This is a genomic window from Nocardioides plantarum (genome assembly GCF_006346395.1).
GTDB lineage: Bacteria > Actinomycetota > Actinomycetes > Propionibacteriales > Nocardioidaceae > Nocardioides > Nocardioides plantarum.
In genome coordinates this window covers 509,716-625,058 of sequence record NZ_VDMS01000002.1, presented here as the reverse complement: position 1 = coordinate 625,058, position 115,343 = coordinate 509,716, and the positions used below count along the sequence as shown (strand labels likewise).

The 115,343-nt window shown below is 72.5% G+C and carries 102 protein-coding genes and 2 tRNA genes (2 of these 104 only partly in view); 65 read left to right on the top strand and 39 right to left on the bottom strand.

The genetic code is table 11. The features are described from left to right. Nucleotides 1-691, top strand: partial view of a vWA domain-containing protein gene (locus tag FJQ56_RS14920; RefSeq protein WP_140010330.1) — the 3' portion only. The gene continues 590 nt to the left of window position 1, outside the view; only the last 691 of its 1,281 coding nucleotides appear in the window; its start codon lies off the left edge, out of view; it ends in the stop codon at nt 689-691. Between the two features lie 10 nt (nt 692-701). Continuing rightward, nucleotides 702-1,457 (top strand): FHA domain-containing protein, encoded by a 756-nt coding sequence (locus tag FJQ56_RS14915; RefSeq protein WP_140010329.1) that lies wholly within the window; start codon nt 702-704, stop codon nt 1,455-1,457. Between the two features lie 583 nt (nt 1,458-2,040). Here FJQ56_RS14915 and FJQ56_RS14910 read toward each other — a convergent pair. Continuing rightward, nucleotides 2,041-2,634, bottom strand: coding sequence for an O-methyltransferase (locus tag FJQ56_RS14910; protein ID WP_140010328.1), 594 nt, complete (start codon nt 2,632-2,634; stop codon nt 2,041-2,043). 538 nt (nt 2,635-3,172) lie between these two features. Here FJQ56_RS14910 and FJQ56_RS14905 point away from each other — a divergent pair. Beyond that, complete coding sequence (locus FJQ56_RS14905; protein ID WP_140010327.1) at nt 3,173-4,222, top strand: 3-isopropylmalate dehydrogenase; 1,050 nt, start codon at nt 3,173-3,175, stop codon at nt 4,220-4,222. Nucleotides 4,223-4,342: 120 nt separating this feature from the next. Then, on the top strand, nt 4,343-5,425 hold the full coding sequence (locus tag FJQ56_RS14900; protein ID WP_140010326.1) for a branched-chain amino acid aminotransferase: 1,083 nt from the start codon (nt 4,343-4,345) through the stop codon (nt 5,423-5,425). A 69-nt stretch (nt 5,426-5,494) separates the two neighbouring features. Here FJQ56_RS14900 and FJQ56_RS14895 read toward each other — a convergent pair whose 3' ends face one another. Both FJQ56_RS14895 and FJQ56_RS14890 read right to left on the bottom strand, forming a co-directional pair. Continuing rightward, nucleotides 5,495-6,931 (bottom strand): MFS transporter, encoded by a 1,437-nt coding sequence (locus FJQ56_RS14895; RefSeq protein ID WP_140010325.1) that lies wholly within the window; start codon nt 6,929-6,931, stop codon nt 5,495-5,497. After that, on the bottom strand, nt 6,931-8,280 hold the full coding sequence (locus tag FJQ56_RS14890) for a M20/M25/M40 family metallo-hydrolase (RefSeq protein WP_140010324.1): 1,350 nt from the start codon (nt 8,278-8,280) through the stop codon (nt 6,931-6,933). Before FJQ56_RS14890 ends, FJQ56_RS14895 begins: the two co-directional genes overlap by 1 nt. An 81-nt stretch (nt 8,281-8,361) precedes the next feature. Between FJQ56_RS14890 and FJQ56_RS14885 the strand changes: the two genes are divergently transcribed. The 4 genes from FJQ56_RS14885 (at nt 8,362) to FJQ56_RS14870 (ending at nt 12,404) form a co-directional block, all read left to right on the top strand. After that, on the top strand, nt 8,362-9,249 hold the full coding sequence (locus FJQ56_RS14885) for a matrixin family metalloprotease (RefSeq protein ID WP_140010323.1): 888 nt from the start codon (nt 8,362-8,364) through the stop codon (nt 9,247-9,249). 57 nt (nt 9,250-9,306) lie between these two features. Then, a complete protein-coding gene (locus FJQ56_RS14880; RefSeq protein WP_140010322.1) occupies nt 9,307-10,353 on the top strand; it encodes an ABC transporter substrate-binding protein in 1,047 nt (348 codons plus the stop codon). A 13-nt stretch (nt 10,354-10,366) separates the two neighbouring features. Next, a complete protein-coding gene (locus FJQ56_RS14875) occupies nt 10,367-11,413 on the top strand; it encodes an ABC transporter substrate-binding protein (protein ID WP_140010321.1) in 1,047 nt (348 codons plus the stop codon). Between the two features lie 97 nt (nt 11,414-11,510). After that, on the top strand, nt 11,511-12,404 hold the full coding sequence (locus FJQ56_RS14870; RefSeq protein WP_140010320.1) for an aldo/keto reductase: 894 nt from the start codon (nt 11,511-11,513) through the stop codon (nt 12,402-12,404). Between the two features lie 82 nt (nt 12,405-12,486). Here the strand turns inward: FJQ56_RS14870 and FJQ56_RS14865 are convergent, their stop codons facing one another. From FJQ56_RS14865 to FJQ56_RS14845, 5 genes are all read right to left on the bottom strand, one after another. Then, complete coding sequence (locus FJQ56_RS14865) at nt 12,487-13,332, bottom strand: helix-turn-helix transcriptional regulator (protein ID WP_140010319.1); 846 nt, start codon at nt 13,330-13,332, stop codon at nt 12,487-12,489. Further along, complete coding sequence (locus tag FJQ56_RS14860; protein ID WP_140010318.1) at nt 13,329-13,748, bottom strand: VanZ family protein; 420 nt, start codon at nt 13,746-13,748, stop codon at nt 13,329-13,331. Before FJQ56_RS14860 ends, FJQ56_RS14865 begins: the two co-directional genes overlap by 4 nt. Before the next feature lie 192 nt (nt 13,749-13,940). Further along, complete coding sequence (locus tag FJQ56_RS14855) at nt 13,941-14,786, bottom strand: ABC transporter ATP-binding protein (protein WP_140010317.1); 846 nt, start codon at nt 14,784-14,786, stop codon at nt 13,941-13,943. After that, a complete protein-coding gene (locus tag FJQ56_RS14850) occupies nt 14,783-15,889 on the bottom strand; it encodes a FecCD family ABC transporter permease (RefSeq protein WP_140010316.1) in 1,107 nt (368 codons plus the stop codon). Before FJQ56_RS14850 ends, FJQ56_RS14855 begins: the two co-directional genes overlap by 4 nt. Nucleotides 15,890-15,899: 10 nt before the next feature. Next, complete coding sequence (locus FJQ56_RS14845; protein WP_211351042.1) at nt 15,900-16,937, bottom strand: FecCD family ABC transporter permease; 1,038 nt, start codon at nt 16,935-16,937, stop codon at nt 15,900-15,902. Between the two features lie 145 nt (nt 16,938-17,082). On the opposite strand from FJQ56_RS14845, the gene FJQ56_RS14840 reads away from it, so the two are divergent. Next, the gene (locus tag FJQ56_RS14840) at nt 17,083-18,906 is read left to right on the top strand and encodes a serine/threonine-protein kinase (protein WP_140010315.1); all 1,824 of its coding nucleotides are present in this window, start codon (nt 17,083-17,085) and stop codon (nt 18,904-18,906) included. A gap of 31 nt (nt 18,907-18,937) precedes the next feature. Here FJQ56_RS14840 and FJQ56_RS14835 read toward each other — a convergent pair whose 3' ends face one another. Next, complete coding sequence (locus FJQ56_RS14835; protein WP_140010314.1) at nt 18,938-19,570, bottom strand: TetR/AcrR family transcriptional regulator; 633 nt, start codon at nt 19,568-19,570, stop codon at nt 18,938-18,940. Nucleotides 19,571-19,945: 375 nt separating this feature from the next. On the opposite strand from FJQ56_RS14835, the gene cimA reads away from it, so the two are divergent. Continuing rightward, on the top strand, nt 19,946-21,541 hold the full coding sequence (gene cimA, locus FJQ56_RS14830) for a citramalate synthase (RefSeq protein WP_140010313.1): 1,596 nt from the start codon (nt 19,946-19,948) through the stop codon (nt 21,539-21,541). 33 nt (nt 21,542-21,574) lie between these two features. Beyond that, nucleotides 21,575-22,081 carry a P-loop NTPase family protein gene (locus FJQ56_RS14825; protein ID WP_140010312.1) on the top strand — a complete coding sequence of 169 codons (507 nt, stop codon included), beginning with the start codon at nt 21,575-21,577 and terminating at the stop codon, nt 22,079-22,081. A 4-nt stretch (nt 22,082-22,085) separates the two neighbouring features. Here the strand turns inward: FJQ56_RS14825 and FJQ56_RS14820 are convergent, their stop codons facing one another. Next, entirely contained in the window at nt 22,086-22,682 is a 597-nt protein-coding gene (locus FJQ56_RS14820; protein WP_140010311.1) for a TetR/AcrR family transcriptional regulator, read from the bottom strand. Nucleotides 22,683-22,788: 106 nt separating this feature from the next. Here FJQ56_RS14820 and FJQ56_RS14815 point away from each other — a divergent pair, with 106 nt between their 5' ends. Beyond that, a complete protein-coding gene (locus tag FJQ56_RS14815; RefSeq protein ID WP_140010310.1) occupies nt 22,789-23,337 on the top strand; it encodes an NADPH-dependent FMN reductase in 549 nt (182 codons plus the stop codon). A gap of 74 nt (nt 23,338-23,411) precedes the next feature. Here the strand turns inward: FJQ56_RS14815 and FJQ56_RS14810 are convergent, their stop codons facing one another. Beyond that, the gene (locus tag FJQ56_RS14810) at nt 23,412-24,398 is read right to left on the bottom strand and encodes a hypothetical protein (RefSeq protein WP_140010309.1); all 987 of its coding nucleotides are present in this window, start codon (nt 24,396-24,398) and stop codon (nt 23,412-23,414) included. A 149-nt stretch (nt 24,399-24,547) separates the two neighbouring features. On the opposite strand from FJQ56_RS14810, the gene FJQ56_RS14805 reads away from it, so the two are divergent. Beyond that, complete coding sequence (locus FJQ56_RS14805; RefSeq protein ID WP_140010308.1) at nt 24,548-25,060, top strand: GNAT family N-acetyltransferase; 513 nt, start codon at nt 24,548-24,550, stop codon at nt 25,058-25,060. A gap of 7 nt (nt 25,061-25,067) precedes the next feature. Here the strand turns inward: FJQ56_RS14805 and FJQ56_RS14800 are convergent, their stop codons facing one another. Further along, the gene (locus tag FJQ56_RS14800) at nt 25,068-25,373 is read right to left on the bottom strand and encodes a hypothetical protein (RefSeq protein ID WP_140010307.1); all 306 of its coding nucleotides are present in this window, start codon (nt 25,371-25,373) and stop codon (nt 25,068-25,070) included. Between the two features lie 224 nt (nt 25,374-25,597). Between FJQ56_RS14800 and FJQ56_RS14795 the strand changes: the two genes are divergently transcribed. From FJQ56_RS14795 to FJQ56_RS14785, 3 genes are read left to right on the top strand one after another with little or no spacing between them, the layout of a single operon-like run. Beyond that, entirely contained in the window at nt 25,598-27,004 is a 1,407-nt protein-coding gene (locus FJQ56_RS14795) for an ethanolamine ammonia-lyase subunit EutB (protein WP_140010306.1), read from the top strand. After that, on the top strand, nt 27,001-27,789 hold the full coding sequence (gene eutC, locus FJQ56_RS14790; RefSeq protein WP_140010305.1) for an ethanolamine ammonia-lyase subunit EutC: 789 nt from the start codon (nt 27,001-27,003) through the stop codon (nt 27,787-27,789). The genes FJQ56_RS14795 and eutC overlap by 4 nt, the downstream gene beginning before the upstream one ends. A gap of 30 nt (nt 27,790-27,819) precedes the next feature. After that, entirely contained in the window at nt 27,820-29,364 is a 1,545-nt protein-coding gene (locus FJQ56_RS14785) for an amino acid permease (protein ID WP_140010304.1), read from the top strand. A 141-nt stretch (nt 29,365-29,505) separates the two neighbouring features. Here the strand turns inward: FJQ56_RS14785 and bioD are convergent, their stop codons facing one another. From bioD to FJQ56_RS14730, 11 genes are all read right to left on the bottom strand, one after another. Then, nucleotides 29,506-30,171, bottom strand: coding sequence for a dethiobiotin synthase (gene bioD, locus FJQ56_RS14780; RefSeq protein ID WP_140010303.1), 666 nt, complete (start codon nt 30,169-30,171; stop codon nt 29,506-29,508). Further along, entirely contained in the window at nt 30,168-31,289 is a 1,122-nt protein-coding gene (locus FJQ56_RS14775; protein ID WP_211351041.1) for an 8-amino-7-oxononanoate synthase, read from the bottom strand. The genes bioD and FJQ56_RS14775 overlap by 4 nt, the downstream gene beginning before the upstream one ends. Then, nucleotides 31,289-32,557, bottom strand: coding sequence for an adenosylmethionine--8-amino-7-oxononanoate transaminase (locus FJQ56_RS14770; protein WP_246084170.1), 1,269 nt, complete (start codon nt 32,555-32,557; stop codon nt 31,289-31,291). Before FJQ56_RS14770 ends, FJQ56_RS14775 begins: the two co-directional genes overlap by 1 nt. A 7-nt stretch (nt 32,558-32,564) precedes the next feature. Further along, the gene (bioB, locus tag FJQ56_RS14765; protein ID WP_140010302.1) at nt 32,565-33,635 is read right to left on the bottom strand and encodes a biotin synthase BioB; all 1,071 of its coding nucleotides are present in this window, start codon (nt 33,633-33,635) and stop codon (nt 32,565-32,567) included. Nucleotides 33,636-33,778: 143 nt separating this feature from the next. Continuing rightward, nucleotides 33,779-34,396 (bottom strand): pentapeptide repeat-containing protein, encoded by a 618-nt coding sequence (locus FJQ56_RS14760; RefSeq protein WP_246084169.1) that lies wholly within the window; start codon nt 34,394-34,396, stop codon nt 33,779-33,781. A 3-nt stretch (nt 34,397-34,399) separates the two neighbouring features. Continuing rightward, a complete protein-coding gene (locus FJQ56_RS14755) occupies nt 34,400-36,178 on the bottom strand; it encodes an IucA/IucC family protein (protein WP_140010301.1) in 1,779 nt (592 codons plus the stop codon). Further along, nucleotides 36,175-36,723, bottom strand: a complete 549-nt coding sequence (locus FJQ56_RS14750) for a GNAT family N-acetyltransferase (protein WP_140010300.1) — start codon at nt 36,721-36,723, stop codon at nt 36,175-36,177. Before FJQ56_RS14750 ends, FJQ56_RS14755 begins: the two co-directional genes overlap by 4 nt. Beyond that, nucleotides 36,720-38,039, bottom strand: coding sequence for a lysine N(6)-hydroxylase/L-ornithine N(5)-oxygenase family protein (locus FJQ56_RS14745; RefSeq protein ID WP_140010299.1), 1,320 nt, complete (start codon nt 38,037-38,039; stop codon nt 36,720-36,722). Before FJQ56_RS14745 ends, FJQ56_RS14750 begins: the two co-directional genes overlap by 4 nt. Then, nucleotides 38,039-39,496 (bottom strand): pyridoxal phosphate-dependent decarboxylase family protein, encoded by a 1,458-nt coding sequence (locus FJQ56_RS14740; protein ID WP_281284684.1) that lies wholly within the window; start codon nt 39,494-39,496, stop codon nt 38,039-38,041. Before FJQ56_RS14740 ends, FJQ56_RS14745 begins: the two co-directional genes overlap by 1 nt. Before the next feature lie 291 nt (nt 39,497-39,787). Beyond that, complete coding sequence (locus FJQ56_RS14735; protein WP_140010298.1) at nt 39,788-40,465, bottom strand: SDR family NAD(P)-dependent oxidoreductase; 678 nt, start codon at nt 40,463-40,465, stop codon at nt 39,788-39,790. Nucleotides 40,466-40,528: 63 nt separating this feature from the next. Next, nucleotides 40,529-41,746: an ABC-2 transporter permease gene (locus tag FJQ56_RS14730; RefSeq protein WP_140010297.1), complete on the bottom strand. Its 1,218-nt coding sequence runs from the start codon at nt 41,744-41,746 to the stop codon at nt 40,529-40,531. Nucleotides 41,747-41,749: 3 nt separating this feature from the next. Between FJQ56_RS14730 and FJQ56_RS14725 the strand changes: the two genes are divergently transcribed. Further along, nucleotides 41,750-42,325: a TetR/AcrR family transcriptional regulator gene (locus FJQ56_RS14725; RefSeq protein WP_140010296.1), complete on the top strand. Its 576-nt coding sequence runs from the start codon at nt 41,750-41,752 to the stop codon at nt 42,323-42,325. A 106-nt stretch (nt 42,326-42,431) separates the two neighbouring features. Here the strand turns inward: FJQ56_RS14725 and FJQ56_RS14720 are convergent, their stop codons facing one another. Then, the gene (locus tag FJQ56_RS14720) at nt 42,432-43,337 is read right to left on the bottom strand and encodes a 3-methyladenine DNA glycosylase (RefSeq protein ID WP_211351039.1); all 906 of its coding nucleotides are present in this window, start codon (nt 43,335-43,337) and stop codon (nt 42,432-42,434) included. A 70-nt stretch (nt 43,338-43,407) separates the two neighbouring features. Here FJQ56_RS14720 and FJQ56_RS14715 point away from each other — a divergent pair, with 70 nt between their 5' ends. From FJQ56_RS14715 to FJQ56_RS14695, 5 genes are all read left to right on the top strand, one after another. Then, on the top strand, nt 43,408-44,217 hold the full coding sequence (locus tag FJQ56_RS14715) for a fumarylacetoacetate hydrolase family protein (protein WP_140010295.1): 810 nt from the start codon (nt 43,408-43,410) through the stop codon (nt 44,215-44,217). Further along, nucleotides 44,214-45,695 (top strand): glutamate--tRNA ligase, encoded by a 1,482-nt coding sequence (gene gltX / locus FJQ56_RS14710; protein ID WP_140010294.1) that lies wholly within the window; start codon nt 44,214-44,216, stop codon nt 45,693-45,695. The genes FJQ56_RS14715 and gltX overlap by 4 nt, the downstream gene beginning before the upstream one ends. Continuing rightward, complete coding sequence (locus FJQ56_RS14705; RefSeq protein ID WP_140010293.1) at nt 45,692-46,711, top strand: CPBP family intramembrane glutamic endopeptidase; 1,020 nt, start codon at nt 45,692-45,694, stop codon at nt 46,709-46,711. Before gltX ends, FJQ56_RS14705 begins: the two co-directional genes overlap by 4 nt. Nucleotides 46,712-46,776: 65 nt before the next feature. Beyond that, a tRNA-Gln gene (locus tag FJQ56_RS14700) sits at nt 46,777-46,848 on the top strand. Nucleotides 46,849-46,925: 77 nt separating this feature from the next. After that, nucleotides 46,926-46,998: transfer RNA gene (locus FJQ56_RS14695), tRNA-Glu, on the top strand. A gap of 69 nt (nt 46,999-47,067) precedes the next feature. Here the strand turns inward: FJQ56_RS14695 and FJQ56_RS14690 are convergent. Then, complete coding sequence (locus FJQ56_RS14690) at nt 47,068-48,291, bottom strand: LCP family glycopolymer transferase (protein WP_170215417.1); 1,224 nt, start codon at nt 48,289-48,291, stop codon at nt 47,068-47,070. A gap of 114 nt (nt 48,292-48,405) precedes the next feature. Between FJQ56_RS14690 and FJQ56_RS14685 the strand changes: the two genes are divergently transcribed. Together FJQ56_RS14685 and FJQ56_RS14680 are read left to right on the top strand one after the other, a co-directional pair. After that, nucleotides 48,406-49,914: an AlkA N-terminal domain-containing protein gene (locus tag FJQ56_RS14685; protein WP_140010291.1), complete on the top strand. Its 1,509-nt coding sequence runs from the start codon at nt 48,406-48,408 to the stop codon at nt 49,912-49,914. Between the two features lies 1 nt (nt 49,915). Further along, the gene (locus FJQ56_RS14680) at nt 49,916-50,401 is read left to right on the top strand and encodes a methylated-DNA--[protein]-cysteine S-methyltransferase (RefSeq protein ID WP_140010290.1); all 486 of its coding nucleotides are present in this window, start codon (nt 49,916-49,918) and stop codon (nt 50,399-50,401) included. Nucleotides 50,402-50,631: 230 nt separating this feature from the next. Here FJQ56_RS14680 and FJQ56_RS14675 read toward each other — a convergent pair whose 3' ends face one another. Together FJQ56_RS14675 and FJQ56_RS14670 are read right to left on the bottom strand one after the other, a co-directional pair. After that, nucleotides 50,632-51,612, bottom strand: a complete 981-nt coding sequence (locus FJQ56_RS14675; protein ID WP_140010289.1) for a type IV toxin-antitoxin system AbiEi family antitoxin domain-containing protein — start codon at nt 51,610-51,612, stop codon at nt 50,632-50,634. A 221-nt stretch (nt 51,613-51,833) separates the two neighbouring features. Further along, on the bottom strand, nt 51,834-52,556 hold the full coding sequence (locus tag FJQ56_RS14670) for an IclR family transcriptional regulator (RefSeq protein ID WP_091021586.1): 723 nt from the start codon (nt 52,554-52,556) through the stop codon (nt 51,834-51,836). A 138-nt stretch (nt 52,557-52,694) separates the two neighbouring features. On the opposite strand from FJQ56_RS14670, the gene leuC reads away from it, so the two are divergent. The 4 genes from leuC (at nt 52,695) to FJQ56_RS14650 (ending at nt 56,946) form a co-directional block, all read left to right on the top strand. Continuing rightward, entirely contained in the window at nt 52,695-54,122 is a 1,428-nt protein-coding gene (gene leuC, locus FJQ56_RS14665; RefSeq protein ID WP_140010288.1) for a 3-isopropylmalate dehydratase large subunit, read from the top strand. Nucleotide 54,123: 1 nt separating this feature from the next. Next, nucleotides 54,124-54,729 (top strand): 3-isopropylmalate dehydratase small subunit, encoded by a 606-nt coding sequence (leuD, locus tag FJQ56_RS14660; RefSeq protein WP_140010287.1) that lies wholly within the window; start codon nt 54,124-54,126, stop codon nt 54,727-54,729. Between the two features lie 583 nt (nt 54,730-55,312). Beyond that, nucleotides 55,313-56,134, top strand: coding sequence for an alpha/beta fold hydrolase (locus FJQ56_RS14655; RefSeq protein WP_140010286.1), 822 nt, complete (start codon nt 55,313-55,315; stop codon nt 56,132-56,134). Nucleotides 56,135-56,286: 152 nt separating this feature from the next. Then, nucleotides 56,287-56,946, top strand: coding sequence for an HU family DNA-binding protein (locus FJQ56_RS14650; RefSeq protein WP_140010285.1), 660 nt, complete (start codon nt 56,287-56,289; stop codon nt 56,944-56,946). 59 nt (nt 56,947-57,005) lie between these two features. On the opposite strand, the gene cofC is transcribed toward FJQ56_RS14650, so the two are convergent. Further along, nucleotides 57,006-57,626 carry a 2-phospho-L-lactate guanylyltransferase gene (cofC, locus tag FJQ56_RS14645; RefSeq protein WP_246084168.1) on the bottom strand — a complete coding sequence of 207 codons (621 nt, stop codon included), beginning with the start codon at nt 57,624-57,626 and terminating at the stop codon, nt 57,006-57,008. Nucleotides 57,627-57,687: 61 nt separating this feature from the next. Between cofC and FJQ56_RS14640 the strand changes: the two genes are divergently transcribed. Further along, the gene (locus tag FJQ56_RS14640) at nt 57,688-58,497 is read left to right on the top strand and encodes a lysophospholipid acyltransferase family protein (RefSeq protein WP_140010284.1); all 810 of its coding nucleotides are present in this window, start codon (nt 57,688-57,690) and stop codon (nt 58,495-58,497) included. Beyond that, entirely contained in the window at nt 58,494-59,498 is a 1,005-nt protein-coding gene (locus tag FJQ56_RS14635) for an NAD(P)H-dependent glycerol-3-phosphate dehydrogenase (RefSeq protein WP_140010283.1), read from the top strand. Before FJQ56_RS14640 ends, FJQ56_RS14635 begins: the two co-directional genes overlap by 4 nt. Before the next feature lie 117 nt (nt 59,499-59,615). On the opposite strand, the gene FJQ56_RS14630 is transcribed toward FJQ56_RS14635, so the two are convergent. Beyond that, nucleotides 59,616-60,695, bottom strand: coding sequence for a trans-sulfuration enzyme family protein (locus tag FJQ56_RS14630; RefSeq protein WP_140010282.1), 1,080 nt, complete (start codon nt 60,693-60,695; stop codon nt 59,616-59,618). Nucleotides 60,696-60,719: 24 nt separating this feature from the next. On the opposite strand from FJQ56_RS14630, the gene FJQ56_RS14625 reads away from it, so the two are divergent. After that, nucleotides 60,720-61,838, top strand: coding sequence for a D-alanine--D-alanine ligase family protein (locus FJQ56_RS14625; RefSeq protein ID WP_140010281.1), 1,119 nt, complete (start codon nt 60,720-60,722; stop codon nt 61,836-61,838). A gap of 34 nt (nt 61,839-61,872) precedes the next feature. On the opposite strand, the gene FJQ56_RS14620 is transcribed toward FJQ56_RS14625, so the two are convergent. After that, the gene (locus tag FJQ56_RS14620) at nt 61,873-62,367 is read right to left on the bottom strand and encodes a DUF3515 domain-containing protein (RefSeq protein ID WP_170215415.1); all 495 of its coding nucleotides are present in this window, start codon (nt 62,365-62,367) and stop codon (nt 61,873-61,875) included. 50 nt (nt 62,368-62,417) lie between these two features. Beyond that, the gene (locus FJQ56_RS14615) at nt 62,418-62,654 is read right to left on the bottom strand and encodes an Lrp/AsnC family transcriptional regulator (protein ID WP_140010279.1); all 237 of its coding nucleotides are present in this window, start codon (nt 62,652-62,654) and stop codon (nt 62,418-62,420) included. 114 nt (nt 62,655-62,768) lie between these two features. On the opposite strand from FJQ56_RS14615, the gene FJQ56_RS14610 reads away from it, so the two are divergent. Continuing rightward, nucleotides 62,769-63,743, top strand: coding sequence for a thiamine-phosphate kinase (locus FJQ56_RS14610; protein WP_140010278.1), 975 nt, complete (start codon nt 62,769-62,771; stop codon nt 63,741-63,743). A 199-nt stretch (nt 63,744-63,942) separates the two neighbouring features. Here the strand turns inward: FJQ56_RS14610 and rpmB are convergent, their stop codons facing one another. Beyond that, nucleotides 63,943-64,128, bottom strand: coding sequence for a 50S ribosomal protein L28 (rpmB, locus tag FJQ56_RS14605; protein WP_056714197.1), 186 nt, complete (start codon nt 64,126-64,128; stop codon nt 63,943-63,945). 129 nt (nt 64,129-64,257) lie between these two features. On the opposite strand from rpmB, the gene FJQ56_RS14600 reads away from it, so the two are divergent. The 12 genes from FJQ56_RS14600 to FJQ56_RS14545 all read left to right on the top strand — a co-directional run bounded on the left by FJQ56_RS14600 (nt 64,258) and on the right by FJQ56_RS14545 (nt 77,252). Then, nucleotides 64,258-65,934, top strand: coding sequence for a DAK2 domain-containing protein (locus FJQ56_RS14600; protein ID WP_140010277.1), 1,677 nt, complete (start codon nt 64,258-64,260; stop codon nt 65,932-65,934). Between the two features lie 15 nt (nt 65,935-65,949). Then, nucleotides 65,950-68,184 carry an ATP-dependent DNA helicase RecG gene (locus FJQ56_RS14595; protein ID WP_140010276.1) on the top strand — a complete coding sequence of 745 codons (2,235 nt, stop codon included), beginning with the start codon at nt 65,950-65,952 and terminating at the stop codon, nt 68,182-68,184. 138 nt (nt 68,185-68,322) lie between these two features. Then, a complete protein-coding gene (locus tag FJQ56_RS14590; protein WP_140010275.1) occupies nt 68,323-70,491 on the top strand; it encodes an MMPL family transporter in 2,169 nt (722 codons plus the stop codon). 313 nt (nt 70,492-70,804) lie between these two features. Beyond that, nucleotides 70,805-71,362 carry a 16S rRNA (guanine(966)-N(2))-methyltransferase RsmD gene (gene rsmD, locus FJQ56_RS14585; RefSeq protein WP_140010274.1) on the top strand — a complete coding sequence of 186 codons (558 nt, stop codon included), beginning with the start codon at nt 70,805-70,807 and terminating at the stop codon, nt 71,360-71,362. A gap of 7 nt (nt 71,363-71,369) precedes the next feature. Beyond that, nucleotides 71,370-71,852 carry a pantetheine-phosphate adenylyltransferase gene (gene coaD, locus FJQ56_RS14580; RefSeq protein WP_140010273.1) on the top strand — a complete coding sequence of 161 codons (483 nt, stop codon included), beginning with the start codon at nt 71,370-71,372 and terminating at the stop codon, nt 71,850-71,852. Nucleotides 71,853-72,060: 208 nt separating this feature from the next. After that, nucleotides 72,061-72,624, top strand: coding sequence for a YceD family protein (locus tag FJQ56_RS14575; protein ID WP_246084167.1), 564 nt, complete (start codon nt 72,061-72,063; stop codon nt 72,622-72,624). A gap of 9 nt (nt 72,625-72,633) precedes the next feature. Beyond that, nucleotides 72,634-72,819 carry a 50S ribosomal protein L32 gene (gene rpmF, locus FJQ56_RS14570; RefSeq protein WP_140010272.1) on the top strand — a complete coding sequence of 62 codons (186 nt, stop codon included), beginning with the start codon at nt 72,634-72,636 and terminating at the stop codon, nt 72,817-72,819. Next, nucleotides 72,761-73,606 carry a ribonuclease III gene (gene rnc, locus FJQ56_RS14565; RefSeq protein ID WP_140010271.1) on the top strand — a complete coding sequence of 282 codons (846 nt, stop codon included), beginning with the start codon at nt 72,761-72,763 and terminating at the stop codon, nt 73,604-73,606. Before rpmF ends, rnc begins: the two co-directional genes overlap by 59 nt. Nucleotides 73,607-73,615: 9 nt before the next feature. Then, a complete protein-coding gene (gene mutM / locus FJQ56_RS14560; protein ID WP_140010270.1) occupies nt 73,616-74,497 on the top strand; it encodes a bifunctional DNA-formamidopyrimidine glycosylase/DNA-(apurinic or apyrimidinic site) lyase in 882 nt (293 codons plus the stop codon). Nucleotides 74,498-74,739: 242 nt separating this feature from the next. Next, on the top strand, nt 74,740-74,940 hold the full coding sequence (locus tag FJQ56_RS14555; protein WP_140010269.1) for a hypothetical protein: 201 nt from the start codon (nt 74,740-74,742) through the stop codon (nt 74,938-74,940). A 22-nt stretch (nt 74,941-74,962) separates the two neighbouring features. Next, nucleotides 74,963-76,210: an MFS transporter gene (locus FJQ56_RS14550; protein WP_140010268.1), complete on the top strand. Its 1,248-nt coding sequence runs from the start codon at nt 74,963-74,965 to the stop codon at nt 76,208-76,210. Between the two features lie 76 nt (nt 76,211-76,286). Then, nucleotides 76,287-77,252, top strand: coding sequence for a hypothetical protein (locus tag FJQ56_RS14545; RefSeq protein WP_140010267.1), 966 nt, complete (start codon nt 76,287-76,289; stop codon nt 77,250-77,252). Between the two features lie 84 nt (nt 77,253-77,336). On the opposite strand, the gene FJQ56_RS14540 is transcribed toward FJQ56_RS14545, so the two are convergent. Further along, nucleotides 77,337-79,568, bottom strand: a complete 2,232-nt coding sequence (locus FJQ56_RS14540; RefSeq protein WP_140010266.1) for an Ig-like domain-containing protein — start codon at nt 79,566-79,568, stop codon at nt 77,337-77,339. Between the two features lie 61 nt (nt 79,569-79,629). Further along, a complete protein-coding gene (locus FJQ56_RS14535) occupies nt 79,630-90,516 on the bottom strand; it encodes a beta strand repeat-containing protein (RefSeq protein WP_140010265.1) in 10,887 nt (3,628 codons plus the stop codon). A gap of 274 nt (nt 90,517-90,790) precedes the next feature. Here FJQ56_RS14535 and smc point away from each other — a divergent pair, with 274 nt between their 5' ends. The 8 genes from smc (at nt 90,791) to FJQ56_RS14495 (ending at nt 101,186) form a co-directional block, all read left to right on the top strand. Next, nucleotides 90,791-94,393 carry a chromosome segregation protein SMC gene (gene smc / locus FJQ56_RS14530; protein ID WP_140010264.1) on the top strand — a complete coding sequence of 1,201 codons (3,603 nt, stop codon included), beginning with the start codon at nt 90,791-90,793 and terminating at the stop codon, nt 94,391-94,393. Further along, nucleotides 94,390-94,884, top strand: coding sequence for an acyl-CoA thioesterase (locus FJQ56_RS14525; protein WP_140010263.1), 495 nt, complete (start codon nt 94,390-94,392; stop codon nt 94,882-94,884). The genes smc and FJQ56_RS14525 overlap by 4 nt, the downstream gene beginning before the upstream one ends. Before the next feature lie 146 nt (nt 94,885-95,030). Beyond that, a complete protein-coding gene (locus FJQ56_RS14520; protein WP_140010262.1) occupies nt 95,031-95,291 on the top strand; it encodes a hypothetical protein in 261 nt (86 codons plus the stop codon). 29 nt (nt 95,292-95,320) lie between these two features. After that, nucleotides 95,321-96,469, top strand: a complete 1,149-nt coding sequence (gene ftsY, locus FJQ56_RS14515; RefSeq protein WP_140010261.1) for a signal recognition particle-docking protein FtsY — start codon at nt 95,321-95,323, stop codon at nt 96,467-96,469. A gap of 233 nt (nt 96,470-96,702) precedes the next feature. Further along, nucleotides 96,703-98,004 (top strand): ammonium transporter, encoded by a 1,302-nt coding sequence (locus FJQ56_RS14510; protein WP_246084166.1) that lies wholly within the window; start codon nt 96,703-96,705, stop codon nt 98,002-98,004. Nucleotides 98,005-98,006: 2 nt separating this feature from the next. Then, nucleotides 98,007-98,345, top strand: a complete 339-nt coding sequence (locus tag FJQ56_RS14505; RefSeq protein ID WP_140010259.1) for a P-II family nitrogen regulator — start codon at nt 98,007-98,009, stop codon at nt 98,343-98,345. Between the two features lie 186 nt (nt 98,346-98,531). Then, nucleotides 98,532-98,870, top strand: a complete 339-nt coding sequence (locus FJQ56_RS14500) for a P-II family nitrogen regulator (RefSeq protein WP_140010258.1) — start codon at nt 98,532-98,534, stop codon at nt 98,868-98,870. 48 nt (nt 98,871-98,918) lie between these two features. Further along, nucleotides 98,919-101,186, top strand: coding sequence for a [protein-PII] uridylyltransferase (locus FJQ56_RS14495; RefSeq protein WP_140010257.1), 2,268 nt, complete (start codon nt 98,919-98,921; stop codon nt 101,184-101,186). A gap of 23 nt (nt 101,187-101,209) precedes the next feature. Here the strand turns inward: FJQ56_RS14495 and FJQ56_RS14490 are convergent, their stop codons facing one another. Then, complete coding sequence (locus FJQ56_RS14490; RefSeq protein WP_140010256.1) at nt 101,210-101,518, bottom strand: hypothetical protein; 309 nt, start codon at nt 101,516-101,518, stop codon at nt 101,210-101,212. Between the two features lie 59 nt (nt 101,519-101,577). On the opposite strand from FJQ56_RS14490, the gene ffh reads away from it, so the two are divergent. Beyond that, nucleotides 101,578-103,149 carry a signal recognition particle protein gene (gene ffh / locus FJQ56_RS14485; protein ID WP_140010255.1) on the top strand — a complete coding sequence of 524 codons (1,572 nt, stop codon included), beginning with the start codon at nt 101,578-101,580 and terminating at the stop codon, nt 103,147-103,149. Next, nucleotides 103,146-103,532 (top strand): NYN domain-containing protein, encoded by a 387-nt coding sequence (locus FJQ56_RS14480; protein WP_140010254.1) that lies wholly within the window; start codon nt 103,146-103,148, stop codon nt 103,530-103,532. Before ffh ends, FJQ56_RS14480 begins: the two co-directional genes overlap by 4 nt. 5 nt (nt 103,533-103,537) lie before the next feature. On the opposite strand, the gene FJQ56_RS14475 is transcribed toward FJQ56_RS14480, so the two are convergent. Continuing rightward, nucleotides 103,538-104,212 carry a hypothetical protein gene (locus FJQ56_RS14475; protein ID WP_140010253.1) on the bottom strand — a complete coding sequence of 225 codons (675 nt, stop codon included), beginning with the start codon at nt 104,210-104,212 and terminating at the stop codon, nt 103,538-103,540. Between the two features lie 41 nt (nt 104,213-104,253). On the opposite strand from FJQ56_RS14475, the gene FJQ56_RS14470 reads away from it, so the two are divergent. Together FJQ56_RS14470 and FJQ56_RS14465 are read left to right on the top strand one after the other, a co-directional pair. After that, nucleotides 104,254-105,336 carry an amidohydrolase family protein gene (locus FJQ56_RS14470; RefSeq protein WP_140010252.1) on the top strand — a complete coding sequence of 361 codons (1,083 nt, stop codon included), beginning with the start codon at nt 104,254-104,256 and terminating at the stop codon, nt 105,334-105,336. Nucleotides 105,337-105,415: 79 nt separating this feature from the next. Beyond that, on the top strand, nt 105,416-106,912 hold the full coding sequence (locus FJQ56_RS14465) for a hypothetical protein (RefSeq protein WP_140010251.1): 1,497 nt from the start codon (nt 105,416-105,418) through the stop codon (nt 106,910-106,912). A 58-nt stretch (nt 106,913-106,970) separates the two neighbouring features. Here the strand turns inward: FJQ56_RS14465 and FJQ56_RS14460 are convergent, their stop codons facing one another. Both FJQ56_RS14460 and FJQ56_RS14455 read right to left on the bottom strand, forming a co-directional pair. Further along, on the bottom strand, nt 106,971-107,531 hold the full coding sequence (locus FJQ56_RS14460; RefSeq protein ID WP_140010250.1) for a hypothetical protein: 561 nt from the start codon (nt 107,529-107,531) through the stop codon (nt 106,971-106,973). A gap of 7 nt (nt 107,532-107,538) precedes the next feature. Then, nucleotides 107,539-108,429 (bottom strand): VanW family protein, encoded by an 891-nt coding sequence (locus tag FJQ56_RS14455; RefSeq protein ID WP_140010249.1) that lies wholly within the window; start codon nt 108,427-108,429, stop codon nt 107,539-107,541. Nucleotides 108,430-108,633: 204 nt separating this feature from the next. On the opposite strand from FJQ56_RS14455, the gene rpsP reads away from it, so the two are divergent. The 8 genes from rpsP to FJQ56_RS14415 all read left to right on the top strand — a co-directional run bounded on the left by rpsP (nt 108,634) and on the right by FJQ56_RS14415 (nt 114,370). Further along, the gene (rpsP, locus tag FJQ56_RS14450) at nt 108,634-109,167 is read left to right on the top strand and encodes a 30S ribosomal protein S16 (protein ID WP_140010248.1); all 534 of its coding nucleotides are present in this window, start codon (nt 108,634-108,636) and stop codon (nt 109,165-109,167) included. Beyond that, nucleotides 109,167-109,418, top strand: a complete 252-nt coding sequence (locus FJQ56_RS14445; protein ID WP_140010247.1) for an RNA-binding protein — start codon at nt 109,167-109,169, stop codon at nt 109,416-109,418. The genes rpsP and FJQ56_RS14445 overlap by 1 nt, the downstream gene beginning before the upstream one ends. A gap of 71 nt (nt 109,419-109,489) precedes the next feature. Continuing rightward, a complete protein-coding gene (gene rimM / locus FJQ56_RS14440) occupies nt 109,490-110,035 on the top strand; it encodes a ribosome maturation factor RimM (protein WP_246084165.1) in 546 nt (181 codons plus the stop codon). A 7-nt stretch (nt 110,036-110,042) separates the two neighbouring features. Next, entirely contained in the window at nt 110,043-111,248 is a 1,206-nt protein-coding gene (trmD, locus tag FJQ56_RS14435; protein ID WP_140010246.1) for a tRNA (guanosine(37)-N1)-methyltransferase TrmD, read from the top strand. Between the two features lie 214 nt (nt 111,249-111,462). Then, nucleotides 111,463-111,813 carry a 50S ribosomal protein L19 gene (rplS, locus tag FJQ56_RS14430; RefSeq protein WP_140010245.1) on the top strand — a complete coding sequence of 117 codons (351 nt, stop codon included), beginning with the start codon at nt 111,463-111,465 and terminating at the stop codon, nt 111,811-111,813. Nucleotides 111,814-111,850: 37 nt separating this feature from the next. After that, the gene (lepB, locus tag FJQ56_RS14425) at nt 111,851-112,648 is read left to right on the top strand and encodes a signal peptidase I (protein ID WP_246084164.1); all 798 of its coding nucleotides are present in this window, start codon (nt 111,851-111,853) and stop codon (nt 112,646-112,648) included. After that, the gene (locus FJQ56_RS14420) at nt 112,645-113,394 is read left to right on the top strand and encodes a ribonuclease HII (RefSeq protein ID WP_140010244.1); all 750 of its coding nucleotides are present in this window, start codon (nt 112,645-112,647) and stop codon (nt 113,392-113,394) included. Before lepB ends, FJQ56_RS14420 begins: the two co-directional genes overlap by 4 nt. A gap of 199 nt (nt 113,395-113,593) precedes the next feature. After that, on the top strand, nt 113,594-114,370 hold the full coding sequence (locus tag FJQ56_RS14415; protein WP_140010243.1) for a hypothetical protein: 777 nt from the start codon (nt 113,594-113,596) through the stop codon (nt 114,368-114,370). Between the two features lie 12 nt (nt 114,371-114,382). On the opposite strand, the gene FJQ56_RS14410 is transcribed toward FJQ56_RS14415, so the two are convergent. Continuing rightward, nucleotides 114,383-115,138 carry a YqjF family protein gene (locus FJQ56_RS14410; RefSeq protein WP_140010242.1) on the bottom strand — a complete coding sequence of 252 codons (756 nt, stop codon included), beginning with the start codon at nt 115,136-115,138 and terminating at the stop codon, nt 114,383-114,385. 17 nt (nt 115,139-115,155) lie between these two features. Between FJQ56_RS14410 and FJQ56_RS14405 the strand changes: the two genes are divergently transcribed. Then, nucleotides 115,156-115,343: the 5' portion of a DUF2469 domain-containing protein gene (locus tag FJQ56_RS14405; RefSeq protein WP_140010241.1), read on the top strand. 121 nt of this gene lie beyond the right edge of the window; only the first 188 of its 309 coding nucleotides appear in the window; its start codon is at nt 115,156-115,158; the stop codon falls past the right edge of the window.

Sequence of the window (115,343 nt, the reverse complement as noted above, 5' to 3'; positions counted from 1 at the left end):
CCAGGCCCTGCTCGGCACCGTCGACATCATCCCCTCGCCCGACCAGATGGTCGCCCAGTTCCGCGAGATGATGCAGGCCTCCATGTCGCGCGGCGTGGCCGACGCCCAGCTGCGGGTCTGGGCGCCCCAGGGGGCGCAGGTGCTCTTCGTGCGCCAGGTCGCTCCCACCGTCGAGGACCTCACCGCCCGCCGTACGCCGGTCAACCCGCTCACCGGGTCCTACCCGACTGGCGCGTGGTCCGACGAGTCTCGCGACTACCACGTGGCTGTGCGGGTCGCCGCCAAGGCGATCGGCCAGGAGCAGCTCGCCGCCCGCGTGCAGCTCGCCATCGGCGACGACGTCCTCACCCAGGCGCTGGTCAAGGCGACCTGGTCCGGCGACTCCGAGCTCACCGCCAAGATCGACCAGCAGGTCGCCCACTACACCGGGCAGACCGAGCTCGCCGCGATGATCCAGGAGGGCCTGGCCGCCAAGGCCGCCGGGGACGAGGCCACCGCGACGACCAAGCTCGGCCGCGCCGTCCAGCTCGCCGCCGCCACCGGCAACGACGAGGCGACCTCCAAGCTGCGCAAGGTCGTCGACGTCGAGAGCGAGGCCGAGGGCACCGTCAAGCTCAAGCGCACCGTCGACAAGGCCGACGAGATGGCCCTCGACACCGCGTCCACCAAGACCACCCGGATCAAGAAGTGAGCCAGAAGAGATGAGCCAGACCTGCCCAGCCGGGCACGCCTCCCAGGCCACCGACTACTGCGACACCTGCGGCATCGCGATGGGTCCGGCGGCGGTGCCTGTGGCGTCGCCCGACGACACCGGGATGCTGCCCACGACCGAGGGGATCGCGGTCGCCGACCAGTGCCCGAGCTGCGGTACGGGCAACCCGGCCAACGCGCTGTTCTGCGAGAACTGCGGCTACGACTTCACCACCGGCGCCCGGCCCCGCCCGGTCGAGCCGGCGCCGAGCGCGCTCGACCTGCCGGTCCCGACAGGCTCGACCAACGAGGGATCGGTGGTCGAGCCTGTCGAGACCCCGGTCAACACCTCGGCAGCCCCCTCGGCCAGCTGGGTGGCCGAGATCTGGATCGACCCCGACTGGTACGCCGACCAGCAGAGCACCGACCCCCTGCCCTCGCCCGGCCTGCCGACCGTGACGCCGCTGCGGCACACCTCGATCCTCATCGGGCGCGCCTCCAGGAGCCGCGGCATCAGCCCCGACCTCGACCTCGGCAGCGACACCGGCATCAGCCGCCGCCACGCCCAGCTCACCACCGACGGCCAGCGCTGGTTCGTCGAGGACCTCGGATCCTCCAACGGCACCTACGTCGGCGGTGCCCTCGGCGCCCTCCCGACGACCCCGGTGCCACCGGGCCAGAAGACCGAGGTCCGTCCCGACGAGCGCGTCTACGTCGGCGCCTGGACCCGGATCGTCATCAGGAAGGCCGCGCCCGGCGAGATCTGAGCACTCTCACGTCGGTCGAGGTGCGACGAGCCCCAGCGAGGAGCCTCGAGACCACCGCAGCCGGTCTGCGGACTCGACCACGTGATCGGGCGGTCGGTGCCCGCGGTGGTCCCGGCCGTGGGCGGTGAGTCAGCCACCGAACGGCCGGTCGGGGGGCCTGGGTTCGGTGGCTCAGACACCGCCCGGATGGGCCGAGTCGCCGGGCCAGCGGCAACCGACCCAACCCGACCCGGACGGCGACGCCGACATCGAGCTCGACGACATCGGCCGCGGTGGTCTCGAGGCTCGGCGCTGGGGCGCCTCGCACCTCGACCGACGTGTCTGCGGTGGTCTCGAGGCTCGGCGCTGGGGCGCCTCGCACCTCGACCGACGTGTCTGCGGTGGTCTCGAGGCGCTTCCGGCTTTGTCCGCCGTCGCTGCGCCCAGGCACTGAACGGGTCGCAGGTCCGTTCCTCGCGGGCTGGCCGTGGGTCGGTCGGTGCCTGCGGTGGTCTCGACGCGCTTCGCGACCTCGTTCCTCGGTCGCTGCGCTTGCTCGACCTGCGCGATGGCCGTCGTCTCAGCTCGTTCCTCGCTGAGACGACTATCGCTTGGTGGCGATGATGGTGGCGGCGTCGGGGGCGACCATCACCTCGACGGCGGTGAACCGCTCGTCGGTGAGCCACTGCTCGCGCAGGGAGTCGACGCGGCCGTAGGTGATCGGCGGCCAGCCCTCGCACGGGGTGAAGTCGTCGAGCACCACGATGCCGCCGTCCTCGACCAGGTCGGCGACGGCGTCGACGCCGACCTCGCTGCCGTCGCTGCTCCAGCCGCCGTCGGCCTGGCCGGAGTCGAGGAAGAGCAGCGAGAACGGGCCCTTGTCGAGCAGCGTCGACCAGTCGGCGGCGAGCACCTCGACCTGGTCGTCGTCCACGAAGATCTCCGCGGCCGCGCGGGCCAGGCGGGGGTCGAGCTCGGCGGTGACGATCCGCGCCTTCTCGCCGCGTACGCCGGACCGCAGCCACGCCGTACCGACGCCGCAGCCGGTGCCGAACTCGGCCATCGTGCCGTCGCGGGTGGCGGCGAGCATCGCCAGCAGCCGGCCGGTCTCGTTGCGGCAGAAGGAGACGTAGCCGGCGCGCCGGGAGACCGCGAACGCGCGCTCGACCACGTCGGGGAGGTCGGGGGAGGCGCTCATGCGACGAGTGTTTCCCCGGGTCTCCCATGATGGGACCCGCGTCTCGCCATACGAACAGTTCGGCCGAGTGGGTGGCGGCGGTCGGCAGGCGCGTCCTAGGGTCGGCTCACCATGCGGAGCGTGTTCGTACTTATCGAGTGCCGCAACGGGGCCACGCAGGACTAGATCCTGCGGCGTGAGGCCACCCCGTTGCGGTGGTTCTCGTGCTCCCAGCACTCCTGGCCTCGCCACTCACCACTCCCGGTGATGTCCTCGCGGCGGCCAGGTCCCTCGGCCCCTCAGCGCGATCCGCTCGTCGCAGGCATCCACCCCGTGCGATCCACGGGTACCCCTCCGCGGGGACATCTCCGGGCGTGACCCGCACTGCCCGGCGACCAGCTCGTCGACCCGCGACCAGAGGAGCGAACGATGTACGACATGTACCCCGAGTGGGGCCCTGCCAAGAACCGCGACGACGACCGGCCCAACGGGGTCCAGGCGTCCTTCGACAGGTGGGACACCGCGAGCCCGCAGCCCGACGACAACTAGCGTTTCTCCCATGAGCACAGTGAAGCTGGCAGTCATCGGCGGCGACGGCATCGGCCCGGAGGTGACCGCCGAGGCCCTCAAGGTCCTCGAGGTCGCCGCACCGGCCGGCGTGACGTTCGAGCAGACGACGTACGACCTCGGCGCGGAGCGCTACCTCGCGACCGGCGAGGTGCTGCCCGACACGGTGCTCGAGGAGATCCGCGGTCACGACGCGATCCTGCTGGGTGCGGTGGGCGGCAAGCCCAACGACCCCAACCTGCCGCCCGGCATCCTCGAGCGCGGGCTCCTGCTGCGGCTGCGCTTCGAGCTCGACCACTACGTCAACCTGCGCCCCTCGAAGATCTACCCCGGTGCCGTCTCGCCGCTGGCCAACCCCGGCGACGTCGACTTCGTCGTGGTCCGCGAGGGCACCGAGGGCCCCTACACGGGCAACGGCGGCGCCCTGCGCGTCGGCACCCCGGCCGAGATCGCCACCGAGGTCTCGGTCAACACCGCCTACGGGGTCGAGCGCGTCGTCCGCGACGCCTTCGCCCGCGCCCAGCGCCGTCCGCGCAAGAAGCTCACCCTGGTCCACAAGACCAACGTGCTCGTGCACGCCGGTGCGGTGTGGTGGCGGCTGACCCAGCAGGTCGCCGCGGAGTTCCCCGAGGTCAGCGTCGACTACATGCACGTCGACGCCGCCATGATCTTCCTGACGACCGACCCCGCCCGCTTCGACGTGATCGTCACCGACAACCTCTTCGGCGACATCGTCACCGACCTGGCCGCCGCCATCACCGGCGGCATCGGCCTGGCCGCCTCCGGCAACGTCAACCCCGACCGCACCGCCCCGTCGATGTTCGAGCCCGTCCACGGCTCCGCGCCCGACATCGCCGGGCAGCAGAAGGCCGACCCCACCGCGGCGATCCTGTCGGTGGCGCTCCTGCTCGACCACCTGGGTCACCCCGACGCCGCCGGCGCCGTCGAGGCCGCGGCCATCGCCGACCTCGCCGACCGCACCCCGGCCGCCCCCCGTCGTACGGCGGAGGTCGGCGACGCGATCGCGTCGCGGTTGGGCTGAGCCCGGGGGCCGGCGGTCACCCCACCACCACTCCGCCATGGCGGTTCGGACAACCAGCACGGCCACACGCTGGTGCACCGCACCTGCCCACTCGTAGGAAGCCCGACTACCTTGTCTGCCATGGACTTCAGCACCACCCTGTCGACTGCGCCCGTGTCCGACGAGCGGCTGGCCGAGATCCTGGCCAACCCCGGGTTCGGCACCCACTTCACCGACCACATGGTCACCATCGAGTGGACGCCGAGCGAGGGCTGGCACGCGGCCCGCGTGACGCCGTACGGCCCGCTGACGCTCGACCCGGCGACGGCGGTCCTGCACTACGCGCAGGAGACCTTCGAGGGCATGAAGGCCTACCGGCACGACGACGGGTCGATCCACACCTTCCGGCCCGAGGAGAACGCCGCGCGGATGGTGCGCTCGAGCCACCGGCTCGCGCTGCCCGTGCTCGAGGTCGACGACTTCGTGGCCGCGGTCGACCGGCTGGTCGAGGTCGACCAGCGGTGGGTGCCCGACAACAGCGTCGGTGGTGGGGAGAAGAGCCTCTACCTGCGGCCGTTCATGTTCGCCAGCGAGGCGTTCCTCGGCGTCCGCCCGGCGCAGCACGTGACGTTCATGGTCATCGCGAGCCCCGCCGGCGCCTACTTCAAGGGCGGCGTCAAGCCGGTCACGCTGTGGCTCTCGACCGACTACACGCGCGCCGGTCGCGGCGGCATGGGTGCGGCCAAGACCGGTGGCAACTACGCCAGCTCGCTGGTCGCGCAGCAGGAGGCCACCGCGCAGGGCTGCGACCAGGTCGTCTTCCTCGACGCCCAGGAGGGTCAGTACGTCGAGGAGCTCGGCGGCATGAACCTCTACTTCGTCCACGACGACGGCCACATCGTCACCCCCGAGACCGGCACCATCCTCGAGGGCATCACCCGGGCCAGCATCATCGAGCTCGCCGGCAAGCTCGGCCACCCGGTCGAGGAGCGCCGCTTCTCGATCGACGAGTGGCGTGACGGCGTCACCAGCGGCCGGATCACCGAGATCTTCGCCTGCGGCACCGCCGCGGTCGTCACGCCCGTCGGGTCGCTCAAGTCCGACGCCGGTGACGTGCCGGCCCCGGCCAGCACCGACCTGACCATGCAGGTGCGTCAGGCGCTGGTCGACGTCCAGCTCGGGCGCAGCGAGGACACGTTCGGCTGGATGCACCGGGTCGTCTGACCCCCGGCCGGGATAGTCCCTGACGTAAATCAAGGTTCTCCGCGCCGAGATCTTGATTTACGTCAGGGACTATCCCGCCGGTGCGTCCGGTGAGCTGCGCGGCGTCAGCGCCAGCACCACCGCCGCGGCGAGCGCGGCGAGCGCGCACACCGCCCACACGGTGAGGTAGCCCGACAGCGGGGCCTGGCCCTCGACGGGGTCGTCGATGGAGCCGGCCGAGGCCAGGGCGATGGCGAAGACCGAGGAGGCGATGGCGCCGCCGATGGTCTTGGTCGCGTTGGTCATGCCGGTGGCGAAGCCGGTGCGGTGTGGGGGAGCAGCGGCCGCGGCGGCCGCCGGCAGCGCGGCGACGAGCGCGCCCGAGCCCACGCCCGCGACGGCCATGTTGAGCAGCGCCTGGCCGGTCGAGTCGTGGAACGGCAGCCACAGCGCGTAGCCGACCGAGACGAGCAGCGCCGCCGACACCAACGCCCCGCGCGCGCCGAGCAGCCGCGTCGTCAGCGGCAGCGTGAACGCCCCGATCGCCAGGAAGATCACGTAGACGCCGATCAGGGTCGAGACGAACGACGCGTCGGCGCCCAGGCCGTAGCCCACGACGTCGGGGTCGGTGCGGGCGAACGTCGAGAGCGGGATCTGGGCGCCCAGCACGGACATGCCGAACAGGAACGCCGTGAGCTGCACGGGCCACTGGCCCGGCGTCGCGAGCAGGCGTACGTCGACCATCGGCTCGTCGTGCCGCGCCTCGAACCGCGCGAACGGCACCAGGGCGGCCGCCCCGAGGAGGACCAGCAGCCACGGCCATGGCGACCCCGGGCCGGCGACGCGCAGCCCGATCAGCCCGCCCATCACCAGGGCGACGGCGGCCGACAGCAGGCTCAGCCCGGTCCAGTCGAAGCCGCCGGCGACCGCCCCGGGCCCGTCACGCTCGACGCCGAACCAGACGACGACCAGGCACAGGGTCACCGCGATCGCGGGCAGCGCCAGGACCACCGGCATGCTCATCGACTCCACGAGCGCGCCCGAGGTGAGCGCGCCGACGATGACGGCCAGCTCGAGCGCGCCGACCAGCACCGCGGCCGCGCGTCGGGTGAGCAGCGCCTGCCGCCCGGTGCCCGCCGTACGGCGGTAGATGATCGCGACCTCGAGCGGCAGCCACACGACGTAGGCACCCTGCAGCGCCCAGCCGACGAGGAACGTCGAGAACGACGGCGCGACGACCAGCACCCACGACCCGATCGCCGTCACGACGGTCGACAGGAGCAGGACCTTGCGGTGGCCGACGAGGTCGCCGAGCCGGGCCAGCGGGGGTACGACGAGCGCCGAGACCACCAGCTGCGCGGCCTCGAACCAGTTGACGTCGGCGTCCTTGATGTCCAGGGAGTCGGCGATGTCGGTGAGGATCGGGGTGTAGTAGCCCTGCAGGATCCCGCTGGCCAGCTCGACGCAGACCAGGAACCCGACGATGGCGGCCAGGCTGCGGGCCGGGGCCGAGGCGACGGTGGTCATCACAGCGACTCCAGCAGCCGGGAGTACCAGCGCACGCCGTCGAGGAGGTCCTGGACGCGCAGGTGCTCGTCGTAGGAGTGGATGGACTCGCGCTGGGCCTTGGTCATCCGGAACGGCGCGAACCGGTAGACGCGGTCGCAGATGGTGGTGAAGAAGCGCGAGTCGGTGCCCGCCATCATCACGTACGGCGCCGCCACGGCGTCGGGGAAGACCTCCTCGATCGTGGCCGCGAGCAGGTCGAACGCCTCGTCGCGCGGGCTGACCGGGCTGGGCTCGGAGGCGTCGACGACGTCGACGTGCACCTGGTCGTCGTCGATCACTCGGCGCAGGTGGGCCAGGGCGTCCTCGACGGTGTCGCCGACCATGACCCGGATGTTGACGCCGGCCCGTGCGGTCTGGGCGACGACGTTGAGGGCGGGGGAGCCGGAGAGCGTGGTGACGGCGAACGTCGTACGGGTCATCGCGGCCGACTCCGGCCCGGCCAGGACCAGGGCCCGGGTGAGGACCGGCGCGAGCCGGTCGGCCCGCGACATCAGCGCGCGCAGCGGCAGCGGCGCGTGCGGCGCCATCCGGCGGAACAGCTCGACGGTCGGCTCGGGCAGCCGGCTCGGCATCGCGCTGGCGTCGAGGCGGGTGATGGCCCGGGCGATCCGCGCGGTCGGGCCGCGTCGGGCTGGGGTGGACGCGTGCCCGCCGCGGCCCTCGACCCGCAGCTCGACCGACGTCGTGCCCTTCTCGCTGACCCCGACGACCCCGACCGGCGCGCTGACACCCGGGAACGCGTCGTGGGCGACCGCGCCGCCCTCGTCGAGCACGAACCACGGGCGCACGCCGCGTGCGGTCAGCTCGGCGACCGCCGCCAGGGCACCGTCGCCCGCGACCTCCTCGGTGCACCCGAACGACAGCCAGACGTCGTACGACGGCACGAAGCCGCGCTCGAGCAGCGACTCGACCGCCTCGCACACGGCCACGAGCTGGCCCTTGTCGTCGAGGGTCCCGCGTCCCCAGACCGCCTCGTCGACGAGATCGCCGCCGAAGGCGGGGTGGGTCCAGCCGGCGCCGTCGTCGGCGACGGGGACGACGTCGAGGTGGGCCATCAGTACGACGGGCCGCTCGGCGGAGCGGCCGGGCCAGCGCACGAGCAGGCCGTGCCGGGCGATCGCGACGTGCTCGAGCGCGTGGACCTGCGGGTAGCGGCGGGCCAGCTCGGCGCCGAAGCGCTCGAAGGCCGCCACGTCGATGCGCCCGGGGTCGGGGTGGGACACCGTCGGGATCCGGACCAGCGCCTGCAGGGCCTCGACCGGCCGCTGGGTGGGCGTGGTCGCCACGGCCCCCTCCGTCGTCACCATGGGGGTCACCCTAGAGATCCTGGTCACCCCGGGGCGAGGAAACGCCCCGCCGTCACCACCGCACGGGCATGATTCCTCCTTGTGGCCAGGGGGGTGGGCGGGGGCAGCCGGCGCGAGCAGCGTCGTTGGCAGCGCGAGCTCGAGGAGCAGCTGCGTGCCCTGCCGACCTACGACGGCGAGACGCCCGACGGCGGCGCCGTCACCCCGCTCGACCGACGCCTGCCTCCGCCGCCGCGCCCCCCGCGCCGAGCCGACCGCCGTCGTACGCCGGGCCCGCACCCGGGCGGCGAGCGACGTCGCACGGTGGTCACCGTCGGGCTCACCCTGGCCGTGATCGGCGTGGTCGTCAGCGCGAGCCTCACCCCGTTCGCCGCCCAGCTGCGCGGGCTCCTCGGCTTCGGCGACCGTGGGGACAGCTCCACCTACCAGTTCCTGCAGTCCGACGAGCTCAGCGGCGAGCCGTTCCGGTGGAGCTCCTGCAAGCCGATCCGCTACGTCGTCAACGCAGCCCAGGCGCCCGACGGCTGGAAGGACACGCTGGACCGGTCGCTGGCCGCGGTCAGCGACGCCACCGGGCTCGAGTTCGAGTCGAAGGGCAGCACCGACGACGGGCCGTCGTCCTCGCGCGACGGGGGACGGGAGCCCAAGCCGGTGCTCATCAGCTGGGTGACGCCGCAGGAGGAGCCCCAGCTCGAGGGTGACGTCGTCGGGGTCGCCGGCCCGGGCTCGATCGGCGACGTCTACGTCACCGGCACCGTCTTCTTCGACGCGCCGGCCTTCGCCGAGATGGAGGACGACGGCGACGAGGGCCTCGAGCGGGCGGTCGTCATGCACGAGCTCGGCCACCTCGTCGGTCTCGACCACGTCGACGACGAGCGCCAGCTGATGTATCCCTCGACCACGTTCCAGACGTCGTTCGGCAACGGCGACCTCGAGGGGCTGGCGATCCTGGGACAGGGACCCTGCTGACCCGACGTCAAGGGCATCCTTAGTATGGTCAGGCTCACCTAACCTAGGAGTCCGACCGTGCGCCTTCTCGCTCTTGCCGCGCTGCTCGCCCTGTCCTCGGCCCTCGTCGCCTGCGGCGACGACGCGGGCGAGGGGGAGAAGCGCGTCCCGACGCCGCCCCGGGCGGTCGGCGCCGAGGTGCTCGAGGGCACCGGCACGTTCCCGGCGACCGTCGAGCACCAGTTCGGCACCACGACGGTGCCGGCCGAGCCGAAGCGCGTCGTCAGCGTCGGCTTCACCGAGCAGGACGTGCTGCTGCAGCTCGGCGTCATCCCGATCGCGGTGACCGAGTGGTACGGCAAGCAGCCCGACGCGACCTGGCCGTGGGCCCACGACCTCCTCGGCGGGGCCACGCCCGAGGTGCTCGACTCCTCCGACGGGTTCCCCATCGAGAAGATCGCCGCCCTCGAGCCCGACCTCATCGTCGGCACCAACGCCGGCATGGAGAAGCGCGACTACCAGCTGCTCAGCGCGATCGCGCCCACCGTCACCAGCGTCCCCGACTCCACGCCCTACTTCTCGCCCTGGCAGGACCAGGTCCTCCAGGTCGCCCGCGCCCTGGGTCGCGAGGCCGACGGACAGACGCTCGTGGACCGGGTCGAGTCCGACTTCGAGGCCGTCGCCGACTTCCACCCCGAGTGGAAGGGGAGGACCGCGACGTTCTCCCAGGGCGGCCCCTACGACGGCCAGCTCTACGTCTACCCCGCCGGGCTCAGCACCGACTTCCTGACCATGCTCGGCTTCGAGATCACCCCCGGCCTGGAGAAGTACGCCCCGAACGTCGGTGAGCAGGCCCTGATCAGCGGCGAGAACGTCGACCTGCTCGAGGCCGACGTCGTCGTGTGGGCGACCGAGGACGCCGACATGTTCGCCGAGCTCCAGGACTTCGCCACCGTCGCGGACCTGCCGGCGGTCAAGGAGCGGCGCTCGGTCTACACCGACGAGGTCCTCGCCGGTGCCCTCTACTTCATCACCCCCCTCAGTCTCGAGTACGTGCTCGAGCACCTCACCCCGCGGCTCGAGAAGGCCGTCGCGGGCCAGGGCCCCACCGAGTACGACTCCTAGAAGGAACCACCTGATGCGACCCACCCGACGGATCTTCCTGGCCGGCACCTCCGCCCTCGCCCTGGCCCCGCTGCTGGCGGCCTGCGGCGACGACGCTCCCGGCGAGTCCGGCCCCCAGGGCAAGGCCGCCGAGCCCGAGAAGAGCGCGTTCCCGGTCACGATCAAGCACAAGTACGGCGAGACCGTCATCAAGCAGGCGCCCAAGCGGGTCGTCGTCGTCGGCCTCGTCGAGCAGGACGCCCTGCTGGCGCTGGGGATCGTCCCGGTCGCCACGTCCAACTGGTTCGGCGACGCACCCGGTCGGATCTTCCCGTGGGCGACCGACCTGCTCGGGGACGCCGACGTGCCGAAGGTGATCGACCCGGCCAACGGCATCCCGACCGAGGAGGTCATCGGGCTGGGCCCCGACCTGATCATCGGGCTCTACTCCGGCATGACCGAGGCCGAGTACAAGATCCTCAGCAAGAGCGCCAACACCATCGCGCAGTCCGGCAAGTATGCCGACTACGCCGAGCCCTGGCAGGAGTCGACCCTCACCGTCGCCCGGGCCGTGGGCCAGCCCGAGGCCGGGCAGAAGCTCGTCGACGGAGCCGACGCCAAGGTCGCGGCAGCCAAGGCCGCCCACCCCGAGTGGCAGGGCAAGACGGCGGTCTGCGTGACGCCGTACGAGGGGTTGTTCGTCTACGGCCCGCAGGACCCCCGCGGCCGGATCCTGCAGGAGCTCGGCTTCACGTTCCCCGAGCAGCTGGTCGACAAGGGTGCCGCCGAGTTCGGCTACTCGCTGTCCGAGGAGCGCACCGGAGACCTGGCCGGCGTCGACGTCGTGGTGTGGCTCGACTACGACGGAGCCCCGGCCGGGATGAAGGCGATCTTCGAGAAGACCGACACCTTCGCGGAGGGCCGCTTCTTCGACATCAACGACTCCGACGGCGCCTACTACGTGGGGCAGAGCTTCGTGACGCCGCTGTCGATCCCCTACGTGCTCGAGCGCTACGTGCCCCAGCTCGAAGCCGCCTTCGACGGCGACCCGGCCACCAAGCCCCCGGTGGTCAAGAACTGAGGCCCGCGGACTCGTCGTCCTGGCGTCGTCCTGGTACTCCCGGTCCCAGGACGACGGGTCCCTGGTGTCGGCACCGGTGCCGAGACAGGCTGGGGGCATGACCACCACCACCTCCCTCCTCGGCGACAAGCCGGTCCACCGCATCGGGTTCGGTGCCATGCAGCTCGCCGGACCGGGTGTCTTCGGACCGCCTGCCGACCCCGACGGCGCGCGCGCCGTGCTGCGCCGCGCGGTCGAGCTCGGCGTCGACCACATCGACACCGCCCAGTTCTACGGCCCCGACGTCGTCAACGACCTGATCCGCGAGGCGCTGCACCCCTATCCGGCGGGCCTGCGCCTGGTGACCAAGGTCGGCGCCGCCCGCGACGACCAGGGCGGCTGGAACCTGGCCTCGACGCCGGACCAGCTCCGCGACCAGGTGGAGGCCAACCTGCGCGCCCTCGACGTCGAACGCCTCGACCTGGTCAACCTGCGCCGCATGGAGCGCGACCACCCGGACGGCGACGAGCCGGCGCTCGCCGACCAGCTCGGCGCGCTCGCCGAGCTGCGCGACGCGGGCAAGATCGACCTGATCGGGGTCTCCAGCGTCGGTGTCGACACCGTGCGCGAGGCCATCGAGACGGTCGGCATCGGCCAGGTGCAGAACCCGTTCAGCATCCTGGACCGCACCGACGCGCCGGTGCTCGAGCTGTGCCGCGAGCACGACATCGCGTTCGTGCCCTACTTCCCGCTCGGGTCGGCGTTCGGCGGTGGCGGCCCGCAGGCCCTGGCCGCGGACCCGCACGTCAGCAGCGTCGCGACCAAGCACGGTGTCTCGCCCAGCCAGGTCGCGCTGGCCTGGCTGCTCGCGCAGTACGACCGCCTGCTCCTCATCCCCGGCACCAAGTCGATCACCCACCTCGAGGAGAACCTCGCCGTGCTCGACATCGAGCTCGACGCCGACGACCTCGCGACGCTCGAGCACGTGGAGCCCGTGGTCGCCGGTCACTGACGGACCCAGGTCTCGACAAGCTCGACCGCCGAGGTCGGTGCCGGACCGACGACGTCTCGGTGATCGAGCTTGTCGAGATCCGCTAGCGCTCGGCCGACATGTCCTGCAGTCCGACGATGATCGCCATGGAGAGGGCGTCGGCGTCGGGGGTGCCGGGCTCGGCGGAGAAGACCACGATCTGCAGGTCGCTGCCGTGCACGCTGAGCACGTCGCAGTCGACGGTCATCCGTCCGACGAGCGGGTGGTCGAGGGTCTTGCGCCGCGAGGCGCGCACCCGGGCCGGTGTTGTCTCCCACAGCTCGGCGAAGCGCGGGCTCTCGGCCCGCAGGTCGGCGACGACCGAGGCGATGTCGGGGTCCTCGGGGAGCCGGATCAGCGCCGCGTGGAGATCGGCCACGATGTCGCGCTCCACCAGCGAGCGGGTCTGCGGCTCGAGCTCGCCCATGCCCGGGACGTCCATGAACGTGCGCCACGCGCGGTTGCGGCTGCGCCCGGTCTCGGCGGAGAGGTCACCGAAGATGACGTCGGCGGCGCGGTTCTGCAGCACCGTCTCCCACGCGGCGTCGATGACCGAGACGGGGGTGTCGCCGAGGCGGTCCACGATCCGCAGGACGCTCGGGGTCAGGTGACGCACCATCCGTCCCGAGGTCGGCGGCAGGTGGCCGGCCATCCGGTAGAGCCGGTCGCGCTCCTCGTCGTCGAGTCGCAGCGCGCGCGCCAGGGACTGGACCACCTGGGCCGACGGGTGGCGGGCGCGGCCCTGCTCGAGACGCGTCACGTAGTCGGTCGACACCCCGGACAGGGCGGCCACCTCCTCGCGGCGCAGGCCCGCCGTACGACGGCGGGCCTGACTGGGCAGGCCCGCGGCGGCCGGCCCCAGTCGGTCGCGCCACACCCGGAGCTGGGTCCCGAGCTCGTCGGTCGTCATGTCCTCGATCTAACCGCACGGGGGGTGGGGCGGGCGGCCACCATGAGCACGCCGGCGAGGAGTGCGCCGATCACCCCGCCCATCGTGTTGTGCACGACGTCGTCGATCGTCGGCACCCGGCTGGTCACGACCCGCAGCTGGGCGTACTCGACCAGTGCCGAGGCGAGCAGGCACAGCGTCACCGCGGGCCATACCCGCCCGAGCCCGATCGCGAGCAGGAACCCGAGCGGCACGAACAGCGCGACGTTGGCCAGCACCTCGGTCTCGGTCCAGGTCAGCCGGCCGCCGGAGACCCGCGTCGCGACCCGGTCGGCCAGGTCGAACGCCCAGCTGCCCTGCGACGGGTCGGTCAGGGTGAGGTGGACGACGAGCAGCGAGTAGAGGGCGACCAGGACGAGCGCGACGGGGCGGTGCATGCCCTCGACGCTAGGCGCGTCGGCGGGCTGGCCCCTCGGTCTCGGGTGCCGGAGGGTGGTACTTGGGTGCCGCAGACCCGTTGGGAAATTCTCCGCCGTAGTGGTGAAACTCCCACCTCGTCGACGAAGTTTCGTCGCAGCGGCGCGAGTTTCACCACCTCAGCGGAGAATTTCCCAACGCGTGCCGCACCCCTACCGATCGGCGTACGCCGCCGCGACCGCAGCAGCGCACGAGACGGGCACCAGGATCGGCAGGCCGGTGCGGGGGTCGGGGATGACGTCGGCCTCGAGGCCGAAGACGGAGAGCAGGGTGTCGGCGGTGAAGATCTCGGTCGGGGTGCCCTGGGCGACGATGCGACCACGGTCCATGACCACGACGAGGTCGCTGTAGCGGGCGGCCAGGTTGAGGTCGTGCAGCACCATGACGACGGTGCGGCCCCGCTCGCGGTTGAGCCGGGTGACCAGGTCGAGGACCTCGATCTGGTGAGCCAGGTCGAGGTAGGTCGTGGGCTCGTCGAGCAGGACCAGGTCGGTGTCCTGGGCCAGCGTCATCGCGATCCAGGCGCGCTGTCGCTGGCCGCCCGAGAGCTGGTCGATCGGCCGGTCGCGCAGCGAGGTGGTGTCGGTCATCTCCAGGGCCGCCTCGACGATCCGCTCGTCCTCGGCCGACCACTGGCTGAACCACCGCTGGTGGGGGTGTCGGCCCCGGCCGACCAGGTCGCGCACCAGCAGGCCCTCGGGGGCGAGGGGGCTCTGGGGGAGCAGGGCCAGGCGCTGCGACACCTCGCGGGTGGCGATGTCGTCGATGGCGCCGCCGTCGAGCCGGACCCGCCCCGAGGACGGCTTGAGCAGCCGCGCCAGGGTGCGGAGCAGGGTCGACTTGCCGCAGCCGTTGGGGCCGATGATCGTCGTCACCTGGCCGTCGGGGACGTCGAAGGTGAGGTCGCTGACGACCGGCGCGGCGCCGTACCCGACGGTGACGCCCTCGGCGCCGAGCCGCGAGCCGCCGGTGCGGTCCTTGGTGAGGGTGGGGGTCATGCCGCGACCTTCCGTTTGGCTCGGACGAGCAGGTAGATGAGGTACGGCGCCCCGATGGCCGCGGTGACGACACCGGCGGGCAGCGAGAACGGGATCACGACCCGGGTCACCAGGTCGGCACCCAGCACCAGCGCCCCGCCGAGCAGCATCGAGCTCAGCAGCGGGGGCCGGGCGCCCCCGGCCAGCCGCAGCGCGACCTGGGGTACGACGAGGGCGACGAACTCGAGCGGCCCGACCGCCGAGACCGACACGGCGGCCAGCCCGACGGCGCAGACGAGGACGAGCAGCTGCGTCGTCTGCAGGCGTACGCCGAGCACGCGGGCGGAGTCGTCGCCGAGCTGCAGGGCGTTGAGGTGGCGCACCAGCCAGAACGAGAGCGGCACCAGGACCACGAGGGCCACGACCACGGGCCGCGCCTGGTCCCAGCCGCGTGAGTTGAGCGAGCCGTTGAGCCACACCTGGGCGCTCTGGGCGTCGGTGATGCGGGCGCGCAGGAGGAGCCACTCGACGACCGCGGTGAGCGCGGCACCGATGCCGATGCCGATGAGCACGAGCCGCTGGCCGTCGATGCCGCGGCGCCACGCCAGGGCGTAGAGGAGCATCGCGGTCAGCAGCCCGCCGGCGAACGCCGCCAGCGGCAGGCCGACCGTCTGCAGGCGCCCGGTGACCAGGCCGCCACCGAAGCCGCTGCTGCCGGCGAGCACGATGACGGCGACGGCGCCGGCGGAGGCGCCCTCGGTGACACCGAGGATGTCGGGACTGGCCAGCGGGTTGCGGGCGAAGGTCTGGGTGAGCGCACCGGCGAGCCCGAGCGCCATCCCGACCAGCAGGGCCACGGTGGTCTGCGGCAGGCGCAGGTCGGTGATGATCAGCTCGGCGCCCGGGTCGCTGTAGCCGAACAGGGTGCGGATCGTGCGTCCCAGCGAGATGTCGACGTCACCGAGGCCGAGGTCGAGGCAGAACAGCAGGAACACCACGCCGAGGCTGGCCACCGCGATCGTCGCCGAGCGCACGGGCACCTGCCACGACAGCGGGCCGACCCGGATCGGGGTGCCGACGGCGGTGACCTTCTCGGCGAGCGGTGCCTCGACCTCGACACTCATCGGGGACCCCTCACAGTCGGACCATCCGGGTGCGGCGCACGAGGATCACGAAGACGGGCCCGCCGACGAGCGCCATCACGATGCCGACCTGCAGCTCGCCGGGGCGGACGACGACGCGACCGAGCACGTCGGCGAGCACCATCAGCAGCGCGCCGACGAGCCCGGCGTAAGGGACCACCCAGCGGTAGTCGGTGCCGGCGGCCCACCGGGCCACGTGGGGGACGACGAGCCCGACGAACGAGATCGGTCCGACGGCCGCGGTGGCGGCTCCGGCGAGCAGCATCACCGCCGCGATGCCGCCGAGCTTGTGGCGACCCGGGCGCATGCCGAGGGAGCGTGCGACGTCGTCGCCGAGCTGGAGGAGGTTGAGCCCGGGGCTGCAGGCCGCCGCGAGCACCAGCCCCGCGAGCATGAACGGCGACACCTGCAGCAGCACGCCGAGGTCGGCGCCGTTGACCGAGCCGACCACCCACACGCGGTACTCGTCGAGGACGTCCAGGTCGCGCAGGATCACGGTCTGCGTGCCGGCGGCGAGCAGGGCACTCACGGCGGTGCCGGCCAGGACCAGGGTGACGGGGTCGGGCCCGCCTCGCGTCGTACCGATCGCGAAGACCAGAGCCGCGGCGGCACCGGCACCGACGAGCGAGAACCACGCGTAGTTGACCGGGTCGTCGACCCCGAAGGCGTAGATGCCGACGACCACGGCGAACGCCGCGCCCGACGTCACGCCCAGCAGCCCGGGGTCGGCGAGCGGGTTGCGGGTGTGGCCCTGCATGAGCGCGCCGGAGATGCCGAGGCACAGGCCGACGGCCAGGCAGAGCGCGGTGCGCGAGGTGCGCAGCTCGCGCACGATCGTCGACTCGGGGGAGTCGTCGCCGTGCGCGAGCAGCTCCAGGACCCGCCAGGGAGCGATGCCGTTGGAGCCGACCATCAGGCTGAGCAGGCAGGCCGCGAGGATCACGGCCCCCAGGACCAGCAGGCCGCGGACCGAGCCCTGGCGCGGCGGGGTCGCCTCCCGGGTGGTCGGGAGGGCGGTCGGCGTGCTCACGATAGGTAAGCCTAACCTCCCTCGACCGGTGGGCCGGTCGCGGATCGTTCGCGGACCGCCTGCGGACCGTTCGCGGCCTCCGCTCGGCCACGCGGGTACGGCGTCGGTCGGCGTCCGCGGGCCCCGGCGCGGGTAACCTCGCTGCGTGACGACCCAGCCGCAGTACGACGGACCACCGGTCCCGCAGGTCTCACCGGGCCCGCAGGCGTCGCGACGGGTCGGGCCCTACACGCTGCTGGCCAAGATCGGCGAGGGCGGCATGGGGGTCGTCCACCTCGCGCGGCGCGACGACGACGACACGCGGGTCGCGCTGAAGGTGATGCGACCCCACATCGTCGGCGACGACGAGGCCCGCCAGCGACTGGGGCGCGAGGTGGCGTCGCTCGGACGCATCCGCAGCCGCTGGGTCGCCGAGATCGTCGACGCCGACCCGTGGGCCGAGGTGCCCTACGTCGCGACCCGCTACGTGCCCGGTCTCTCCCTGCACGACCACGTCCGGCAGGAGGGGCCGATCGCCGGCGCCGACCTGCTGTGGTTCGCGGGGTGCCTCGCCGAGGGGCTGGCCTCGGTGCACGCGGTCGGGGTGCTGCACCGCGACGTCAAGCCGTCCAACGTGCTGATGGAGGGTCGCACCCCGATCCTCATCGACTTCGGCCTGGCCCGCGTCGCCGACGACCCCCGCCTCACCCACACCGGATGGCTGCTCGGCACGCCCGGCTACCTGGCCCCCGAGATCCTCTACGGCGACGACGCGAGCGCGGCCTCCGACCTGCACTCCTGGGCCGCGACCGTCGCGTTCGCCGCCACCGGCTCCGGGCCCTTCGGCGGCGGTCCGGCGATGGCGATCATGGACCGTGTCCGGCGCGGCGAGCACGACCTGCGGGGCATCACCGACCCGCTGCGCGACGTCGTCGCGGCGGCCCTCGACCCCGAGCCGTCGCGCCGACCCACGCTCGAGCAGCTGCTGGAGTGGCTGCGGCCCCAGACGACGCGCCCGGCGCCGGTGCTGGGTGCGCCGCCCACCCTGGGCATCACCCGTCCGGTGCAGGAGATCGACCCCTTCGCCGACTCGCTCGCCCTGGCGCACGACACGCCTTCCTACGACGACACGCCCTCCTACGACGACACCGTCGACGCCGACGACGTCCCGACCACCCGCGAGCCGCTGCCGCCCGGGCTCGACCCGGGCCCGCCGCGCACGCTGGTGCTGCCGCCGCACGCCCCGTCGCCCGAGTCTCCGACGTGGCACGAGCCAGCACCCACGCCCACACCCGCGCCGACGCTGCGCGAGCCGTCGCCGGCGATGCCGACGGCCCCCGCTCCCGAGCCGGCGTACTGGCACGACGCCGCCCCGCCCGCTCCCGCTCCCTGGCAGGCTGCCTGGCCCGACCCCGCCCCGCCCCGCACCCCGGCCGCCGAGCGACTGCGTCGCCTGGTCCTCGTCGTCGCGGGCGCACTGCTCGTCGGTGCGCTGACCGCCCTGGTCCCGTGGGTCGCGCTCGGGGTCGCGGTGGTGGGCGTGTGGCTGCTGCGCAGCGGGTCGCTCGCCGCCTCGGCCGCCGGCGCGCGTCGCCAGCTGCGCGGCCGTCGGTGGTACGACGCCCCGCAGCTCCTCGTCCACGCGCCCTGGCACCTGGTTCAGTCGATCCCGGGCGCCACGATGCTGCTCGCCTGGGCCGGCGGGCTCGGCGTCGCCGCCGCCCTGGTCTGCTACGCCGTGGCGGCCGCAGTGCCGGTCAGCCTGTTCGTCACCGGTCTCGTGTCGGCCCTCGCGCTGTGGTGGGGTCCCGGCGGCAGCCGCCTGCGCGGACCGGTCGGCCGGGTCGTCGACCCGCTCAGCCGGCGGGCCGGGTCGTGGCTGCTCGCCACCGGTGTGGTGCTCGCGCTGGCGGTCGTGGCCGGCGCCTACGTCGACGCGCGCGGCCCGTCCTGGGTGCCCGGCACCGACCAGCCGTTCTCGTCGACGTAGGCGCGGGTAGTCGCCACCCCGGCCGATCTCGTCAGCGGGCGGCGGACGCCTTCTTGAGCCGGGACCTCAACGCCCGGCTCGCGACCGGGCCGAGGTCGTCGACGACGTCGACCAGCACGACCAGCCGCTCGACGGCGTCGAGGGCGGCGCGCGAGCCCACCGGGTCGACGCCGTCGTAGAGCTCCAGCCCGACGAAGACCGCACTGATCATCGACGCGAGCCCGGCCGGGTCGACGACCCCGGCCAGCGGGCTGTCCTCCATGAGCCGGCGGACGACGGCCTCGATCTGCTCGCACCAGCGCGCCATCGCGTAGCGCCCGGCCTCGGCGAGCAGCAGGTCCTGCTGGGCGCCGGCCAGGAGCTGGGCCATCACGGCGATGTTGCCGGTGGTGTGCTCGCGGTCGTGGAGCTCGCGGCCGACCTCGAGGAGCTCGCGCAGCGAGCCGATCTGGGCGAACTGCTCGCGGTAGTAGATGACGTTCTCGTCGACGGCGGCCCGGGTGGCGGCCTGGATCAGCTCGGGCATCGTGCCGAAGTGGTAGAAGACCAGGGCCTGGTTGACCTCGGCGCGGGCCGCGACCGAGCGGGCCGACAGCCCGGCGATGCCGTCCTTGCGCAGGGTCTCGGCGGTGGCCTCGATCAGCTTCTGGCGGGTGTCGGTCACCCCGCCACGGTACGCCGCCGTTGAGCGACCGCTCAATACTGGTCTGGCCGCTCACCGCCGGCTCGAGCCGCGGCCGCGCGCCGCCTGGCTACGCTGCCGCGAACCCAGCATCGCGAGGCCGACCGGCTCGGCGGCCGGCGCCGACCGGCGTGCGCCGTGTGGTCGACGTGGGCGGGGGTGAGGGCGCAGGCCAGGGAGACCGGCATGTGGATCCGAGTCCTGTCGCGATCTGTGCGTGGCACGATGGTCGCCATGCAGCACCGCACCATCATCATTCGCTAGCGCACCGAGCCCCGCTCGGTGCGCCACCTCCCGTCTCCCCGGGAGGTTTTTTGTTGCCCGGAGCACCGCACCACCCGACCAGAGAGCTGACCGATGGACCTGCACGGCGCCTTCCACGTCTACGACACGACGCTGCGCGACGGCGCGCAGCAGGAGGGGCTCAACCTCTCCGTCGCCGACAAGCTGACCATCGCGCGTCAGCTCGACGGGCTCGGCGTCGGCTACATCGAGGGCGGCTGGCCGGGCGCCAACCCCAAGGACACCGAGTTCTTCCGCCGGGCCGTGCACGAGCTCGACCTGCGCCACGCCCGGCTGGCGGCGTTCGGCGCGACCCGCAAGGCCGGCGTACGCGCGGCCGACGACCCGCAGGTCGCCGCGCTGCGCGACAGCGGCGCCGGGGTCGTCACGCTGGTCGCCAAGTCGCACGACCGGCATGTCCAGCTCGCCCTGCGCACCACGCTCGAGGGGAACCTCGAGATGATCCGCGACACCGTCAGCCACCTCAGGGCCGAGGGCCAGCAGGTGTTCCTCGACGCCGAGCACTTCTTCGACGGCTACCGCCGCAACCGCGCCTACGCGCTCGAGGTGCTGCGCACGGCGTACGACGCCGGGGCCGAGGTGATCGCCCTGTGCGACACCAACGGCGGCATGCTCCCGCCGTGGGTGTCCGACGTCGTCCACGACGTCATCGAGACCACCGACGTCCGGGTCGGCATCCACTGCCACAACGACACCGGGTGCGCGGTCGCCAACACCCTGGCGGCCGTCGAGGCCGGCGCCACGCACGTGCAGGGCTGCCTCAACGGCTACGGCGAGCGCACCGGCAACGCCGACCTGATCTCGGTGGTCGCCAACCTCGAGCTCAAGCTCGACCGCCAGGTGCTGCCGTCGGGCCTGCTCAAGGAGTCGACCCGCATCGCCCACGCCGTCGCCGACGTCACCAACTTCGCGCCGGCCTCGCGCCAGCCCTACGTCGGCACCTCCGCGTTCGCCCACAAGGCCGGCCTGCACGCCAGTGCGATCAAGGTCGACCCCGACCTCTACCAGCACATGGACCCGACCGGCGTCGGCAACGACATGCGCCTGCTCGTCTCCGACATGGCCGGGCGCGCCTCGATCGAGCTCAAGGGCCGCGAGCTCGGCTTCGACCTGTCCGGTGACCGGGAGCTCGTGACGCGGGTGACCGACCGGGTCAAGGCGATGGAGCAGCGCGGCTACACGTTCGAGGCGGCCGACGCCTCGTTCGAGCTGATGCTCGTCGAGGAGGTCGAGGGGCGCCGCCCGGCGTACGTCGAGGTGGAGTCGTGGCGGGTCATCACCGAGACCCTGGCCAACCGCGGCGCGCTCGACGAGGCGGTCTCCGAGGCGACGGTCAAGCTCACCGCCGAGGGCGTGCGCTACGTCGTCACCGGCGAGGGCAACGGTCCCGTCAACGCGCTCGACTCAGCGCTGCGCACCGCCATCGTCCAGGCGTTCCCCGAGGTCGCGAAGTTCGAGCTGGTCGACTACAAGGTCCGCATCCTCGACCAGGGCCACGGCACCGACGCGATCACCCGGGTCCTCATCGAGACCTCCGACGGGGCGTCGTCCTGGGTCACGGTCGGCGTCGGCCACAACGTCGTCGAGGCCTCGTGGGAGGCCCTGCTCGACGGGCTGACCTACGGGCTGCGCCGCCACCACCAGGACTGAGCCGATGGCTGGTCGAGGGCTGGTCGAGGGCTGATGAGGCGGGTCCTGGTGGTCGCGATGTCGGGTGCGGGCAAGACGACGGCCGGCCGTCGGATCGCCGAGCGCCACGGGCTGGCCTTCCACGAGATGGACGTGCTGGCGATCGGCCCCGGCTGGTCGACACGGCCGGGGTTCGTGGCCGAGGTGGAGCGGATCGTCGGCACCGACGACTGGGTGATCGACTCCTGGGGTCCCCCGCAGGTGCGGGAGCTGATGTGGTCGCGCGCCGACACCGTGGTCTGGCTCGACTACCCGCGCCGGGTCGTCCTGCCGCGGCTGTTCCGACGCTCCTGGCGACGGTCGTGGTCGCGACGGCCGGTCTTCGGCGGCAACCGCGAGCGCTGGCGTGACTGGGCGTCGTCCGCCCACCCGTTCTGGCACGCCGTGACCACCTTCGACGAGCGGCGCCACCTCATCGCGCGGCGTACGGCGGTGCGGCCGCACCTGCGCACGCTCCGGTTCCGCTCGCCGCGCGAGCTCGAGGCGTGGCTCGCGTCCTAGGCGATCATCCGGCGACGACGCGGCGTACGAGGTCCTCCCAGCCGGCCTGGACCTCCTCGACCGGGCGTTGCTCGAGCACGAGCTGCTGCTCGAGGATCGGGATCTCGAACGGGGCGAGCAGGGCGGTCGCGAGGTAGCCGAGGTCGCCGTGCGCGCCGAGCTGGGCGAGCAGGTAGCGCACGTGCATCGCGGCGAAGGCGGCGGCGGCGTACGCGCGGGTGCCGGTGCGGCCGGCCGCCCGGATCAGCGCGGCGTGGGTCAGCGTCGTCTCGATGCGCGAGCGACCGAAGGCGTGCAGGCGCTCCAGCGGGGGAGCGCCGGGTCCCAGCGGTGGGGGGCCGGAGATGACGCTGGCCTGCCACTCCGACTCGGAGTGGTCGAGCAGGGCCGCCATCAGGCCCTCGCGGCTCTCGAACCGGCGGAACACGGTGCCCTTGCCGACGCCGGCGCGCTGGGCGACGGCGTCCATGGTGACGTTCTCGACGCTGCAGTGGTCGACCAGCTCGGCGGCGGCGCGCAGCAGCGCCTCACGGTTGCGGGCGGCGTCGGACCGCTCGGCGGGTGGCTCCCCGGCGAGCGGCAGCAGCCGGAACGCGTCCATGCCTGAACCGTAGCCAGGCCGGGGCCCCGACCGGGGCGACCAGCGGGGTGAGAAACAATCCTCCGTGGGACGGAATAGAAACGGACTGCGGTCCGTTTGAGCAGGCATGACTACTCCCAGCACCCGCGTCGCCGTCCTCGTCGGAAGCCTGCGCGCCGAGTCCACCAACCGCAAGGTCGCCGAGCTGCTCCGCGACCGCGCCCCCGAGGGCGTCGAGCTCGTGATCGCCGACCACCTCGGCGAGATCCCCTTCTACGAGGAGAACCTCGACGCCACCGCCACCCCGGCCACCGCCGTCGCGCTGCGCGAGCTCGTCGGCGCCTCGGACGCCGTCCTCGTCGTCACCCCCGAGTACAACGGCACCATGCCCGCCGTGCTCAACAACGCCATCGACTGGCTGTCGCGTCCCTACGGCGTCGGCGCCATCGTCGGCAAGCCCGTCGGTGTCATCGGCACCACCCCCACGCCGTACGGCGGCAAGTGGGCCCACGCCGACACCGTCCGCTCCGCCGGTATCGCCGGTGCGGTCGCCATCGACGGCGGCATCGTGTCGCAGTCGGTCCTCGAGGTCGACCCGCTGACCGACGTCGACGTGCTCGAGCGCTTCCTGGCCGTCGTCAACGCCCTCGCCGCGTTCGAGCCCGCCGCAGCCTGACCCTGACCAATCCCGAACGCGCCGCCGGTCCCACGACCGGCGGCGCGTTCGCGCTTCAGGGACGCCGCGACCGGTCAGGTCGGCCGGTAGGCCGTCACGGTGTTGGGGAAGTGCACGACGACGGCCGGACCGTCGAGGACCTGCACCTCGGTCCAGGCGCGCACCTTGGTGCCGCAGCGGGAGTTGTCGGGCAGCGTGACGGCGCCCTTCACCGCGACCGGCAGGTGGTGCCGCCGGGCCGAGATCCGCTTCTGCGTCGTCGAGCCCGGGACGATCGTGGTCTCACAGACCGAGCCGCCCGGCGTGTACTGGCGCACGACGAGTCGCAGCCTGACCAGGGAGCCGGCCTCGCCGTGCTTGATGACCCCGGGAGTGCACAGGTAGCGGCCGTTGGTCGTCTGGTCGCGCGAGCCGCCGTCGGAGATGCAGGTCGTCAGGTAGGTGTTGCCGGTGACGTACGCCTTGGAGCCGCGGCGGGCAGCGGTCTGCAGCTCGGCGGCGTGGGTGAAGGCGTGGGGCTTGGCCAGGGACGACCTGCCCGAGTAAGCACGGCTGGCGTCGTCGTAGACGAAGCGCTTGCTCTCGCGGGTGGCCGAGGAGACGGGGCCGGAGACGGTGAGCGTGGCGCGGACCCGGACGCGGCGGCTGGAGAGCGAGGCCGAGGTGGTCTTCAACCCCATCGTGCTGCCGTAGGCGAAGCAGGCGCCGTGGTCCTTGACCGAGAAGTAGACCCGCGTGCCCATCGCGAAGGTCTCTCCGCGGAAGACGTTGGCCGAGGTGCCGATCCGGTCCTCGTCGCCCGAGTTCTCCTTGCACAGCAGCGAGACGGAGGCGATCTGGACCGCGTCGCGGCTGTTGTCGGTCACCTGCGCCGACAGGGTCGCCGAGTAGGTGCCCGGTGCCTGGACCTTGAGGTAGCCGAGACGCACCCGCGGCCCCGCCTCGTTGGCGCCTGCCCTCGGGGTCAGCCAGGCCGACGTGACGTCCGAGCGGGTGGCGGCGGAGGCGGGCGCGGCTCCCCACGGCACGACGGCGAGGAGCCCGGCCAGGAGGCCGAGCACGAGGAGGGGAGTCGCTCGCGACGGGTGCGCGCGGCGCGGACGAGGAGCCGGTGTGGGGGGCACAGTGGTGAACCTTACGGTGGTGCTGTTCGCCGAACCGCGGACGCAGCGCGAGCTCGTCCGCCCCTGCCCGACAGGAGACCACCCGGATGGTGACCCCCACCGCCCACCTCGCCGACGACGACGCCCGCCAGGTCCGGGACCTCATGGACACCGCCTTCGAGGACTTCAGCGACCTCGACTGGACCCACGCGCTCGGCGGGCTGCACGCCCTGGTCCGCGAGGGCGACCGGGTCGTCGCGCACGGTGCGCTCGTCCAGCGGCGGCTGCTCGTCGAGGGCCGCTCGCTGCGCTGCGGGTACGTCGAGGCCGTCGCCGTCGAGCCGGGGCACTGCCGCCGGGGGCACGGGACCCGGGTGATGGTCGAGCTCGAAGCACTTGCGCCCGGCTACGACCTGCTGGCGCTCAGCTCGTCGGCGGCGGGCGTGCCGTTCTACGAGGCCCGCGGGTGGCAGCTGTGGCGCGGGCCATCTGCAGTGATGTCGCCCGAGGGGCTCGAGCCGACCCCGGACGAGGACGGGGCGATCTACGTGCTGGGCGGCACCGGACTCGACCTGGACGCCCCGATCGCCTGCGACTGGCGCGACGGTGACGTCTGGTGAGACTGCGTCAGTCCAGGCCCCAGGCCGCGCGGAACTCGTCGGGCGCCATGGTGTCGAGCTGGTCGCGCACCACGCCGACCAGCGTGGCCGCGGCCTCGGCCCCACCCGTCGGGACCCGCAGCTCGGCGACCCCGTCGCTGCGTCGGCGTACGACGACGAGACCCTCGCCGGTCAGCTCGAACCGGCCGCCCGTCGTCGCGCACCACAGGTCGAGCGCACCGGCGACCAACCGCCCCCAGCGTCGGGTGTGCCTCGGCTCCAGGCCCAGCGAGTAGACCTCACCGGCGGTCATCGGCTCGAGGGTGGCGGTCATGTCGCCAGCGTAGGTCGGTCGTCGTGAGCGAGCCGGGCCTCGGCCTCGTAGCGGAACTGGCAGGTCTGGCCGGTGCTCGGCCCAGCCGCTGCAGCCGAGCCTGCCGACCCCGGGTCCGGCCGAACCTGCCAGTCCCTCTGCGAGGCCCGTCTCCCTGGCGGCCTTCGCCCGCCGGGTCGGCGTACGAAACGCGCCGGTGACGCGCCGGGGCTAGCGTGACCGGGGTGACGACCTACCGCCAGACCGTGGCTGGGACGACGTACGAGTTCCGCGACCTGGTCGACCTGTTGGCCAAGGCCACGCCGCTGCGCAGCGGCGACGAGCTGGCGGGGTGCGCGGCGGGCACGGACGGGGAGCGGGCGGCGGCCCAGTGGGCGCTGGCCGACGTCGCGCTGACGACGATCCGCGACACCCCGGTCGTGCCCTACGAGACCGACGAGGTCACCCGGCTGATCGTCGACTCCCACGACGCCGCGGCGTTCGCACCGGTCGCGCACCTCACCGTCGGCGGTCTGCGGGACCACCTGCTCGCCACCGCCGCGACTCCCGACGCCGCGACGACGCTGGCCGCCCTGGCGCCCGGCCTGACTCCCGAGATGGCCGCCGCGGTGAGCAAGCTGATGCGCAACGCCGACCTGATCTCGGTGGCGCGCGCGTGCGAGGTCGTCACGGCCTTCCGCAGCACGATCGGCCGGCGCGGCACCCTCGCCACCCGGCTGCAGCCCAACCACCCGACCGACGACCCGCGCGGTATCGCGGCCGCCACCCTCGACGGCCTGCTCCTCGGCAGCGGGGACGCCGTCATCGGGATCAACCCGGCCACCGACTCCCCGCGCGCCGCAGGCGAGCTGCTGAGGCTGCTCGACGATGTCCGACTGCGCTACGAGATCCCCACCCAGTCCTGCGTCCTGGCCCACGTCACGACCACGATCGAGCTCATCGAGAGCGGCGCTCCGGTCGATCTCGTCTTCCAGTCGATCGCCGGCACCGAGTCGGCCAACGCCGGCTTCGGTGTCGACCTCGCGGTGCTGCGCGAGGCGCACGACGCGGCACGGAGCCTGGGGCGCGGCACCGTCGGCGACAGCTGCATGTACTTCGAGACCGGCCAGGGCTCGGCCCTCTCCTCCGACGCGCACCTCGGCGCCGGCGGCCATCCCGTCGACCAGCAGACCCTCGAGGCGAGGGCCTACGGCGTCGCCCGCGCCTTCGACCCGCTGCTGGTCAACACCGTGGTCGGGTTCATCGGCCCCGAGTACCTCTACGACGGCAAGCAGATCGTCCGCGCCGGCCTCGAGGACCACTTCTGCGGCAAGGTGCTCGGCGTCCCGATGGGCGTCGACGTCTGCTACACCAACCACGCCGAGGCCGACGCCGACGACATGGACACCCTGCTGACCCTCCTCGCGGCCGCCGGGGTCGGCTTCGTGATCGCCGTGCCGGGCGCCGACGACGTGATGCTCGGCTACCAGAGCCTGTCCTTCCACGACGTCCTCTCGGTGCGACACACGCTGGGTCTGCGACCTGCGCCGGAGTTCGAGGCCTGGTTGAGCGGGATCGGCCTGCTCGACGCCGCCGGGCGGGTACCGGCCGTCGATGTCGGCGCGACGCTGCTCAAGGAGCTGGTCCGGTGAGCACGCCCGACTTCTGGTCGCCGCTGCGCTCGACCACCCAGGCCCGCATCGGGCTCGGCCGCGCGGGCGACGCACTGCCCACCCGCGACGTCCTCGAGCTGCGCAGCGCGCACGCCGTGGCCCGCGACGCCGTGCACCTGCCCTACGACGCCGACCGGCTCGAGACCGGGCTCGCCGAGCTGGGCCTCGACGTCCACCGCGTGCGCAGCCGGGCGGCCGACCGGGCGACGTACCTGCGTCGTCCCGACCTCGGACGTCAGCCGGACACCCTCGACCACGTCCCCTCCGCGCCCGCGCACACCTACGACGTCGGCCTGCTGCTCGCCGACGGGCTCTCGGCCCGAGCGCTCGACGACCACGCGCTGCCGCTCGTCAGAGCAGTGCTCACGCGGTTGACCGACGCCGGCCTCGGCCTCGCGCCCGTCGTCCTGGCCGAGCAGGCCCGCGTCGGGCTCGGCGACCACGTCGGGCACCACCTCGGCGTCACCACGCTCGTCGTGGTCGTCGGCGAGCGTCCGGGCCTGTCCGTCGCGTCGAGCCTGGGGCTCTACCTCACCCACGACCCGCGCCCGGGTCGGCGCGACTCCGAGCGCAACTGCGTCTCCAACGTCCACCCGCCCGACGGCCTCGGCTACGACGCCGCCGCCGACGTGCTGCTGCGGCTGGTCCTCGGCGCCCGCGAGCTCGGGGCGTCCGGCGTACGCCTCAAGGACGGCGGCGGCGTGGCCGAGGTCACGCCTGCCCCGGAGCCCGTTCACCGAAGCGAAACGTCGGCGACCGCCTGAGGTGTCGTCGGCGTCCCTAACGTCCCGGACATGACCAGCACGAGCGACCGCCCGGCCCCCACCCCCGGGTCGGCCCCCACGCCTGCGCGCAAGCCCGGGGCGACGTACAGCAAGGCCGAGGACGGCTACTTCGACAAGCGCCAGCTGCGGCGCACCACCGGCTTCTGGGGGCTGTGGGGCATCGGTGTCGCCGCGGTCATCTCGGGTGACTTCTCCGGCTGGAGCTACGGCCTCGGCGAGGGCGGCTGGGGCGGGCTGCTGATCGGCTTCGGGCTGATCGTCGTCATGTACTTCGGCATGCTGTTCTCCATCGGCGAGATGTCCGCGGCCATGCCGCACACCGGCGGCGCCTACTCGTTCGCCCGGGCCGCGATGGGCCCGTGGGGCGGGTTCGTCACCGGGCTGGCCGAGACCATCGAGTACGTCTTCACCACCGGGGTCGTCGTGCTCTTCTCCGCCGGCTACGCCAACGCGGTCACCGACGAGCTGATCGGGCTCGACCTGTCGGACCACATGTGGGTCTGGTGGCTGGCGCTGTACGCCGTCTTCGTCGCCCTCAACTCGATCGGCGGCGAGGCACCGTTCAAGATCGCGATCGGCGTCGCGATCATCTCCATCGGCATCCTCGCGCTGTTCGCCGTGCTCGCCCTGGCCAACGGGGCGGTCGACCTCGGCAACCTGCTCGACATCGAGCCCGAGGCCGGCAACTCCGACTTCCTGCCGTTCGGCTGGGAAGGGGTGCTCTACGCGCTGCCCTTCGCGATGTGGTTCTTCCTCGGCATCGAGGAGCTGCCGCTGGCGGCCGAGGAGGCCCACGACCCCGAGCGTGACATCCCCAGGGCCGGCTTCTGGGGCCTGGTCACCCTCGTCGTGTGCGGCGCCGTCGTCTTCGTGCTCAACCCGGCGGTCACCGGCTCGGCCCTCATCGGTCTCGAGACGCCGGGCGCGGCCGACGAGCCGCTGCTCGCGGGCTTCCGGGCGTTCCTGTCCGACGACTGGGCGGCGGTGCTCTCGCTGTTCGCGCTGATCGGCCTGCTCGCCTCGCTCCAGGGGATCATGTTCGCCTACGGACGCAACATGTACTCGCTGTCGCGGGCCGGCTACTACCCGCGCTTCCTCTCGCTCACCGGCTCGCGCCAGACGCCGTGGGTCGCGCTGGTCGCCGGCGCCGTGATCGGCTTCGCGGCGCTCGTCATCGTCGACGTGGTCGGCGACAGCGCCCAGGCGATCGTGCTCAACATTGCGGTGTGGGGTGCCGTGCTGGCCTACATGCTGCAGATGGCGTCGTACGTCATCCTGAGGAGCAAGTACCCGACCGCCAAGCGTCCCTACCTCTCACCGGTCGGCGTGCCCGGCGCGGTCGTGGCAGGCCTCATCGCCGCGCTCACGTTCGTCGGCGTGCTGCTCAACCCCGCCTACCGCGACGCGGTCGTCGCCATCGCCGTGATCTACGCCGTGGGGCTGCTGCTGTTCGCCTTCTACATCCGGCACCGGCTGGTGCTCTCGCCCGAGGAGGAGTACGCGATGAGCGGCGGACTCGACTCGACCCCGCACGCGGACCCGGCCGACGGCTAGCCGCAAGCACGGTCGTCGAGCCGCGGGGACGTAGTCACCGCGAGTCGAGACGCGCGCAGGTGCGGGCCGACTCGACTCGTCGCTGCGGGCATCTCGACTCGCCGACGCGCTAGCGCGCCTCGGCGGCTTGATGACCGTGGGTCAGGTGAGCCAGGTTGCTGCTGCGGCCACGAACGCCGCCGGCGCGAGAGCACCCGAGCCGGCGGGGACGACGCCGACCAGGGGTACGCCGGTCACGCGCGGCAGGTCCTCGCGGTTGCAGTGCTCGGCGAGGCCGGGCTCGTCGGGCCACGACCCGATGACCAGGCCGGTCGGCTCGAGACCGTGCGAGCGCAGGGCGCCGACGGTGAGCTCGGCGATGTTGAGGGTGCCGAGCGAGGCCGCGCACACGACGACCACCTCGACGGGGTGGGTCGTGGCCAGGTCGACGGCCAGGTCGAGCAGGGTGCCGCCGTCGGAGTCGAGGCGGACCAGCAGGCCGCCAGCGCCCTCGACGACCACCACGTCGTGGTCGGCAGCGACCGCACGGACGTGGGCCGCGTGGTCGGCGACGGACGGCAGGGTCACGCCGGCCCGGCGCGCTGCCGTCTCGGGCGCGAGCGGCTCGTCGAGGACCGTCCACGTCTCGACGTCGACGCCGGTCAGGCGGCTGACGACGTCGGCGTCACCCGGGTCGCCGCCCGCGACACCGGTCTGCACCGGCTTGACCACCAGCACCCGTCCGCTCGCGGTGGCGGCCAGGGCCGCCGTCACGATCGTCTTGCCGACATCGGTGTTGGTGCCCGTCACGACGACGACGCGGGTCACGGGGCGTGTTCCTTGACCACCGCGACGAGGACGGCGACCGCCCGGGACCAGTCGTCCTCGGAGAGTCCGGCGTTGACGGTGATGCGCAGGCGCGAGACGCCGTCGGGCACCGACGGCGGGCGGAAGCAGCCGACCCGCACACCCTGCGCCAGCGCGGCCGCTTGGGCGGCCAACGCCACCGTGGGTGAGGGCATCGGCACCGAGAGCACCGCTCCCACCGACGGCTCGACGCCGAGCGAGGCGGCGAGGTCGCGGATGCGCTGCTGCACCAGGACCGGCAGGTCGGGCGACGACACCAGCACCCGCAGGGCGGCCAGCGCCGCCCCCGCGGACGCCGGGGCGAGCCCGGTGTCGAAGATGAAGGGACGAGCCCGGTTGACCAGGTGGTCGACCACGGCCTGGGGGCCGAGCACGGCGCCGCCCTGCGAGCCGAGGGCCTTGGACAGCGTGGCCGTCACGAGGACGTGGGGGAGCCCCGCGAGCCCGGACGAGGCGACCAGTCCGGGGCCGTGGAGGCCGAGCCCGTGTGCCTCGTCGACCACGAGGAGAGCGCTGCTCTCCTCGCACACCGCGGCCAGCTCGACGAGCGACGCGGCGTCGCCGAGCACGGAGTAGACGGACTCGACCAGGACCATGGTGCGTCGATCGCCTGCCGAGGCGAGCGCGCGGCGTACGGCGTCGACGTCGTCGTGGGGCACGACCGCGACGTCGGCGCGCGAGAGCCGGACCGCGTCGATGAGCGAGGCGTGCACGTGGGCGTCGGAGACCACGAGCGTGTCGCGGTCGGCGAGCGCCGCGACGACCCCGAGGTTGGCGTGGTAGCCCGTCGAGAACACCAGCGCGGCGGGCTGCCCGAGGTAGGCGGCGAGCTCGCGCTCGAGGTCGGCGTGCAGCCCCAGCGAGCCGGTGACCAGGCGTGACGCGCCGGCGCCGCCACCCCACTGCCGGGCTGCCGAGACCGCGCCGGCCACGACGCGAGGGTCACGGGCCAGGCCGAGGTAGTCGTTGCCGGCCAGGTCGATCGTGGCGTCGTCGGCCGCACGAGGGCGCAGGACCCTCGTCAGGGCGGACGACTCGCGCGCCTCGGCCTGCTCGGCCAGCCACCGCTCCCAGGTCATCAGGCCACCTCGGCGGCGCGGGCGACCGCCCGGCAGATCTGGTCGACCTCGACGTCGGTCGCGACGTAGGGCGGCATCGTGTAGATCAGGTCGCGGAAGGGGCGCAACCACACGCCCTCCTCGGCCGCGGCCTCGGTCGCCTTGACGACGTCGACGGGGTGGTCGAGCTGGACGACGCCCACCGCCCCGAGCGTGCGGGCGCCGGGGAGGCCGGCCAGGCCGGCGACCAGACGCGCGTTGACCCGGGAGACCTGGGCCGCCCAGTCGTCGGCCTCGAGCAGGTCGAGCGAGGCCAGTGCGACCGTGCACGCGAGCGCGTTGCCCATGAACGTCGGGCCGTGCATCAGCACGCCGGACTCGGAGGCGGAGATGCCGCGGGCGACCTCGTCGGTGCACAGGGTGGCGGCCAGGGTGAGGTAGCCCCCGGAGAGCGCCTTGCCGACGCACATCACGTCGGGCACGACGCCGGCGTGGCCGGATCCCCAGAGCTCGCCGGTGCGCCCGAAGCCGGTGGCGATCTCGTCGAGCACCAGCAGGAACCCGTGCTCGTCGGCGACCTCACGCATGACCCGCAGGCACGCGGGGTCGTAGACCCACATGCCCCCGGCTCCCTGCAGCACGGGCTCGACGATGATCGCGGCGACCTCGTCGGAGTGCTCGGCGGCGAGCGCACGGAAGGCCGCCGCCCACCCCTCGACGTCGTCGCCCGGCGCGGGTGGCCGCGGCGCGAACAGCTGCTCCGGCAGCACGCCCGCCCACAGCGAGTGCATCCCGCCGTCGGGGTCGCACACGCTCATCGCGCCGAACGTGTCGCCGTGGTAGCCACCGCGCACCGTCAGCATCCGGGTGCGCTCGGACCGGCCGCGGCCACGCTGCCACTGCCACGCCATCTTGAGCGCCACCTCGACCGACACCGATCCCGAGTCGGCCAGGAACACCCGCTCGAGCCCGGTGGGGGCCAGACCGACCAGCCGCTCGGCCAGCCGTACGGCGGGGGCGTTGGTCAGCCCCCCGAACATCACGTGCGCGAGGTCGACCGAGCGGACCGCCGCGTCGAGCTCGGGGCGCCCGTAGCCGTGGATCGCGGCCCACCACGACGACATCCCGTCGACGAGCTCGGTGCCGTCGTCGAGCCGCAGGCGGACGCCGCTCGCCCCCGTCACCATCCGCACCGGGGTGGGGTCGGTCATCGACGTGTAGGGGTGCCAGACGTGCTCGCGGTCGTAGGCGAGGAGGCGGCCGAGCTGATCGGTGGGGGAGGAGGCCACAGGCAGGTCAGGCGTTGGGGGCGACCGTCGTGCCGGCGCCGCGGCGGCGCTTGGCCGGGTCGCGCTCGAGCGGTACGTCGGGGGCGGCGGGCTCGGAGCCGAGCACCACGAACCCGTTGTCGCGGATCAGCTCGAGGTCGGCCTCGGCGGCCTGACCCTCGGAGGTGAGGTAGTCGCCCAGGAACAGCGAGTTGGCCACGTGGAGCGCCAGGCCCTGCAGGGTGCGCAGGTGCATCTCGCGGCCACCGGCGATGCGGACCTCGCGGTCGGGACACACGAACCGGGCCATCGCGAGGATCTTGACGCAGCGCTGGGGCTCGAGCTCCCAGGTGTTCTCGTAGGGCGTGCCGTCGAACGGCATCAGGAAGTTGACCGGGATCGAGTCCGACTCGAGCTCGCGCAGCGCGAACAGCGCCTCGACGAGCTGCTCGTCGCTCTCACCGAGTCCGGCGATGAGGCCGCTGCACGGCGACATCCCGGCCTGCTTGACCTTGCCGACGGTGTCGACGCGGTCGGCGTAGGTGTGGGTCTGCACGATGTTGTCGTGGTGGGACTCGGCGGTGTTGATGTTGTGGTTGTAGGCGTCGACGCCGGCGTCGCGCAGGCGCTCGGCCTGCCCGTCCTTGAGCAGCCCGAGGCAGGCACAGACCTCGACGGCGGGGTGCTCGGCCTTGATCGCCCCGACCATGTCGGTGACCCGGTCGATGTCCTTGTTGGTCGGACCGCGACCCGAGGAGACCATGCAGACCCGCGTGGCGCCGCCCTTGAGCCCGGCGGCGGCCGCCTCGAGCGCCTCGTCGGTCTGCAGCCACTTGTACTTCAGGATGTCGGCCGTCGAGCCCAGCGACTGCGAGCAGTAGTTGCAGTTCTCGGCACACAGCCCGGACTTGAGGTTGACCAGGTAGTTGACCTTGACGGTGTTGCCGAAGAAGTGGCGCCGCAACCGGCCGGCCGCCGCGACGACGTCGAGCAGCTCGTCGTCGTGGGCCCGCAGGACCGCCAGCGCATCGTCCTCGGTCGCCGGCTTGCCGTCGAGGATCGCGCTGGCCAGCTGGTCGAAGGACGTCGGCGTGGTCATGACCTCAGTATGCCGATCTGGCCGTCCGGCGCCGCCACGGGTCCACGTGTCGTCCCCGCGCGCCGGGCGGTCAGCGGGCTCGTGGCGGCGACTGGGGAGAGGGGTCCAGGTGGACCCCTCTCCTGACTGCCCGGTCCTGGACGTCAGTCGCCGGCGGCGTCCACGATCGCGCCGGTCTGCTCGGCGAGCGCCACGGCCCCGGCGAGGTCGATCCGGGTGCCACTCAGCACGGCCCCGGTGAGGTCGGCGCCGCGCAGGCTCGCGCCGCGCAGGTCGGCGCCGGTCAGGTCGGTCTCGCGGAGCACGGCGCCGTCGAGACGGGCCCCGCGCAGCGTCGTCCCGCCGAGCTTGGCCAGGGACAGGTCGGCCTCGCGCAGGTCGAGGCCGGTGAGGTCGAGGCGGCTGAGGTCGGCGCCGCGGGCGGTGACCCCGTGCCAGACGCCGTCGAGCACCTTCAGCGGACGGGTCGTGCAGCGTCGGAACACCGAGCCGGTGAGCTTGCAGCCGTCGAAGGTGGTGTCGAAGAAGTTGACGCCGTCGAAGGTGCACGCCACGAACGCCGAGTGGACGTGGGACGAGGCGTTGAAGCGACAGGCACGGAACTCGCACGCCTCGAACGTCGCCCCGCGCGTGGTGACCTCGCTGAGGTCGACGTCGACGAAGGTGACCCCGACGTGGCGCACGTCGCCGAGGTCGTCGCCGTACCAGTCCTCGCCGACGTACGACGTGGGTGGGGAGCCAGAGATCGGGAGATCAGCCACCTCTCAACGGTAGGCCGCGATCGGGTTGGTGAGCACCCCGGCGTACATCAGCGACTCGGCCTGGTCGGTGAGGTCGACCATCTGCAGCGTGTTGCGCAGCTGCAGTCGGTTGAGGCAGGAGTGGTCGAACTCCTCACGGAACAGGTCGTACGACGCCCCGGCCGCGGCCAGGTGGGGGTGGTCGTCGGCGTGGCGGCGGAGGCACGCGGCCACCTCGGCCCAGAACTCCTCGACGGGCAGGACGCCGTCGACGTGCAGGATCGCGGCCAGGTGGCGCAGCACCCCGTCGAAGACGTCGGTGTGCAGCGCCAGGGCCTTGACCGCGTCGGTGACCTCGATCCGGACCCGTGCGACGTCGGGCGGCAGCGGCCGGTCGCCCATCACCGCCACCTCCTCGCCGATGTCCTTCATGAACGCCCGCACGGGCACGTGGTCGCGCAGGACGAGCACGAGGTTCTCGCCGTGCGGCATGAAGGCCAGGTCGTGGGCCAGCAGGCAGTGCACGATCGGCCGGACGTAGGCGTGCAGGTAGGACGCCAGCCACGACCTGGGGCTGCGGCCGGATGCCTCGATCAGGGCGGCTACCAGGGACCGGCCGGCGGCGTCGCGGTGCAGCAGCGCCGCCATGGTCGCGAGCTGCTCGCCGTCGGCCAGTCGGGGCACGGGGTTCTCACGCCACAGGGCGGCGAGCATCTTCTGCTGGGGCGACCTGACGCCGTGACTCGCGGCGAGGGCGTGGAACACGTCGCCGGTGTAGCCGATGGCGGCGCGCTCGCGGAGCACGGTGAACCCGCAGCCGGCCAGCGTCGGGTCGTCGGCGACGACGTCGTGCACGTAGTCGTTGATCGCCGGCGTCGGGCCCATGTAGGCGGGGGACAGGCCGCGCAGGAAGCCCATGTTCTGGATGGCCAGCGCGGTCTTGACGTAGTGGCGGTGGGGCGAGGACACGTTGAAGAACGTGCGGATGGACTGCTGGGCCTGGTAGTCGTCGGGACCCTCGCCCAGCGGCACCAGGTCGCGTCGGGCGACGTCGGGGGCGAAGGTCACCGCGACCTTGGCGGTCCACTGCCAGGGGTGCAGCGGCATCAGCAGGTAGTCGCCCGGGTCGAGCCCGAGCCCGCGCAGCCGGTCGTCGAAGCCGGCACGCGCGGCGGCGTCGAGCTCGCCGGCGTACAGGTCCTCCTCGGTGAGGCCGGCGCCGAGGGAGAGCCGGCTGAGCGAGCGGCGTACGGCGAGCCAGACGAGGCGCACGCGCGAGCGGGTCTCGGGGGCGTAGGCGAGGTAGTCGTCGAGGGCGTAGCCGACGCGACCGTTGTTGGCGACGAAGGCCGGGTGCCCCTCGGTCATCGCGGCCTCGATCTCCTGGTAGCCGGCGCCGACCAGGTCGTGCACGGTCGGCTGCGGGGTGGCCCACTTCCACGCCGACGACTGGATGGTCGCGGCCAGCTCCTCGAGGTAGACGGGCAGGAGCTGGTCGGGGATCCCCAGCAACGGCGCGAGCTCGATCACGAACGCCTGCACGTCGAGCTCGGCCGGCTCCCCGTCGACGGTCCGGGTCAGGGTGTCGGCGTCGATCGCCCAGTGGTCGAGGGGCAGCCGCTCGGCGTCGAACGCGTAGCGCGCGCGGCCGTCGGGTGACTCGAGGGTCCAGCCCGGGGCGTCGGCCGGTCGGGGCGCGAGCAGGCGCTCGTGGGCGAACTCGCTGATCGCCTTGGTGACCAGGTGTCGCTGGACCGCCGCGAGCGACGTCGGGTCGAGGTGGGGAGCGTCGAGGAAGCTCATCGAGCGGCCTCCCAGTCGGCCCGGGTGCAGAACGACAGGGCCGCCTGCTTGCCGGGCAGGTCGACGACCCGCACGACGACGAAGCCGGCCTCGCGGTTGAGCGTCGCGATCCGCTCGTTGCGTACGTCGGGCTCGACGACGACCCGCCGCACGGCCGGGTCGCGGAAGCAGTGCGCCATCACGGCGGCGAAGACCGCACGGGTGAAGCCCGGCCGTGGGTCGGTGCCGGGGTCGGGCGGCGCCACCAGGACGTGCATGCCCAGGTCGCCGGGCCTCAGCTCCGGCAGCCCGGCCAGACCGACCTCCGGGGCCAGGACCGGGTCGTAGGTCTCGGCGAGGAACGCCGGCTCCCCGTCGACGCGACCCAGCCAGGCGTCGTGGTGGGGGTGCTCGGCGACCAGCCGGTAGTCGGCGACGACCTCGGCGGGCGTGGCGTCCTGCATCATCCAGAACGCCGAGCGGGGGTGGGTGACCCAGGCGTGCAGCCGGACGCCGCGCTCGTCGACGTCGAGCGGCTCGAGGGTGATCGGTCCGACGGTGCTCACGAGGCCCCCTTCAGGTGGTCGGGGACGCCGAAGCTCTGGACCGCGATCCGCTTCTCGACGGGGTAGACCTCGCGGCCGGTCAGTGCGGCGACGATCACCGAGTTGCGGAACGCCCCCATGCCGAGGTCGGGCGCGACGAAGCCGTGGGTGTGCTCCTCGGCGTTCTGCACGAAGACCTCGTGCCCGGTGTGGTCGACGGCGTACGTCGACGACGCGAGGAAGCGGCCGGTGTCGTCGAGCCGCAGTCGGTCGCGGATCCCGTCGAGGAACGTCGGCACCTGCGACGAGTAGCCCGTCGCCAGGACGAGCCCCTCGGTCGTGAGGCCGAACGCCTCGTCGGTCTCGGTGTGGTGCAGGTCGAGGTGCACGCCACCGCCGACGTACGCCGCCCCGACGACCTCGGTGTTGGTGACCAGGGTCGTGCGCGGACCGTCGCCGGTCACCCGCAACCGGTAGTGCAGGTCGAAGATCGCGTCGACGAGGTCGCCGCTGATGCCCTTGTAGAGAGAGCGCTGCTCGCGAAGAAGATCACCGCGTACGCCGGTGGGCAGGCCCTGGAAGTAGGCGGTGTACTCCGGCGAGGTCATCTCGAGCGTTAGCTTGGTGTACTCCATCGGGAAGAACCGCGGGCTGCGCGTCAGCCACGTCAGCGTGTAGTCGTGAGCAGTGCTCTCGGACAGCAGGTCGTGATAGACCTCCGCCGCGCTCTGGCCGCTGCCCACCACCGTGATCGACCCACCGGCCTGCAGCTCCGCCTTGCGGCCGAGGTAGTCCGCCGAGTGGCACACGGTGGCTGAGGTGCGAGCGGAGCGAGCCTCGAAGCCAGCGTCCACGACGTCACACAACGCCTCCGGCACCCGCGGGGTCGTCCCGACCCCGAGCACGACCCGTCGACCCCGGAACACCTCACCGGTCGCGCTCGTGACGACGTACGCCGCCCCGTCGTGCTCCACCGAGGTGACCGGCTGCCCGAACCGCACCGAGCCGACGCCCTCGGCCGCCCAGCGGCAGTAGTCGTCGTACTCGCGGCGCAGGGGGTAGAAGGACTCCCGGATGTAGAACGGGTAGAGGTTGCCCGTCTCCTTGAGGTAGTTGAGGAACGACCAGCGCGAGGTGGGGTCGGCCATGGTCACCAGGTCGGCGAGGAACGGCACCTGCAGGGTGGCGTCGTCGAGCATCATCCCGGGGTGCCAGGCGAGCTCGTCGCGGGCCTCGAGGAAGACGCAGTCGAGGTCGTCGATCGGGTCGGCGAGGCAGGCGAGGCCGAGGTTGAACGGCCCGACGCCGATCCCGATCACGTCGTGGAGGCGCGTCATCAGGCCACGTCCTCGGCCAGCAGCAGCTCGTCGCCGATCGTGGCGATCTCGTCGACGATGCCGAGGATGTCGGCGGCCGTGGCCATCGGGTTGAGCAGGGTGAGCTTGAGCCACGCGTGGCCGTCGACCTTGGTGGCGGCGACCATCGCGGCCCCCCGGGCGTAGAGCGCGGCCCGGACGAGCGGGGAGAGTCGGTCGCAGGCCGCCACCGAGAGCCCGGCCGGGCGGTAGCGGAAGACGATCGTGCTCAGCTGGGGCGCGGCCGCGACCTCGATGTCGTCGCGGGCGGCCAGGTGCCGGCCGACCTCGGCGGCCAGGTCGATCACGTCGTCGACGTAGCCGCCGATCACGTCGGGACCGATGATCCGCAGCGTCATCCAGAGCTTGAGCGCGTCGAAGCGACGGGTGGTCTGCAGGCTCTTGTCGACCTGGTTGGGGTGCGCCGCGTCCTTCGGGTTGAGGTAGTCGGCGTGCCAGGTGACGTGGCCGAGGTGGGCACCGTCGGCGACCAGCAGCGCACTCGAGCTGACCGGCTGGAACCACGTCTTGTGGTAGTCGACGGTGACGGAGTCGGCGAGCTCGACGCCGGCGAGCCAGTCGCGACGGGTCGTGGAGGCGAGCAGACCGCCGCCGTACGCCGCATCGACGTGGAACCACGCGCCGTGCGCGCGGGCCAGGCCGGCGATCTCGGGCAGGGGGTCGATCGCGCCGAAGTCGGTCGTGCCGGCGGTCGCGACGACGGCCATCGCATGGTGCCCGTCGGCGTCGATCCGCGCCAGGGCGGTGGCGAGCCCGGCCACGTCCATCCTGCGCTGCTCGTCCACGCCCACGGCCACGACGGCCGCGTCTCCCAGCCCGAGCAGCCGGGCCGCCTTCTGCACGCTGAAGTGGCCGTCGGTGGATGCGACGACCCGCAGCGAGGCGAGGGGTACGCCGGTCGCGAGCGCGTGGTCGCGGGCCAGTAGCAGGGCCTGCAGGTTGGACTGGGTGCCGCCGCTGGTGAAGATGCCGTCGGCGCTCGACCCGAACCCGATGCGGGCCGCGGTCCAGTCGATCAGGTGACGCTCGATGAACGTGCCGCCGACGCTCTGGTCGAAGGTGTCGAGGCTCGAGTTGACCCCGCTCACGAACACCTCGGCCAGCAGCGCCGGGATCACGACCGGGCAGTTGAGGTGGGCGGCGTACCTCGGCTCGTGGAACCAGACGGCGTCGTCGAGGTAGAGCCGGCTGACCTCGTCGAGGGTGGCGTCGACGTCGCCCAGGGGTCGGTCGAGGTCGACGTCGGCGATCGGCTTGGCGGCCTGCGCCGGGTCGACGCCGGTGGCGGGTCGGCGCTCGGTGTGCGCCAGGGCCTCGGCCAGGTGGTCCACCCCGCGCCGCATCGTCGCGACGTAGGTGGCAGCGTGGTGGGGGTGGAAGAGGTGCGAGAGCGGGTGGGGTGAGGGAGCGGATGCCACCGGACGAGCCTTCCGAGAGAGATTAGGTAAGGCTCACCTTAGCCTCGCCCGGTCGGTCGTTCCCATCACGGGGCTGCCCACGCTGACCTGGCCGGGGTCGTCCTGGTGGGTCCCGTGTGGTTCTCACACGGCATGCGCGGTCGAGGGCGTCTGCTCGAACCGGATCGTCGGCAACCCCATCGGCTACGGACGAAGGCCCTCACTGGAGACAGCGAGGGCCTTCGTCATGTGCGTGAGCGTTCGGAGGCGCCGCAGCGGCCGGTCAGCGACAGCCTGGACAGGGACCTCGTCTCAGTCGGCGTCGAGAGCGTAGATGTACTCAGCGGTCTGGCGATCCCGGTGCGCCGTCCAGTAGAGCGGCGCGATTGCCGCCGCGGCCGCCTTCTCGGGCCCGGAGTCGATGAGCAGGTTGATCGCGATGTACGCAGCGTGCACGCCCGAGTCGGCCAGGGCGCCGTTCAGGTTGACGGCCCAGTTGCGCAGAGCCGCCGATGCGGCGTTGATGTTGCCCATCATCGGGTTCGGGCTGATCGAGCCTCCGCCCGTCGTGAACAGCAGCGTGCCCGACTCGCGCTCCAGCATCTCGGGCAGCACTTCTCGGACCGCGGCGATGGCCGAGTACAAGTAGAACTCCAGCTGAGGGGCCATCGATTCGACCGTGAGGTCCAGCGCGCCGACCATCTCGAGCCCCGGCACCGGCGCGTGCGGCGCGGGCGAGAACTCGAGCACGTCGATCGACCCGAAGGTCTCCTTGGCGGCGGTGAGGGCGGCGGCGAGGCTGTCCCGGTCCATCACGTCACCGGCGAAGCCGCGCGCCTCGATGCCCTCGTCACGCAGGGTTCGGGCGAGCTCGTCGAGGCGGCTCTGTGTGCGGGAGATGAGTGCCACGGCGAATCCCTCCTGCCCGAAGACACGAGCGATGGCGAGTCCGAGACCGGGTCCGGCTCCGACGATGGCGATGGTGCTCACGGTGTTCTCCTAGGTGGGTATGCAATGTGGGAGGCAGGTCCGGCCATGCGGATCCGAGAAGTGTCAGGACCTCGGGGCGACGTGTGCGGCACTTGCCGTCCGAGCCGCCACGTCTCGTCGGACTCTCAGGAGCATCGCGGTCAGGGTGAGCAGGATGCCTGCCCCCGCCCAGATGCACAGCCGGATGATCGGAGCGGAGACGGCCGCGCCGTCGAAGTACTGGACCGACCGTAGGAGGTCGAGAGCGTCACCCTGCGGGAAGACGTAGTAGAGGGTCTGGAAGAAGCCGTTGAGCACGTGGACGCCCAGGGGGCCGCCCGAGGAGGTGTTGCCGAGGACCACGAGAGCGATCGTCAGGGCCAAGGCCGCGATCGTCCCGCCGAGTGCGGCGACGCCGGTCACGGCGCCGCCGATGGCGAGCGCTGTCAACCACAGGATGGCGAACACGGACCATGGGTCGACGGTCACTGCGTCGAGGGCGACGTCGATCCACAGGGTGATCAGGGCCGCGAGGACTCCTGCGTACAGGACGAGGACGACGCTGCGCTCGACGAACTTCTTCGCCGTGTCCACCGTGCCGAGGATCCGCCCGAACACCGTCGCACCGAGCGCCGCGCCCAGTCCGGCGAAGAGGATCGCGTAGAACTCAATCGACCCGACAGGGTCGTTCGCGGGCAGGGGAGCCAGGTCGGAGGTCTTGTTGGCGACGTTCAGCTGTGCCGCAAGTGACCCGCCGATGCCAGCGATCGCCTGGCTGAGGGCACGGCCACCGCCGCTGGCGATGTAGGTGGTGACACCATCGTCGGTGCCGGGAGCAGGCAGGACGATCGCCCCGTCCGCCTCACGGTCGAGCACCGCGGCTCGCGCCTCCGCCGCAGACCCCACGACCGTGACTTCGAGGGCGTCCTGCTGCTCGAGGGCCGCGATCGCCGTGGCGTCGCCGGTGACAACGAGCTGGACGTTGTGGGGCTTGGGGTTGCCGAACGCGCTCGAGTAGCTGGTCAACATCGCCATGGCCAGGAGCAGGATCGCAATACCGCCGAGAAGCACGTCTCGATAGCGGTGGGTCGATCCCGGGCCCTCGGAGGTCAGTGACCCTCCTGCTACTGCGGCCTCGAAGTCAGGATGCACCGGGGCTTCTGGTTGTGATGCTGGCTCTGCTGACCGCGTCATGACTTCCTTCACATCTGTCGAGTAGTTGACGAATGTACATGAGCGGTCCGGTGGTGGCAAGATGGATGCATGCCCCAGGAGACGAGAACGCTTCCAGGCAAGGAACATCGCGTGGACCCCCGAGTCACCCGCACCCGTGCTGCACTCATCCGGGCGCTGGCAGGCCTCGTGTCCGAGTCGCCGAAGGGGGAGCCGATCTCGATGAGCGCGGTAGCTCACCGGGCAGGTCTGAGCCGGCAGGCGCTGCACAACCACTACAACAACGTTGGCGACCTGGCGACGGACCTCTGGATCAGCCGGCTGCTCGAAGACTGGCTGTCCCTCGATGAAGTGGCGGCGAACCTCGTCCCTGCCCTCACTGAAGCCGTTCGGGAGCGCGGGATCGAGCCGCTGCTCACCGCAGGGCGGGCGAACCGTGAGTTCTTCGACAAGCTCCGCGCCATCCCACGCGGCGAGCGGGTCGCCGAGGTCCTCGCGGCGGCGGTGACCACGTGGCTCACGGGGTCGAATCGTGATCACGACCAATCAGAGATCACCCTCACCGGCGATGCGCGGGTCTTTGCCATCGGAGGGATGGTGGCGCTCGTCTCCACCTGGCAGATGGCCGATACGCCGCCGAGCACCGCTCAGCAGGTCACGACACTCCGAAGGTTCGCGGCCGCCGTCGCGACTGCCCCTGCTGGCTGAGGCGGCCGTCGCCCCTGACGCGCACGACGCGTCGCAGCCGAGCTCATCGCCAACGTCCTCGACGACAACCTTGCGGGGCGGCTGCCGGAGAAGGCCCGGGAGTGGATCAGGAAGCACCTGTCGGGCGCATGTTCGCGTTACTACGCACGTCCAGGAGGCGTGCGCAGTCCTCGATGAGGCACTGCCGGACGACCTGGCCGCGCTGGGCGAAGGCCCGCTGCGCCGCGGCGTACTCCTGCTTGCCCTTCGGCGTCTCGATCTCGACCGGCGTCCAAGGCTCGCCCGTGTGGTCCAGGACGACGCCGGTGAAGTCGTACGGCGCCGCCCGCATGTCGAGGACCCGGATGTCCCAGGCCAGCTCGAAGGCGTCCATGACGAGCTCGGAGCAGATCATCGGGGAGAGCCGGAACGCGTGCTTGTAGAGGTCCATCCCGGCGTGCAGGCAGCCCGGCTGCTCGAACGTGTCCCGGTCCTCGGAGCCGGGGGACAGGGTGTTGAGCGGGCGGGCCGGTGGGGTGAAGAAGCGGAACGCGTCGAAGTGCGAGCAGGCGATGCGGTGCGACTCCACGACCGCGTCGGTGCCCGAGCCCCCGAGCCGCAGCGGCCAGTCGGCGTGGCGGGGGTCCTGGCCGTCGGCGCCGAGACGGTAGACCATCGCCCACTCGTGCAGGCCGAAGCAGCCGGTGTGGGCCGGGCGGGCCGCCGTCGCCCGCAGCAGCCGGTGCAGCGCGGTGAGCAGCGGCCGCTGCGCCTCGACGTACGACGCCGCGACCGCTCCCGCGTCGTAGCCGCGCAGGCCGTCGTACTCCGGGGCGTCCGCGAGCCGCACGCCGAAGCCGGGGTGCCAGCGCCGCAGCTGCGCGGGCCGGTGGGCGTAGTAGGTGAAGAGGAAGTCGTGGACGGGGTGCTTGACGTGGGTGCTGCGCCGCTCGAGGTGGGGTGCGACGAGCGCGTCGACCCGGGCCTCGTGGGCGGCGGCCCGCGCGCGCCATGCCGCCTCGTCCAGGATCACCGGCCAAGTCTGACCGACGGACGACGCCGCGCCGAACCCGCGCGCGGGCGTGCTCGCTAAGGTCGAGCGCGTGCGTATCGCAAGGTTCACCACAGGCGAGGATCCGTCGTACGGCGTCGTGACGGGCGAGGTCGACCAGTTCGGCCAGCTCGACGAGGATGCCGTCATCGTGGCGCTCGCCGGAGACCCGCTCTACGTGGGGGTCAAGCTCCTCGACGAGGAGCACCGGCTGGCCGACGTGAGGCTGCTGGCGCCGGTGCTGCCGCGCAGCAAGGTGGTGGGCATCGGGCGCAACTACGCCGCGCACGCCGCCGAGCTCGGCAACGACGTCCCGGCCGAGCCGCTGATGTTCCTCAAGCCCAACACCAGCGTCGTCGGCCCCGGGGACCCGGTGTTCTACCCGCCGCAGACCCAGGACCTCCAGTACGAGGGCGAGCTGGCCGTGGTCATCGGCCGGATCTGCCGCGACGTGCCCGTCGAGCAGGCGACCGACGTCATCCACGGCTACACGATCGCCAACGACGTCACCGCCCGTGACCTCCAGCGCAGCGACGGCCAGTTCACCCGGGCCAAGGGCTTCGACTCCTTCTGCCCGCTGGGGCCGTGGATCGAGACCGACCTCGACCCGCAGACGTTCAAGGACGGCGTCCGGCTGCAGACGTTCCTCAACGGCGACGTCGTCCAGGACGGCTCGACCGCCGACATGATCTTCGACGTCCCCGCGCTGGTGTCCTACGTCTCCAGCGTGATGACGCTGCTGCCCGGCGACGTCATCCTCACCGGCACCCCCGAGGGTGTCGGTCCCATGCAGGTCGGCGACGAGGTCGAGATCTCGATCGCCGGTCTCGGCTCACTCACGAACAGGATCGCGCAGCGATGAACACCCCCGGCCCGAGCGCCACGCCCGTGCGCGTGCGGATGGCCCCCAGCCCCACCGGCTCGCCCCACGTCGGCCTCGTCCGCACCGCCCTGTTCAACTGGGCCTTCGCACGCCACCACGGCGGCACCTTCGTGCTGCGCATCGAGGACACCGACGCCGCCCGCAACACCCAGGAGTCCTACGACGGCCTGCTCGACCTGTTCTCCTGGCTCGGTCTCGACTGGGACGAGGGCCCCGACCGTGGCGGCCCGTTCGCGCCCTACCGGCAGTCCGAGCGGGGCGACCTCTACCGCGACGCCCTCGAGCGGCTCGCCGCAGGCGGCCACACCTACCCCTGCTACTGCACCACCGACGAGGTCACCGCGCGCCGCAAGGCGGCCGGCTCCAAGGACCTCGGCTACGACCGCTTCTGCCGCACGCTGAGCGAGGAGCAGGTCGCCGCGTTCGAGGCCGAGGGGCGTGCGCCGGTCACCCGGTTCAAGATGCCCGACGGCGAGATCGCCTTCGACGACCTGGTGCGCGGGGTCGTCTCGTTCCACTCCGACCACGTCCCCGACTACGCCCTGGCCCGCGGCAACGGCGACCCGCTCTACACGCTGGTCAACCCGGTCGACGACGCGCTGATGGAGATCACCCACGTCCTGCGTGGCGAGGACCTGCTCTCGAGCACCCCCCGCCAGGTGCCGCTGTACGCCGCCCTCGCCGAGGTCGGGATCGGCTCGGGAGCGCCGCTGTTCGGGCATCTGCCCTACGTCATGGGGCAGGGCAACAAGAAGCTCTCCAAGCGCGACCCCGAGGCGCACGCGCTGGCCTACCGCGACCAGGGCTACACGCCCGAGGGCCTGCTCAACTACCTGGCCCTGCTGGGTTGGGCGATCGCCGCCGACCGCGACGTCTTCACGCTCGCCGAGATGGTCGAGGTCTTCGACATCAAGGACGTCAACCCCAACCCGGCGCGCTTCGACCTCAAGAAGATGGACGCCATCAACACCTCCCACCTGCGGATGCTGTCGATCGACGACATCACCCACCGGGCGCTGCCGTTCCTCAAGGCGGCCGGGGTGGTGGGCGACCCCGTCTCCGACGCCGACGCCCAGCTCCTCGAGCAGGCGATGCCCCTGGTGGGCGAGCGCATCAACAAGCTCACCGAGACCGTCGACATGCTGCGCTTCCTGTTCGTCGACGAGGCCGACTTCGTCCGTGACCAGGCCGACGTCGACAAGCTGCTCGACGACACCGGCCGCGACATCGTGCGGGCGTCGTACGACGCCGTCAAGGACCTGCCGACCTGGTCGACCGAGGCCATCCAGACCGCGCTGACCACCGCGCTGGTCGACGAGAAGGGCCTCAAGCCGCGGGTCGCCTACGGCCCGGTCCGCGTGGCCATCACCGGTCGCCGGGTCTCGCCCCCGCTGTTCGAGTCCATGGAGATCCTCGGCCGCGAACGGAGTCTCGCGCGACTGAAGAGCGCGTCGTGAGCACGCCGTCGCCCTACGCGCCGCCGCCGTCGTCGCAGCCGCTCGGCGCGCCCGGCCCGGTCGGGGGCGACGGGACGGCGCTCGACTACCACCGGATCCACCGGGCCGGTCGCGGCGGCGGGTGGTGGTCGTTCCTGTCGATCGTCGTGGCCGTCGGCGGCTTCCTCGTCGCCCAGGTCGTCTCGACGATCGGGTTCGCCGTCTACTTCGCGGCGCGCGGTGACGACGTCCAGAGGTCGCTGACCGACCTCACCGAGGCAGACACCTTCGCCCCGATCGGCATGTTCTTCCTGCTGTTCTCGATCTCGCTGTCGATCCCGGTGATGATGCTCGGGTCGTGGCTCGTCTCGGGCGTGCGACCCAGCTTCCTGGCCTCGGTCGCCGGCCGGATCCGCTGGCGGTGGCTGGGTGCGATGTTCGGCGTCTCGATCGCGGTCCTCGTGCTGGCGGTCGTCCTCGGCGTCATCCTGCCGACGAGCGCCGGTGAGGCCGACACGGGTGGCGGCCTCAACGACATCGACAGCACCGCGATCTGGTTCCTCGTCTTCGTGGTCCTGCTGGTGCCGTTCCAGGCCGCCGCCGAGGAGTACGTCTTCCGTGGCCTGCTGACCCAGGGGTTCGGCAGCATCGGCACCAACCTGCGGGTCGCCCGCGTCGTGGCGGTGGTCGGCCCTGCGGTGATCTTCGCGGCCTTCCACGGGGCCCAGTCGGTGCCGATCTTCATCGACCGCTTCGCCTTCGGCATCGTGGCGGGGATCCTCGCCATCACGACCGGCGGGCTCGAGGCCGGCATCGCCTACCACGTGGTCAACAACTGGCTGGCGTTCGTCCTGGCCATCCTGTTCGGCGACGTCAGCGATGCCGTCTCGCCGCAGGGAGGCAACGGGTGGGACATCGTGGTGAGCATCCTCAAGTCGTTCCTGCTGCTCGGCCTGACCCTGCTCACGGCTCGCGCGATGAAGATCCAGACCGCCGCGGACCGAACCGTTTTGTCTCCGACTCACGGCCGCGTGTAAGGTTTCGAGTCGGTCGTCCGCTCCTGGGAAGCACGGGTCACGACGGCCGAACAATAGTAAGACAGTGGGATATGGTGTAATTGGCAACACAGCTGGTTCTGGTCCAGTCGTTCTAGGTTCGAGTCCTAGTATCCCAGCGAGATCGGGGCCTCCGGGTCGCGATTTGTCCGGACAGGACGCAGATCTGTAAGGTTCTGCAGGTCCTCACGGACATGCCCCCGTTGTGTAGCGGCCTAGCACGGCGCCCTCTCACGGCGTTAGCGCCGGTTCGAATCCGGTCGGGGGTACACCACCACGAAGAACCCGCGTCGATGACGCGGGTTCTTCGCATTTCTGACCCCCTCGGCGGGGGAAGGTCAGCCGCAGAGGCCGGCCTCGGCCCGCTGCTCGGCCTCCTCGGGGCTGGTCCTGGGCTCGCTGGTGGGGTCGCTCGTCGGGTCGCTGGTGGGGTCGCTGGTGGGGTCCGGGCTCGGGCTCTGCGACGGCTCGTCGCCGAACTGGTCGTCGGCACCGATGCTGCCCTCGCTGAAGTCCTTGCCCAGCTGCTCGTCCTGCCTGATCCGCTCCCACAGGTCCTGGGCGGTGGCCGACCAGACCAGCGTCACCTCGGGGTTGTTCGGATCGGGCTCGACGGGCACGGTGAGGAACTTGATCTTGTCCAGGCCCGTACGACGTACCTCCATCGCGAGGTCCTTGAGCCTGCCGACGGAGTCGAGCTCGTCGTCGGTCTGGATCGAGGACGTGACGGCGCTGAGGAAGGACAGGATCCGCTGCGGCTGCGACAGCGTGCCGGCCGAGCGGACCTTCTGGATCATCGAGGCGATGAAGGCCTGCTGGCGCTTCATCCGCCCGATGTCGCCGGTGACCGAGAGCTGGTAGCGCTCGCGCACGTAGTCGAGGGCCTGGGTGCCCTCGAGCACCTGGGTGCCGGCGTCGAAGTGGATGTTGTGCTTGTCGTCGTCGACGGCCTTGGGCAGGCACACCTCGACGCCGCCGATCGCATCGACCATGTCGCGGAAGCCCCGGAAGTCGAGGACCACGAAGTGGTTGATGTGGATGTCGGTCAGGGCCTCGACGGTCTGCACGGTGCAGACGGGCCCACCGACCTCGAACGCGGTGTTGAACCGCACCCCCGTCGCGCCCGGCACCTCGCCCCGGTCGTCGGTGACGCAGTCGGGGCGGTCGATGATCGCGTCGCGGGGCAGGCTCACGCCGTAGGCGTGCGAGCGGTCCCGCGACACATGGAGCAGGATCACGGTGTCGGAGCGGGCGGTGCCCTCGGGATTGGCCCCGCCGATGTCGTCGTTGCCCGCGCCGACGCGGGTGTCGGAGCCCATCACCAGGATGTTGAGTGGCTTGGTGGGGGCGTCCGAGGCGACTCCGTCGGGCAGGACCTCGGGCACCTTGTGGCGGATCCTCTGGCCCTCGGGGATGTTGTCGTTGAGGTTGTCGTAGACCAGCCAGGAGCCGCCTGCGGTGATCAGCGCGATCACGAGCTGGGCCGCGAGGATCGTCGTCCACACCGCCCGTCGGTGCGTACGACGGGCCGTCGGCTCGGCGGGCTCGCTCACGTGACTCACCTCCGCATCCTCCCAGAGGGGCGGTCGGCCGACCTCGCGATCGGCGAAGACGGTCCGCGCGGCGGTGTCCGATTCCCGCCAGAACGACCACCGGTGGGGGATCATGATGGAGCCATGAGTCCGACCCAGCGCCTCGACCCCGAGACGTGCTACCGCGCGGTGAAGTCGCGCGACCGCCGCTTCGACGGGGTCTTCTACGTCGCCGTGCGCACCACCGGCATCTACTGCCGACCGTCGTGCCCGGCGCGGACCCCGGCCTTCGGCAACGTCACCTTCCATGCCGGTCCCGCCTCGGCCCAGGCGGCCGGCTACCGGGCCTGCAAGCGGTGCCTGCCCGACGCCACCCCCGGCAGTCCCGACTGGGACGTCGCCGCCGACGTGGCCGGGCGCGCGATGCGCCTGATCTCCGACGGGGTGGTCGACCGCGAGGGGGTCGACGGCCTCGCCGCCCGGATGGGCTACACCCCGCGCCACCTCGGCCGGGTGCTCACCGCCGAGCTCGGCGCCGGACCCCTGGCACTGGCCCGCGCCAAGCGGGCGCAGACCGCCCGGGTGCTCATCGAGACCACGGATCTCACCTACGCCGACATCGCCTTCGCGGCGGGCTTCTCCAGCGTGCGGCAGTTCAACGAGACGGTGCGCGAGGTCTACGCCGCGAGCCCCACCGACCTGCGGGGCCGGCGGGGCGGCGTACGGACCCCGGGGGCCGTCACGATGCGGTTGGCGGTCCGCACCCCGTTCGCCGGACGCGCGCTGCACGCCTTCCTCGCCTACCACCTGGTGCCGGGTGTCGAGGTGGCCGGCCACGACGGCGACCTCGGCTGGTACGCCCGGACGCTCGACCTCCCGCACGGGCCCGGCACCGTCCGCCTCGACATCGCCGACGCCCTCGACCCGGGACAGACCGCGTTCGTCGTGGCCCACCTCGAGCTCACCGACCTGCGTGACACCGCCGCCGCCGTCGAGCGGGCCCGCCGGCTGCTCGACGCCGACTGCGACCCGCTCGCCGTCGGCGACCACTTCGCCGGCGACCCGATCATCGGGCCGCTCGCCCGTCGTACGCCGGGACTGCGGCTGCCCGGGCAGGTCGACGGCGCCGAGACCGCGATCCGCACCGTGATCGGGCAGCAGGTGAGCGTCACCGGGGCGCGCACCGTCACCGGCCGGATCGTCGCGGCCCACGGGCGACCCGTCGCGACCGGCGTACCTGGTCTGACGCACCTGTTCCCGACCAGCGCCGCGCTCGCCGCGGCCGATCCCGAGACCCTGCCGATGCCCCGTGCGCGGGGCCGGGCCCTCGTCGGACTGGCCGGTGCGCTCGGCTCGGGCGACATCTCCCTCGACCGCGGGACCGAGCGCGACGCCGTCCGCGCGGCCCTGGTCGCCCTGCCCGGCATCGGCCCCTGGACGGCCGACTACGTCGCGATGCGCGCGCTGGCCCACCCCGACGTCTTCCTGCCCACCGACCTGGGGGTGCGCAACGCCCTGCGCGGGCTCGGCCACGACCCGGTCGCCGCGCTGGACCGCCTCGACGACTGGAGCCCGTGGCGGTCCTACGCGCTCATGCACCTCTGGAACACCCTCATGCCCGCCCCGCCCGCCCCCACCGAAGGAGTCCGCTGACATGTGGACCGTCATCGAGTCACCCATCGGCGACCTGCGCCTCGTCGAGCGCGACGGCGCGATCACCGCGATCGAGTTCTCGCCGTTCCACGACGACGCCGTCGGTGGTCGACCCCGCGGAGCCCGCCAGGACGACCACCCGCTGCTCGTCGAGGCCGTCCGTCAGCTGACGGCGTACTTCGCCCGCGACCTGAAGGAGTTCGACCTCCCGCTCGCGCCGGGCGGCTCGACGTTCCAGCAGCAGGTGTGGGGGAGGCTGCGCGAGATCGGGTACGGCGAGACCGCGTCGTACGGCGAGATCGCGCACCGCATCGGCCGCACCAACGCGGCCTCACGCGCGGTCGGACTCGCGAACGGCAGCAACCCGATCCCCATCGTCATCCCGTGCCACCGCGTGATCGGTGCCAACGGCACCCTCACCGGTTACGCCGGCGGCATCGAGCGCAAGCAGACCCTGCTCTCGCTGGAGCAGGACGCGCTCTTCTGACGGCTGGTCTGGGGGCTAGGGGGCCGGTGGCATGGATCCCCGGGTACCCGGGGATTCGTGCACTCCGGGCCCGTTGCAACGCCCCAGAAGCGGATGAGTCGGCCCCGGAGTCGGGCCGCCAGCGCCGGTGGCAGGGATCCCCGGGTACCCGGGGATTCCTGCACTTCGGGCCCGTTGCAACGCCCCAGAAGCGGATGAGCCAGCCCCGGAGTCGGGCGGCGCGCCGCAGCTCAGGCTGCGTCCTGGCGCATGAGCTCGCGCATGATCATCGCCGCCGTCGCGTCCGGGTTCTCGAGGTCGGCCCAGGTGATCCGGATGCACCGCCAACCCGTGAGCCGACAGATGAGCTCCTCGCGCCTCTTCTCGCGCAGGACGACGTCCGTGATGGTCTCGCCCGGCCTCAGCAGCCTCTGGTACTTGATCTTGCCGTCGAACTCCAGGAAGACCTTGAACTGCGGCCAGGCGAAGTCCACTCGAGCAACGACGACCCCGTTGGGGTCGGAGATCTCGACCTGCGGTTCGGGCATCGGGATGTGCTTGCGGAAGCACAGCATGAACGTCCGGGTCTCGCCCGCAGACTCGATCTTGGGGTTGGCGAGACGCAGCACGAGATCGGTCTTCAGGCTGTGCGGCCACCGCTCCATGGCAGCGCCCTCCGCGGTATACCTCTCGGCCAGCGCGGCCTCGGTCGTCAGTGCGTGATGGAGGAGGTGGTTGACGACGATCAGGCTGGGCTCGACGTCGGCCACCGTCGTGACCTCGATCGCGGTCCGGGTCCCACTGGTCATGTCGATGCCGTTGCGACTGACGACGTCACCGTCGATCAGCTTTCCGCAGTGCTGCTGCACGCCGGCCTCCTTGCGCCCCGCCTCGCCGTCGACTCGAGTGAGGTGTGTCAGCCCGAGGTCGAGACCCCAGGTGGGCGCGTCGTACTCGACCGCCGACGAGACGTGCGATGCGACGACAGTGGTGTTCGCCTGCTTCATGATCGTCCGGGTGCGTACGGCGTAGCACCCCTTCTCGTCGAGCCCGGCGTACGTCGGACCGTCGACGTACGCGCCTCGCCGGGGCTGGGCCAGGACGCCAGTCCGCTTCAGCCGGCCGAGCGCGCGATCGTTGTAGCCGAGCTTGATGAGCTCGCGGCGCAGGGCGATCGGCGTACGCCGTGGGTCGGTGTCGGCCCACTCGGGAACTCGGTGTGGTCGCATCATGCGGCCGGAGGTGCCCCGGGTGGAGGTGTGGACAAACGCGCCGTGCCCGCACCTGTGGATACCCGCCTGGCGTGCCTGCACGTTGCCTGCACGTGGGGTGCGCGGTCGTCAGATGGCCCGGTTGGACCCCGGGCCCCTCTCATCCGCTTCGGGCCCGTTGCAACGCCCGAGAAGTGCAGGAATCCCCGGGTACCCGGGGATTCATGCCGTGTCCAGATGACCTACTCGGCCGCAGCCCGCCGCAGCGACTCGGACAACCGCTCGGCGGCGGCGAGGACGGCGGGGGCGTGCATCCGGCCGGGCTGGCGCGAGAGTCGCTCGAGGGGACCGGAGACGGAGACGGCGGCGATGATCTTGCCGCCGGGGGAGCGGACGGGGGCGGAGACCGACGCGACGCCCTGCTCGCGCTCGCCGACCGACTGTGCCCACCCGCGGCGACGGATGCCGCTGAGGGCGGCCGCGGAGAAGGCGGCGTTCTGCAGGCCGCGGTGCATCCGCTCGGGGTCCTCCCAGGCCAGCAGCACCTGGGCGGCGGAGCCGGCACGCATCGTGAGCTGGGAGCCGACGGGGATGGTGTCGCGCAGGCCGGAGGGTCGCTCGGCCGCGGCGACGCAGACACGGTGCTCGCCCTGGCGGCGCCACAGCTGGGCCGACTCGCCGGTGATGTCGCGCAGGCGGGCCAGCACCGGTCCGGCGGTGGCGAGCAGACGGTCCTCGCCGGCGGCGGCGGAGAGCTCGGCCAGGCGCGGACCCAGGACGAAGCGGCCCTGCATGTCGCGGGCGACGAGTCGGTGGTGCTCCAGCGCGACCGCCAGACGGTGGGCGGTCGGTCGGGCCAGGCCGGTGCCGGCCACGAGACCGGCGAGCGTGGCCGGGCCGGACTCGAGCGCGGTGAGCACCAGAGCGGCCTTGTCGAGAACGCCGACGCCGCTGGAGTTGTCCATATGGCAATACTGCCGTCTCACTCCCTGGGATGCAAGCGCTATCGTCGGTGTCGTCGTCGACCGAACGACGACAAGGTGCCCGGGCGATCCTCGGGCCCGCACGCGCAGCACCGACGCAGCACACGAAGGAGAACCACGATGGGCAGGACCTTGTCGGAGAAGGTGTGGGACGAGCACGTCGTCCGCGCGACCCCGGGTGAGCCCGACCTCCTCTTCATCGACCTCCACCTGATCCACGAGGTCACCAGCCCGCAGGCCTTCGACGGCCTGCGCCTCGCCGGCCGACAGGTACGCCGCCCCGACCTCACCCTGGCGACCGAGGACCACAACGTCCCGACGATCGACTGGGACAAGCCGATCGCCGACCCGGTCTCGCGCACGCAGGTCGACACCCTGCGCAAGAACGCCGAGGAGTTCGGCGTACGCCTGCACCCGCTCGGCGACATCGAGCAGGGCATCGTCCACGTCGTCGGGCCCCAGCTCGGGCTGACCCAGCCGGGCATGACGATCGTGTGCGGCGACAGCCACACCAGCACCCACGGCGCGTTCGGCGCGATCGCCTTCGGCATCGGCACCTCCGAGGTCGAGCACGTGCTGGCCACCCAGACCCTGATGCAGGCCAAGCCCAAGACGATGGCCGTCACCATCAACGGCAGCCTCCCGGCGGGCGTCACCGCCAAGGACCTGGTCCTCACCCTGATCGCCCACACCGGCACCGGCGGCGGGCAGGGCTACATCGTCGAGTACCGCGGCCAGGCCATCGAGGAGCTCTCGATGGAGGGCCGGATGACCGTGTGCAACATGTCGATCGAGTGGGGCGCCAAGGCCGGCCTGATCGCGCCCGACCAGACGACGTTCGACTACATCGAGGGCCGTCCCGAGGCGCCCACTGGCGCCGACTGGGACGCCGCCGTCGAGCACTGGACCAGCCTGCGCACCGACGACGACGCCGTGTTCGACGAGGAGATCGTGCTCGACGCCTCCGACATGGCGCCGTTCGTCACCTGGGGCACCAACCCCGGCCAGGGTGTCCCACTGTCCGCAGCGGTCCCCAGTCCCTCCGACTTCGACGAGGAGCAGGACCAGGTCGCCGCCGAGAAGGCCCTCGAATACATGGGTCTCGAGGCCGGCACCCCGATGCGCGAGGTCAAGGTCGACACGGTCTTCGTCGGCTCGTGCACCAACGGCCGCATCGAGGACCTCCGCCTCGCCGCCGAGATCGTCAAGGGCCGCACGGTCGACCCCGACACGCGCCTGCTCGTCGTACCCGGCTCGGTGCGTGTGCGCCTCCAGGCGCAGGACGAGGGTCTCGACGTCATCTTCAAGGACGCCGGCGCCGAGTGGCGCGGGGCCGGCTGCTCGATGTGCCTCGGCATGAACCCCGACACCCTCGAGCCCGGCGAGCGCAGCGCCTCGACCTCCAACCGCAACTTCGAGGGGCGACAGGGCAAGGGCGGTCGTACCCACCTGGTGTCGATCCCGGTCGCGGCAGCCACCGCCATCCGCGGCACCCTCTCCTCACCCGCCGACCTCGAGCCGCTGGCCGTCACCGCTGGGAGCAACTGACATGGACGCGTTCGTCAACCACACCGGCATCGGCGTACCGCTGCGACGCAGCAACGTCGACACCGACCAGATCATCCCGGCCGTCTACCTCAAGCGCGTCACCCGTGACGGCTTCGAGGACGGACTCTTCTCGGCCTGGCGCAACGACCCGTCGTTCGTGCTGAACAACCCGGCGTACGCCGGGGGCTCGGTCCTGGTGGCCGGCCCCGACTTCGGCACCGGGTCCTCGCGCGAGCACGCCGTCTGGGCCCTGCAGAACTACGGGTTCCGCGCCGTCATCTCCTCCCGCTTCGCCGACATCTTCCGCGGCAACTCCGGCAAGGCGGGCCTGCTCGCCGCCCAGGTCGACGAGAAGGTCGTCCAGCGCCTCTGGGACCTGCTCGCCGACCAGCCCGGCGCCGAGATCACCGTCGACCTCGAGTCACGCACCATCCGTGCCGGCGAGGGCGTCGACGCGATCGAGGACTCCTTCGACATCGACGACTACACCCGCTGGCGCCTGCTCGAGGGCCTCGACGACATCGGCATCACGCTCAGCCACGCCGACGACATCACCGCCTACGAGGCCACCCGCCCCTCCTGGAAGCCCGCCACCATCCACGCCTGAGCCGTCGACCCACCCACGTCGGTCGAGGTGTGAGGTGCGCTGCCCCACGTCGGTCGAGGTGCGAAGGCCGCCAGGCCTGAGCCTCGAGACCCCCGCAGGGTCCTGCGGTCTCGAGTGACGTCGTCTCGTCCTAGGTCTTTGGTCGTTCGGGTCAGGCGGCGGTGAGCTGGCGACCTTCTTGCGCCGGGGTTCGGTCGCTATGTCACCGCCCGGCCTGTGCGGTGGTGACTGGGCGACGTCTCTGGGCGTGGGTTGGGTCGCTCTCGCACCGCCGACCTGGCCGCCAGGCGCGCGCGGCCAGCGTGGCGGCGTGAGACCTGCGGCTGTAGAAGGCCCCGGTCCGATGGGTCCTCACTGGGGTTGAAGCCTCGGCTGCGGGGGTCTCGAGGCTCAGGCCTAGCGGCCTTCGCACCTCGACCGACGTGGGGTCTCGAGGCTCAGGCCTAGCGGCCTTCGCACCTCGACCGGCGTGGGGTCTCGCACGTCGACCGACGTGGGCGGCTTCACCCTCACGTGCGTGGTACGGCGTACCCTCGTCAGGCAAAGTCTTGTGCACAAGATACTTTGACGAGAGGACGCAACCATGCCCGACATCACCAGCAACGGCATCAACCTCCACTACACCGACACCGGCGGCGAGGGTCGTCCCGTGGTGCTCATCCACGGGTGGCCGTTGAGCGGCAAGTCCTGGGCCGACCAGGAGGGTGCGCTGGTCGATGCCGGCTACCGTGCGATCGCCTACGACCGCCGGGGTTTCGGCGCCTCGGACAAGACCGAGGGTGGCTACGACTACGACACCATGGCCGCCGACCTCGCGGGTCTGCTCGACGGCCTCGGGCTGGACGACGTGACGCTGGTGGGGTTCTCGATGGGTGGGGGAGAGGTGGCGCGCTACCTCGGCACGTACGGCGCCGGGCGTGTGCGCTCGGCCGTGCTGGCCGCTGCGGTGCCGCCGTACCTGCTCAAGACCGACGACAACCCCGACGGCGGACTGGGCGACGACGACGTGCAGGGCATGATCGACGGCGTCACCTCGGACCGCGAGGGGTTCCTCGACCAGTTCACGACCGACTTCTTCTCGGTCGGTGGCGAGCTCAAGGTGACCGAGGACCAGCGTCAGCAGGCCCTGGCGCTCGAGGCGACCGCGGACGACGCGGCACTCGCTGGGTGCGTCGCGGCGTTCGGGCGCACCGACTTCCGTGGCGACCTCGCCAAGGTCACCGTGCCCACGCTGGTGATCCACGGCTCGGGTGACGCCACCGTGCCGTTCGAGGTCTCCGGAAAGCGCTCAGCTGAGGCGATCTCGGACTCCACGTTGGTGGTCGTCGACGACGCTCCGCACGGTCTCAACGTGTCGCACCGCGACGAGTTCAATACCGCGCTGCTCGACTTCCTGAAGCGCTGAATCGTCCGAAACGGGCTGATTTCCCTCAACTACGGGCAAAAAGCGGCTTTGCTCTCGGCGTGGCGATTGTGACCGAGTCCACGAATGCCTAGCGTGCCTAGGGAAAGTCGAGCACATGCTCGGCATCATCAGGTTCTCTGAAGGGGAAGACAGTGAACAAGTCACAGCTCATCGAGGCGCTGGCAACGCGATACGACGGCAACAAGAAGCAGGCGGCGCACGCCCTCGAGTCCGTCCTGGACACGATCACCCGTGAGGTGGCCAAGGGCGAGAAGGTCGCCATCACCGGGTTCGGCTCGTTCGAGAAGCGCGTGCGCGAGGCCCGGTGGGTCCGCAACCCGCAGACCGGTGCTCGCATCAAGGCCAAGAAGACGTCGGTGCCGAAGTTCACCGCGGGTGCCGACCTCAAGAACGTCGTCTCCGGTGCCAAGAAGCTTCCCAAGCTGACGGTCGCCGCCGCTGGCCCCGCTGCCAAGAAGGCCGCTGCCCCGGCCAAGAAGGCGGCGGCCACCGCCAAGAAGGCAGCCGCTCCGGCCGCCAAGAAGGCCACGAGCACCGCCAAGAAGGCGGCTCCGGCCAAGAAGGCTGCTCCGGCTGCGAAGAAGGCGGCTCCGGCCAAGAAGGCTGCTCCGGCTGCGAAGAAGGCGGCTCCGGCCAAGAAGGCTGCTCCGGCTGCGAAGAAGACGGCTCCGGCCAAGAAGGCTGCTCCGGCTGCCAAGAAGGCGGCTCCGGCCAAGAAGGCTGCCCCGGCTGCCAAGAAGGCGCCGGCCAAGAAGGCCCCCGCCAAGAAGGCGCCGGCCAAGAAGGCCTGACCACCTCGCACGACCATCGACGGGCCGTCCTCCTTCGGGAGGGCGGCCCGTCGGCGTGCTCAGACCAGACCGGTGGCGACAGCCGCCGTGGCCGCGCCGACACCGAGCGCGACCGCGGACCTCAGGTCGTCGAGGTCGTCGACGTCGCGGCGCAACGAGGCCAGCTCACCCTTCACCGCGAGACCGCCCGCGTCGCGGTGGGCCAGGGCCGAGTCGACCCCGAACTCCGGGGCGAACTCGTCGTACGGCGCCGTGTAGAGCGTCGTGCCCGTGCCCTCGGTGTCCGCGACGTACGACGCCCCGCCGGGCACCAGCGCCGCGAGCGCGGCGTCCAGGTCCTCGGGCCGCAGCGCCGGGAGGTCGGCGAGCAGCGCCACCGGCTGCCGGTCGGGCCACCGGCGGGCAGCCTCGGCGGCGGCCTGGCGCAGCGCGTCGTTGAGACCGTCGCCCCCGTCGGGGATGCTGACGCAGCCCAGGGCACCGAGCCGGACCGCGAAGGCGGCGTCGTCGGTGACCGCGAGCACCGCGTGCACGGAGGTGGCCGCCAGGCACGCGGCGGCCGTGTCGAGCGCGAACGCCTCGGCGAGCTCGCGCCGGCGCTCGTCGGGCAACCCCCGCAGTCGCGACTTGCCCCGCGCCGGGGGCTTGACGGGCAGCATGACGACGTACGCGGCCTCCACCCCCGCATCCAACCAGGTCGCTGCCGGTCCGGCGCGTGAGGTCCGAGTAGCCTGCACTGCTGTGAGAGTGCGCAAGCTGCAGCAGAGGCGGGGGTGGGCCTTCACCCTCGGGGCGATCATCCTGCGTCCGACGTTCCTGCTGACCACCAAGCCCGACTGGGTCGGCGGCACCAAGATCCCCGCGACGGGCGGGTGCGTCATCGCGATGAACCACCTCTCCCACGTCGACCCGCTGACCGCGGCGGTGTTCACCCACGACCACGGCCGGCTGCCGCGCTACCTCGCCAAGTCCGGGCTGTTCAAGAACAAGGCGCTCGGCTACTTCATGCGTGCGGCCGGGCAGATCCCCGTCGAGCGCTCGTCCGTGTCGGCCGCCGGGGCCTACGACGCCGCGGTCGAGGCCGTGCGCGCCGGCGAGTGCATCGTGGTCTACCCCGAGGGCACGATCACCCGCGACCCCGACCTGTGGCCGATGACGGGCAAGTCCGGTGCCGCGCGGATCGCGCTGGAGACCGGCTGCCCCGTCATCCCGATCGGGCAGTGGGGTGCGCAGGAGCTGCTCGCGCCGTACGCCAAGAGGCCCGACCTCTTCCCCCGCAAGACGATCCACATCGTCGTCGGCGACCCGGTCGACCTCTCGGACCTGGCCGACCAGCCGCGCACCGCTGCGGTCCTGGCCGAGGCCACCGATCGGATCATGGCTGCCATCACGACCATCGTCGAGGGCATCCGTGGCGAGACGGCACCCGCCGAGCGCTTCGACCCGCGCCAGGCCGGGATCGCCGAGATCGGCAACCCCCACCACGACAAGCGGCACGACAAGCGGCACGACAAGCGGCACGACAAGGGCCAGGGGAGGGAGGCCGGATGACGGGCAAGGTCGCCGTCCTCAGCGCCGGCTCGTGGGGCACCGCGTTCTCGATGGTCCTCGCCGACGCCGGCAACGACGTCACGCTCTGGGCCCGCCGCGCGGAGGTCGCCACCGCGATCAACGAGGAGCGCGAGAACCCCGACTACCTGCCCGGGATCCAGCTCCCCCCGGCCGTCGGGGCGACCGACGACGTCGAGAAGGCCCTGCACGGCGCCGACGTCGTGGTGCTCGCGACCCCGTCGCAGTCCCTGCGCGACAACCTCACCGACTGGGCGCCGTACGTCGAGCCGGGCGCGGTCTTCGTGTCGCTGATGAAGGGCGTCGAGCTCGGCTCGCTCAACCGGATGAGCGAGGTGATCCACCAGGTCACCGGCGCCGGTCCCGAGCGCATCGCCGTGGTCAGCGGCCCCAACCTGGCCAAGGAGATCGCGCGCCGCGAGCCCGCCGCCTCGGTGGTCGCCTGCGAGGACGAGGCCGTCGCCAAGCTGCTGCAGGACCGACTCCACTCGCCCGCCTTCCGTCCCTACTCCAGCGTCGACGTGCTCGGCTGCGAGCTGGGCGGCGCCTACAAGAACGTCGTCGGCCTCGCCGTCGGCATGGCCGTCGGGCTCGGCTTCGGCGACAACACCACCGCCTCCCTCATCACCCGCGGCCTCGCCGAGACCGCCCGGCTCGCCATGAAGCTCGGCGCCAACCCCCTGACCCTGATGGGCCTCGCGGGTCTCGGCGACCTGGTCGCGACCTGCTCCTCGCCCCTCTCGCGCAACCGCACGTTCGGCGAGAACCTCGGCCGCGGCCTGACGGCCGAGGAGATCTACGCCTCCACGCGCCAGGTCGCCGAGGGGGCCAAGTCGTGCGCCAGCCTGCGCGCGCTGGCCGAGCAGTCGGGCTGCGACGCCCCCGTGGCGACGTACGTCGACGACGTGGTCGCCGGGCGGATGACGGCCCCGCAGATGATGGACGCCATCCTGGCCCGGGGCACGAAGTCCGAGATCGGGTGATCGCGCACTCACGTCGGCTGAGGTGCGAGCGCAGCGAGCCTCGAAGCCAGGTGCTCAAGACGCCCCGGTATGCCGCCTGCGGTGGCTTCGAGGCTCGTCGCTGGGGCTCCTCGCACCTCAGCCGGCGTTGGTGAGGGTGTCGAGCGCCGTGACGAGGTCGGTCCAGAGGTCCTCGACGTCCTCGATCCCCACCGACATCCGCACCAGGCCGACCGGGATCGACGGCGACTCCGACTTCCAGCGGCGCCGGCGCTCGAAGGTCGACTCGACGCCGCCGAGCGAGGTGGCGTGCACCCACAGCTTGGTCTTGCGCACGAGCAGGTCGGCGGCGAGCTCACCCTCGGCGAGCACGATCGCGACGATGCCGCCGAAGCCGGGGTAGCGGACCTCGGCGATCGCCGGGTGTGCCTCCAGCCGCGGCAGCAGGGCCTGGGCGTTGGCCTGGGCGCGCTCGACGCGCAGGTGGAGCGTGCGCAGGCCGCGCAGGGCGAGCCAGGCCTCGAGCGTGCCGGGGGTGTTGCCGGTCAGCGAGCGGCGTCCGAGCAGCACCGCGTGCAGCTCGTCGTCGGCGGTGACCAGCGCCCCGAGCAGGGCGTCGCTGTGACCGGCGATGTACTTGGTGGCGGAGTGGACGACGATGTCGGCGCCCAGGGTCAGCGGCTGCTGCAGCAGGGGAGTGGCGAAGGTGTTGTCGACGACGACGACCGCGCCGGCCTCGTGGGCGGCCGCCACGATCGCCGGGATGTCGGCCACCTCGAGCGCCGGGTTGGTCGGCGACTCGATCCACACCAGCGCGGCGTCCTGACAGGCGGCCACGACCGCCGCGGTGTCCTCGATGTCGACGAGCTCGCTGGTGATCCGGCCCCGCGACTCGAGGTCGGCGACCGCCATCAGGCTGCCCTGGTAGGAGTGGCGGGGCAGCACCACCTTGGCGCCGAGGCCGACGAGGTCGAGCACGGTGAGCACCGCGGCCATCCCGGTCGAGAACGCCAGGCAGCGCCCACCCTCGAGCGCACCGAGGGTGTCCTCGAACGCCGTCCAGGTGGGGTTGGCGTAGCGGCCGTACTCGAGGTCGCCGGCGGCGACGTACGTCGAGGCCATCGTGATCGGCACGTTGAGCGGCTGGTCGGGGTCGTGTGGCGGGCGACCGGCGGTCACGGCCACCGTCGCGGGAGTCAGGCCGGGCTCGTCGGACATGCTCACGAGGATAGGGTCGGGCGCGTGACCGGCACCCCCAGGCCCCGCGTCGCCGTCGTCTTCGGCGGCCGTTCCAGCGAGCACGCGATCTCGTGCGTCACCGCCGGCAGCGTGCTCGCCGCCATCGACGGCGACCGCTACGACGTCGTCCCGATCGGCATCGCCACCGACGGGCGGTGGGTCCTGGAGTCCGGCGACCCCGAGCGCCTGCGCCTCGACGGCGCGGGTGCGCTGCCGAGCGTCGATGGAGACCGCTCCCCGGTGGCGCTGGCCCGGGTCGAGCACGGCACCGACCTGGTCGTCTCCGCGCCCTCGCGGCCCCCCGAGACCCTCGGCGAGGTCGACGTCGTCTTCCCCGTGCTGCACGGGCCGTGGGGCGAGGACGGCACCATCCAGGGCATGCTCGAGATGGCCGGCGTGCGCTACGTCGGCGCCGGGGTCCTGGCCTCTGCGGTGAGCATGGACAAGGCCTACATGAAGGTCGTGCTCGCCGCCGCCGGACTGCCGGTGCTGCCCAGCATCACCGTGTCCACGCGGGCGTGGGCCGCCGACCCCGACGACGTACGACGCCGCGCCGACGAGATCGGCTACCCGCTCTTCGTCAAGCCCGCCCGCGGTGGCTCCAGCATCGGCATCTCCAAGGTGCGTGACGCGGCAGGCCTCGACGCCGGCCTGGCCCTCGCCTTCGAGCACGACCCCAAGGCCCTGCTGGAGGTGTCGGCCGAGGGCGCCCGCGAGGTCGAGTGCGGCGTGCTGCAGGCCCTCGACGGCAGCGCCGAGACCAGCGTGCCCGCCGAGATCCGGATCACCGGCGACCACGAGTTCTACGACTTCGACGCCAAGTACCTCCCCCAGGAGGCCACCGCGCTCGACGTGCCCGCGGTCCTGCCCGACGGCGTCGAGGCCGAGATGCGCGAGCTGGCCGTGCAGGCCTTCGAGGCGGTCGGGGGCGAGGGCCTGGCCCGGGTCGACTTCTTCGTGATGCCCGACGGCTCCCTGGTCGTCAACGAGATCAACACGATGCCGGGCTTCACTCCGCTGTCGATGTACCCCCAGATGTGGGCGGCCACCGGCGTCGACTACCCGACGCTGGTCGACCGACTGCTGCAGCTCGCGCTGCAGCGCGGGACCGGCCTGCGCTGATCTGACCGCGCTGATCGGCTCCGGGCCGGACGGCTCAGCCGTCGCAGCGCTGCTCTTGCCTGAGGTGCTTGCCGACGATCGGGGCGAGCGTCGCCAGGACAGCGGCGGTCGTGTCGTCGCCGAGGTTGCGGGCGGAGGGACGCAGGTCGGCGGGTACGACGACCTCGACCACCGGGCGGAACCCGGCCGCGGCCAGCCGCAGGTCGACGCTGCGGTCGTTGTCGGAGCCGTCGGGGATGTACCAGCCGATCCCGTTGACCTCGTCGCAGCGCGACGTCTGGTCGAAGCCGTCGGGCACCGGCACGCCGCAGGTCACGACGATCGCGGGATCGCCGTACGCCGCCCCGAGCGCGTCGTCGGGCCGCACGTCGACGCGGTCCTGGTCGGCGAGCGAGTCGGGCAGGTCGTCGACGAACGCCTGGCAGGCGGCGCGGTCGGTGGCGCTGAGGTCGTAGGACCTGATCTCGACCGGGCGGCGTACCCACCAGACGACGACCACGGCGCCCACCACCAGGACCAGGGCGAGCACGCAGAAGCCCCAGGCCCGTCGGGACCTGGGGCGTCGGAGGCGCGGGACGTTCAGATGTGCACGACCGGGCACGTGAGCGTCCGGGTGATGCCGTCGAGGCTCTGGACCTTCGACACGACGAGCTTGCCGAGCTCGTCGACGTTGCGGGCCTCGGCGCGCACGATCACGTCGTAGGGACCCGTCACGTCCTCGGCGAGGGTGACGCCCTTGACCTGGGCGATGGCCTTGGCCACGTCGGCGGCCTTGCCGACGTCGGTCTGGATCAGGATGTAGGCCTGGACGACCATGCGTGCGCTCCTTTGCGACGGCGAACCCGTGGAGTTCGGTTCGGCGCCCAACCTATCGCGGTCCGCAGCCCTGTCGATAGCCGCCTGGACCTGGCCGTCTGGTGGGATGGACGCATGGCCCCGCCCCCGCCGCCGGCACCCGACGCCACCCTGTCCGACGTGGGCGAGTTCGGGCTGATCTCCGAGCTCGTGGCCCTGTTCCCGCAGGGCGAGCACGTGCTGGTCGGACCCGGCGACGACGCCGCGGTGCTCCGCGTGCGTGCGGGCCACGTCGTGGTGTCGACCGACTTGATGGTCGAGGGACGCCACTTCCGCCGCGACTGGGCCACCGCCGAGGACGTCGGGCACCGCGCCGCCGCCCAGAACCTCTCCGACCTCAACGCCATGGGCGGGCGTGCGCACTCGCTGACCGTCGGGCTCGCCGCGCCGGCCGACCTGCCGGCCGCCTGGGCGATCGACTTCGCGCGCGGGTTCGCCGCCGAGTGCGCCCTGGTCGGTGCCTCGGTCGTCGGGGGCGACCTCACCCGCGCCTCCGAGGTCGTCATCGCCGTGACCGTGATCGGGGCCTGCACGCAGGCGCCCGTGCTCCGCTCGGGCGCGGTGCCCGGGCAGCTGCTCGCGCTGTGCGGGCGGCAGGGATGGGCCGCCGGTGGCCTGGCCGTCCTCGGGCGGGGCTTCCGCTCCCCGCGCGCGCTGGTCGACGCCTACCGACGCCCCGCCCCGCTGTACGACGCCGGGCGCGCCGCCGCCGAGGCCGGCGCGACCGCGATGATCGACATCTCCGACGGCCTGCTGGCCGAGGCCGGCCACCTCGCCGCCGACTCCGGGGTCGCCATCGACGTACGCTCGGCCGCCTTCGAGCTGCCCGAGCCGCTTCAGGCGGTGGGGGCCGCCCTGGGCGTCGACCCGCTGTCGCTGGTGCTGGGGGGCGGTGACGACCACGCCCTGCTCGCGACCTTCGACCCGGGCTCGCCGCCCGAGGGCTGGGTCGTCGTGGGGGAGGTGCTGGCGCCCGGGGACGGTGGCCCGGGCGCGGTCACCGTCGACGGGGCGGCGTACGAGGGTGCGACGGGGTGGACGCACTTCTGAGGTGGGTCGACGCCGCTTGGTGACCCGGTGGGAGATTCACCACCTCAGTGGTGAAACTCCCGCCTCTGGCACGAAGTTTCGTCGTAGGGGAAGAAGATTCACCACTACAGCGGTGAATTTCCCAACGGGTACGACACCCCGAAAACGAGAAGGACCGCCGCCCGAGGGCGACGGTCCTCTCGAAGGAAGAGTCCGCGCGTCAGCGCGAGACCTTGCCGGCCTTGAGGCAGCCGGTGCACACGTTGAGGCGCTTGGGGGTGCCGTTGACCGTGGCACGCACCCGCTGGATGTTGGGGTCGAAGCGGCGCTTGGTGATCTTGCGCGACCACGGCCGGTTGTTGCCGAAGCTGGGCTTCTTGGCGCAGATGTCGCAGACGGCAGCCACGGGACACTCCTGGATCGTTGACGTTCAGAGAAGGCGGGCCCGGTGGTCCGGGCAACCGGAGAATCGTATCCGACCCGGCACGTGGGTCGAAATTCCCGGCGCCTGGCCCGATGGGTAACGTCCCCCAGCATGGAGGAGGCACCGGCAAGCGACCGCATCGAGCTCGCCGTCGTGCTCCGCTTCGTCGACATCGCCGTCGACGCGCTGGCCGAGGCGCGTGAGGAGATCGACGCGCTCAACGTCTACCCGGTGCCCGACGGCGACACCGGCACCAACATGTACCTCACCGTCTCGGCCGCCCGCGACGCCGTGCGCCAGGCCACGGGCGGCGACCCGGGAGCCGACCGGTCCGACGCGCTGGCGGCCTTCGCCCGGGGCGCGCTCCTCGGGGCGCGGGGCAACTCCGGGGTGATCCTCAGCGAGATGCTGGGCGCCATCGCGCGGCGGGTCGCCCGCTCCACGCCGGCCGACCGCAACGCCGAGGTGATGGCCCAGGCGCTGCACGAGGCGACCGAGGCCAGCTACCGCGCGGTGGGGGAGCCGGTCGAGGGCACGATGCTCACCGTGGCGCGCGCCGCCTCCGAGGCGGCTCGTGCCCGGGCGGCCGGTGACTCGGCCCGGGCCCGCGACGTCTTCACCTCGGCCGCCCAGGCCGCCCGCGAGGCACTGGCCCGCACCCCCGAGCAGCTCGACGTGCTGCGCCGCGCCGGGGTCGTCGACGCCGGAGGCCGCGGCATCAGCGTCATCCTCGACGCCGCCGAGAGGGTCCTCACCGGACGCCGTCCGGTCGCGGTCAGCCGGTCGGTGGTGCCGGTGCGCCACGCCGACCTGCTCGCCCCGCACGACGACCTCGGACCCGAGGGCCCGTCGTACGAGGTCATGTACCTCCTCGACGCCACCGACGACGCGGTCCCGCCGCTGCGGGCCCGGCTCGCCGCCCTCGGCGACTCGCTGGTCGTCGTCGGCGGCGAGGGGCTGTGGAACGTCCACGTGCACGTCGACGACGTCGGCGCCGCCATCGAGGCCGGGATCGAGGCCGGTCGACCCCATCGGGTCCGGGTGACCCACTTCGCCGAGCAGGCGGCCGACAGGGCTGCCGAGCAGTCCGGGCGTCGTACGACGAGCGCCCCGAGCCCCGCCAGGACCGGCCGCCGGGTGGTCGCGGTCGCCGCCGGGCCCGGCCTGCAGTCGTTGTTCGAGGACGCCGGTGCGGTCGTCGTGCGCGGCGGGTCCGGCAACCGTCCCTCGACCGGCCAGGTGCTCGACGCGATCGTGGGGTCGGGGGCCGCCGAGGTCGTCGTGCTGCCCAACGACGCCGACTCGGTGCGCGTCGCGCGGATCGCCGCCAGCACCGCCGAGGCCGACCACGGGCTGCGGGTCGCCGTCGTGGCCACCCAGGCGCAGGTGCAGGGCCTGGCCGCGATGGCCGTGCACGAGCCCGGTCGCAGCTTCGACCAGGACGTCCTGGAGATGACGGCGACCGCGCGCCACGCCCGCCACGGGGCGGTGACCCTGGCCGCCCGCAAAGCCCTGACGATGGCCGGCTGGTGCGAGCCCGGTGACGTGCTCGGCATCATCGAGGGCGACTTCGTCGAGATCGGCGACGACCTCTACACGGTGGCGACCGCGATCCTCGGTCGGCTGGTCTCGGGCGGCGGCGAGCTGGTCACGCTGGTCGCGGGCGACGGCTCGGGCGACCTCGCTGGGCGGGCCGCGGCGTGGCTCGACGAGCGGCACCCGACGGTCGACGTGGTGGTCTACGACGGCGGCCAGGCCCGCTACCCGCTGCTGCTGTCGGTGGAGTGAGGCAGGGTTGGCGCCATGATCTCCCTCGACTCGCCGGTGACGACGGTCCTGGGCGAGTCCAAGAAGGCCAAGGGCTTCACCGACGGGCTCGGCCTGCGGACCGTCGGCGACCTGCTCCACCACTTCCCGCGCCGCTACCTCGAGACCGGCAAGCTCACCAAGGTCGGCGACCTCCAGCCCGGGCAGATGCTCGCCGTCATCGGCGAGATCGAGAAGAGCGAGGTCAAGACCCACCAGGACCGGCGTACCGGCAAGCCGGCGGCGCGGGTCGAGACCTGGGTGCGCACCGACGGCCCCCGCCTGCAGATCACCTTCTTCGCCCGCCACCCGGGGTCGGCCAAGTGGCGCGCCGACCGGCTCGGCCCGGGCACCACGGGCCTGTTCCTGGGCCAGGCCAAGCTGTTCAACAACCAGTGGCAGCTCACCCACCCCAAGTTCGTCCTCTTCGGCGCCGCAGGCGAGGCGGGGGGCAACGACGACGACATCGCGACCGTCGAGGCGATCGGCGACCTCTACCCGATTTACCCCCTCACCAAGGGCCTCGAGTCGTGGGACGTCGCCCGCGTGGTCACCTTCGCCCGCTCCGTGGTCGACTCCCTGCCTGACCTGATCCCCGCCTCGGTCCGCGACCACTACGACGTCGTCGACGCCGACACCGCCCTGGGCTGGGTGCACGCCCCCGAGGACCGCACCCACGTACGCCGTGCCCACCGCCACTACCGGTTCGAGGAGGCCCTGGTCACCCAGCTGGTGCTCGCCAAGCGTCGTCGCGCCGTCCGCGAGGTCGGCGCCCAGGCGCGCGACGGGGGCGACGGTGCACTGCTGACCGCGTTCGACGCGCGGCTGCCGTTCGAGCTCACCGCCGGGCAGCGCGAGGTGGGGGAGCAGCTCGAGGCCGACCTGGCCCGGCCCCACCCGATGAACCGGCTGCTGCAGGGCGAGGTCGGCTCCGGCAAGACCCTGGTGGCGCTGCGGGCGATGCTGCGGGTCGTCGACTCCGGCGGCCAGGCTGCCCTCCTGGCCCCGACCGAGGTGCTCGCCCAGCAGCATCACCGCTCGATCACGGCGATGCTCGGTGACCTCGCCGGCGGCGGGCTGATCGGCGGCACGACCGTCGAGCTGCTCACCGGCTCGATGACCAAGGCCCAGCGCACCGGCCCGATGTCGCGTCTCGGCAGCGGCGAGGCCGGCATCGTCATCGGCACCCACGCGCTGCTCGAGGACAAGGTCCAGTTCGCCGACCTCGGGCTCGTGGTCGTCGACGAGCAGCACCGCTTCGGCGTCGAGCAGCGCGCCGCGCTCACCGACAAGGCCGGCACCCCGCCCCACGTGCTCGTGATGACCGCGACGCCGATCCCGCGCACCGTCGCGATGACCGTGTTCGGCGACCTCGAGGTCTCGACCCTGCGCGAGCTGCCCGCCGGGCGCGCCGAGATCCAGACCAACGTGGTCAACCTCGTCGACCACCCCGGGTGGATCAGCCGGGTCTGGGAGCGGGTGCGCGAGGAGGTCGACAAGGGCCACCAGGTCTACGTCGTCTGCCCCCGCATCTCCGGTGACGAGCTCGAGGGCAACCAGACCGACCTGCCCGAGGTCGACGAGGACGGCCAGCTCGTGCCCCCCACGGGCGTGGCCCCGCCGCTCGCCGCGGTCGAGCAGGTCGTCACCGAGCTCGCCGACGGCCACCTCGCGGGCCTGCGGCTCGCGGTCATGCACGGTCGACTGCCCGCCGACGTCAAGGACGCCACCATGCGCGCCTTCAGTGCGGGCCAGGTCGACGTGCTCGTCTCGACCACCGTCATCGAGGTCGGCCTCGACGTCCCCAACGCGACCGCGATCGTGCTCCTCGACGCCGACCGGTTCGGCGTCTCCCAGCTCCACCAGCTGCGCGGCCGCGTCGGCCGCGGCGGACTGCCCGGGCTCTGCCTGCTCGTGTCCTCCGCCGAGTGGCTCTCACCCGCCCGCGAGCGTCTCGACGCCGTCGCGCGCACCACCGACGGCTTCGAGCTGAGCCGCGTCGACCTCGAGCAGCGCCGCGAGGGCGACGTGCTCGGCGGGTCGCAGTCCGGCCGGCGCTCCACCCTGCAGAACCTCCGCGTGCTCCGCGACGAGCAGACCATCGTCGAGGCGCGGGAGGCCGCCGAGTCGCTGCTCGAGTCCGATCCGTCGCTGGCGACGGCCCCGCTCCTCGCGGCCGCCGTCGCCGACCTCGAGGCCACCGCCAACGCCGACTTCATCGAGAAGTCGTGACCGCGCAGGTCGCGCTGCCCTCGCGGCGCCCTCACCACTGACCCCGCCGGCCACACCCCCCACCCCACTCGCCAGGAAGGCCGCCGTCACCGGCGTCGTACCCCCGACGGGCCGGTCGCCGGGCGCTAGGGTCCTCGGGTGCTGGGACAGCTGGGCCGCTGGGTGCACCGCCGGCGCCGGATCGTGCTCGTGGTGTGGGCACTGCTCGTCGTCGCAGGGGCCGTGCTCGGCGGGTCGGTCTTCGACCGCGCCGAGGACGTCGGCCAGCGCGCCGGGGCCGAGTCCACCACGGTCGAGCGACGCCTCGACGCCCTCGATGCCCTCGACGCCGAGGGTGAGCAGGTCGTGGTCCTGCTCGCCGGGACCGATCCGCTCGAGGCCGCCACCAGCGAGGCGGCGAGCCAGGCGGTCTACGCGGTGCGGGAGCTGCCGGGCGTGGTCGACCTGCGCGACCCGTGGACGACCAGCGCCTACGAGCTCGTCGCCGAGGACCGCAGCAGCGCGGTGGTGGAGGTCGACCTGGACCCCGCCCTGAGCGACGACCAGGCCGCGGCGCTGGCCGACGACATCGCCGAGGCCCTGCGCGAGACCCCGTTCCCCGACGTCGCGCTCGGCGGCGACCTGCTCGCCGAGCGCACCTTCACCGACCAGGCGGTGCAGGACGCCGCCCGGGGCGAGGGCGTCGCGCTGGTGGTCCTGCTGGTCCTGCTGGGGGTGGCCCTGGGCGGTGTCGCCGCCGGGGCGGTCCCGGTCGTGGCGGCGCTGGGCTCGGTCGCGGTCTCCCTGCTGGCGTTGTCCGGGGTGGCCGGGATCGCCCCGGTCAGCGACTTCGCGGTCAACGTCGTCACCGTCCTCGGCCTCGGGCTGTGCGTCGACTACAGCTTGCTGGTGCTGGCCCGCTTCCGCGAGGAGCGGGCAGCCGCCGGACGTCGGCCCGACCTCGAGGCCGTCCTGGGCACGACCCTGGCCACGGCCGGGCGCACGGTGCTCCTCTCCGGGGTCACGGTCGGCTCGTCGCTCGCGGCGCTGCTGCTGCTCCGCGACCCGCTGCTCACCGGGATGGCCGTGGGCGGGCTGGTCGCGGTGGCTGTCGTGACCGCCGCCGGCCTCACACTGGCGCCAGCGCTGCTCGCGGTGGGTCACCGTCGGATCCCGGTCGCCGGCCGCGGTGCGCTGGGCCGCGTGGCCCGACCGCCCGAACGGTCGCTCCTCGCGCGGCTCGCCCGCCTGGCCCAGGCCCGGCCGTGGCCGGTACTGGTCGTCTCGGCCGGCCTGCTCGTCGCCCTGGCCGTGCCGCTGCTCGGCCTCCAGCTGGGGGCCTCCGACGCCCGGTCGCTGCCGCCGGGCAGCCAGGCGCGGCAGGTCGTCGAGGTCGTCGAGCGCGACTACCCCGACGTGGCCACCGCCCCGATCGACGTCCTGGTCGACGCCCCGGCCGGTGACCCCCGGTTGACCCGCGTGGTCGACCGCACCACCGCGTCGGCCGACGTCGAGGACGTCGTCCTGCGCGACGGCCTGCCCGACGGGTCCAGCCGGCTCACGGTCACGCCGCACGGCACCACCAGCGGTCCGGCGGCGCAACGCGTGGTGGCCGACGTACGCGCGCTCGACGGCGAGGTCCGGGTCCAGGTCGGGGGACCCGCGGCCGAGCTCGTCGACGCCCGCGCGGCCCTGGGCGACCGGGTGCCGCTGGCCGTCGTCGTGGTCGTGCTGGTCGCCGGGCTCCTGCTGCTGCGGCTCACCGGGTCCGCGGTCGTCGCGGTCAAGACGCTGCTGCTCAACCTGCTGTCGCTGGCGGCCACGCTCGGGGTCGTCACGCTCGTCTTCCAGCACGGCTGGGGCGGGCCGCTCCTCGGGGGGACGGCCACCGGCACCCTCGACCTCACCACCCCCGCGCTGTTGTTCATGTTCGCCTTCGGGTTGTCGATGGACTACCACCTCTTCCTGGTCGCGCGGATCAAGGAGGAGTGGGACTCCCCACGGCCGGCGCGGCGCGGACAGTCCCTGCCGGCGCCCGGCACCCGGGCCGCCAACGACCGGGCGGTCCTCGCCGGCATCACGGCCTCGGGGCCGGTGGTGACCCTGGCTGCCCTGGCCATCGCCGTGGTCTTCGTCGGCTTCGCGGCGGGGGAGCTCGTGGCGGTCAAGGAGGTCGGGGTCGGGATGACCGTCGCGATCCTCCTCGACGTCACCGTCGTCCGCGGGCTGCTGCTGCCCGCGACGATGACCCTCCTCGGCGAGCGCAACTGGTGGCGCCCGGCGTGGTCCCGCCCGCCCGCGGACCGTCCCGGCGCCCTCCCCGGGTAGCCCCGACCCTCGGACCGCACACGCCTCGGTGACCGGCCGACCTACGATGCCGCCATGGCGGATCACGAGATCGAGTGGCAGGGCAGGCCGTCCGTCCCTGGGGTCGCGGGCGTCCCGGCACGCATCGACGGCCGCTTGGTCGACAAGTCGTGAGGTCTTCGTGGGGCCCGTGCGGGCCGGAGCAGGAATCCCCGGGTACCCGGGTACTCCTGCACTTCTGGGGCGTTGCAACGGGCCAGAAGTGCAGGAATCGCCGGGTACCCGGGGATTCATGCCACCTCTCCAACCCCACCCACCCCAGGAGACGCACCCGATGACACGCATCATCGCCGGCCAGGCCAAGGGGCGTCGGCTCCGCACGCCGCCGGGTGGGCACACCCGGCCCACGACCGACCGGGTCCGCGAGGCGCTGTTCAGCGCCGTCGAGTCCTGGTGCGGGTCGCTGCAGGGCCTGCGGGTCCTCGACCTGTACGCCGGCAGCGGTGCCGTCGGCCTGGAGGCCTGGTCGCGGGGCGCCGAGGCGGTGACGTTCGTCGAGTCCGACAAGGCGACCGCGGCCCTCGTGGCGACCAACGCACGCGACCTCGGGTTCGCCGCGGCCGACGTACGCGCGGCGCGGGTGGTCACCGTCCTGGCCGCCCCGCCGGCGGCGCCGTACGACGTGGTCTTCAGCGACCCGCCCTACCCGCTGTCCGAGACCGACCTGGCCGACGACCTGCAGCGGCTGGCCGCCGGCTGGCTGGCCCCCGACGCGCTGGTGGTGGTCGAGCGGTCCCGCCGCAGCCCCGAGCCGACCTGGCCGGCGGCCATCACGGGTGACCGCGACAAGCGCTACGGCGAGACCACGCTTTGGTACGGTCACGCCCCGTGAGCCCGACATGAGCAGAGCCGTCTGTCCCGGGTCCTTCGACCCCGTCACGCACGGCCACCTCGACATCATCGGCCGGGCCGCGCTGCTGTTCGACGAGGTCGTGGTCGCGATCGGGGTCAACCCGTCCAAGAGCCGGCTCTTCGGACCCGAGGAGCGGGTGGACATGCTGACCCGCGCGGTCCGCGACCTCCCCAACGTGCGCGTCGAGGGCTTCACCGGCCTGGTCACCGACTTCTGCGTCGAGCACGACGTGCAGGCGATCGTGAAGGGGCTGCGCTCCTCGAGCGACTTCGACTACGAGCTGCCGATGGCCCACATGAACTCCGCGCTCACCGGGGTCCAGACCGTCTTCGTCCCCACCGCGACGGGCCAGTCGTTCGTCTCCTCCAGCCTGGTCAAGGAGGTCGCGTCCTTCGGTGGCGACGTGGCGCAGTTCGTCCCCGACTTCGTGCTGGAGGCGCTCACGCAGCGGCTCGCCGAGCGTGGGTGAGTCGGGACGTCATCCGGACCGGTGGCAGCAGGCGCCACGACGTATGACGCCCGTATGACGCCCGCACGACGCCCGTACGACGCCCGGCCGGCCGGTCCGGAGCGCTCGATTACCCAGGTCAGCGCGGGGACAGTACGATTCCCTAGTTCTGTCAGTGCCCGGACCCGGAAGTGATCTCCTGAACAGCCTGGACCCGAGAGCGCCGCTCGTGCTCGACACTCGCGAGCTCGGCCGCCGCCCGGGGTCCCAGCGTGAGGTGACGCTAACGGTGCCGGCTCCGGCAGAGCTGGGCATCGACATCCTCTCTGTCCCCGAAGGCTCGCCGGTCACGTTCGACCTGCGGCTGGAGGCGGTCATGGAAGGGGTGCTGGTCACGGGTACGGCGCGAGCCGGGCTCGACGGCGAGTGCGCACGGTGCCTGGATCCGATCGTCGACGACCTCGAGGTGACGTTCCAGGAGCTGTTCCTCTACGACGACGACAAGCACCACGACAAGGCCGGCCAGCACGAGGCCAGCGATGATGACGAGGTCAGCACGCTCGAGGACGACCTGCTCGATCTCGAACCCCTGCTGCGGGACGCGGTGGTGCTCGCACTACCGTTCCAGCCGCTGTGTCAGGACGACTGTCCGGGCCTGTGCACCGAATGTGGTGCCTCGCTCAAGCAGGACCCCGACCACACGCACGACGATCCGATCGACCCGAGGTGGGCTGCGCTCACCACACTTGACGGGCTCGACGGGCTCGACACCCAGACCGACCTGAACACCTAGGAGAATCCAGTGGCTGTCCCGAAGCGGAAGATGTCGCGGAGCAACACCCGCCACCGTCGCTCGCAGTGGAAGGCCGTCGCGCCGACCCTGGTGACCTGCGCCAACCCGGCCTGCGACGCCAAGCACCTCCCGCACCGTGCGTGCGGCACGTGCGGTCAGTACGGCGCCCGTACGGCCCGCCGCCAGGTCCTCTGACCTGCCTGCAGAACCGATCAGCAACTACGGCACGCTGCGCGAGGCGCTCGGGAATCCCACGCTGGATCCCGAGCTCCTCGAGCTTGCCCTGACGCACCGCTCGTTCGCCTACGAGAACGGCGGGCTGCCGACCAACGAGCGCCTGGAGTTCCTCGGCGACTCGGTGCTCGGCGTCGTGGTGACCGAGACGCTCTACACGCTGCACCCCGACCTGTCCGAGGGACGGCTCGCCAAGCTCCGCGCGGCGGTCGTCAACGCCCGGGCCCTCGCCGTCGTCGCGGTGCGGATCGGGCTCGGCGACCACGTCAAGCTCGGACGCGGCGAGGAGGCCACGGGCGGCCGGCACAAGGCCTCCATCCTCTCCGACACAGTCGAGGCCGTGATCGGGGCGGTCCACCTCAGCGGCGGCATCACCGTCGCCGCCGAGGTCGTGCACCTGCTCTTCGACCCCCTCATCCACGAGGCCTCCGCCATGGGCGCGGGCCTCGACTGGAAGACCTCCCTGCAGGAGCTCTCCGCCGAGCACGGCCTCGGCGTCCCCGACTACGTCATCACCGACGAGGGTCCCGACCACATGAAGACCTTCCACGCGCAGGTCCGGGTCGCCGACCGTCTCTACGGCAACGGTGTCGGTCGTTCCAAGAAGGAGGCCGAGCAGGCCGCGGCCGAGACGGCGTACGGCGAGATCGTGGCCGCGCTCGAGGTCACCGCCTCCGAGACCGCCGCTGCCGAGGCCGTCACCGCGGCCACCGCCCGGGCCGCCGACCCGGCCCAGCCCCCCGGCTGACCGACCGCCGTGCCCGAGCTGCCCGAGGTCGAGGTCGTGCGCGCCGGGCTGGCGCGCCACGTGCTCGGCTCGACCGTCACCCGGGTCGACGTGCTGCACCCACGCCCGGTGCGCCGTGACCTGCACGGACCCGAGGGCTTCGCCGCCGCCCTCACCGGGCGCCGCCTGGTCGATGCCCGTCGGCGCGGCAAGTACCTCTGGCTGCCGCTCGACAACGGCGACGCGCTGCTCGGCCACCTCGGCATGAGTGGCCAGCTCCTCGTCCAGCCCAAGGGCGCCCCCGACGGACGGCACCTGCGGGTGCGCCTGGTGCTGTCGGGCGCCGACGAGGACCGCGACATCCACTTCGTCGACCAGCGCATGTTCGGCGGGCTGTCGATCAGCGCCGGTGGTGCCGACCTGCCGCCCGAGATCGCCCACATCGCCCGCGACCCGCTCGACCCCGAGTTCGACGACGACCTGTTCGTCGCCCGGGTGCGCAAGCGCAGCTCCGGGGTCAAGCGGCTGCTGCTCGACCAGGGCCTGATCTCCGGCGTCGGCAACATCTACGCCGACGAGGCCCTCTGGCGCGCCCGGCTCCACGGCGAGCGGCCCGGCGACCGGCTGACGGGTCCGCAGGTGCGCGACCTCCTCGCCCACGCCCGCGAGGTCATGGGCGAGGCACTCGGCCAGGGCGGCACCTCCTTCGACGCGCTCTACGTCAACGTCAACGGGGAGTCCGGCTACTTCGACCGCTCCCTGCACGCCTACGGACGCCAGGACGAGCCCTGCGACCGGTGCGGCACCCCGATCAGGCGGGTGGCGTTCATGAACCGCTCGTCCTACTTCTGCCCGTCGTGCCAGCCGGTGCCGCGTCGCCGGCGTACGACGGTGGCGCGCGTGGCTGAGTGAGGGCCTGGTCTGCTCGGGACCGTGGCCCGGTCGTGCTGTCGCTGCGGTGGTCTCGACGCGCTCGTACGACCTCGTTCCTCGGTCGTGTCGCTTGCTCGACCTGCACCTGCGACGGCAGTCCCGCGACTTCGTCGCGGGACTGCCTGCAGGTTTGACCCTCGCCTTTCGGGGTGGGACTCTGGTAGACGGTCCCGCTGCTCCCATTCGCCCGGACCGTCTCTTCTCACCGGAAGGCTCTCTCCATGGCCAAGGCGCTGCTCGGCTACGTGCACAGCGACCTGCGAGACCCCCGCGCCGACGCCGACAACGCGCGTCTGCGCAAGCGGGTGGCAGAGCTCGAGTCCCTCGTCCTGCGACTCTCGGAGGAGAACGACCGGCTGGTGGCCGCCCGGGCCGCCGAGCTCGTCGACTCCGTGCCGATGCCGCAGATGCAGCCCGCCTGACCCGCGCCGGCATCCTGCTCCCGTGAGCGGCCTCGTCGAGGCCGTCGTGCCCCGGCGCCTCGGTACGTCGTACCGCTGGCTGCTCGCCTCGTCCTGGACCTCCAACGTCGGCGACGGCATCGCCCTCGCCGCCGGCCCGCTGCTCGTCGCCTCCCAGACCGACGAGCCGTTCCTCGTGGCCCTGGCCGCGCTCGCCGTGTGGGCGCCCCCGCTGCTGTTCGGCCTGTACGCCGGGGTCCTCACCGACCGGGTCGACCGCCGCCTCATCGTCGTCTGCGTCGACCTGGTGCGGGTCGTCGTCCTGACCGTGCTGACGACGTTCGTGGTGACCGGGTCGGTGTCGATCGCGGTGGTGCTAGCTGCGCTGTTCGCCCTCGGCACCGCCGAGATGTTCGCCGACAACGCCTCGAGCGCGCTGCTGCCGATGCTGGTGCACCGCGACGACCTGGCGATCGCCAACTCACGACTTCAGGTCGGGCTGATCACCCTCAACCAGCTCGCCGGACCGCCGATCGGCGCGGTGCTCTTCTCGGTCGGGATGGCGTGGCCGTTCGGCGTGCAGGCGGTGCTCGTGCTGCTGGGCGCGGTGCTCGTCTCGCGGGTAGTGCTGCCGGCCGCCGAGCGTGAGGCCGAGTCGGTGTCGAAGATCAGCCACGACATCGCCGAGGGCTTCCGGTGGGTCTGGCACCACGCCGCCGTACGGACCCTGGTGCTGACCATCTTCATCTTCAACATCACCTTCGGCGCCGCCTGGTCGGTGCTGGTGCTCTACGCCACGCAGCGTCTCGACCTCGGCACGATCGGCTTCGGCCTGGTCACCACGGTCGGTGCCGCCGGCGGTCTCGCGGGCACGCTGTCCTACGGCTGGATCACCCGCCACGTCAGCCTCGGCGACCTGATGCGGGTCGGCCTGGTCGTCGAGACACTCACCCACCTCGGGCTCGCCCTCACGACGTCCCCCTACGTCGCGCTGCCGATCTTCTTCGTCTTCGGTGCACACGCGTTCATCTGGGGCACGACCTCGATCACCGTGCGCCAGCGCGCCGTGCCGTCGGCGTTGCAGGGGCGGGTCGGCTCGGTCTACCTGGTCGGCGTGTTCGGCGGGCTGGTGATCGGGTCCGGCCTCGGTGGCGTGCTGGCCCAGCACTACGGGGTCGCTGCCCCGTTCTGGTTCGCGTTCGTCGGATCGGCGGTCTTCGTGGTGCTGATCTGGCGTCAGCTTTCCCACATCGCTCACGCCGACGAGGCGGACGCACCGCTCGGCGTGTGACGACGTGGGACCGCGCGGCACGACGACGCGGCGCAGGGTCGACGGCGGCCCGCACGTCCCGTGCCAGGCTGGGCGCATGGCTCTCTTCGGTCGCCGAAAGCGCGACGCCGACCGCCCCGCCCGCCCCGACCGCCCGGCCGACCCGGACCCGGCGCTCCCGATCCTCTCCCGCGACGACGCGACCGCGCTGGACCGGATGACCCGTGAGGCGTTCGCGCAGCGTGGCGTCGAGGTGACCAGCGACGGGTCCGGACAGCTGAGGGCGATGGACGGGCAGACCTACGGGCTCAGCAACCTCGCCGCCCAGGTGGCAAGGGAGCCGCGGTCGGCCTGGACCGGGCTGGTGGCCGCCCACGTCGGGGGCATGCTCGCATCCCAGGAGGTCCCCGAGCCCCAGTCGCTCGACGAGGTGCGCTCCCAGGTCTATCCCCGGCTGAGGTGGGAGGCCGACCTGCCCGAGCGGCCGTCGTACGCCGAGAACCCGCTTCCGGGGATCGTCGAGCTCGCCGCGGTCGACTACCCGACCCACGTCGCCGAGCTGCTCGACGACCTCGCCGTCGAGCGGCTGGGCGGCTGGGCGGCGATCCGGGCGCAGGGCATCGTCAACCTGCGCTCGCTCGAGCCGATGCACCGCCAGACGATCACCGCGGACCCCGAGCGGCACGACGCCGACCTGCACCTGCTGGTCAGCGACGACTTCTTCGGTCCCTCGCGGGTCCTGGTGCTCGACGAGGTGATGGCCGGGCTCGGCATCGAGGCCGGACCCCACGGAGTCCTGCTGGCCGTGCCCAACCGGCACCTGCTGGCCCTGCACCCCCTCGGCGGCGTCGGGGTGGTGGCCGCGATGCGGCTGCTGGCCGAGATCGGCACGGGGGAGTACGAGGGCCAGCCCGGGGCGCTGTCGCCGCACGTCTACTTCCGACCGGCCTCGGGCGGCCCGATCGAGCAGGTCACCCGCGTCGAGGAGGACGGCACGGTCGTGATCGCGGTCGACGGCGCGCTCGCCGACGCGTTCGCCGGGCTGGGCCTGCTCGACGGATGACCCGCGGACGCCGACAGCCCCGACCGGGTCGGTCGGGGCTGTCGGGGCTGCCGGGTGCCGGGTGTCAGGACGAGCGGGACGCGGTCACTTCGTCGACACGGTGTTGCTCAGGTCGGCCACCGAGCGCGGCGTCGAGCGCACCGAGGCGACGTAGGTCGCGGTCCCGCGGGCGTTGGGGTCCTTGACCTTGAACGACGCCCGGCCGGAGGTGTCGAGCGTGCGGACGGTGACGGCCCGGCGCTCGCCCCGCACCACGCGGTAGAGCGTGACGCGTGCACCGGAGGCGGCGGACGGCGCCTTGAGGGCGACCACGTCGTAGGAGGACCCGCTGCCGGTGGCGGCGGTCAGCACCGCGCGCACCGCGGCACCGAAGACGACGGTGTTGGTCAGGGTCCGGCTGCGCACCCCGTCGCTGACCGTGGCGCTGATGCGGGCGTTGCCGAGCTTGGTGCCGATGAACGTGTACGACGCCTCGCCACGGGAGTTGGTGGTGCGGGAGGCCGGTCCGCCGCCGGTGCCCTGCGGGCCGTAGCGGAAGAACTGGACGCGGTAGCCGGCGATGGGGTTGCCCTCCTGGTCGATCGCCCGCACCGTCTGGGTGACGGTGTTGCCGACCTCGATCACGTCGGTCGGCGTGGAGCGGATCGAGAACGTCGACCGGGCGAAGTCCAGCTCGTAGAACGAGGACGTCGTGGTGCCCTTCACGTCGCTGCTGGCCTTGGTCGACGCGCCACCGGTGGTGTCGTCGTAGGTGTAGGCGGGGGTGTTCCAGCTGCCGGTCACGTCGATGGCGCCGGCCTCGAAGGAGACCACCCAGACGTCGCCGGAGGTGTCGAGGTCGGAGACGACCGAGTCGTCGCTGTAGTCGAAGTCGTCGAGGTCGCCGGCGTAGGTGAGGTCGACGGACTCGCCGTCGACCGGGTTGCCGAACTGGTCGCGGGTGAAGACCTCGTAGTAGGTGCGGTTGCCGGCCAGGGTGGGGTCGACGGCCGCGTCCTGCTCGGCCCTGGGGGACAGGGCGATGTCGACCTGCCCGTTGAGCGGGTCGGCGGTGCTCCACGCGGCGGACCCGGTGGCGGTCAGGTCACCGGCGGTGGCGGTGACGGTCGCCGTGGCCGCGCCGTCGTCGTCGAAGTCGGTGTCGCGCTCGATGCCCACGGCGAAGTCGACCCGTCCGTCGGCGTCGGTGAGCCCGGTGACGGTCTCGCCAAGGTCGACCAGGTTGCCGGCGGCTGCGCCGACGACGGAGGGGACCTCCTCGTCACCCGTGGTGAAGAAGCCGTGGTCGACCGAGAGCGTGTAGACCTGCCCCTCGATCGGGTCGCGATCGGTGTCGAGGTCGCCCTGGACACCCTCCAGGAGCGGGTTGCGGTCGAAGGTGTCGTCCGGGGCGGTGGCCCGGGCCTGGCTGGCGACGGACCGTCCGGGCCGGCTGTCGGCGAGGGTGCCGACGACCAGCGCGGTGTCGGTCGGCGGCTGCAGGCTCACGACGTCGACGTCGAGCGAGGCCGAGGCGTCGGCGTCGCCGATGTCGGGCGTGGCCGCGGTGTCGGCCTGGATCGAGCCGCCGAGCTCGGTGCCCTGGCCGTCCTCGGCCGGGTCGCTCAGCTCGGTGGTGAAGACGCCGGCGGTGTCGGTGGTGACCTGGGTCGTGTCCGTCACGGGGCCGGCGGGGACCGGGACGAAGCCGGCGTCGGCGGCGGGGTCGGTGCCGGCGGTGCCGCGGGTGAGGGCGAGGTCGACGAGCCGACCCGGCAGGCCGGTGCCGTCCTCGAGGGCCAGGGTGCCGGCGACGGGGGCGCTGGACCCGGCGTCGAGGCGCAGCGGGCTCTCGTCGGCCAGGTCGATCGAGGCCTGACCGACCTTGAGCGTGAGCAGCCGACGAGCCGCGATCGCGCCGGTGCCGGCGGAGTCGGGGCCGAGCGAGCCGACGAGGTAGTAGGTGCCGGACGGCTGCCCCGTCGGCAGGGGTACGACGAACTCGCCGGCGACGTCGGTCGCCTGGACGTCCTCACCGGTCGTCGGCAGGCGCAGCGTGCGCGCCGTCGTGTCGAAGGGCCGGACCGACCAGTGGTAGAGCAGGTCCTGGGCGTCGTCGGCGTCGACCGGGCCCGCCGTGGAGTCGGTCAGCTGGACGGTGACGTCGTCGGCGTCGTACTCGTCGAGGTCGAAGGCGGATCCGTCGTCGGACGTCCCGACCAGCGACAGCCGCCCGGGAGCGGCCGAGGCCGACGACGTCAGCAACGGGACGGTGGAGACCGCCAGGGTGGCGGTGAGGGCGAGGGTCAGGCCGCGCGTGGTGCCGTGGAGCTTCATGAGGTCCTTCCAGGGGTGTACGAGGAATGAGGGGTCCGCCTCGACGAGGCCGACGCGGTGATCAGCCGGTCTCGCAGACGAAGCTCCCTCGGTCCGGGTAGGTGGTGAGTCGCTCGCTGCCGGGGATCGCGAGCTCGGCCGAGCCGACCGAGCCGGTGGCCGCGGCCAGCTGACGCAGGGCCGCCGTCAGGGACGAGCTCGCCCGGTTGGAGGTCCGGCCGAGGCCGAAGCCGGACTGGCAGACCTTGAGGTAGTTGATCGAGCCCTCCCAGTCGACGAGTCGATCACCCTGCACACGACGCGTGGAGCCGGCGTCGCCCTGGTCGGCCTGCAGCGCGTCCGGACCGGATCCGCCGTAGAGGAGGTCGCGACCGTTGCCGGTGCGCCGGAGTCGGTCGGTGTCTTCCTTGGGGGCGGCGAGCTGCCACAGCCGGGCGTCGCGGGTGCGGCGCTTGGTGTCGAGCACGTCGCTGCCGGCGCCACCGAACAGACGGTCGTGACCGGCCCCGCCCCACAGGGCGTCGGCACCGTCGCCGGCGAAGACGACGTCGTCGCCGCCACCCGCATTGGTCACGTCGAGGCCCGCTCCGGTGTGGATGGAGTCGAACCCGTCGCCGCCGAGCGCGAGGTCGTCGCCGCCCACCGTCGCCTGGCTCAGGGTGACGACCCGGACCAGCGTGCCCCGCGGCCGCACGGTCTCGCGGAAGAAGCCACCGCTGTCGCCGACCTGGCGGTCGACGGCACCCAGCACGGCGGCCGGGGTGGGTACGTCGATGCCCTGGTCGCCGAGGATCGCGTCGTCGCCGGTGCCGCCGTCGAGGACGTCGCCCTGCACGCGCTGGCCGAGGTAGGTCTGCATCGGCCGCTGGGTACGGGTGTTGTCGAACTGTCCGTAGAGCTCGTCGTCGCCCGCACCGCCGGCGAGCCGGTCGCTGCCGGCCCAGACGCCCGGCTTCTCGTCGGCCATCGCGACCTTGCGCACGGTGTGCACGCCGGAGCCGCCGCCCGCGAGGGTCGTGCCGGCACCGTCGCGGACGATCCGGCCGTTGTCGCCGAGCAGGACGTCGCTGGCGTCGCCGCCAGCGAGGACGTCGTTGCCGTCGACGAGCCCGGAGGCGGTCCGGTCGATCGCGCCGGGCACCGGCGTGAGCAGCCGGTCGGTGTCGGTCGTGATGACGGCACCGTCGTCGACCGAGCCACCGCCCAGGACGTCGTCCTCGCCGGCGTCGCCCTCGAGGACGTCGTCGCCGACGTTGCCCTCGAGGTAGTCGTCGTCGTCGCCCGCCGAGACGGCGTCGTCGCCGGCCTGGCCGAACAGCAGGTCGCGTCCGTCGCCGGAGGTGATCGTGTCGCCGCCGCCCACACCGGACTCGACGCCCTGCGTGGCCGTGACGACGTCGTACAGGTGGACGGTGCGCAGGCGGGTGCCGTCGGCACGTCGTGGGGTGCCCGCGGGTCGGGTCAGCAGACCGTTGTCACCCAGGGCCACGTCGTCCCCGGAGCCGGCGTCGATGCGGTCGGCTCCGTCGCGCAGCGCGGCGGCGGGGTCGTCGTCGACGTCGCCCGCTCCGCGCAGCCGGGTCCCGTCGGTGCCGAGCGGCCGACCGTCGAGCGCCGAGGAGCCGCCGAGGACGTCGTCGTCACCGTCGCCGCCCACGATCGTGTCGGCACCGCTGTTGCCCTCGAGGTAGTCGTCGGCCGGACCGGTCGAGACGGTGTCGTCGCCGCCCTGGCCGAAGACCCGGTCGGGTGCGCCCGCGCCGGAGCCCGAGGGCAGTCCGCCGCGGATGGTGTCGTCGCCGCTGGTGCCGGCGGCGGGCGTGTCCGTGGTGGTCGCGACGTCGGCGAGCTGGACGGCGAGCAGGCCGCCGTCGGACACCACGGTCGCGTTGTCGCCGACCAGGAGGTCGGACGACACGGGGCCGGCGGTCGCGGCGTCGCCGTCGATGACGTCGTCGCCGTCGAGCTGGGTGCGGGCCCGGGTCAGGGCGCTCGCGAGGGTCTGGCGGCCGTCGGGGTCGAGGGAGGATCCGCCGATCACGACGTCGGGTCCGGTGCCGCCGATGAGCCGGTCGCCACCCTCGTTGCCCTCGACGTGGTCGTCGTCGGCGCCGGCGTCGATGGTGTCGTCGCCGCCCTGGCCGAGCAGCCGGTCGCTGCCAGAGCCGCCGTCGATCCGGTCGCCGTCGGAGACACCGAGCGTGCCGGCCTCGTCGGCCCGCGCCGCGTTGCGGTACGCCGGCAGCGGGCGGGTGATGCGGCCGTTGTCGCCGAGCACCACGTCGTCGCCGTCACCGGCGTCGATCGTGTCGTGACCGCCGTCGAGGAGCCCGGCCGCCGAGGCGTCGAAGGGACCGGACAGAGTCTCGAAGAGACGCGTCCCGGTGTCACCGAGCGGTGCGCCGTCGGCCGTCGACGAGCCGCCGAGGACGTCGTCCCCGCCGTCACCACCGGTGATGGTGTCGGCGCCGTCGTTGCCCTCGAGGTAGTCGGACTCGGCGCCACCGTCGAGGCGGTCGCGACCGCCCTGACCGAAGAGCCGGTCGGTGAGGCCACCGCCGCTGACGGTGTCGTCGCCACCGGTGCCCGGGGCCGGGACCGAGGTGGTGGTGGCCACGTCGCGCAGGGTCAGCACGTAGTCGGGTCCGGCGCGGCCGGTGTCCGGGACGCGCGTCGCCAGGGCGTTGTCGCCGGCCACCAGGTCGTAGCCGTCCACGCCGTCGGGGCCACCGTCGCCCTTGATGGTGTCGTCGCCGTCGGGCACGCCAGCACCACCGCGGACGGTCGTGTAGCGGGTCGTCGTGGTCGGGTCGTACGACGAGCCACCGATCACCACGTCGTCGCCGTCGTCGCCGTCGGCGAGGTCGGAGCCGGAGCCACCCTCGACGACGTCGTCGTCGGGGCCGCCACGCACCAGGTCGTCACCGGTCGAGCCGAAGACGAAGTCGCACGAGCCACCGCCGTAGAGCTCGTCGTAGGCGAGCTCGGTGCCGGGCGAGGCCACGGGCGTGCCGGCCTCGCCGTCGCCGGGGAGCAGGGTCAGGTAGCGGGTCGCCGGGTCCGCACCGCAGCGCAGGGCGCTGTCGTCGAAGCGGAGCGGGGAGTCCGCCCCCGCCTCGACGGCCGCGGGGGTGAGGGTGGTCGAGTCGCGCCACGACGCGGTGGCGACCGCGTCGACGATCGCGGGAGAGACCACCACACCGTTCTCGGCCACCAGGACGTCCTCGGAGCGACCGCCCAGCAGCACGTCCTGGCCGTCGCTCGACCCCGCGGTCGCGCTGCCGCCGATGAGGTCGTCGGCGCCCTCGTTGCCGCGCAGCCGGTCGTCGCCCGCGCCGCCGACGAGGTGGTCGTCGCCGGTGCCGCCGACGATCACGTCGGAGTGGGCCCCGCCCAGCAGGACGTCGGTGCCGTCGTCGCCGAGCAGCAGGTCGTTGCCGTCGCCGCCCTCGGCGAGGTCGATGCCGTCGCCGCCGCCGAGGTAGTCGGAGTCGGACCCGCCGCGGAGCAGGTCGTCGCCCGCGCCGGCCAGGATGCAGTCACCGTCGGTGTTGTCGCCGGTGGCGAGCATCGAGGGCAGCTCGATGACGCCGGTGTCGCCGCCGTCGCCGACGGCGTCGCCGTCCCGGTCGAGGTCGATGCGTCCGCCGACGACCACGACCTCGCCGTCGAGGATGCCCTGGAAGTCGGTGGTGCCGCCGGGCTGGACGAGCCGGCCGTCGACGACGGGCAGGCCGGCGAGCACGCCGGTGTCGGGGGTCAGCCCGGCACTTCCGCCGCCGCCGTACAGGTCGCCGTCGAGGTCGAGCAGACCACGGACCACCCGAGTGACCGGGTTGCAGGCGAGCAGGCGCTCGGAGAGCGGGGGCGCATCGGCGCCCGTGACCGCCGCGGTGTCGCGACCCTCGCCGTAGACCGCGTCGTCACCGACGTCGCCGACCAGCAGGTCGGACCCCAGGCCGCCGGCGACGACGTCGTCGCCCTCGCCGCCGTCGAGGTAGTCCTTGCCGTTGCCGGAGGAGTCCGTGCCGAGCGTCCCGTCGAGCACCCGCGCGCCGTTGCGGACCAGGGTCACCTGGTCGCCGTACAGGACGTCGTTGCCGGGACCGCCGGTGGCGCGGTCGTTGCCGGTGCCGCCGCGGATGATGTCGCGGTCAGCGGCGCCCGGGTCGTCACCGACGCCACCGGTCGCGCCCGCGGCGTCGCCGGAGAGGTCGTCGTCGCCGGCCTTGCCGCAGATCTCGTCGGGTCCGCTGCCGCCGTCGAGGGTGTCGACGCCGTCGCTGCCGACCACGATGTCCTTCTCCGCGCCACCCGTGACGTAGTCGCTCGTGGCCGAGCTCGACTCCGGCTCGCCCGAGGCGCACAGGGTGTCGAGCGCGCTGTCGCTCGGGACGACCGCGGTGAGGGGGTGGACGACCTCGTCGTGGGGGTTGGTGTCGCCCTGGGTCAGGACCTTCACCGTGCGGTCGCCGTCGGTGAAGAGCGATCCCATGGAGGCGTCGGTGAGCGAGTCGGCCTTGCCACCGGCGACCACGTCGGAGCCGTCGCCGCCGTCGACCGAGTCGAGGCCCGGACCACCGACCAGCACGTCGCCGCTGTCGAAGCCGAGGCGCACCTGCTCGTCGACGATGTCGTCGGCGGTCTCGTCGTCGGGAGCGGGGGTCTTGCGCACCAGGACGGCGCGCACGTCGCGACCCGGGCCGCCGACGAGGCTGTCGTTGCCGTCCTCGCCGTCGCCGCGGTCGGCGCCCGGACCGCCCTCGATGCGGTCGTTGCCGGTGCCGCCGCGCAGGTCGTCGCGACCCGCGCCGCCGCCGACCACGTCGTTGCCCGCGCCGCCGGTGGCGGAGTCGTCGCCGAGGCCGGTCTCGATGCTGTCGTCGCCGTCACCGCCGTCGATGCCGGAGTCGTCGCCGTCACCGGTGACCAGGGTGTCGGCCTCGTCGCCGCCGTCGAGGCGGGTGACCCGGGTCGAGAACGGGGTCGAGACGAGCTCGACGTCACCGGCGGTGCTGGTGCTGAACTCCTCGCCGCCGAGGAAGGAGATCTTGTCCTTGCCGGTGCCGCCGTCGGCCTCGAACGTCGGCGGCCCGGTGGTCTCGTAGGTGGTCTGCACGTCGGTCGACGACATCGAGATGCCGGACTTGTAGACCGTGACCTCGTACTTGCCGCCGCTGGTGGGCTTGGTCTCGACGACCTGGACGCGGCCGAAGCCGCTGATCTCGTACGACGTGCGGCCGTCTCCCTTGTCGAACTGACGCACCTCGAACTCGTCGGGCAGGTCGTCGTTGTTGTTGTCCCCCGGTAGTCGATCGGCGCTCTTGTCGCCCGAGGTCAGCACCAGGGTGTTGCCCGCGCGCTCCACCAGGGTCGGGACGAGGTCGGGGCAGCCGTAGGAGAAGAGCTCGTACGGGCCGAGCGCGAGGAGCTCGTACTCGTACTCGAGCGAGGTGAAGAGCAGCTCGATCTCGACGTAGATCGAGATCGAGGCCTCGATCTCGGCGCTCGCGTCGAAGATGCACGACGCGTTGCCGTTGAAGAGCGTGCGGATCTCGGCGGTCCGGATGCGCCCGTCGTCGTCGGGGTCGTTGAGGTCGAGGTTGATCGACAGGGTGACGCTGCCCTTGAGGCCGGCGGTCACGATCCCGATGCTGATGCCGGCACCGGCCTCGAGCGTGGTGACGATCTTGACCTCGGGCACGTCCACCCCGTCGCCGTCGAGGTCGTCGAGGTAGAAGCCCTCGCGGATGACGCTGGAGCCGTCGAACTTCGAGGTGTTGTCGTAGGCGTCGAGGAGACCGCTGACGTCGCCCGGGGCGACGGACCTGGCGGCCAGCGTCTGCGGGTAGGAGTCGAAGCCCATGGCGAGTCGGCCCTCGACGGAGATCGAGCCTCCGACGAAGGGCTTGATCGGGATCGGTCCGGCCATGATCGGGCCGAACGACTGGTGGTAGGCCACCTGGGCCTTGAGGGTCCCGAGGTCGAGACGGAAGTAGGAAGCCTCGCCCTCGCCGGTGAGCACGTCCATCAGCTGGTCGGGGTCGGCGAGGAACGGCAGCGAGAAGCCGGGCAGCTGGCCGGTGACGGTCTGCGTCCGCTGGGCGACGCGCTGCTTGGTGTTGCGCTTGCCGGCGCGGTTCTCCGCGGTCGTCTGTCCGGGCGCGCCCTGGGCGGGCTTGTCGGCGGCGGCCAGGGCCTCGTCGTCGGGGCAGGGCTCGGGAGCCTTCTTGACGACGTTGCGGACCGGCGGGGTGCCGGGGGTGGTCGGGGGCTTGGTCGTGGTGGTGGTGACCGACTGGGTGCACTTCTCGCGGAGCGTCACGTCGCTGGGGTCGAGGCTGAGCGCCTCGCCGGCCGTCGACAGCTGCTCGAGGGGGACGTAGCCGTCCTCGCCCTTGAGCGCAGCGACGCCGTGGAGGATGTCGGTGACCCCACCGACCAGCGTGATCACACGGTGCGCGAGCTCGAGCTGGGGCTTCTTGGTCGCCGCCGACAGGGTCTCGAGCAGGCTCAGCAGCGACACCTCGTCGCCGCCGGCGAGCTCGGACAGGTCGGAGATCACCGGGATCGGGCTGCGCAGCACGTCGACGACGTCGCGGACCGGCGCGAGGTAGGGGTCGATCACCGCGAACGGGGTGGCGACCGCGTCGATCACGTCGCCGACGTCGAGGGCGACCTGGTTGTAGGTGACGTCCTTGTAGAACTTGGTCGTCGGCTTCCACGGGACGTCGATGCGGCCCTGGAGGCCGAAGACGCCCTTGTCCTGGGCGAGCGTCTTGAACTCGAGCTTGAGACCGTCCTGGGCCGGGCCGGTGAAGCTGGGCTTGGCGACCAGCCCGCCGTCGTAGAGGTCGAAGAGGCTGTAGGCCTGCGGCTCCGGGGTGACGCCGTCCTCGACCGGTGGAGCGACGTTGATCGTGGTCTGGACCCGGCCGTTGGCTTGGTCGCCGCCCGCGGGCTTCAACGTGGCGGGCAGGTAGCCCACGATGGCGTTGATGCCGGCGACGGGCAGCTTGGCGTCGACGGTGACGTCGAGCCCGGTGCCGGGGGTGACCAGGACCTGCGGGCCGACGCCGCGCTGCAGCTGCAGGGTCACCGGGAGGGTCCAGGTCGTGGTCGTGTCGACCTTCTCCTCGTCGGAACGCACCTCCAGGCCGGCCAGGCCGGTGTCGAAGGCGCGCTTGGTCGTCTTGGAGACGCCGGTGAGCGTCGTGGAGACGGTCACGGTGTCCCAGCCCGTGGGGCCGTTGACGGTGCAGGTGCCGGTGGCCGGGCAGGTGCTGCACGCGCCTGCGGTGCCGCCGCACTTCACGTCGGCGGTGACCGCGCCGGGGGTGCCGAGCCCCGGAGTCGCGCCGATGCCGGCCTTGACGGCGGTGACGAGCTGCGTCTTGAGCGCGGCGTCCGTGGTGGCGGTGACGCCCGCGAGCTGGTCGCGCAGGCTCGAGGTGAGCGTGGTGAGGATCGCGGGCACCCCGGCGCCGGCGTCGAGGTCGGTGCCGATGAGCGGCGCCGAGACCGGTGCGCCCTCGGCGTCGAGGTTGCGCGGCGCGGCGCCGTCCATCGCGGAGGCGAGGGCCACGGAGAGTCCGTCGAGGCCCTCGGCGAGGTACTGGACCTGCAGGGGGTCGCGGGCGGGCTGCACCGCACCGGTGCCGCCGGAGGAGTCGGTCGCCGCGGCGGTGTAGGTGATCACGTCGTCGGTGCCGACGGTGAGCGAGGCCTGCGCGGCGGCGTCGGGCGCCCGGCGGTTGGTACGCCGGGTCTCGAGCCTGCCGCCGCTGGCGCTCGGGACGTAGTCGGTGACCACGCGGACGCCGAGGGCGGCCGAGCTGCCGGTGGGCTGGACCGTCAGCTTGCTGACGCCGGCCTGGAGGCTCCCCGCGAGCGGCGAGCCCGTGACGCCGAGGGTCGCCTCGGACGTGGTGCCGGTCGCGTCGGCGACCGCGGGCCGGGCCGTGGCCCGGTCGACGTCGATGGCGAGCGTGGTCGTGGAGGTGACGCCCACGCTCTGCACGCCGGTGCTCGTCACCTGCCCGCGACCCGGGCGGGACGCCGTACCGACGTCGTCGAGGCGGAGCGGTGCGGCGAGGGTCTGCGACTGCGGGGCCCGCGCGGAGAGCGCGACGCCGACGGCGTCGGTGCCGAGGGTGAAGGCGAGCGTGGGCCGGTAGCCCGCGTCGGTCCCGCTGACCTTGACCAGGCTGCCGACGGCGGCGGCCATCTCCTGGGCGCTCGAGACGTGCGGCACGCCGCGGACGGCCTTGTCCTTCTCGTCGGCGGTGGCGGTGTCGGCTAGGCCCTTGAGGCCCTGCTGGAGCGCGTCGCGCTCGACGGCGAGCTGGGCCGGGGTGAGGTCGACCAGCGGGAGCGACGAGGTGTACTGGTCGGCGGCGAGACCGTCGGCCACGTTGTCGGCGCCGAGCTTCTCGAGCTCGGACAGGGTCGTGGCGAGGCCGTCGATCACCGAGTCGCGCAGGGCGAACGGGTCGCCGAGCACGATCGCCTCGACGCGCTGGCCGTCGACCAGCGCCGAGGTGCCGTTGGGGGCCAGGCCGTCGCAGGTCAGGACCCGGTCGCTGACGATGACGACGTTCTGGCAGCCGACGCCGTCGGCGACCAGGCGGCGGGCGACCTCGGTGTCCTTGGTCGGGTCGTCGGAGGCGGAGGGCTCGGCGACGTTGAGGGCCGAGTAGAGGGTCTCCCCAGGCGGGAGCGAGGTGATGGTGAGCGTCGCGGTGTCGGGCGTGGTGTTGGGAGCGGTGCCGGTGCCGGGTGTCACCGAGGCGGTGCCGGAGAGGAAGCGCGCCGGCACCGGGTCGAAGACCCGCAGCGGCTCGTAGCCGGCGTCGGTGGTCACCGAGGGCAGGCCGGTCGGTCCCCAGGTGACGCTCGCGGAGCCGCGGGCGCCGCCGGGCGTGCCGGTGGCGTACGTCGAGCCCGAGAGCGGGACCTCCGTGGCCTCGAACGCGATCGAGGCCGTGACGGCGGACGAGAGCCGGAGCTGGCTGGGGTCGAGCGCCCCCTGGTCGGTGAAGAGGGTCGAGATCGCGAGGGGGGTCGTGCCACCCGTGGTCCGCTCGAGCGACACGGCCGGGCCGGTGCCTGCGGTCTTGCCGAGGTCGAGTCCGGTCAGGTCGGCCTCGACCTGGAGGAAGCCGATGCGCGCGTCGAGGCCGGTGAGGGTGGTGGGCGCCTGAGCGGAGAGGCCGTCGATCTCGATCAGCGACTCGTCCTTCGGCACCAGGTAGGTCTGCCGCTGCTGACCCGCCTCCGGGTCGTCGGTCTCGATGCCGAACCCGACGTCGAAGGAGGCGCCGGTGGCCTTCGCCGGAGCCTTGGCGGTGGTGGACGAGCCCAGCCCGGTGAGGCCGACCAGCGCGCCGAGCGTGCCGGGGTTGCCGAGCGTCAGGGGCACGGTCTTCTCGGCCTGGGCGATGTCGACCGCCACGTTGAGGCGGCCGTCGACCAGCGTCGCCTCGGCCGTCGAGTCCTCGAGCCCCGAGATCCGTCGTACGACGTCCTGCACGGTGTGCGGCATGGAGCGGGCCGTCAGGGGCTCCCCACCGGCGGTGAAGGAGACCTCGAGGTCGGGCTCGCCGTCGGAGTCGGTGATCTTGACCAGGCCGGTCGGCGACTCGCCGACGGCGTCGGCGGGAGAGTCGGTCAGGGTGCCGTCCTCGGGGTCGCGCAGGGTCCAGGTGACGTCGGTGACGTCACCGAGGCCCGCGCCGGTGATGGCCTGGCAGTAGACGGTGTCGCCGGGCGCGGCCACGCCGGTCGGCGGGCTGTCGGGTGACGGACCGCAGACGATCTGGGCCGCGGCCGCGGTCGAGAGGAGGGCCAGCAGGTCGTCGCCGGGGGAGAAGAGGTCGGAGGTGCCGCCCCCGAGGTTGGGGAACGGGACGTCGGCGGCGTCCTGCAGGGCGAGGACGGACCCGGTGTACTGCGCCAGTGAGGTGATCCCGTCGGCCATCGACAGGTCGGTCGCCTGGCGCAGCCGGGTGCCGTAGTCGCTGTCGTCGGCGTCCTTCGCGGTGGGCCACACGTCGGCCCCCGGCTGGCCGGAGTCGGTCAGCGCGAGGGTGCCGGAGCGCTCGTCGTCGCTGCCGCCCTTCAGCGAGGTGGGCAGGGCCACGTCGAAGGCGATGTCGACGTCGTTGTCGCTGGTGGTGATCCGGAACAGGTCGGTGAGGGTGGAGTAGCGCAGGTCCTCGAGGGTCAGCAGGGACCGGCCGTCGGGGTCGCGCATCGTGATGACCTGGTCGCGGTGGGCCCGGTAGTGGCCCCCGGTGACGGACACCTCGGTGAAGCCCTGGCGGGCGGTGAACGGGGCCAAGGAGGTCGTGTCGATGTCGACCGACAGGTCGAGCACGGGCTGGCTGACCAGGGCGACCCGCAGCAGCGGGTCGGTCTGGGTCGGGTCGACCGAGACCACGAAGGGGGCGTCGTCGTGCGTGGTCAACGAGACCCGCGCCTGCCCGGCACCGTCGTTGGCCCCGAAGCGGAGGTCGCCGTCGTCGTGCACGAGCGGGAGGGTGGGGGTGACGGTGCGGTCGTAGGTGAAGGCGATCGTCGCGTCGTCGGAGTCCTCGAGGACGGTGATGCCCTCGATCGTGTTCAGCGCGGTCTCGAGGTCGGCCTGCTCCAGCGCGTCCGCGACGTTCTTGGTCAGGCTCTGGTCGAGGTCGAGCACGTCGGCCAGCGACGACGTGGTGAACGGCAGCGGGGTCGCCAGCTCCGGCGTCTGGCCGATGGCCGAGATCGACCCGGTCAGGGCCAGCACGCCGACCCGCAGCGCGGACGCGTCGTCGGCCGCGGAGAGCGCGGACGGGGCGGTCGCCGCCGTCGCCGCGGTCGCGGTCGGACCCCCCACGATCACCAGCGTGCTGGTGACCACCGAGATGAAGGTGCGACGACGCCGCGCCGAGATGTGGCTGTTCACGAGAAGGCCCTCCGCCCACGGTCGCGCGCCGTTCGGCCCGGACCCTGGGTATGACTTACGCCAAATCGGGGACGCGCGGAGCGTTTCGGCACAACCGGTGGGGCCCAGAGGGGTGAAACTTGTCCGTGGCCGGTGTCCGGAGCGTTCCGGTGAGGCCTGGCGCCCCCGCGGTGCTCCGCGGATCCGGGGTCGCCCACCGGTAGGGTGAGGCTGCTGAGCTTCCCCCGCGTCAGTGCCACCAGACACAGCCCCTCACCGGTGACGGAGCCTCGCGTTGTACCTCAAGAGCCTGACCCTCAAGGGGTTCAAGTCCTTCGCGTCGGCGACCACGCTCCAGCTGGAGCCGGGCATCACCTGCATCGTGGGCCCCAACGGCTCCGGCAAGTCCAACGTCGTCGACGCGCTCGCCTGGGTGATGGGCGAGGCCAGCGCCAAGAGCCTGCGCGGCGGCAAGATGGACGACGTCATCTTCGCCGGCACCTCCGGTCGCCCGCCGCTGGGCCGGGCCGAGGTCGTGCTCACCATCGACAACTCCGACGGCGCGCTGCCCATCGAGTACGCCGAGGTCACCATCTCGCGCACGATGTTCCGCAGCGGCGGGTCCGAGTACGCCATCAACGGCACCAGCTGCCGGCTGCTCGACGTCCAGGAGCTGCTCAGCGACTCGGGCATCGGCCGCGAGATGCACGTGATCGTCGGCCAGGGCCAGCTCGACACGATCCTGCACGCGACCCCCGAGGACCGCCGCGGGTTCATCGAGGAGGCCGCCGGGGTCCTCAAGCACCGCAAGCGCAAGGAGAAGGCGCTCCGCAAGCTCGACGCCACCGACGGCAACCTCACCCGCCTCAGCGACCTGCTCCACGAGCTGCGCCGCCAGCTCAAGCCGCTGGGTCGCCAGGCCGAGGTCGCCCGGCGCGCCGCCGGGGTGCAGGCCGACGCCCGCGACGCGCGGGCCCGTCTGGTCGCCGACGACCTGGTCACCGCCCGCACCGCGCTCGAGCAGGAGATGGCCGACGAGACGATCCTCGTCGAGCGCCGGGCCGAGGTCGAGCAGCAGCTGGCCACGGCCCGTCAGCAGGAGAGCGAGATCGAGGCGGCCCTGCGCGAGGACCTCCCGGCGCTCAGCCGAGCCCAGGAGACGCAGTACGCGCTCAGCGGTCTGCGCGAGCGCCTGCGTGGCACCCAGGGCCTCGCCGCCGAGCGCATCCGCAACGCCGCGGGGGTCAGCGAGTCCACCGCCGACCGCGGCAAGGACCCCGACGCCATCGAGGCCGAGGCCGAGCGAATCCGCGTGCAGGAGGCCAAGATCGCCGCCGAGGTCGAGGCCGGACGCACCGCGATGGAGGACGCCGTCAAGGCGCGTCGGGCCGCCGAGGACGCGGCCGCCGAGGAGGACCGGCGCATCGCGGCCCTCCAGCGGGCCGCCGCCGACCGGCGCGAGGGCCTGGCCCGGCTGCACGGCCAGGTCAACGCCCTGCGGTCCCGCTCCACCGCCGCCGCCGACGAGCTCGGCCGGCTCGGCCTGGCCCGCGAGGAGGCCGTGGCCCGCGCCGAGCGCGCCCAGCGTGACTTCACCGCCCTCGAGACCCGGGTCGCCGGCCTCGACGCCGGCGAGGAGGGCCTCGACGCCGAGCACGAGGCGGCCGTCGCGCTGCTCGACGACCTCGAGGAGCAGCTGGCCACGACCCGCGCCGAGGCGCTGCAGGCCGACCGCGACCGGTCCACGCTGGCCGCCCGCAAGGACGCCCTCGAGATGGGGCTGGCCCGCAAGGACGGCGCCGGCGCCCTGCTGGCCGCCTCCGACGACGGCGCCGTGGCCGGTCTGATGGGCTCGGTCGCGGCCCTGCTCGGCGTGCGCTCGGGCTACGAGGCTGCCGTCGCCGCCGCGCTCGGCTCGGCCGCCGACGCGATCGCCGTCGCCGACGCCGCCGCGGCCGTTGCCGCGCTCGCCCACCTCAAGCACGGCGACCTGGGGCGTGCGGGCCTGCTGCTCGCCGCGGCCCCCGGCACCCCCGAGCCCGACCGGTCCGGCTGGCCGGCCCTGCCCGACCACGCGACGTACGCCGTCGACCTGCTCGAGTGCCCCGACCGGCTGCGTCCCTCCCTCTTCCGGCTCCTCGAGCGCACCGCGGTCGTCGACGACCTCGACGCTGCCGCCGGCCTCGTCGCCGACCGCCCCGACGTCGTCGCGGTCACCCGCGACGGCGACCTGCTCAGCGCCCATGCGGCGGCCGGCGGCTCCCACGCGCAGCAGAGCTTGATCGAGATCCAGGGCGCGGTCGACGAGGCCGCCGAGGCGCTGCTCGCCGCCACCGCCGCGGGGGAGCGGCTCGGGTTCGACCTGAGCCGTCTCGAGGCCGAGCGGCTCGACGCCCGCAAGCGCGTCGACGTCGCCCTCGCCCGGCTCCACGAGTCCGACGCCACGCTCGCAGCCGTCGCCGAGGAGCTCGGTCAGTACGGCTCCCAGGCCCGCTCGGCCAAGGGCGAGGCGCAGCGGCTGACCCAGGCGATCGAGAAGGCCGAGGCCGCGCGCGACCAGGACCTCGCCGGGCTGGCCGAGCTCGAGGCGCGGCTCGAGGCCGCCGAGCAGGCCGGGGCCGACGGCCTCGACGCCGGCGCCGAGCCCGACACCGGCGACCGCGAGCGTCTGGCCGAGGCCGCGAAGGCCGCCCGCCAGGGCGAGATGGACGCGCGGCTCGCGCTGCGCACCGCCGAGGAGCGGGCCCGGGCCATCCACGGGCGCGTCGACGGGCTGCTGCGCCAGGCACGCCAGGAGCGCGACGCCCGCGCCAAGGCCGCCGAGCGACGCGAGCGACTGCTGCGCGAGGGCGTCGTCGCCGAGGCGGTCGCCGTCGCGGCGTCATACGCCCTGGCGCGGCTCGAGGTCGCCATCCACGAGGCCACGCAGGCCCGCCAGGAGGTCGAGCAGGCCCGCAGCGGTCGCGAGCGGTCGCTGCTCGACGTGCGCGCCGTGCTGCGCGACCTCGCCACCCAGCACGACGAGCTGGTCAACTCCGTCCACCGCGACGAGATGGCGCGGGCCCAGCAACGGATGCGCATCGAGCAGCTGGAGGAGCGGGTGCTCGACGAGCTCGGCCTCGACGTCGAGGCGCTGGTGGCCGAGTTCGGCCCCGACCAGCTCGTGCCGCCCCCGGCCTCCACGCTGGCCGGGGTGCCCGAGGGGGGCGAGGTCCCCGAGCCGACGCCGTACGACCGCGAGGTCCAGCAGAAGCGGCTGCGGGTCGCCGAGCGCGAGCTCCGCGACCTCGGCAAGGTCAACCCGCTGGCGCTCGAGGAGTTCTCGGCGATGGAGGAGCGGCACAAGTTCCTCACCGAGCAGCTCGAGGACCTCAAGTCGACCCGCAAGGACCTCCTCGACATAGTCAAGGAGGTCGACTCCCGCGTCGAGCAGGTCTTCACCGAGGCCTACGCCGACGTCGAGAGGGCCTTCGACGCCACCTTCTCCCGGCTCTTCCCCGGCGGCGAGGGGCGGCTCGTGCTCACCGACCCCGACAACATGCTCACCACCGGCATCGAGGTCGAGGCGCGCCCGCCGGGCAAGAAGGTCAAGCGGCTCTCGCTGCTCTCCGGCGGCGAGCGGTCCCTGGTGGCAGTGGCGTTCCTCGTCGCGCTGTTCAAGGCACGGCCCTCGCCGTTCTACATCCTCGACGAGGTCGAGGCGGCGCTCGACGACACCAACCTGGGGCGGCTCCTGCAGATCTACGAGGAGCTGCGCGAGAGCTCGCAGCTGCTCGTGATCACCCACCAGAAGCGCACCATGGAGGTCGGTGACGCCCTCTACGGCGTCACGATGCGCGGCGACGGCGTCTCCACGGTCATCAGCCAGCGGCTGCGCGAGACCGAGCCGGTCCGATGAGCGCGCCCCGACCGGTCCGGGCCGACTACGTCGCCTGGCGCACGGCCACCACGCGCTGGTCCGACGACGACGTCTACGGCCACATGAACAACGCCCGCTACTTCGACCTCATCGACACCGCGGTCAACGCCCACCTCGCCGAGGCCACCGGCACCGACATCCGGCGGCTGCCGGCCGTCGGCGTGGTGGCGGAGGTGTCGTGCCGCTACTTCGCCGAGATCGGCTACCCCGGCGACGTCGAGATGGGCCTGGTCGTCGACAAGGTCGGCACCTCCTCGGTGATCTACCGCGTCGGCCTCTTCCAGGGTCCCGGCGACGAGGCGAGCGCAGAAGGCCGGTTCGTCCACGTCTACACCGAGGCCACGGACGTCGCTCGCCACGGCGACGGGGACAGCGACAGCGGTGGCGGTGGCGGCCACGGCGGGGGAGCGCGCACGGTCACCCCGCTCCCCGACCTCGTCCGCGCCGCCGTCCTCCCCCTCCTACGCTGACCCGTCGCCCACGGGCGACGGGTCGACGCGGATCTCACGCTGACCCGTCGCCCATGGGCGACGGGTCAGCGGCGGTGTGGGGCTGGTGGGACTGGTGTGACACGGTGGGTGCTCGTCGTACCCGACTCGGAGGAGTGCCCGTTCTCGTGCCTGCTGTCCTGATCTTCATGTCCGTGATCGTCGTCGTCGCCGTGCTGGCGCTGGCGTACGCCGCCTACCCGCACCGCGGCGCCCCCGTGCCCGGTGCGCCCTGGCTCGGCGACGCGCTCGAGCGGGCGGCCGGGGCCGTCCCGGTCGTCGAGGACGGCGACCTCGACCGGGGCGACCAGCTCGAGCAGCCGCTCGACGGGGCGCTCGACGGGGCGCTCGACGGGTCGCTCCACGAGGCGGAGCCCTCGCGCCGCTGACCCTCGGGTCCGACTGGTTGGATAGCGACATGGATTGGCTCTACCTCGTCATCGGCATCGCCGTGCTCTTCGTCGCTGCGGTCGTCGGCCTGGTCACCTCGCGCGGTCGTCGTACGCCGCCCTCGGTGCCCCCGCGTGGCGGCACCGACGTGCTCGCCCCGCCCGACGCGCGGCCCGGCGACCCGGACCTCCTCGAGCCGCCGCTGGTCGAGCCGCCCCTGGTCGAGCCGCCCGTCGAGGCGCCGGTCCGCGACAAACCCGAGAGCACCCGCTCGCGCCTGGTCCGGCTGCGCGAGCGGCTGGCCGGCGCCCAGGGCGGGTTCGGCCGCGGGCTGCTCGCCCTGCTGAGCCGTGACCGCCTCGACGAGGACACCTGGGAGTCCATCGAGGACCTCCTCCTCACCGCCGACATCGGCGTCGCCCCCACCCAGCAGGTCGTCGACAACCTGCGCACCCGCCTGCGCGTCGACGGCGCCGAGGCCGGCGACCCGCGCGCCGTGCTGCGCGACGAGCTGATCAAGCTCGTCGACCCGACGATGGACCGTCGCCTGCAGGTCACCGGCGCCGACGGCAAGCCCGGCGTCGTGCTCGTCGTGGGCGTCAACGGTGCCGGCAAGACCACCACCGTCGGCAAGATCGCCCGCATCCTGGTCGCCGAGGACCACTCCGTGACGCTCGGCGCGGCCGACACCTTCCGTGCCGCCGCCGTCGAGCAGCTCGCCACCTGGGGCGAGCGCGTCGGCGTCGAGGTGATCCGTGGCCCCGAGGGCACCGACCCCGCGAGCGTGGCCTTCGAGGCCGTCAAGCACGGCGTCGAGACCAGCATCGACACCGTCATCGTCGACACCGCCGGCCGCCTGCAGAACAAGCAGGGCCTGATGGACGAGCTCGGCAAGGTCAAGCGCGTGATCGAGAAGCAGGCCCCGGTCACCGAGGTCCTCCTCGTGCTCGATGCGACCACCGGCCAGAACGGCCTGATCCAGGCCCGCGTCTTCAGCGAGGTCGTCGACGTCACCGGCATCGTGCTGACCAAGCTCGACGGCTCCGCCAAGGGCGGGATCGTCGTGGCCGTGCAGCGTGAGCTCGGCGTCCCGGTCAAGCTGGTCGGCCTGGGCGAGGGCCCCGACGACCTGGCGCCGTTCGACGCCGGCGCGTTCGTCGACGCGTTGCTCGGCTGACACCTCTCGTACGCCGTCCGGCCACCTCGGCGCCTCGCCGAAGGATCTTCAGCGACCCCCGATCTCGTAACGCGCCCGTAATGCAGGGCCGGAACTAGTTTCCTGTTCGCAACATGACGCGGTCGACCGTGAAATACCGGCCCGCGAGGCTTCCCGACGAATCGGGCAGCGAGACGAGACACCGAGGTCCACCCCGCCGCCCTCCCGAGTTCCCACTCCCTCATGGAGGTTTCGTGACCGGCTATTACGCCTTCATGCTCATCGCCACGGCTCTGGTCCTGATGATGACCGTGCCGGCCCTGGCGCTGTTCTACGGCGGCATGTCCCGTTCCAAGTCCGTGCTCAACATGATCATGATGTCGTTCATCTCGGCAGCGATCGTCGGCATCCTCTACGTCGCCGTCGGCTGGTCGATGGGCTTCGGCGGCGACGGCACGTTCTTCGCCAAGCCGTTCGAGCTGTTCTGGCTCGACGGGGTCACGACCGACACCTACATCGGCGTGATGTTCCAGATGACCTTCGCGATCATCACCGCAGCACTGATCAGCGGTGCCGTCGCCGATCGGATGAAGTTCTCCGCCTGGATGCTCTTCGTGCCGATCTGGTCGATCATCGTCTACTTCCCGATGGCCCACATGGTCTTCAGCTGCACCGACGACTCGCTCATCTGCGGTCGCATCGGCGCCCAGGACTACGCCGGCGGCACGGCCGTGCACATCAACGCCGGTGTCGCTGCGCTCGTGCTGGCGATCTTCCTCGGCAAGCGGGTGGGGTGGCCGCGCGACAAGATGCGTCCGCACAACCTGACGCTGACCATGCTCGGTGCGGGCATGCTGTGGCTCGGCTGGTACGGCTTCAACGTCGGCTCGATCGTGTTCGCCGACGGCGTCTACAGCGACGAGCAGTTCCTGAGCGAGACCGGCCGCACCTTCGCCAACACCACCCTGGCCACGATGGCCGCGATCCTCGGCTGGCTGCTCGTCGAGCGCCTCCTGCACGGCAAGGTCACCTCGCTCGGCGCCGCCTCAGGCGTCGTGGCCGGCCTCGTCGCCATCACCCCGGCATGCGGCGCCGTCGACATCGAGGGTGCCGTCGCCATCGGGGCCATCGCCGGTGCCGTGTGCGCCTGGGCAGTCGGCCTGAAGTTCAAGTTCGGCCTCGACGACTCGCTCGACGTGGTCGGCGTCCACCTGGTCGGCGGCATCGTCGGTACCGTCCTGATCGGCGTCTTCTCGACCTCCGAGGGTGCCGGTGGCATCGACGGACTGCTGTACGGCGGCGGTCTCGGCTCCCTGGGGGACCAGGTGCTCGGTGTCCTCGTGGCGGTCACCTACTCCGGCGTGCTCACCACGGTCATCGCGCTGGCGATCAAGTTCACCCTCGGCCTGCGCATCGACGAGGACGCCGAGGTCGGCGGCATCGACCTCGCCGAGCACGGCGAGTCGGCGTACGACCTGCACTCCGGCAGCATCAGCGGTGGCGCGACCGGCGTCCTTGCCGCTCACACCAGCCCGCTCGCCAAGGAAGAGGTCTAGGCATGAAGCTCGTGACCGCGGTGATCAAGCCGCACAAGTGGGAGGACGTCCGCGAGGCCCTCGAGACCTTCGGCGTCACCGGCATGACCGTCAGCGAGGTCAGCGGCTACGGCCGCCAGAAGGGCCACACCGAGGTCTACCGCGGTGCCGAGTACGACATCGCGCTGGTCCCCAAGATCCGCATCGAGATCGTCGTCGACGACAACGACACCGACGACGTCGTCGGGATCGTCGTCAAGACCGCGCAGACCGGTCGCATCGGTGACGGCAAGGTGTGGGTCAGCCCCGTCGACACCGTCATCCGCGTCCGTACCGGCGACAAGGACGAGGCCGCGCTGTAGGACTTCGTCGATCGCCGGCGGCTCGAGCCGCCGGCGATCGACGCGTGTGGTCGACAGCTCGGTGGTCGGGGCGCCCGGCGCCCCGGACGTGAGTCTCACAGCGGCCCGGCACTCCTGGGGAGCGCCGGGCCGCTGGCATGATCGGCCGAACCCCTGACCAGCAGCACCAGCAGCCCGGAGGACCCGATGAAGCTCGTGACCGCGGTGATCAAGCCCCACAAGTGGGAGGACGTGCGCCAGGCCCTCGAGGCCGTCGGCGTGACCGGCATGACCGTCAGCGAGGTCAGCGGCTACGGCCGCCAGAAGGGCCACACCGAGGTCTACCGGGGTGCGGAGTACGACATCACGCTGGTGCCCAAGATCCGGCTCGAGGTCGCTGTCGACGACGCGGACGCCGCGCTGATCGCCGAGACGATCCAGCGCAGCGCCCACACCGGCCGCATCGGCGACGGCAAGATCTGGGTCTCGCCGCTCGAGACCGTCGTCCGGGTCCGCACCGGCGACAAGGACAGCGACGCGCTCTGACCGGCCGCCGCTGAACCCGACCGACCACCGACAGGAGCCGTACCCGGAGTGACCGCCGCCGAGCGAGCGACCCGCACCACCGAGGCCGACGAGCTCTGCTCGTCGGCGTACGCCGGGTGCGGCGGGCCCGACACCGGGGTCGCGATGGTGGCCGTCGGTGGCTACGGACGCGCCGAGCTGGCCCCCTACTCCGACCTCGACGTGGTCCTCGTCCACGACGAGGGCGTCGAGCTCGGTGGGCTGGCCGAGCAGGTCTGGTACCCCCTTTGGGACTCCGGCGCCCGGCTCGACCACTCGGTCCGCTCGCTGCCCGAGATGCTGGCGGCGGCCGACGCCGACCACCGGGTGGCCTCCGGGCTGCTCGACGTGCGCCACGTCGCCGGCGACCCCGGCCTGACCCTGCGCCTGCGTACGACGACGCTGGCCCACTGGCGCCGGGGTGCTCGCGAGCGGCTGCCCGAGATCCGCGCCGCGTCGGAGTCGCGCCACCGGCTGATGGGCGAGCTGGCCCACCTCTCGGTGCCCGACCTGAAGGAGGCCGAGGGCGGGCTGCGCGACGCCACCACGCTGCGGGGCCTGGTCGCGACCTGGCTGGTCGACGTACCCCACTCCGACCTCGAGCGGAGCCGGCAGGTGCTGCTCGACGTCCGCGACCTCGTGCACGGCATCGCCGGTCGGGCGACCGACCGGGTGGCGCCGGAGATGTGGGCCGAGATCGGGACGGCACTGGGCCTGCCGGACACCCAGCCCGAGGGGCGCGCCGCGCAGGTGCTGGTGCGCGAGGCGGGTCGTCGGATCACCCACCTCACCCGGCTCGCCTGGCGCCGCGTCGACGGCGTGCTGACCCGGCCGTCGTCGCCCAAGCAGCCCCGACGGCCGATGCTCGAGCCGCTGGCGCCCGGGGTCGCCCTCTCGCAGGGTGAGGTCGTGCTCGACCGCAACGCCGATCCCGCCCACGACCCCCTGCTCCTGCTGCGGGCGGCGACGGCCGCCGCCGAGCGCGGGCTGGCCCTGGCCCCTCCCACCGCGGCGCGGCTGGCCCGCGACGGCGCCCCGCTGCCCGACCCGTGGCCCGAGGAGGCGCGGCGGCTCCTGGTGCGGCTGCTCGCCTCGGGGCGAGGCCTGCTCGAGGTCTGGGAGACGCTCGAGGAGACCGGCGCCCTCGGCAGCCTGCTGCCCGAGTGGGAGCGGGTCCGGATGCTGCCGCACGCCTCGGTCATCCACCGGTTCACCGTCGACCGCCACGTCGTCGAGACCTGCATCGAGGCCTCCTCGCTGATCCGGTCGGTGGGCCGGCCCGACGTGCTCGTGGTCGCGGCGCTGCTGCACGACATCGGCAAGGGCGGACTGACCGAGCACAGCGTCGCCGGTGAGCCGATCGCCCGGACCGTGGCGACCCGGATGGGCTTCGACGCCGAGGAGGTCGAGCTGATCAGCCTGCTCGTCCGCTGGCACCTGCTGCTCGCCGAGACGGCCACCACCCGCGACCCCGACGACCCGGCCACGATCGAGCTGGTGACCTCGCGGGTCGGCACGACCGAGGCGCTGTCGCTGCTCAGCGCCCTGACCGAGGCCGACGCGAAGGCGACCTCGGCCAAGGCCTGGACCTCGTGGCGCGCGGGCCTCGTCGTCGACCTCGCCCGCCGCGCCCACGCCGCCCTCGACACCGGCGTGGCGCTGCCGGCGATCACGACCGACGACGTGCTCGTCCCCGCCGACCTGCGACCCGACGCCGTCGCCATCGAGGTCGAGCACCTCGCCGACGGGAGCCGGGTCACCACGATCGCCCACGACCGGGTCGGGCTGCTCGCCGACTTCGCTGCCATGTTCGCCCTGCAGCGCGTCCCCATCCGCGCCGCCCGCGTCTGGGCCCAGGGCGACCACGGCGTCTCGGTGTGGGAGGTCGCCTCCGACGAGGTCGACGCGGCCATCCTGCGCACCAAGTACGACGCCATCGTCGGCGGTCGCCTCGACCCCGGCACCCGCTTCGCCTCGGCCGCGTCCGCACCCGCGTCGGGTTCTGCGTCCGGGTCCGACCCGGCCACCGGCCTGGCGCCGAGCGTCGTCGTACGCGCCGAGGCGAGCGAGCAGGCGACCGTGCTGGAGGTCCGCGCCGCCGACCGGCCGGGTGTCGTCTACCTCGTGTGTGCGGCGCTGGCGAGCCTCGACGTCGCCGTCCGCTCCGCCCACGTCGACACCCTGGGACCCCAGGCGGTCGACGTGTTCTACCTCCAGGAGCCGTCGGCCGGCGCGCTGTCGGAGACCCGGGCCGCCGAGGCCGCGCACGCCGTACGCGCGGCGCTGACGTCGTCCTGAGCCGACGGACTCAGGCGGGCGGGTCAGGCGGGCGGGTCGGTCGGCTTGCGGATGCGGACGGTGTTGGCGCGCAGGTCGACGCGCACGGCGCGCTCGTCACCGTCGTCGGCGGGGAACTGCGAGCCCTCGGTCTCCTTGGAGTCGAGGTCCTCCTGCATCCGGGCCCGACCCGGGTCGAAGACGTCGAACCCGCCGAAGGCGTTGCCCACGCCCGCGGAGCTGGACCCGTCCTGCGAACGCAGGCTGTGGTTGCCGAACCAGATGGCGAGGCCGGCCGAGACGAGCACGGCAACGACGGTGATGAGGACGACCACCCCCTGACGGTACGCCACGCGCGGTTAGGCTGGGCGCGATCCACCGCTTCGACCTGACCTGACCTGACGGGACCCCTGTGTTCGCCACACTCTCCGATCGACTCGCCGACACGTTCAAGAGCCTGCGCGGCAAGGGACGGCTCTCCGAGGCCGACATCGACGCCACCGCGCGCGAGATCCGCATCGCGCTGCTCGAGGCCGACGTCGCCCTGCCCGTCGTCAAGGACTTCGTGGCGGCCGTCAAGGAGCGGGCCCGCGCCGACGAGGTGAGCCAGGCGCTCAACCCCGCCCAGCAGATCATCAAGATCGTCCACGAGGAGCTCGTCGAGATCCTCGGCGGCGAGACCCGGCGGCTGCGCTTCGCCAAGTCCGGCCCGACCGTCATCATGCTCGCCGGCCTCCAGGGAGCCGGCAAGACCACGCTCGCCGGCAAGCTCGCGCTGTGGCTCAAGGAGCAGGGCAAGACCCCGCTGCTCGTGGCCTGCGACCTGCAGCGCCCCAACGCCGTCAAGCAGCTGCAGGTCAACGGCGAGCGGGTCGGCGTCCCCGTCTTCGCACCCGAGCCCGGCAACGGCGTCGGGGACCCGGTCGCGGTCGCCCGCGCCTCGATCGAGGAGGCCAAGCGGCGGCTGCACGACATCGTCATCGTCGACACCGCGGGCCGTCTGGGTGTCGACACCGAGCTGATGCAGCAGGCCTCCGACATCCGTGACGCCGTCCAGCCCGACGAGGTCCTGTTCGTCGTCGACGCGATGATCGGTCAGGACGCTGTCGTCACGGCCCAGGCCTTCCTCGACGGCGTCGGCTACGACGGCGTGGTGCTGACCAAGCTCGATGGTGACGCCCGCGGCGGCGCGGCCCTGTCGATCCGCAAGGTCACCGGACGGCCCGTGATGTTCGCGTCGTCGGGCGAGAAGACGACCGACTTCGACGTCTTCTACCCCGACCGGATGGCCTCGCGCATCCTCGACATGGGCGACATGCTCACCCTGATCGAGCAGGCCGAGAAGGCCTTCGACCAGGAAGAGGCCATGAAGGCCGCCGCCAAGCTGAGCGGCCAGGGCGGGGAGTTCACCCTCGACGACTTCCTGTCGCAGATGCAGCAGGTCCGCAAGCTCGGCTCGATGTCGAAGATCCTCGGGATGCTGCCCGGGATGGGCCAGATGCGCGAGCAGCTGGAGAACTTCGACGAGCGCGAGATCGACCGGATCCAGGGCATCATCCACTCGATGACGCCGGCCGAGCGGGCCAACCCGAAGATGATCGACGGCTCGCGCCGGGCCCGCATCGCCAAGGGGTCCGGGCGCCAGGTCTCCGACATCAACCAGCTCGTCGACCGCTTCTTCGAGGCGCGCAAGATGATGATGCAGATGGCCCGCGGCGGCGGCATGCCCGGGATGCCGGGCATGCCCGGGATGCCCGGTGCCGCCGGCGGCGGCAAGCGCGGCAAGACCAAGCAGCAGGCCAAGAAGGGCAAGGGCGCCAAGAAGTCCGGCAACCCGGCCAAGGCCGCGCAGGAGGCGGCGGCCGCCAAGGAGAAGGCGGCCGCGACGGCCGCCAACCCCTTCGGTGGTGGCGCCGACATCGACTACGAGACCGCGGCCGCCAACCTCGAGCTGCCGCAGGACTTCTCCAAGTTCCTGAAGTGAGCCCGCGTCCGGCGTCGACCGTGCTGGTCGTCGACGGCGCCAACGTCGTCGGCAGCCGCCCCGACGGCTGGTGGAAGGACCGCGCCGGGGCGGCCCTGCGCTTGCACGAGCAACTGATGGTCGGCGACGTGCCCCACGAGGTGGTGGTGCTGGTGCTCGAGGGTGCGGCCAAGGGCGGGGTGCGCGCCGGCCGCGACGCCCACGTCCGCACCGTCCACGCCCGGGCGAGCGGCGACGACACGATCGTGGCGGAGACCAAGGCCGCCGCCGAGGCCGGTTCGCGGGTCAGCGTGGTGACCGCAGACCGGATCCTGATGGGCCGCGTCGAGCGCTACGGCGCCACGGTGATGAGCCCGACCTGGCTGCTCGGCGAGATCGCCTGACGGCGTCAGGGTCGTACGACGGGCTCCCGCTCCGCGACCGCCCAGTGCCGGGTCGGACCGCGCCGCAGGGCCGACAGCAGTCCAGCCCGGTCACCGGTGTCGCGCAGGTAGGCGACCTCGACCGGCAGCAGCGGCGTGAGCGGGAACAGCGACTCACGGCCCCAGCCGACGTCGATCGTCCGACCGTCGCGTGCCGTGTCGAGGCGGCCGATGCCGACGGTCGCCCGCCCGTCGTCGTCGAGCCAGCCGGCGAGCGAGGCGTGCTGACGCTCGGGGAAGTCGGTGACGGCCATCGTCAGCAGCCCGTGCTCCTCGATCGTGGGGAGCATCCCGGTGCCGACGTACGACGACATCACCCGCAGCAGGGCGGTCGTCCACCACTCGTCCAGGAAGTCGACGGTCGCCCGGTCCGCCCAGGCCGGCGCCTCGACGTACAGCTCGAAGCGCTCACCGCCGGAGGGCGTCCCGTCCGGAGCCACGTCGAGGGGGCCGGAGAGGCCCGAGGAGCGCAGGATCCCGGTCGTCCGGGTCCAGACCGGCAGCAGGGCCCAGGCGTCGCACGCGAACCCCGGGGCCTGCCCGATGAAGCCCACCCGGTCGGTGCGGCCCTGGGTGTCCCAGTAGGCCTCGACCTGGTCGTGGGTCGCCTCGGTCGCGTCGTACCAGGGATCGTCGCTCATGCCTGGCCCCTTACCCATCGGCGCCGACTACATTCGAGGACATGACCGCCCAGCGCTTCCGGGGTGTCGTGCTGCCCGACGACGAGCCCCGCGACCTCTACGTGGTCGACGGCCGGATCACCTACGAGCCGCAGGCCGGTGCCGACACGACCGCCGAGGGCTGGCTGCTGCCGGGACTCGTCGACGCCCACAACCACCTCGGGCTCGAGGACGGCGGCGGGGTCGACGACGCGGAGGTCGAGCGGCAGGCGGTGGCCGACCGCGACACCGGCGTGCTGCTGCTGCGCGACTGCGGGTCGCCCGTCGACACCCGTTGGGTCCAGCAACGCGACGACCTGCCGCGCCTGGTCCGCGCCGGTCGCCACGTCGCGCGCACCCGCCGCTACATCCGCGGCTACGCCCACGAGGTCGAGCCGGACGACCTGGCCACGACCGTCGCCGCCGAGGCGCGCGGCTCCGACGGCTGGGTCAAGCTCGTGGGCGACTGGATCTCCCGCGACGACGGCGACCTGACGCCGTCGTTCCCCGCCGACGCGTTCGCCGCCGCGATCGACGCCGCGCACGCCGAGGGCGCCAAGGTCACCGCCCACTGCTTCGGCACCGAGGTCCTCGACGGGCTGCTCGCCGCTGGCATCGACTGCATCGAGCACGGCACCGGTCTGCGCGAGCGTCACCTCGACGCGATGGCGGCCGGGGGAGTGGCCCTGGTGCCCACCGTGCTCCAGACCGACAAGTTCCCGGAGTTCGCGGCCTCCGGTCGCGACAAGTTCCCGGCGTACGCCGCCACGATGGACGAGCTGCACGCCCGGCGTCGAGCGACCCTCCTGGCCGCCCACGAGGCCGGCGTCGCGCTCTACGTCGGCAGCGACGGCGGCGGCACCGGGCGCCACGGCTACCTGGCCGAGGAGATGCTCGCGCTGGCCGACCTCGGCATCCCGGCCGACGAGGTCGTGGCCGCCGCGTCGTGGCGCGGTCGGGGCTGGCTCGGCTTCGAGCCGCTGCTCGCGGAGGGCGCGGCGGCCGACTTCGTCGTCCTCGACGCGGACCCGCGCGTCGACCTCGGCACGCTGACGCGCCCGGCGTGCGTGGTGCTGCGGGGTGCCGTGGTCGCCTCGCGCGCCTGACCCGAGCCGAGGGCGGTGCCGAGGGCGGTGCGACGGCCGCACGGTTTCGGGCCCCGTGGCAGTGGGTACAGACAGCCTCATGAGCGACGACTACGCAGGCTTCGACGGTCTCATCGACGAGGTGGTCAAGACCGCCTGCTACAAGGACCTCTTCACCAACGGCTGGGTCAAGGCCTCCGACGGCATGGTCACCTTCGCCCTCGGCGCCGACACCACGCCCCAACCCGGTCCCGGGCAGGGCTACCCCGACTACCCGCTGGCACCCACGGACGGCAACATCAGTGGGCCCGGGCCCGACGGTCAGCTGCGCGACCCGAGCACCACGCTCGGCCAGGTCTACCAGGTCTGGGAGACCGAGATCCCGCCCCTGTTCGAGCCGCTGCGCGACCTTCCCGACCCCGCTGACTTCCAGACCCTGGCCGACGCGGTGCGATCAGCCCTCTCCCAGATCTCCGCCTCGGGCAATGCCGGCTCCAGCGACTCCACCGCGAGCGACCCGTCCAACATCGCCTACGACGGCAACACCACCCTGGGCCTGATCGAGGACACCGCCCAGAAGCTGAACGGCTGGCACGGACAGTCGGCCAGCGCGTTCGCCACCTACCTCAACCTGTTCAACCGGGTGGTGGGCAACCAGGCCCTGGCCGGCGAGGTGCTGCGGGTCACCCTGCTCGAGGAGAAGGAGCTGTGGACGCGGATGCGCCACGACTCGATGCTCTTCATCACCAACGCCAACAACGCCTTCGCCGACGCCGGCGACATCAGCCTGAAGGACGCGCTGTCGGCCTTCGAGACCATCAGCCAGGTGCTGGGGTACTTCCCCGTCTTCTCGCCGATCACGGGGGCCATCGACAAGGCCACCTCCGTGACGAACCTGCTGGTCGACACCTTCGGGGGGAGCAAGCCCCCCGAGCCCAACCCGCTGAGCGGCGGGCTGTTCGAGGTGTTGAAGAACTGCCAGGAGCACCGCGACAAGATGCTGGAGATCTCCAGGACCGTCGAGGGTGACATCAAGCAGAGCCTGCTCAACCTCAAGTCCCACATCGACTCCGCTCCCAAGGCACGGACCAGCGGGGGCAGCGACGAGGAGTCCTACACCGTCGATCGTCCGGCCGGGGTCTACGACGCCGACTCCGTCGACGACTTCGTGGGCGGCTACGAGGGGGGAGAGGGCGAGATCGTCATCGAGCCGTGGGAGGTGCGCGAGGCTGCCGGCAACCTGGTCGACAAGGTCGGGCCCGAGCTCGCAGCGGCGGGCACCAGCTTCGATGCCGGTGACTCCGCCGCCCCCTGGTCCCGCGGCAGCAGCGAGGTCGGCGTCGGGTTCTTCGGCTGCTACAGCGAGTACTCGGCGGCCTCCTACGCCCTGCAGAAGGAGATCGACGAGACCGCGCTCGAGTTCCAGTGGGCCGGCGAGATGCTCCGGGTCGTGGCCGACGAGATGGAGAAGCACGACGACAACGTGGGTGCGGGCTTCGGCGAGGTGCGCAAGAAGATCGACGAGCACGACAACCCGGCCCCGGTGGTGCCCCACTACCCGCCCGGTTACCTGGAGAACCGCCTGGGCGGCATCTGAGCCCCGCCTGCCGCTTCCGATCGCGCGCCAGGATGGCGCTGCGCCGCCCCCGCTGCGACTACTCGCGCGGCTGGCGCGGCCGGGCCGGGCGGACGGCGTACAGGATGCCGGTGACGATCAGGACGACCACCCCGGCGAACCCGAGGGCCAACGGGCCCAGGATCGCGACGAGCAGCCCGACCACGAAGCCGCCGGTCGACGGCACCTGAGCGATCCTCGCCTCCGCGCCCTCGACGGTCGACGTGCAGTCGAGCACGACGTCGCCGGACCCGGTGTCGAAGCGCTGCTGAGCGGTCCACTCGTTGTAGGTGAAGTCACCCGAGATGCCCCGCAGCGGCCGTGCCTCCCCGGCGGAGTCGGTGATCGTGCAGTCGACGGGCTCGTCGTCGCGGGTGAAGATCGCCCGCTCCTCGCCGGCCGGGACGTCCAGCGTCACCGGTCCGTCGCCGGCCGCCACGATGCCGTCCTCCTGGGTCAACGGACGCAGCACCAGGAACAGCCCGCCCACGAACACGACGCCCGCCAGCACGACCAGCACGACACCGACGACGAACCAGCGGGCGCGGGGACGGTACTTCTGGTCGGCCGGGGGCGGGGGGCTGTACGACGGATGGCTCACGGCTCCATCATCGCCGGACGAGGGCCGCCTCGGGGAGGTACCTGACCAACGCCCGGTTGCGCTTGACGAGCTCCTCGCCCACGGTGTTGCCCGTGCGCTTGTCGATGACGGTGCGCCAGATCTCGTTGTGGCGGTAGACCTGCTCGGCCCCGTCGGCGTCGACGCCCTCGGCGACGAACTCCTCGTGCCGCGCCTCGACGCGGTACGACGTGGGCGTGGCCCGGTCGGCGCGCAGCTCGCCGCGCAGGTGCCGCTCACCGACCCAGGTGCGGAGCTGGAAGGTGGTGTCGGTGTCGTTGCGGAAGACCAGGTCGACGTAGTTGTAGACGATCGAGCACCCGACGCCCCACGGCAGCACCCGGCCCTTGTCGGGGAACGGGTCGAAGGAGTGCTCGCTGCGCTCCACGACGGTCAGCGGGGAGTGGAGCACCATCCAGTGGATCAGGTTGGCGAGCTGGCAGATCCCGCCGCCGACACCGGAGATCGCGTCTCCGTTGGAGAGCCGCATCCCCTCCACGTAGCCCTTGCGGGCGGTGCAGCTGCCCACGACCCTGTTGAAGCTGAAGGTCTCGCCGGGCCGGACGACCACCCGGTCGGTCCGGGCCGAGGCGAGGCGCAGGTTGACGACCTTGTTGCGCTGGAGCAGCATCTCGTCCTCCGAGAGCTCGCGCATCAGCAGCGAGCCGTGCTCCTTGACCCGCACCGGCAGGTCGGCTGCCTCGGTGTCGCGCGCCCACGTCGTACCGGGGCGTAGCCACTGCACGTGGCGGCGCACCTGGTGGGCGCGGACCGCCCACGGGAACAGCCACGGGTGCCGCTGGGAGAAGCGCTGCGGGCTCGGGCCGACGTACGACGGGCGGGCGGCGGGGTGGGCAGCGGGGTGGGCGAGGACGGTCATGGCACTGTGACGGCGGGACCCGGACATTGGTTGTCGGCGAATTCACGCCCGGCCCGGTGCGTCTGGCACACTCGGGCGCTGAGTCCCGCGCGACCGGACCCTCTCTCCGACGCGTCGTGGCCATCCGAGACTGTCAGCCTGGTGTTCCCCACCCGTGCCCCGACAGCCTCACCCACACACGAACTACGAGGAGACACCACAACCGTGGCCGTCAAGATCCGTTTGAAGCGCCTGGGCAAGGTCCGGGTTCCGCAGTACCGCATCGTCGTGGTCGACTCGCGCAAGAAGCGCGACGGCAAGGTCCTCGAGGAGATCGGGATCTACCACCCCAAGGAGGACCCCTCCTACATCAAGGTGGTCTCCGACCGGGCGCAGTACTGGCTCGGCGTCGGCGCGCAGCCGTCCGAGGCCGTCGCCAAGATCCTCCGGATCACCGGTGACTGGCAGACCTTCCGGGGCATCTCGGGCACCGAGGGCACCCTCCAGGTCAAGCCGGCCAAGACCGCGAAGCAGGACATCTTCAACGAGGCCCTCAAGGAGGCCGGCGGCGACTCGTCGGCCGAGGCCGTGACGAAGAAGTCCGCCGCCAAGAAGGCCGAGAAGAAGACCGAGCCCAAGGCCGACAAGAAGGCCGACGAGGCTCCCGCCGAGGAGACCCCCGCCGCCGACGCGCCTGCTGCCGAGGCGCCCGCCGCCGACGCCGCTGAGACCAAGACCGACGCCGAGCCGAGCGCCTGATGCTCGCCGACGCGCTCGAGCACCTCGTCCGGGGTGTCGTCGACAACCCCGACGAGGTGTCGGTGCGCGACAAGCAGCTGCGCAAGGGGTCGATCCTCGAGGTGCGCGTGCACCCCGACGACCTCGGCAAGGTCATCGGTCGCGGTGGGCGGACCGCCTCGGCGTTCCGCACCGTGATCTCGGCCCTCGCCGGCCGTGAGGGCGCGCGCATCGACTTCGTCGACGTCGACCGGGCACCCGGCCGCCGCTAGGCAACCGCTTCACGCTGACCCGTCGTACATGTACGACGGGTCAGCGCAGTTTTGACTCCAGGAGGACAGACGTGACCGAGACGATCGAGGTGGTCGTCGGCCGGATCGGCAAGCCGCACGGCATCCGCGGCGAGCTGACCGTCGACCTGCGCAGTGACGAGCCCGAGCGGCGCTACGCCGAGGGGGCCGTGCTGCGCGCCGAGGCGCCCCGCGGGTCCGCCTTCGCCCACCGCACCCTCACCGTGGTCCGCACGCGCTGGCACCAGTCGACGCTGCTGGTGACCTTCGCCGAGTTCTCCGACCGCAACGAGGCCGAGGGTGCCCGAGGCGTCGTCCTGCACGCCGACATCGCCGCCGACGAGACCCCCGACGACCCCGACGAGTTCTACGACCACCAGCTGGTCGGCCTCGCGGTCCACGACCTCGACGGCACCCTGCTCGGCGAGGTGACCGGGTTGGTCCACGGCGGTGCCCAGGACCTGCTCGCGGTCCGCGCCGTCGACGGCCGGCCCACCCTGGTGCCGTTCGTGTCGGCCCTGGTGCCCGAGGTCGACGTGGCCGGTGGTCGCGTGGTCGTGGCCGACCGGCCCGGGCTCGTCGCCCCGCTCCCGGACTGAGCCCGCGGTGCGCCTCGACTACGTCACGATCTTCCCCGACTTCTTCGCCCCGCTGTCGCTCTCGCTGGCCGGCAAGGCCGTCGACTCGGGCCTGCTGAGCGTCGCGGTCCACGACCTGCGCACCTGGACGACCGACCGGCACCGCACCGTCGACGACACGCCGTACGGCGGGGGCGCGGGCATGGTGATGAAGCCCGAGGCGTGGGGCGCGGCCCTCGACGCCGTGCTCCCGGCGCCGCCGGCGCGCGCGACCCTCGTCGTGCCGACCCCGTCGGGCCGCCCGTTCACCCAGGCCCTGGCCCGCGACCTGGCCGGCCGCGAGCACCTGGTGTTCGCCTGCGGTCGCTACGAGGGCATCGACCAGCGCGTGCTCGACCACGCCGCGACCCGCGCCGAGGTCGACGAGGTCGTCGAGGTCAGCCTCGGCGACTACGTGCTCAACGGGGGAGAGGTCGCCGCGCTCGCGATCACCGAGGCGGTCGTGCGGCTGCTTCCCGGCTTCATGGGCAACGCGAGCTCCCTGGTGGAGGAGTCCCACGAGGACGGGCTGCTCGAGTACCCCGTCTACACCAAGCCGTCCTCCTGGCGCGGGCACGAGGTGCCGCCGGTGCTGCTGTCCGGAGACCACGGCCGGATCGCCGCCTGGCGTCGCGAGCAGGCCCTCGAGCGCACCGCCCGGCGCCGTCCCGACCTGCTGCCCCCGACCGCCACGGGCACCGACTGGACCATCGTGCCGGCGACCCGGGCCGACGCCGGTGAGCTGCTCACGCTCCAGCGCGCCTGCTGGCTGCAGGAGGCGATCGTCAACGACGACGTCGCCGGCATCCCCGCCCTGCACGAGTCGCTCGACGACGTCCTGGCCTGGCTCGACGAGTGGACGACGTACGTCGTGCGCGTGCCGAGCGACGGGGGCCGGCTCGTCGGCGCCGTACGAGGTCGGCTCGTCGGCGACGCCTGGGACATCGGCCGGGTCATGGTCGCTCCCGACCTGCAGGGTCGCGGGCTCGGGCGCCTGCTGCTGGAGCACGTCCAGCGGGTCGCACCCCCCGAGGCGACGTCGTACGTGCTCTTCACGGGGGCGCAGAGCCACGCCAACATCCGGATGTACCGCAAGGCCGGGTTCCGGCTGCGTCCCGACATCGCCGCGCCGCCGCTGGCGGTGGTGCTGACCAAGACCCGGTCGCGCGACCAGCGGATTGGCTCACGCTCCTAGCGCTGTGGCAGACTCGACCGTCGGTCCGACCGGCCGAAGGTCCGCCCCGATCCGTCACTGATCCGTCACGTGACGACCACCCGGGGGGACTGCGTCAGGTGCCTGCCACAGGGGACGCCTCACGCCGCCGGCCACCGCGGTCTGGCCGACACGCACCACCTTCGAACACCCATCCGTTCCGCGGCTGACCTGTGGCACTCGCGAGGAGACACACATGACCAACATCATCGCCGAGCTGGGCAACGCCCAGAAGCGCACCGACGTCCCGGCCTTCCGCGCCGGCGACACCGTCAAGGTCCACGTCAAGGTCGTCGAGGGCAACCGCGCCCGCGTCCAGGTCTTCCAGGGCGTCGTCATCCGCATCCACGGGTCCGGCATCGGGCGCACCTTCACGGTCCGCAAGGTCTCGTTCGGTGTCGGCGTCGAGCGCACCTTCCCGCTCAACAGCCCGATCTTCGAGCAGATCGAGATCGTGACCCGTGGCGACGTGCGTCGCGCCAAGCTCTACTACCTGCGCAACCTGCGCGGCAAGGCCGCCAAGATCAAGGAGCGCCGCGAGTTCTGACCGAGGTCTCCTCGGTCCTCGTGGTTGCATCTCACGCGTGACCCCCGACGACGACGTCCCCCTGGCCCCCGCGGGCCAGGGGGACGAGTCGTCGGTGGCCGACGACGCGGAGAGTGCCGGGGGCGACGGGCACGCCGTACGCCGCCGGCTGCCGATCTGGCAGGAGTTGCTGCTCCTGGTGGCCGCGGCCGTCGTGCTGGCGATCGTCGCCAAGGCGCTGTTCGTGCAGGCCTTCTACATCCCGTCGGACTCGATGGAGCCCGGCCTGGTCAAGGACGACCGGATCCTGGTCCAGAAGGTGTCGTCCTGGTTCGGGGGGTCCCCGCACCGCGGCGACGTGATCGTCTTCCGCGATCCCGGCGGCTGGGCCGAGGACTCCGACGACCCCGGCCCCCTGCAGGGGGTGCTGTCCGCGATCGGGCTCTACCCCGAGGGCGGACACCTCGTGAAGCGTGTCGTCGGCGTGGCCGGTGACGTGATCACCTGCTGCGACGAGCAGGGCCGGATCCTGGTCAACGGCACGCCGGTCGACGAGGAGGGCTTCGTCGCCTCCCGCCCGGCCGGCATCACCTGCGACGGGCCGATGATCGGCTGCGACTGGTCCGCGGGACCGGTTCCCGACGGCAAGCTCTTCGTGATGGGCGACAACCGCTCCAACTCGGCCGACTCCACGGTCCACCTGTGCCTGCCCGACGACGTCGACTGCGCCCGCGACCCCTACGTCGACGTCGACCTCGTCGTCGGCACGGTGTTCGCCGTGGCCTGGCCGCTGTCCCACCTGCGCCACGTCGGCGGGTCCGACGAGCTCCGCGACGCTCCTTCCGCCGGCCGATGAGCACCCTGCCGCGCGGCCTGAGCGTGCGCCGCGACGCCGGCCTCTACGGCTACGAGCGGGCCCTGCACCGCCACGGTGTCGCCCTGGTGGCCGGCGCCGACGAGGCCGGCCGGGGTGCGTGCGCCGGACCGCTGGTGGCCGGGGCCGCGATCCTGGCGCCGGGGCGGGCCGGCATCGTGCCGGGGCTGGCCGACTCCAAGCTGCTCACCGAGCGGGCCCGCGAGCGTTGCTACGAGCAGGTCGTACGACGAGCCCTCGCCTGGGCCGTCGTGGTCGTGCCCCACGGCGAGTGCGACCGGCTGGGCATGCACGTGGCCAACATCGAGGCGCTGCGCCGGGCCGTGGCCCAGCTCGACGTCCGGCCCGACTTCGTGCTGACCGACGGGTTCCCGGTCGACGGGCTCGGCGCCCCCGGCCTCGCGGTGTGGAAGGGCGACCGGGTCGCGGCCTGCGTCGCCGCGGCGTCGGTGCTCGCCAAGGTCACCCGCGACCGGATCATGGTCGAGCTCGACCGCGAGCACCCGGCGTACGACTTCAAGACGCACAAGGGCTACATCACCGAGGCCCACACCGCGGCCCTCGAGGCCCACGGCCCGTCGTCGGTGCACCGCATGCGGTTCGTCAACGTACGCCGCGCCGCCGGCCTGGTGCCGCCGCTGGGAGCAGCGGCGCCGTCAGCAGACCACCTCGGGCAGCCCGGCGGCGGTCACGAGCTCGTCGTCGGCACTGACCGCCCTGCCCATTGACCGGCGCTCTGGTGCGGGACATGGTCGCCTCACGCCCGGCCCGGGCCGGGCGGAAGACGTCTCGGGGACCTGTCATGCGCCGCATCCTGATGTTCGACCACACCTGCAGGTCCTGCTCGCTGCCCGCCGCCCCGCGGCGCGAGAGCGGCTCGGGCCAGCGGGGACCCGCCGGGATCAGGGGCGCGAGGACGTCCCGCTGATGACCTCCGACCCGGGTTCCGCTCCGACGGCCACGGCGCTGCTCATCTGTCCGATTCCCTACGACAGTCGGATCTGGGGCCGCTTCGCCACGGTGCTGGGCGAACACATGCGGGTCGTCGAGGTCGAGTGGCCGCGCCCAGAAGGTGCCATCTTCGAGATGACGAGCACCATCGACCACGTCGTCGACCGCAGCGGTGTCGCCGAGTTCGACGTGGTGGTCGCGGCCGGGCTCGACGCTGCTGCCGCCGTCCACCTCGCGGTTCGAGGCGCCGTCCGGGCTGTGGCCCTCATCGACCCCAGTCCGGGACAGGAGATGCCGGAGGTCCCGTTCCCGGACCTCGATGCGCGGTTGGCCGGGGTCTTTGCGGACAACGAGGACCTTCTCGAGGCACTGGCTGAGCGGGACGCGGAGGCGCTGGCGCGACTTCTCGCGAGCCAGAGCGGTGCAGGACTCTCTCCTGCGAACCGACGACTGGTCCACGACGTCTTCCTCGACAACGTCGACACCGTCTTCGATGCGGTGCGCGGCGCGGCAAGCGGGACCTGGTGGCCGGACCTCCTCGGTTCGTTGGAGCAGCCCGTGCTCGCGTTCGCTCGTACATCGCCACAGACCGACCTGGCACTACATCATGCGATGGTCGAGGCGCTCGTCGCTCGCTGTGCGCACGGGGCCCTCGTCATGGTCGACTCCGCCTCCGAGCTCCCGTGGCTTGCGCAACCCGATCTCATGGCTGCAGCAATCGTCGCGCTCGGATCGCCGACCACTCGGCCCTGAGCCGGGGCACCGTCAGCAGACCACCTCGGGGAGCCCGAAGACGGTGTGGACCCCGCTGGAGAACAGCACCGACTCGGGGCGTGAGTCCACCACCCCGGGCAGCCCGGCGGCGGCCACGAGCTCGTCGTCGAGCCCGAGGAGGCGCGCCTCGCGCAGCGGCCACGGGCCATGCGTGTTGGGTACCCAGAGGGTGCGGCCCCAGGCGGCCGTGTGGGCGCCGAAGCGCGAGCTCAGGAAGAGCTGCAGGGCGTCGGGCTCGACGACCGGCGTACCCACCTCGACCGACACGGTGCTGCGCGGGTGGTCGCCGGTGAGCCGTCGGGTCCGATAGGTGACGACCGCGCCGGTCGGGTCGTGCGGGAGCCGCGCGGGCTCGCGGGTCATCCGGGCCCAGCGGTAGGGGACCGCGAGCGACAGGTTGGCGGCGGCCACCATGGCCACCCGCTGCGTCTCCAGCGACAGGAACACCACGCCCCGACGGCCCTGGTCGTCGACTGAGTAGAGACGCACGTTGGTCTCCAGGAAGGTGCCGAGGTAGGGCACGGCGGCGCCCGCCGCCCCGAGCCCGGCGCCGGCCAGCGTGAACGGGATCAGCCCGACCCAGCTCGACCCGTCGTGGACGTCGGGCCGCACCCCGCGCGGCAGCAGCGGCGCCACCCGCTCGGGCTCGACCCGCCAGTGCACGAAGGTCAGGTCGCGCCACCACTGGTGCACCGACCCCCGGCTCAGCGGCGGTCCCTGCGGGTCCAGCAAGTCAGTGGGGGTCATGCGTCTAGGCTCGCACCATGAGTGCCGAGGATCTCGAGAAGTACGAGACGGAGCAGGAGCTCACCCTCTACCGCGAGTACCGCGACGTCGTCGGGATCTTCAAGTACGTCGTCGAGACCGACCGCCGGTTCTACCTGTGCAACCAGGTCGATGTGAAGGCCCGCACCGAGGCCGACGACGTCTTCTTCGAGGTGACGATGTCCGA

Coding starts and splice junctions, on each gene's coding strand:
- FJQ56_RS14915 (WP_140010329.1), top strand. CDS start 702: ATGAGCCAGACCTGCCCAGCCGGGCACGCCTCCCAGGCCACCGACTAC.
- FJQ56_RS14910 (WP_140010328.1), bottom strand. CDS start 2,634: ATGAGCGCCTCCCCCGACCTCCCCGACGTGGTCGAGCGCGCGTTCGCG.
- FJQ56_RS14905 (WP_140010327.1), top strand. CDS start 3,173: ATGAGCACAGTGAAGCTGGCAGTCATCGGCGGCGACGGCATCGGCCCG.
- FJQ56_RS14900 (WP_140010326.1), top strand. CDS start 4,343: ATGGACTTCAGCACCACCCTGTCGACTGCGCCCGTGTCCGACGAGCGG.
- FJQ56_RS14895 (WP_140010325.1), bottom strand. CDS start 6,931: ATGACCACCGTCGCCTCGGCCCCGGCCCGCAGCCTGGCCGCCATCGTC.
- FJQ56_RS14890 (WP_140010324.1), bottom strand. CDS start 8,280: ATGGTGACGACGGAGGGGGCCGTGGCGACCACGCCCACCCAGCGGCCG.
- FJQ56_RS14875 (WP_140010321.1), top strand. CDS start 10,367: ATGCGACCCACCCGACGGATCTTCCTGGCCGGCACCTCCGCCCTCGCC.
- FJQ56_RS14870 (WP_140010320.1), top strand. CDS start 11,511: ATGACCACCACCACCTCCCTCCTCGGCGACAAGCCGGTCCACCGCATC.
- FJQ56_RS14865 (WP_140010319.1), bottom strand. CDS start 13,332: ATGACGACCGACGAGCTCGGGACCCAGCTCCGGGTGTGGCGCGACCGA.
- FJQ56_RS14860 (WP_140010318.1), bottom strand. CDS start 13,748: ATGCACCGCCCCGTCGCGCTCGTCCTGGTCGCCCTCTACTCGCTGCTC.
- FJQ56_RS14855 (WP_140010317.1), bottom strand. CDS start 14,786: ATGACCCCCACCCTCACCAAGGACCGCACCGGCGGCTCGCGGCTCGGC.
- FJQ56_RS14850 (WP_140010316.1), bottom strand. CDS start 15,889: ATGAGTGTCGAGGTCGAGGCACCGCTCGCCGAGAAGGTCACCGCCGTC.
- cimA (WP_140010313.1), top strand. CDS start 19,946: ATGGACCTGCACGGCGCCTTCCACGTCTACGACACGACGCTGCGCGAC.
- FJQ56_RS14825 (WP_140010312.1), top strand. CDS start 21,575: ATGAGGCGGGTCCTGGTGGTCGCGATGTCGGGTGCGGGCAAGACGACG.
- FJQ56_RS14820 (WP_140010311.1), bottom strand. CDS start 22,682: ATGGACGCGTTCCGGCTGCTGCCGCTCGCCGGGGAGCCACCCGCCGAG.
- FJQ56_RS14815 (WP_140010310.1), top strand. CDS start 22,789: ATGACTACTCCCAGCACCCGCGTCGCCGTCCTCGTCGGAAGCCTGCGC.
- FJQ56_RS14805 (WP_140010308.1), top strand. CDS start 24,548: ATGGTGACCCCCACCGCCCACCTCGCCGACGACGACGCCCGCCAGGTC.
- FJQ56_RS14800 (WP_140010307.1), bottom strand. CDS start 25,373: ATGACCGCCACCCTCGAGCCGATGACCGCCGGTGAGGTCTACTCGCTG.
- FJQ56_RS14785 (WP_140010304.1), top strand. CDS start 27,820: ATGACCAGCACGAGCGACCGCCCGGCCCCCACCCCCGGGTCGGCCCCC.
- FJQ56_RS14775 (WP_211351041.1), bottom strand. CDS start 31,289: ATGACCTGGGAGCGGTGGCTGGCCGAGCAGGCCGAGGCGCGCGAGTCG.
- bioB (WP_140010302.1), bottom strand. CDS start 33,635: ATGACCACGCCGACGTCCTTCGACCAGCTGGCCAGCGCGATCCTCGAC.
- FJQ56_RS14755 (WP_140010301.1), bottom strand. CDS start 36,178: ATGAGCTTCCTCGACGCTCCCCACCTCGACCCGACGTCGCTCGCGGCG.
- FJQ56_RS14745 (WP_140010299.1), bottom strand. CDS start 38,039: ATGACGCGCCTCCACGACGTGATCGGGATCGGCGTCGGGCCGTTCAAC.
- FJQ56_RS14730 (WP_140010297.1), bottom strand. CDS start 41,746: ATGTTCCTTGCCTGGAAGCGTTCTCGTCTCCTGGGGCATGCATCCATC.
- gltX (WP_140010294.1), top strand. CDS start 44,214: ATGAACACCCCCGGCCCGAGCGCCACGCCCGTGCGCGTGCGGATGGCC.
- FJQ56_RS14685 (WP_140010291.1), top strand. CDS start 48,406: ATGAGTCCGACCCAGCGCCTCGACCCCGAGACGTGCTACCGCGCGGTG.
- FJQ56_RS14680 (WP_140010290.1), top strand. CDS start 49,916: ATGTGGACCGTCATCGAGTCACCCATCGGCGACCTGCGCCTCGTCGAG.
- FJQ56_RS14675 (WP_140010289.1), bottom strand. CDS start 51,612: ATGATGCGACCACACCGAGTTCCCGAGTGGGCCGACACCGACCCACGG.
- FJQ56_RS14670 (WP_091021586.1), bottom strand. CDS start 52,556: ATGGACAACTCCAGCGGCGTCGGCGTTCTCGACAAGGCCGCTCTGGTG.
- leuC (WP_140010288.1), top strand. CDS start 52,695: ATGGGCAGGACCTTGTCGGAGAAGGTGTGGGACGAGCACGTCGTCCGC.
- leuD (WP_140010287.1), top strand. CDS start 54,124: ATGGACGCGTTCGTCAACCACACCGGCATCGGCGTACCGCTGCGACGC.
- FJQ56_RS14655 (WP_140010286.1), top strand. CDS start 55,313: ATGCCCGACATCACCAGCAACGGCATCAACCTCCACTACACCGACACC.
- FJQ56_RS14635 (WP_140010283.1), top strand. CDS start 58,494: ATGACGGGCAAGGTCGCCGTCCTCAGCGCCGGCTCGTGGGGCACCGCG.
- FJQ56_RS14630 (WP_140010282.1), bottom strand. CDS start 60,695: ATGTCCGACGAGCCCGGCCTGACTCCCGCGACGGTGGCCGTGACCGCC.
- FJQ56_RS14615 (WP_140010279.1), bottom strand. CDS start 62,654: ATGGTCGTCCAGGCCTACATCCTGATCCAGACCGACGTCGGCAAGGCC.
- FJQ56_RS14610 (WP_140010278.1), top strand. CDS start 62,769: ATGGCCCCGCCCCCGCCGCCGGCACCCGACGCCACCCTGTCCGACGTG.
- FJQ56_RS14600 (WP_140010277.1), top strand. CDS start 64,258: ATGGAGGAGGCACCGGCAAGCGACCGCATCGAGCTCGCCGTCGTGCTC.
- FJQ56_RS14595 (WP_140010276.1), top strand. CDS start 65,950: ATGATCTCCCTCGACTCGCCGGTGACGACGGTCCTGGGCGAGTCCAAG.
- rsmD (WP_140010274.1), top strand. CDS start 70,805: ATGACACGCATCATCGCCGGCCAGGCCAAGGGGCGTCGGCTCCGCACG.
- coaD (WP_140010273.1), top strand. CDS start 71,370: ATGAGCAGAGCCGTCTGTCCCGGGTCCTTCGACCCCGTCACGCACGGC.
- FJQ56_RS14555 (WP_140010269.1), top strand. CDS start 74,740: ATGGCCAAGGCGCTGCTCGGCTACGTGCACAGCGACCTGCGAGACCCC.
- FJQ56_RS14545 (WP_140010267.1), top strand. CDS start 76,287: ATGGCTCTCTTCGGTCGCCGAAAGCGCGACGCCGACCGCCCCGCCCGC.
- FJQ56_RS14540 (WP_140010266.1), bottom strand. CDS start 79,568: ATGAAGCTCCACGGCACCACGCGCGGCCTGACCCTCGCCCTCACCGCC.
- FJQ56_RS14525 (WP_140010263.1), top strand. CDS start 94,390: ATGAGCGCGCCCCGACCGGTCCGGGCCGACTACGTCGCCTGGCGCACG.
- ftsY (WP_140010261.1), top strand. CDS start 95,321: ATGGATTGGCTCTACCTCGTCATCGGCATCGCCGTGCTCTTCGTCGCT.
- FJQ56_RS14505 (WP_140010259.1), top strand. CDS start 98,007: ATGAAGCTCGTGACCGCGGTGATCAAGCCGCACAAGTGGGAGGACGTC.
- FJQ56_RS14500 (WP_140010258.1), top strand. CDS start 98,532: ATGAAGCTCGTGACCGCGGTGATCAAGCCCCACAAGTGGGAGGACGTG.
- FJQ56_RS14475 (WP_140010253.1), bottom strand. CDS start 104,212: ATGAGCGACGATCCCTGGTACGACGCGACCGAGGCGACCCACGACCAG.
- FJQ56_RS14470 (WP_140010252.1), top strand. CDS start 104,254: ATGACCGCCCAGCGCTTCCGGGGTGTCGTGCTGCCCGACGACGAGCCC.
- FJQ56_RS14465 (WP_140010251.1), top strand. CDS start 105,416: ATGAGCGACGACTACGCAGGCTTCGACGGTCTCATCGACGAGGTGGTC.
- FJQ56_RS14455 (WP_140010249.1), bottom strand. CDS start 108,429: ATGACCGTCCTCGCCCACCCCGCTGCCCACCCCGCCGCCCGCCCGTCG.
- FJQ56_RS14445 (WP_140010247.1), top strand. CDS start 109,167: ATGCTCGCCGACGCGCTCGAGCACCTCGTCCGGGGTGTCGTCGACAAC.
- rplS (WP_140010245.1), top strand. CDS start 111,463: ATGACCAACATCATCGCCGAGCTGGGCAACGCCCAGAAGCGCACCGAC.
- FJQ56_RS14420 (WP_140010244.1), top strand. CDS start 112,645: ATGAGCACCCTGCCGCGCGGCCTGAGCGTGCGCCGCGACGCCGGCCTC.
- FJQ56_RS14415 (WP_140010243.1), top strand. CDS start 113,594: ATGACCTCCGACCCGGGTTCCGCTCCGACGGCCACGGCGCTGCTCATC.
- FJQ56_RS14410 (WP_140010242.1), bottom strand. CDS start 115,138: ATGACCCCCACTGACTTGCTGGACCCGCAGGGACCGCCGCTGAGCCGG.